This is a genomic window from Streptomyces sp. NPDC038200, assembly GCF_055600785.1.
In genome coordinates this window covers 1-110,591 of the sequence record NZ_JBVJYH010000023.1, presented here as the reverse complement: position 1 = coordinate 110,591, position 110,591 = coordinate 1, and the positions used below count along the sequence as shown (strand labels likewise).

The window sequence follows — 110,591 nt, the reverse complement described above, 5'->3', positions numbered from 1 at the left end:
CGGTCCCTCACCCTGAGGATCCCGGACGCGCATCTGTGGTCGCCGGACGATCCGTTCCTGTACGACCTCGAGGTGAAGGCCGGCGGCGACCGCGTGGGCAGTTACTTCGGGATGCGGTCCATCGCCGTGGAGAACGTGAACGGCGTCCCCCGCACGGTCCTCAACGGCAAGCCGGTCTTCATGATGGCCACCCTCGACCAGGGTTTCTGGCCCGACGGCCTGCACACCGCGCCCAGCGACGAGGCTCTGGCCTACGACCTGAAGGCGCACAAGCGGATGGGCTTCAACGCCGTCCGAAAGCACATCAAGGTCGAACCGGACCGCTGGTTCTACTGGGCCGACCGGCTCGGCCTGCTGGTGTGGCAGGACATGCCGGCGATGACGGCCGGGGTGAACCCGTCGACCGCCGCCCGTGCCGAGTACGAGCGGGAGATGAAGCAGATGATCGACGAGCACATCAGCAGCCCGTCGGTCGTCATGTGGGTGGTCTTCAACGAGGGCTGGGGCCAGTACGACATCGGCCGCGTCGCCTCCCAGGCCAAGGCCTGGGACCCCACCCGCCTGGTGAACAACATGTCCGGCCTCAACCTGGGCGCCGACGGCGGGGCCGGCGACATCATGGACGAGCACGGTTATCCCAGCCCCGCCCTGCCACCGCATCCGGACGGCCAACGGGCCCTGGTCGCCGGTGAGTACGGCGGTCTCGGCCTCGCGGTGCCGGGCCACGCCTGGTCGGTACAGCAGTCGTACGTCGACGTGGACCCCAGCACCTACACCGACGACTACCTGCAAAAGCTCGGCGAGGTGCACGCGCTGGCCTGCAAGGGCGGAAACGGCGCCGTGTACACGCAGATCTCGGACGTCGAAGGGGAACTCAACGGCCTGATGACGTACGACCGCAAGGTGACCAAGCCCGACGTGCGGCGCCTGAAGGCCGCTCACGACGCGCTGATCGACGACGCGTCACGGGCGGTCGTCACGGGCTGCGCCGCCTGACCTCCGGGCAGCACCGGCTGTCGCCTCCCCGCGAATCGCCGGACCGCTGCCCGAGGCCGCCGCCGTGCCCGTCCCCGGCCCGGTCCGCCCACCGTATCGACGGCGGGCGGACCGGGCTGGGCCCGCACGGGCCGGGCGACGGGCGTCTCCGGGAGTCCGCCCCGACGCGCAGGGGTGCCGGACGGACGCGCGGGGATGCCGGACGAGGGACTCGTCGTGCTCCACCACCTGACCCTCGGCGGACGCCTCGGTGGTACGCCCTACTGCGGTGCCTGGAAGCCGCCGATCTTCTGCTCCAGTAGTTCGGCCAGCCGCAGCGGAGTGCGATCCTCGAACATCGGACCGATGAGCTGGACTCCCACCGGCAGACCCTCGGGGGACCGGCCCGCCGGTACGGCGGTGGCGGGGAGCCCGGGCATGGTGGCCAGACCGGCCCAGACGAGCTGGTCGAAATACGGGTACGCGACGCCGTCGATGTCGATCCGGCGTTCTCTCGGATCGGGGTGGTGGTCGTGCGGGAACGCGGGAGTGGGCGTGATGGGGCACACCACGGCGTCGAACTCGGCGAAGAACCGCCGCCAGCCGTGGCGGTGGAGTTCGCGACGGCTGTTCGCCTCGATCCAGTCGCGGTGGCGGAACACCATGCCGCGCAGCCGAGCCGCCTCCAGACCCTGGTCCTCCGCGCTCAGTCGGTCGGCACGGACCCGCAGTTCCTCGTACGCCTCGACGGGAAAGCGCGCAACGGAACCGGAGAACAGCAACTGCGTGTAGAGCACCGCGGCTTCGGCCAGGTCGGGCAGGAGCGGGCTGTGCCGTTCGACGCGGGCGCCGCCGTCGGCAAGCGCGTCGGCCACCCGGTTCACGCCCGCCCGCACGGCGGAACCGGTCGGAAGGAGCGGATGCTCGTCGAGGACCAGGACCCGGAAGTCGCGGAGCCGTTCGTGACGTGGGGGCGGCAGCCGCACGTCGTACGCCACGCCGAGCGTCAGCGGGTCCGGACCGGCCATCACGTCGAGCAGGAGCGTGAGATCCCGGGCGGACCGTGCCATTGGACCGACGACCGCCAGGTCGATCTCGGTCGGCAACGCCGGCTCGGACGGCGGGACCATGCCGCGGCTCGCCGCCAGCCCGTGCGTCGGTTTGTGTGCGTAGATCCCGCAGAAATGCGCGGGAGTGCGCAATGAACCGGCCATGTCGGATCCGATGGACAGCGCGCCGAATCCGGACGCGAGGGCCGCCGCCGATCCGCCGGAGGATCCACCCGGCGTGCGACCGTGATCCCACGGGTTGTTGGTCGTTCCGTAGATCTCGTTGAAACTCTGCACGTCTTGCAGCCCGAAGGGCACGTTGGTCTTGCCGAGCACCACTGCGCCGGCGGCCTTGAGCCGCGAGACCTGCACCGCGTCCTCGGCCGGCAGGTGGTCCCGGTGCTGCGGCATGCCCCAGGTGGTGGGCAGTCCGGCGATGTCGTAGGACTCTTTGACCGTCACCGGGATGCCGAGCAGCGGTCGGTCCTCACCGCGGGCGCGTGCCCGGTCGGCACCGCGGGCGGCGGCCCGTGCACGGTCGAAGTCCGGCACACAGATCGCGTTGATCTCCTTGTCGTCCCGCTCGATACGGGCGATCGCCTCGTCGGTCAGTTCCGCAGAGGTCACTTCACCTGCGCGTAAGGCAGCCGTGAGTTCCTCGGCCGTCGGAAAATTCCACTCCATGGATTCGACCGTATAGGCCTCCGCGAGAGGCCATGAAATACCGTTTCGCACAACAGGGCGGACGCCTGGACGAATCATTCCGAAGCGTGAGGTGGGCCAAGGCTCGAGGCAGAGCCCTGGCCCGTCCTGATCCAGGCGCCGGACGTCAGCGCGGTGGCCGGCCGCCACATCGTGCTCCGCAGATCCGAGCCGCGTACGAGCTGGATCCGCAGTGATCATCGTGGCGTACTCGATGTCGCGGACGTAGCGGAAGAAGGTGTCGTGGAGGTCACCGTGCCGTCGGTGCGCGAACGCACCCCGAAGGCACTGATGAGCGCGGCGAGCAGGGCCGCGGCGAGCGGCACCCACAGGGCCGCCCGGTAGCCGTCGAGGAGCGCGGCCGGTGCACTCGACGTGGTGGCCGCGACATCGACGGCCGTGGTCGCCGAGAGGCCGAGCGCCGCACCGAACTGGAAGGACGTGTAGAGGAGTCCACCGGCCAGGCCCTGTTCCTCCTCCGTGACGCCTTCGGTGGCGACGATCGTCAGCGGGCCGTAGGCGAGTGCGAAGGCGATGCCGAGGAGCAGCAGGCTGGGGAGCATCGCCAGGTAGGTCCAGTCGGCGCCGACCGGCAGGAAGAGGGCGTACGACAGTGAGGCGATGAGCAGGCCACCGAGGATGAGGCGTGCGTTGCCGAAGCGGGTCACCAGCCTGGGAACGAGGACAGGCGAGAGGATCGCGTCGATGCCGATGACGATCAGTGCGAAGCTGGTCTGCAGGCTGGACCAGTCGCGCAGTTCCTGGAGGTAGAGGACGACCAGGAACTGGAAGCCGAAGAAGCCCGCGGCGAAGAGGAGCCCGGCGAGGTTGGCGCGGACCAGGGCGCCGCTGCGGAAGATACCGAGGCGGACCAAGGGGTGGGCGGAGCGGGCTTCGACGGCGAGGAAGGCGAGCAGTGCCGCGAGGCCCGCACCCAGGGTGAGCACGGTCTGGGTGAGGCCGGTGTGGGAGGCACGCTCCACGCCCAGGACGATCAGCACGATCGCGGCGGTGACGGTGAGGCCGCCGGCCAGGTCGACGCTCCGGCCGGTGCGGGCTGGTCGCGGCGACTCGGGTACGAAGACGAGCGCGGCGACCAGGATCAGAGCGGAGAGCACCACCGGGGCGAAGAAGACCCAGCGCCAGCCGACCGAGACGAGCAGACCGCCGATGACCAGGCCGATCGAGAAGCCACCGGCCGCGGTGCCCGAGTAGAGGAGCAGCGCCTTGTTGCGCCGCGGGCCCTCTTCATCAAAGCCCGTGGTGATGAGGGACAGGCCCGCCGGGGTCATGAAGGCGGCCGCGACTCCGGTGACGAACCGGGCCACGATCAGCATCCAGCCCTCGGTGGCGAATCCGCCCAGCCCGGAGAAGAGCAGGAAGACCGAGAGCCAGAAGACGAACATGCGCCGGCGCCCGAAGAGGTCGGCGGCGCGTCCGCCGAGCAGCATGAAGCCGCCGTATCCCAGGACGTACGCGCTCATCACCCACTGCAGGGGTCCGGTGGACAGGCCCAGGTCGGCGCGGATGGACGGCAGGGCCACATTGAGCATGGCCACATCGATGCCCTCCAGGAAGATCGCGCCGCACAGGACGAGCAGTACGCCCCAGTCTCGGGTGCTCAGGGCGCCGGCCGGTTTCCGGGGATGCGTACTCAGCGAAGTCATGGCGGTTCCTCGACGGGGGAAGGGGGTTGGGGCCGCCTTCCGGCGGCTCCTCCACCTTCGGCCAGAGCGATCAGGCGGAACAACGGCGATGATCGCAACGTTCGTTCAACCAGGCTTACCGATCCGCTCTCCCTGGGGGACCTCGATGGAACGCGACGAACTGGAGTGCTTTCTGCTGCTCGCAGAGGAGTTGCACTTCGGTCGTACCGCCGAGAGGATGCGGCTCTCCCGGGCCCGGGTGAGCCAGCTGGTGCGGCGGCTCGAACGCCGGGTCGGCGCCCCGCTGTTCCTCCGTACCAGCCGCCGGGTCGCTCTCACCTCACTCGGCCGACAGCTGCGCGAGGACCTCGCACCGCACCACCGTGGCATCGAGGACGCGCTCACACGGGCCGCCGCCACCGCGCGCGGGATCGACACGGTGCTGCACGTTGGCTTCGCCAACCCGCTGACCGGCGAGATCGTCATGAAGGCGACGGAGGCGTTGCGGATCAGCCATCCCCGGCTCGCCGTGGAGATCTGTGAGGTGCCGCTCACCGACCCGTACGGGATGCTGCGCAAGGGGGACTTCGACGTCCAGCTTCAGGAGCTCCCGGTGCGCGAGGCCGATCTGGGCGGCGGGCCCGCGCTGCTCGCCGAGGAGCGGGTCCTGGTGATCGGCTCGGGGCACCCCCTCTCCGCACGGCACTCGGTGTCCCTGGAGGACCTGGCCGACGTCCCCCTGCTCACCCTCGCGGGCGCGCTGCCGGACTACTGGCTGGAGCACCACGTCCCCACCCGCACACCGGCCGGTCGGTCGATCGCCCGCGGCCCCGGTGTGACCAACATGCAGGAAGCCCTGATGCTGGTCACGGGCGGCAGGGGCGCGCTGCTCGCGCCCGCGCACACGGCGACGTACTACGCGCGCCCCGGTGTCGCCTACGTCCCCTTCACCGACGCGGAACCGGTCAGCTACGGCCTGGTGTGGCGGACCGGGCAGGGCACCGGAGCGGTCGAGGCCTTCGCCAGGACCGCCCGCGAGGTGGCGCAGGAGATGGCGCATGGGGATCCGCGCAGTTCGGTGCGGGGTTTGCGCCCTCAGCCCAGGGGCTCGACGTCGTGGAAGAACCCGTAGCGGTTCGGGTCGTCCGGCAGGAACCGGTGGCAGCCCTCCGGGAGGAAGACCGCGACCGGGTTGCTCGTGATCACCAGGTGTGTCCCCGTCCCCGGACACCTCCTCGGCATGCGGAATGACGCGTCTGTGCGGTGTCCCGTAAATGATCTTCGGCATCCTGGATGACCTGGTCGTCTGTCCGTCAGCCGGTGAGGACGAGGTTGTGCAGGCGGGCGACGCCGGGCATGGCGTGGGTGGCCGCCGGCGCCTTGCAGGCGGCAGTCGCGGAGGACCTTCCAGCTCTTCAAGCGGGCGGCGAGAGCGTGCTCCACGCGTGCGCGGACCTTGCGGTGGGAGGCGTGGGCGAGCTGTCGCCGTGTCAGGTCCGTCCGCCGGGTGAGTCTCTGCGCTGGGCCGCCCGCTGGAGGGCCCAGGCGCAGACGTCCGCCTGGACGGTATCGAGGGGGACGAGCGACTGACGCCGGGCCGGGTGTGCTGTGTCGCCCCGGGAGACGCGCACGTCGCCCGCCCCGCCCCGCAGGCGCGCATCCTCGTGATCGAGAGGCGCGGAAGCGTCTGACGTGCCCCTTGGGCGTGGCCCGGCAGGATACGGACGATGCCGGGCATGCGGTTCCAGCCGGACCCCCTCCGTGCTCCCGGAATCCTCCCGCCCCACCCGATGCACTGGGCCACTTCACGCGAAGTGGACCAAGACGGTGCGGTCGGTGCCGTCTAGCGTCGAGTCGTACCAGCTCGCGTTCTCACCACCTGGAAAACCTGATGCCCCTGCACTACCGCCATGTCGACGTGTTCGCCGCACAGGCGTACACCGGCAACACCCTTGCCGTCTTCCCGGACGCCGACGGCCTCTCCTCCGCGCAGATGCTTGCGATCACCCAGGAGCTGCGCCACTTCGAGACCATCTTCCTCGACGGCACGGACAAGCCCCACGACGTCACCGCCCGGGTCTTCGACCTCTTCGAGGAACTCGACTTCGCCGGACACCCGGTCCTGGGCGCGGCAGCCGTCCTGCACGAGCGCGAAGGTGCCCCCGGTCCGCGGCACTGGACGTTCCGCCTGACAGGCAGGACCGTCGAGGTGTCCACCCGGCGCACCACCACCGGGTATCACGCGGCACTCGACCAGGGAGAGCCGGAGTTCCTGGCGACCGTGCCGGCGCAGGACAGGGCGGAGGTCGCCGCCGCCCTGAATCTGCCTGGTCGGGCACTCGCCGATTTTCCGCTGTGCGTCGTCTCCACCGGCCTGCGCTACCTCATCGTGCCGGTGACGGCGGGTCTGGGCGAGGCGAAAATCGTCCGCAGCGACTTCGCGGAGCTGGTCGGGCGGTACGGCGCGCAGTTCGCCTACGTGCTCGACGTCGAGGCACGTGAAGGCCGTCACTGGAACAACGACGGTGTCTTGGAGGACGTCGCGACCGGCAGCGCGGCCGGCTGTGTCGGCGCGTACCTGGCCCGGCACCGCGTCGTGCGCGTCGAGGAGGAGTTCGCCCTGCGGCAGGGGCGCTTTACCGGCCGTCCCAGCAGGCTCACCGTCCTGCCGCAAGGACGCCCCGACGCACTGCACAACATCCGGGTCGGCGGCGACGTGAGCATGGTGGCCCGCGGAACCCTGGACACCCTGCCCGAGTGAGGCCTGCTCCCACTCGACGGCGCCTGCCTGCATCACGGTCGTCGCCGAACTCATCGGCATCGGCCCCCAGGACCTCGCCGCGGCCGAGACGGCCCTCGCTCCGCTGGAAGGAAGCAGCGCATGACCTCCCCGCAGGGCCCCTTCCGCATGCATGTCGCGACCACGCTCCTCGGCGTTCACGACCATCACCGGGGCAAGGGACTCGGCATGGCTCTGCTCGCCGAAAGCCTCGCTCACATCGACGCTCTCGGCGCCCCCGCCTACCTGAATCTTCCAATCCGGCCAACCTCCGGCGGTACGAGAGCGTCGGCTTCACCCCGCTGGAGGAGGTAGTCGTCGCCACCGGCCACGTCGTCACCACCATGTGGCGCCCAGCCGCCGCCGACGCAGGGGCGGGGGGCACGCACACACCGAGGTGCCGGGTGTCCCTCGGCGTCACGGGACGGCCCGGTCGCACGTCGAGGGACGTGAGAGGAAAGCGCGGGCGGCTCCTGCCCGCGCCAAAGGGTGAGGTCACGAGTCCGTCTCCCGTTCAGCGACGGCCGGGTGACGCGCGGCTTCCCTCAGGCAGTGGCGGCCGCGCGTCGCGCACGGGAGGGACGCGCGGCCAAGGGCTGGGCACTCCGGCACCGGGCCGGTGCCCCAGAACCGGCCGACCGCGACCGGTCGGCGGTCAGAAGCGCACGTCCCCGGCAGACCTTCCCGCGGGCCATGCTCAGCCTCCGCCTTCGATGCGCAGGAGCCAGGTCGCGAGCAGCGATTCGAGCGTCTTGGCCTCGTCGGGCGTCAGCACATCCAGCAGGCGGCGTTCATTGCGCATGTGGGCGGTGAACGCCTGGTCGATCAATTCGAGGCCGGGTCCGGTCAGGGCGACGATCCGGCCCCTCCCGTCTCCACCCGATCGCCGGCGGGTGACGAGCCCAGCCCGCTCCAAGCGGTCGATTCTTTTCGTCATCGCACCGGTGGTGACCATGGTGTGCGCGGCAAGCTCACCCGGCGCCCGTTCGTAGGGGTCACCAGCGCGGCGCAGCGCGCACAGGACGTCGAACTCTCCCTCGCTGAGGCCGTAGCCGTCATAGACGCGGCAGAGCTCCCCGGTGAGCCGACCGGCCAGGCGGTGCAACCGGCCGATCACTCCCTGCGGGGAGACGTCGACGTCAGGCCGCTGTCGACGCCAGTCGGCCTGGATGCGGGCTACATGGTCAAGCGGCTCCCGTGGGTCCATGCGTCCGATAATACCTTCCCAAGAAGATATATTAGCTTCCATGGAAGCTAATATGCGGTGGGCAGTGGTGACCGCGATCGCGCCGGTGGCCTGGGGAACGAACTACTTCGTCACCCGAGAGTTCCTCCCCGCGGACCGTCCGCTGTACGGAGCCGCCTGCCGGGCGCTGCCCGCCGGCCTCCTCCTGCTGGCCCTGTGCAGACAGCGGCCGCGCGGCGCGTGGTGGTGGAGATCCGCCGTGTTGGGCCTGCTCAACGTGAGCGTGTTTTTCGTCCTCGTCTACATCGCCTCCCAGAGGCTGCCCACGAGTCTCGCCTCGACCGTGATGGCGGTGTCCCCGCTGACGATGATGCTCATGGCCTGGCTGCTGATCTCCGAACGGCCCCGGGCCACCCACCTGACAGGTGCCGGAGTCGGGCTCGCCGGGGTGTGTCTCATGCTGCTCACCGGTGCGGAGGAGGTGAGCGTGGGGGGAGTGGCCGCCTCGGCCGCTGCCATGCTCGCGTCGTCCTTCGGCTACATGCTCACCAGGCGGTGGAGTGATGGTGTCGACGTGCTCGCCTCGACCGCCTGGCAGCTCACTGCAGGCGGCCTGCTCCTGCTCCCGGCAGCGGCAGCCGCGGAGGGGGCGCCTCCGGCACCTTCCGCATCGGCGTCTTTCGCGTTCGTCTACGTCGCGCTGGTCGCCACCGCGCTGGCATTCACCGCTTGGTTCACCGGGCTGAGGCACCTGCCGGCGGGGACCGTGGGTCTGCTCGGACTGCTCAACCCCGTCACGGGCGTGCTGCTGGGCACGGTGATCGCCTCGGAAGCGCTCACCACTCGGCAACTGGGCGGACTCGTCCTGGTCTTGGCCGGAGTCGTCCTCGGCCGGCCCGTCCGCGCAAAACGGCGTGGCGGCGGACGGGTACCGGCCCGTCCTGCGGGAGAACGCCGATCCGAGCGAGAGGCGCCTTGCCGAGATGCCTCGTGAGTCCACTGGAACCGCCTATGGACCCGTCTCTTCGACCTGTGAGGCGGGGCTGGTCGGGGGTGGTGGGGACGGCACGCACCGGCTGGGGTCGCGGTAGGCGTTCGCTTGGCCGCCTTCGGGGTGACCAGCGGCGCGAGAGAGGTAGGGGCACCTGATCGATCAACCCGGCGAAGCCATGCGGTCACAGCACGGGGGGTTCTCGCGTGGCGACGGCATCGGCGGCCGGCGTCCCCGGCTGAGGCGTGTCGATGAAGCTCCCCTGGAGTGCGCGGGTGCCGTCACGGCCGAGTGGCCGCCGCTCTCGCCGTGAGCCCGGGTCGCGCCTCGACGGGGCGGGCCGGGCTGCCGGACGACCGGCCTTCCGCGGTCGGCCCCATGGCCGTCAGTCGGCCGTCAGCACTTCGACCCCGTCCGTCGTGAGCTGCTCGATCACCGGGTCGTCCGGGGTCTTGTCCGTGATCAGCCCGCTGATCTCTTCCCAGGGCAGGACGCGGAACCGGGAAGCGGTGCCGATCTTCTCGGAGGAGGCGAGGACGTACGTGTCCGCGGCCCGGGCCGCCAGGGCGCGCTTCATCGCCGCGTCCTCGGCGTCGCCGGTGGTCAGTCCCGCCTCGGGGTGCACGCCGGTGACGCCGAGGAGGAAGAGGTCGGCGGAGACGTTCTGCGCGGCCTCGACCGCGGCCGCGCCGCAGGCGACCGCCGAGTGCTTGAAGAGGCGACCGCCGAGCATGAAGACCTCCGCCTGCGGATGGTCGAGCAGAGCGACGGCGATCGTCGGGCTGTGGGTGATCACGGTGCAGGCCAAGTCCCGCGGGAGCGCGTGGGCGACGGCCAGGGCGGTGGTGCCGCCGTCGAGGATCACCACGCCGCCGGGCCGCACCAGCCCGGCGGCCACCGAGGCGACCTTCCGTTTGCCGTCGGGGGCCACCGTCTGCCGGGCGCCGTAGTCCGCCACGGCCGGCGAAACCGGAAGCGCCCCGCCGTAGACCCGCTGGCACAGCCCCTCACTTGCCAGGTCGCGCAGGTCACGCCGCACGGAGTCCTCGGAGATGCGCAGTTCGGCGGCGACCTCCTTGGCGACGATCTTCCCCCGCCGGGCCAGCAGGTCCAGCAGGTGATCCCGCCGCTCAGCAGCCAGCATCCTTGTTCTCTCCTGTTCTTGCACGTTTCTGCATGTATCGTAGCGCCCGTGACCGAGAAGTCCATGCTCATCCTCATCGCCGGGCCCTACCGCTCCGGCACCGGCGGCGACCCGCAGGCCATGGCCGCCAACCTCGCGCGTCTCGAAGCGGCAGCGTGGCCCGTCTTCGCCGCCGGCCACCTTCCCGTCATCGGGGAATGGATCGCACTGCCCGTCCTGCACTCGGCCGGCGCGGGTCCCACCGACCCCCTCGCCGACCAGGTGCTGTACCCGACCGCCGAGCGTCTGCTGGCCCGCTGCGACGCCGTGCTGCGGCTCCCCGGCGACTCCGTCGGCGCCGACCAGGATGTCGCCATCGCACGCCGTCGCGGCCTGCCCGTCTACTACGACGTCGCACAGATCCCGACCCTCGACCGGCAGGGGGACGCGTGAAGCCCCGCCCCGGCGTGGACATCCCGGACCACCGCGGCCGGACCGGCCTCGACCGAGCAGGACGCGACCTCGACCGCAACCCCGACGTCGTCGTCCGCGACGTCGAACTCACCTCCCGGGGCTGGCACGTCCTGCGCCGTACCACCTTCGACTACCGCCGCCGTGACGGACGGTGGGAAACGCAGACGCGCGAGACGTACGACCGCGGCAACGGCGCCGTCGTCCTGCCCTACGACACCGGCCGCGGCCGCGTCCTGCTCACCCGCCAGTTCCGCTACCCGGCCTACGTCAACGACCACCCCGACGGGATGCTCGTCGAAGCCGCCGCCGGACTGCTCGACGCGGACGATCCGGCCGCCGCCGTCCGCCGCGAGGCGGCCGAAGAACTCGGCGTCACCCTCGGCCCGCTCACCCACGTCCTCGACGCCTACATGAGCCCCGGCTCCGTCACCGAACGCCTCCACTTCTTCGCCGCCCCCTACACCCCCGCCGACCGCACCGGAACCGGTGGCGGGCTGGAAGAGGAGGGCGAGGACATCGAGGTGCTCGAACTGCCCTTCACCGAAGCCCTGGCCATGACCCGCGACGGACGCATCACCGACGGCAAGACCGTCCTGCTCCTCCAATGGGCAGCCCTGGACGGCCCCTTCGCCCCGTAGGCGACCGGCACGAACCACACGGCCCTGCCCAGTCGGTAGCGTCCGGCCCAGGTCGACGACTCGGCGCGATGGGTGCCCTGAGTTCTCCCGGCTAGGGGGCGCAGCACGACCTGCGCGACCGACTTGCCGTACTCCTTGCCGATCCGGGCGAGGAGCGGATGGGTGAACAGGTCGTTCTTGCCTTCGGCGAAGCCGCCCCAGGACTGGATCCGGACGCCGTGCTCGCCCATGAGTTCCTGGTAGTCGACGCGCTGGAAGAAGGGGTGGGTCTCGATCTGGTTGACGGCCGGGGTGATCTCGTTGTTGACGATCAGGTCGATCAGGCGGTCGGGGTAGAAGTTGGCGACGCCGATCGCCCTGGCCGTGCCCTCGCGGGTGAGTGCCTCCCTGGCGCGCCACTGGCCGTAGACGTCGCCGAAGGGCTGGTGCATCAGGTACAGGTCGATGTGGTCCAGGCCCAGCTTGTTCAGGGACGTCTCGAAGGCACGCTTGGTGTTCTCCTCGGCGGGGGCGTCCTGGACCCACAGCTTGGTGGTGACGAACAGGTCGCCGCGGGCGATGCCGCTGGATGCGATGGCGCGGCCGACGGCTTCCTCGTTGCCGTAGGCGGCGGCGGTGTCCAGCAGGCGGTAGCCGGCGGCCAGTGCGTCGGAGACGGCGCGTTCGGTGTCTTCGGCGGGGATCTGGTAGACGCCGAAGCCGAGGAGAGGTATCTCGACACCGTTGTTCAAGGTCACGTACTGCATGAGGGGGAGTCCTTCGCTGTGCGGGCGGGGCAGGGTTCACGGGCGGACGAGGGCCTTGAGGACCTGGCGGTCGGCCATGCTCCGGTAGGCGTCCGGCGCCTGGTCGAGGGTGAAGGTCTGGTCGAAGACGCGGCCGGGGGCGATGGTGCCGTCCAGGACGTCGGGCAGGAGCCGGCCACCCTCGCCGGCATCAGCATCGACTACTACGTGCGCCTGGAACGCGGCAAGGAGACCCGCCCCAGCCCCGCCGTCCTCGACTCCCTCGCCCGCGCTCTGCACATGGACGACCAAGAGCACCAGCACCTGCGCGAGCTGGCCGCCCGCGCCGCCCGCTACGTCTCCGAGCCGCCGCCCGCCCCTGGCCGCACCGTGCGCCCTCACCTGAGGCTGCTGCTGGAATCGCTGCGCCCCAACCCGGCCTATGTGATCAGCCGCAGCATGGACATGCTCGCCTGGAACCCGGGCGGCCTCGCTCTGCACGCGGGCCTGGACGACTGGCCGGCCAAGCATCGCAACCTCGCCCGCTATCTGTTCCTCCACCCGGCGGCCCGCGACCTCTTCACCGACTGGGACCGGCAGATCACCGGGTGCGTCGCCCGCCTGCGCGCCGTCGCCGGCACCGCCCCGGACGCCCCCGACCTCACCAACCTGGTCGGCGAACTCCTCCTGAAAAGCAGCGACTTCGCCGGGCTGTGGGAGCGCTCCGAGGTGACCGGGCGCAAGCCCGCGCACAAGACGTTCCACCATCCCCAGGTCGGAACGCTCACCCTCACCTCGCAGTCACTGCACGTCGAAGGCACCCCCGGCCAGCGCATCGGCGTCTACACCGCCGAACCGGGCACCCCCGACCACGACGCCCTGCTCCTGCTCGACATGACCGCACCGCGGCCGACGGAACGTCCCACGCCCACCCCGGGAGCCACCGGTCATCGCCCCTGAGCCACCACGGCGGGTGACCTGCGTCCACCCCCGAGAGCCACCGGTCATCGCCCCTGAGCCACCACGGCGGGCGACCCGCGTCCATCGCCCTCACCCGCCCGGGAGGGACATGCCACGCCCCCCCCGAGACGTCACCACGGCAGCCGTCGTGCCTCTGGCCGGCGGCCGAGCCGGGGATTCGCGGTGACGTGAGGCTCGGCGGGTGTTCCGCGGCGGGGCCACGCGAGGGCGTCGACGGCGAGGAACGGCGCGCCGGCCAAGGCCGCGGGGGTTGCCCCGGTGAACGCCATGACGTCCCGGTGCAGGTGGGACTGGTCGGCGTAGCCGGCGTCGGCCGCGACCCGGGCCGCGCCTTCACCCGCGACCAGGCGGTGGGCGGCGTGGTCGAAGCGGACCAGCTTCACGGCACCCTTGGGCGGCAGCCCGAGCTGCGACCGGAACCGGGACCACAGGCGCTTACGGCTCCATCCGATCTCGTCCGCGAGTCCGTCCACCCGGACCATGCCACGGCTGCCGACGATCCGCTGCCAGGCCCAGGCCACCTCCGGGTCCACCGGCGGCCCCGTCTCATACCGGCGGGCGAGCAACGCGTCCGTCAACGCGAAGCGATCCTGCCACGACGAGACGGCGTCCAGTCGCTCGCGGATCCGGGACGCCTCCCGGCCCCACAGGTCGCCCAGGGGTACGACGGCACCGTCGAGGTCGGCGGGGGAGGCGCCCAGAACCGCCCGTGCGATCACCGGGGACAGGCGCACCTGCACGCACTCGACGTTCTCTCCCCACGTCCGGACCGTGCCTCCGGTCCCCAGTCCGGGCCCGGCGACCAGGCTTCCCCGCTGCCGCCGCCCGGACGCACCGTCAAGGACGGGCGAGCCGGCGCCGAAGTCCAGGAGCAGCGTCACGGCCGGGTGCGGGACCATCCGGAGCGCCCCCAGATCACGGACGCGGAACCCGGCCATGGAGACCCCGGCCACCCGGCTGGGACGCTGCGGGCATGCGACGCCCCACACCGCCGCACCGTACGTGAAAGTCCGCACCGTTCGATGGTAGGTGAGCCGGCCGGGGAACATTCGTCCAATCCCGCGGAGGCACCGGCGGCGACAGTGGGCTCATGACTGTTTCTGACGGCGGACCGCACGTGACGGGCGGCGCCGAGACCACCGAGAGTTCGGTCCTGTCGCTGGACGACGGCGACATCCACGTGTGCCGGGACGGTTCCCGCGACGCCCCCGCACTCCTGCTCATCCACGGGTCCGCGTCCTCGAGCCGCTCCTGGGACGCGCTGGTTCCGATGCTGACGGGATCTCACCACGTCCTCCGGATCGACCTGCTCGGGCACGGCCGGTCGGCCAAGCCGGCCGACCGCGGTTACGCGCTCCCGGACCAGGCCCGCCGGGCCGGAGCGGCACTGGACCGGCTCGGCGTCGAGCACGCCGTGGTCGTGGGCCATTCCAGCGGCGGCGCGGTCGCCACCGCCCTCGCCGAACAGCGACCCGACCTGGTCACCGCGCTCGCGCTCATCAACACCGGCCCCGGCCTGGACGCCCTCGTCGCACCGCGGTCCGCCCCGATCGCAATCTCGCAGTGGCCGCCGACCGACGAGCAGCTCCACCGGTTCGCGAGCACCGCATTCAGCCGCGCGGGCTACCGGATCCCCCCAGAGCTCCTGGACGAGGTGCGCCGTATGACCCACCACACGCTCACCGCAACCCTGCAGGCCACCCACGACTACCTGGAGCAGCAGGCGCTCCCGGACCGGCTGGCGGTCCTCGGCAAGCCGCTGCTGGTGATCTTCGGCGAGGACGACCGCAGATGGCGATCCTCGTCCGCCGCCGACTACCGCGCCGTTCCGGGCGCGACGGTCGAGTTGCTGCCCGGTCTCGGACACTCACCCCTGCTCGAGGATCCCCCGCGGACCGCCGCCCCCCTGCTGGCGTTCACCGCGATCCACGCCGTACGGGCGGCCTGAGTGACCAGGAGAGGCGACATGCGGATCCTGGTCTCCGGCGCCGGCGTCGCCGGTCCGGTGCTGGCGTACTGGCTCACCAGGCACGGCTTCCGCGTCACCGTCGTCGAGCGCGCGCCGACGGCGCGCAAGGCCGGCGGCCACGCGGTCGACCTGTTCCGGCCCGCGATGGACATCTCGGAGAAGATGGGTGTGCTCCCGCGCGTCGAGGAGCGGGCCACCGGCACCGACCGGATGACGGTCCACCGGGAGAACGCGGGGCGTGCCGTCCGGGTGGACCTCTCCAAGATCTTCAACGCCGCCTCCGGCCGGCACGTCGAGATCATGCGCGACGACCTGAGCGAGATCTACTACGACGCCGCGCGCGACGACGTCGAGTACCTCTTCGGCGACTCGATCACGGCGATCTCGCCCGACGGCGAGGTGCGGTTCGAGAACGCCGCGCCGCGCCGCTTCGACCTCGTCGTCGGCGCGGACGGACTGCACTCCCACGTGCGCCGCCTCGTCTTCGGCGACGAGTCCCGCTTCAGCGCCTTCGCCGGGGCCTACTTCGGGGTGCTGACCCTGCCGAAAGTCTTCGCGCACGACGGCGAACTCCTCCTCCACGTCGGTGTCGGCCGCACTGCCGGCATGTACGGCGCGCGCCACCTCGGCGACGCGCGGGCGTTGTTCCTGTTCCGCAGCGAGCGCGTACTCGACTGTCACCACCACGACGTGCCCCGGCAGAAGAAGCTGCTCCGCGGTGCGTTCGACGGCATGCACCCTGACCTGGACCGCTGGCTGGACGAACTCGACCGCACCCCGGCGTTCTACTTCGACTCGATCACCCAGCTCCGCATGGACACCTGGTCGCGGGGGAGGGTGACGCTCGTCGGCGACGCGGGCTACTGTCCCGGCCCGGTCGTCGGCGGCAGCACCAGCCTGGCCGTCGTCGGCGCGTACGTCCTCGCCGGGGAGCTGGCGCGGGCGGACGGTGACCACGAGCGCGCCTTCCCCGCCTGCGAGCGCGCGATGGCGGAGTACGTGCGCGGCAGCCGCGAGGCCGGGCTCAGCGCGGCGAAGACCCTGCTCCCCACCTCACGCCTCGGCGTGCACGGACTGGCTCAGGGCGCCCGCCTGATCTCCGCCCTGCCCGCGGGGCCCGGCCGCGCCCTCCTCCGCCTCACCGCCAAGAGCGCACGCCTCCACAACTCGATGACCGTCGACGACTACCCTCCGTCGCCCACCGCGTCCCGGGGCCGGGCCGGTCACGCGGGCGACCCCGCAGGCGGGCTCGGGGCGGAGTGAGGAGTACGCGGGCCGCCCCTCGACCCGCTCGGTGCCGCTACGACACCGGGCGGGGGCGAGGGGCGGAGCGGTCCGGACCGACGCCGGCCGGGCGCCCGGCACGGCCGAGCGGGCCGAGTCGTCAGGGGTAGGCCACCACCGTGGACGGTGTCGTGGACGTGCCGGACGTCGGCGATCCCGTCTCGTTGATCACGTGCTCGTACTGGCCGTTGCCGCCGAGCGAGACCACCAGCAGATTGTGGAACTTCACGCCCGGCCGGTTCGGCGCGGCGAAGCCGTGGTGCTGCACGATCGACGGGGCGACGTTGTAGTAGCAGTAGCTGCCCAGGCCCCAGCCCTCGTGCGTGGTGACGTTGTCACCGACCTTGTAGGCGGCGTACCCCTTGACCGAGCCGTTCTGGACGGCGGCCTGGTTCGGGGCGTCGTAGGCCTTCTCGTTCTGGAAGAAGATCGTGCGGCCCCGCTGGCCGTTCCACTGCACGTCGTACTTGTTGAAGTGCTCCACGAAGAGGCCCGTGCAGAGCACGTCGTCGCCGTTGACCACGACGCCGTAGTCGGCGCGGTTGGTGTCCCAGCCGACGCCGGTGCCGTGGTCGGCGCGCCAGACCCAGGTGTGGTCGACGATGGTGTGCCGGCTGTTGATCACCATGCTGGTGGTCGCCTTGCCGGCACCCGCGCCGCCGATGCGGACGAAGACGTCCTGCACGGTGGTCGGGTTGGCGGAGTGGTCCTGCGAGGCGCCGGCCGGCCCGACCTCCAGCAGCGTCGACGAGTTGACCGGCCCGGCGTCGATGAGGAACCCGGCGAGCCGTACCCCGTCGACATCGGCGACCTTGAGAGCCGTTGTGCCGTTGTCGGGTATCAGGGTGGCGTACCCCAGGCCCAGTACCACCGTGTTGGCACGGTTGACCTGTATCGGCTGGTCGACGTGGTAGATGCCCGGCGTGAGCAGCAGGTGCAGCCCCTGCGCCAGCGCCTGGTTGAGGGTCGCGGCGCTGACGCCCGGTTTCGCGACGTAGAACTGTGACAGCGGCAGGGACGTGCCCCGTGGTGTGCCGTTGCCCCAGGAGACCCCGCGGGCGTCGGTCCGCTTCTCCGGCAGGAAGACACGGAATTCGCTGCCGCTGACGTAGAGGAACGGCTTCTCCCGGGAGACGGGCGTGGTGTCGAGAGTGGTGTACGGCGGGTTGGGGAAGCTCTGTGCCGGAGCGCCCTGGACGCCGGAGAACACCATGTTCCACACGCCGTTGAGCCAGCTGCCGATGACGCTGTCGCGGGTGTACCACTGCTGCTGCGAGTACGGTCCGACCTGGCCGTCGATCCGGCTGTCCGCGATGTAGCCGCCGCTCGCCCAGCCGTAGCCCGAGGGGGCGAGGTTGAGTCCGCCGCGCACGTGCATCCGCCGGAACGGCGCCGCCTGGGCCACCGCCCACCGGTTGGTGCCGTTCACGGGGACCAGGGCCAGGTTCTCCGCCGAACGCCAGAAGTTCTGCGTGGCGTTGCCGTTGAACCAGCCCGCGTCGACCGTGACGTCACCGTTGATCGTCGTGTCGTCGGGGGACAGGCCCAGGCCCGCGATGGAGGTGTAGAAGCCGATCTGGGCGTTGAGGCCGTTGTACGTGCCCGGCTTGAACAGCAGGGCGTAGCGGCCGGTGCCGAACTGCGCCGACTCCTGCTGGTGGAACACCTGGTCCAGCTTGGCCTGGATGCCGGGCGTGGCGGGGTCGAAGACGAGGACGTTCGGGCCGAGGTCGCCGCCGCCGGGCAGGGCGCGGAGGGACCCCCGCGAGGAACCGGCCGCCCGGGCCGGCGTGGACACACCCGCCAGCACGGGCACGGCGGCGGCCGCCGCGCCGAGCACGGCCCTGCGGCCGACGGACGACGACGAGGGGGAGGTGGGGGAGGAGGGAGGCATGCGCGGCTCTCCTTGTTCAGGAAGTGAACGAAGTGGGGTGGGGGAGCGCTCTCTCGACGGTGGATGCTTCATTGGCGTGAACGATGAGTCAAGAGGTACGACCGAATTCCCGGGGTCCCTCGCCTGATCTCCCGTCAATTCACCCACTGCGTCTTCGAGAAGTGAGCGGCGCGCGTTCACTGATCCTTTGGTCGTTTCCCTTGACACTCTCCCGCCACCGCGCCAACACTCCAGCGATGGGAGAGCGCTCTCCCACCTCCGTTCGACCTCCCTCTCCCCCCGAGGAGTCCCCATGTCACGGAGATCGAAGATCCTCTCGGGCGCCTTGGTCACCTCGGCCCTGCTGCTGACCTCACTCGGTCTCGGCGGAGTCGCCGCGTCGACGACGCCCCCGTCCACCGGCGGAGCCGTGCACACCGGCCACACCATGGCGCTGTCGACGGCCGCCTCGCCCGAAGACCCCGACGGCGACGGCTACATCCCCGCCGTACCGCCGGTCACCGGAGTCAACCCCTCCACACAGGTCCCGCCGCACCGCTACTTCCACGAGTTCCAGGCCAACTGCGCGGTCAGCCACACCAGGCCGGACGACCCGATCGTCTATCCGCAGCAGCCCGGCACGTCCCACGACCACACGTTCCTGGGCAACACCACCACCGACGCCCGCAGCACGACCGCCTCGCTGAGCGCGGGCGGCACCACCTGCAAGGCCCCCGGTGACCTGTCCGGCTACTGGATGCCGACCCTCTACAACGGCGACAAGCAGATCCTGCCCGTCGGCCCGCAGGTGATCTACTACAAGGCCGCCGTCACCGACTACACCAGCGTCCGTCCCTTCCCCAAGGGCCTCAGGTTCGTCGTCGGCAGTCCGATGCAGAGCGCCGACGAGTTCCGCCACCACCCCGGCTTCGTCGAGGGCTGGGAGTGCGGCGACAGCTACTTCAACACCGAGTTCCCCGCGACCTGCCCGAACCGGGCCGACGTCCAGCTCAACATCCGCTTCCAGGCGCCCAGTTGCTGGGACGGAAAGTACCTCGACACCCCCGACCACGCGCGTCACATGGCCTACCCCGTGGTCAAGCCGGGCACCAACGACAACGTCTGCCCCGCCGACCACCCGGTGGCGCTGCCGATGATCGAGTTCAAGATGGCGTTCCCCGTCAACGGAGACATGTCGAAGGTGCGGCTGGCCAGCGGACCGGGCCACAGCTTCCACTACGACTTCTTCAACGCCTGGGACGACCGCACGCTCAAGGCGCTCGTCGACCACTGCCTCGTCGGCGGACTCCAGTGCGACGCACGCGGCTACGACGAGACCCACCCCGAGGCCGGTGCCGCACTGAACTCCGACTACCGCCTGCCCTGACCGCGCCCCCCATCCCACGTCACCCGCACCCCACACGGAGAACCGGCCCACCATGACCCCACCACCACGCACCCGCGGGCACCGCCTCGCCGCGCCCCTCACCGCCGGCGTCCTGGCCGTCGGTGCCCTCACCGCCCTGCCGGCCGCCCAGGCCCACGCGGCCGGCACCGTCGTCAAGGTCACCGGCAGCCAGGGCAACTGGCAACTGACCGTGAACGGGCAGCCGTACCAGATCAAAGGACTGACCTGGGGCCCGTCCGTGGCCGACGCCGACAAGTACCTGCCCGATCTGCGGTCCATGGGCGTCAACACCATCCGCACCTGGGGCACCGACGCCGGCAGCAAGCCGCTGTTCGACTCCGCCGCCGCGCACGGCATCAAGGTCGTCGCCGGGTTCTGGCTGCAGCCCGGCGGCGGGCCCGGCAGCGGCGGCTGTGTGAACTACGTGACCGACACCGCCTACAAGAACCAGATGCTCGACGAGTTCCCCAAGTGGGTCCAGACGTACAAGGACAACCCCGGCGTCCTGATGTGGGACGTCGGCAACGAATCGGTCCTCGGACTCCAGAACTGCTACAGCGGCACCGAGCTGGAACGGCAGCGCGACGCCTACACCACCTTCGTGAACGACGTCGCGAAGAAGATCCACTCCGTCGACCCCGACCACCCGGTCACCTCCACGGACGCCTGGGTCGGCGCCTGGCCGTACTTCAAGAAGAACGCACCCGACCTCGACCTGTACGCCGTCAACTCCTACAACGCGGTCTGTGACGTCAAGGCCGCCTGGGAGCAGGGCGGTTACAACAAGCCGTACATCGTCACCGAGACGGGCCCGGCCGGTGAGTGGGAGGTGCCGGACGACGCCAACGGCGTGCCCCTGGAGCCGGGCGACCGGGCCAAGGCCGACGGGTACACCCGCGCCTGGGGCTGCATCACCGGGCACCGCGGGGTCGCGCTCGGAGCCACGATGTTCCACTACGGCACGGAGTACGACTTCGGCGGGATCTGGTTCAACCTGCTGCCCGCAGGGGAGAAGCGGCTGTCGTACTACGCGGTGAAGCGTGCCTACGGCGGGGACACCTCGCACGACAACACCCCGCCCGTCATCTCCGGCCTCACCGTCGAGGGCGATCCCGGCAAGGTGCAGGCGGCCCGCGATCTGGTCCTCGCCGTCAAGGCCACCGACCCCGACGGGGACGCGCTCAGCTACGAGGTCCTCGACAACAGCATGTACATCGACCAGGGCAAGAACCTCACCACGCTGCCCTTCACCGACCTCGGCGGCGGCCGGCTCAAGGTCACCGCGCCCGACCGCCCGGGTGTCTGGAAGCTGTACGTGAAGGTGAAGGACGGACACGGCAACGTGGGCGTCGAGACCCGGTCCGTCAGGGTCGTCCCGCCCGCCGTGAACGGCACGAACATCGCCCTCCGCAAACCGGCCACCGCCTCCTCCTCCCAGGGGAGCTACGGCGACTGCCCGTGCCCCGCCGCGAGCGCGGTCGACGGCGACCTCGGCACCCGCTGGGCCAGCGACTGGAGCGACCCGCAGTGGATCCGGGTCGACCTCGGCAGCCGCACCACGTTCAAGCACGTCCAGCTGCTCTGGGAGGCCTCGTACGCGAAGGCGTACACCGTGCAGACCTCGGACGACGGCCAGAACTGGCAGACCGTGCGCACGGTGACGGACGGCAACGGCGGCGTGGACGACTTCGACGTCACCGGGACCGGCCGCTACGTACGCATCAACGGCACCGCCCGGGGCACGGGCTGGGGCTACTCGCTGTACGAGTTCGGCGTCTACAGCTGACGCCCACCGACCGACACCCGAGGAGGTGGGGATGGCCGACGAGGACGAACTCGACCGGCTGCTCGACAAACTGACCCTGCGTGCCAAGGTCCGGCTGCTCACCGGCGCCACCACCTGGCGCACGGCGGCCGAACCCGACCTGGAACTGGGGGAACTGGTGCTGTCGGACGGCCCGGCGGGCGTCCGCGGGGAGGCCTGGGACGAGCGCGACACCTCCGTGCTGCTGCCCTCGGCCTCCGCGCTGGCGGCCACCTGGGACGAACAGCTGCTCGAGGAACTCGGCGGCCTCCTCGCCTCGGAGGCCCGGCGCAAGGGCGTGCACGTGGTCCTCGCCCCCCATCTCAACCTGCACCGCAGCCCCCTGGCCGGGCGGCACTTCGAGTGCCTCTCCGAGGACCCCGTGCTGACCGGCCGACTGGGGGCCGCCCTGATCCGGGGCATCCAGACCCAAGGCGTCGCCGCGGCGGCCAAGCACTTCGTCGCGAACGACGCCGAGACGCAACGGCTCACCGTCGACGTACGGATCGACGAGCGCACGCTCCGCGACGTCCACCTGGCGCCGTTCGAGGCGGCGGTGGCAGCGGGCGTCCGGCTGGTGATGGCCGGATACCACCAGGTGAACGGCACCACCATGACCGCCCACGAGCTGCTCACCACACCCCTGAAGAGCGAATGGGGATTCGACGGCGTCGTGGTCTCCGACTGGGGCGCCGTCCGCGGCACCCATGACACCGCCCGTGCCGGGCTGGACCTGCTGATGCCGGGACCCGCGGACGAATGGGGCGAGCGCCTGGCCCAGGCCGTGGAGGCGGGCGAGGTGGAGGAGTCGGCCCTGGACGACAAGGTGCGCCGGCTGCTGCGGCTGGCCGCCTGGTGCGGTGTGCTCGGCAGGCCGCGCCGATCGGCCCGCCCGCGCCTGCCGTCCCGGCAGGCGCGGGCCCTGGCCCGGCGGGCCGTCGCGGCCGGAGCCGTCCTGCTGGCCAACCGGGGAGTACTGCCCCTGGACCCCGCGCGCCTGGGTACCGTCGCCGTGATCGGCGCGCCGGCCGCCCGCACCCGCACCCAGGGCGGCGGCAGCGCCGGCGTCTTCCCCCAGGACGAGGTCTCGATCCTGGACGGCATCAGGGCGGGCCTGCGCGGCCGGGCACGCGTCGTCCATGTGCCCGGCCCCGCCGCGGACGGCCCGCCCCCGCCCCTGGACACGGCCCTCGGCGACGACCCCCGCACCGGCACCCCCGGCGTGCTGCTCCGCATCCTCGACGCCTCCGGCACCGAACTGCATGCCGAACACCGCTACAGCGGACGCCAGTTGGAGCCCCCGCTGCCGGCCGGTGCGCACACCGTGGAGATCAGCGCACGACTGCGTCCCCGCGCCTCGGGTGCCTGGCACCTCGGCATCGCCGGATTCGGCCGCCTCAGCCTCCACCTCGACGGACTGTCCCTCCTGGACGGCGAGTTCGCCGACACCACCGATGATCCGGCGGTGATCCACGTGTGCCCGCCCACCCAGGTCGTCACGGCCCGGCTGACCGCCGGGACCACCCCGCTGCTCGTCGCCCGCCGGGAACTCGCCCCCGGCACCGGCCGGGCCACCGTCCTCGGCGCCCGACCGTCCGGGCCCGGCCGCGCCGAGATGCTGGCGGCCGCGTCCCGGGCGGCGCGCGAGGCGGACGCGGCCGTGGTGGTCGTCGGCACCGGCGAACAGCACGAGACGGAGGGGCGCGACCGCACCCACCTCACGCTCGGACCCGACCAGGACGCCCTGGTCCGTGTCGTCGCCCGGGCCAACCCGCGCACGGTGGCCGTCGTCAACAGCGGTGGCCCGGTGGAGATGCCCTGGCGAGAGGATGTCGGCGCCCTCCTGCTGGCGTGGTTTCCCGGCCAGGAGGCGGGCGGCGGCCTGGCCGACGTCCTCCTGGGCCGGACCGAGCCCGGCGGCCGGCTGCCCACCACCTGGCCGGCCCGCCTCACCGACGCCCCCGTCACCCGCACCCGCCCGGACGCCGGCCGCCTGGCCTATGACGAAGGCATCCACGTCGGCCACCGCGGGTGGTTGCGCGCGCGCCGCGCACCCGCCTACTGGTTCGGGCACGGACTCGGCTACACCACCTGGGTCTACGAGGAACTGTGCGGGCCCGCGCGAGCGGCGCCGGGCGAGGACCTCACCGTCCGTGTGCGGCTGCGCAACACCGGACCGCGCCCGGGCCGGGAGGTCGTCCAGGTCTACCTCTCCCGCGCGGGGGACAGCGCCGTCGAGTACCCCGAGCGCTGGCTCGCGGGATGGACGGCGGTGCGGGCACAGCCCGGCGAGACGGTCGTCGCACAGGTGCACGTCCCGGCCCGCGGACTGAGCCACTGGGACGTCGAGACGGGCGGCCGGCGTACGGAGCCGGGACCGTACGCGGTGCGGGCCGGCCGCTCGGCGCACGAACTGCCCCTGACCCTCCGCGTCCAGGTGGACGACGGGACCTGAGAGCCGCACCGCACTCGGAGAGCGCTCTATCCCCGCAGGCCGCCGGGCCGTTAGGGTGCGGGCATGAGCAGACAGGCCCCGACCCTGGAGGATGTCGCCCGGGAGGCCGGCGTCTCACGGGCGACGGTCTCCCGGGTCGTCAACGGCGTACGCAACGTGGACCCGGCGATCCAGGAGCTGGTCCGGCAGGCCATCGAACGCACCGGATACGCGCCCAACCGGGCTGCCCGCTCCCTGGTCACCCGGCGCGCCGAGACCGTGGCGCTGGTGGTGTCCGGCGCCGAGGACGCGTCCGACGCGGCGCAGGCCGCCTTCGCGGCCCGTGTGTTCGCGGACCCCTTCTTCGGGCGGGTGGTGGCCGGGATCGTCGGCTTCCTCAGGCCGCGCTCCGTGCATCCGGTGCTGATGTTCGCCGAGTCGGACGCGTCCCGTCAGGAGGTGCTGACGTACCTGCGGCAGGGACGGGCCGACGGCGCGCTGGTGGTCTCCAGCCATGCCGACGATCCGCTGCCCGCGCTGCTCGCCGAAGCGGGGCTGCCCGCGGTCCTCTTCGCCCGACCCACCCGTCCCGTTCCGCTCAGCTACGTCGATCTGGCCCACCGGGACGGCGGCCGGCTCGCCGCCGAGCGGCTGCTCGCCCGGGGCTGCCGCAGACCGGCCACGATCTGCGGGCCGTTGGCGGTCGCCGCCAGCCAGGAGCGACTGGCCGGCTTCCGCGACACCCTCGCCCGCCGGGGCCTTGCCTACGTGCCCGTCGCCGAGGGCGGCTTCACCCTGGACAGCGGCCTCGCCGCCATGACTGGCCTGCTCGCCGAACACCCCGATCTGGACGGGGTGTTCGCGGCCAACGACCTGATGGCCCGTGGTGCCTGCCAGGTGCTGCGGGAACACGGCCGGCGGATACCCCAGGACGTGGCGGTGGTCGGCTTCGACGACTCCACCGTCGCCGTCGGCCGGCGGCCCCACCTCACCACCGTGCGCCAGCCCGTGGAGGACATGGCCGCCGAGATGGCCCGACTCCTCGACGAACACATCCGGGGCGCGCGCACCGAGCCGACCTCCATCGTGTTCGAGCCCGAGCTGATCGCGCGCGAGTCGGCCTGACCACGGTCGGGCGCGGGGCGCCGTCAGGCGTCGGCGTGGGGGTGATCCGGGCCGAGGTAGTGCACGGCGGTCCGCTCGGCGCGCGGGATGAGCAGGCCCTGCAGCTCCTCCGCCGCGATCTTGAGGAGATGGCCGTCGTGCGTGGCCCGGAGGGTTTCGAGGACGAAGGCCACATGGGTGGAGTCCTCGGTGACACGGGTGCGGTGGGCGTCGCGGTGGTTCCAGTGCCTGGTCAGGACACCGGAGGCGTCGGCGTAGATGATCTCGCCGGGCTTGGGGCGCTCGACGGTGCCGGGTTCGCCGAGCGGCGTGAACTCCTCGCCGCCCCGCGCGTAGCGGATCTCGACGTCGCCGATGACGTGGTCGAGGTCGAAGGCGCCGGCGGGCAGACCGTGGCGGACGGAGACGGCGTTGTACGAGTCGACGGCCGGGTTGATCCGCGGCAGCGCCCCCTTCTTGGCGAGGCGGCGGCCGAGGGCGTCGACGCTGGGGCGGACACGGCGGGGATTGGTGCCGAAGGAGCGGTAGGCGGTGTGCCACGCCTCGATGCGGGGGTCCGTCTCGTCGGCGGGCCGCCACGTCCCGACGGCGAGCTGCTGTTCCAGGTCGTCCACGGCGGCTGCGGTGGCGGGCCAGGGGCCTTGCCCCCGCAGGGCGGTGGCGGTGACCACGGCGATCAGGGTGTCGGGGAACGCGTCCGCGACGGCGGGCGTGAGGTGGAACACGGTCATGGGCGGCGTCCGTTCGGGTTTCGGGGGCTCAGGGCTTGCAGGGGCCGATGCGTCGAGGCGGCGGAGGCCGGGGGTGGGCTCAGGAGAGGGCGAGCAGGCCGACCGCGACCGCGGCGGCGCCCAGGCCGACGAGCTGGCCGCGGTGCACGCGCTCGGCGAGGACGCCGCGGGCGAGCAGGACGGTTCCGGCCGGGTAGAGGGCGGTGATCACGGCCACGACGGCGAGGTCGCCGCTGCGGGCGGCGAGCAGGAACAGCAGGTTCGCCACCGAGTCGAGCACTCCGGCGGTGGCCGACACCGCGTACGCGGGCTTCTCCGGACCGAGCCTGCGGTGCATCAGCCCGGCCGCGATCAGAGTGACGGCGGAGGAGACGGCCCGGCCGACGATCAGCGGGGCGACACCGCTGTCGGCGGGCGCCTGGTGCAGGAAGATCAGCTGAAGGGCGATGGCCGCGCCCGCCCCGAAGGCCAGCAGCAGCGCGGTACGCGACGGGCGCGCCGATCCGGCGCCGTGCCCGGCGCTGACCAGCACCACCGCGACCAGCGCGAGGGGCAGACCGGCCAGCCCCGCGGCGCTCAGCCGCTCGCCCTGGAGCAGTCCCGCGCCGACCGGCAGCATCGCGGACACCACCGCCGTGAGGGGCGAGAGCACGTTCATCGGGCCGATGGCCAGGGTGCGGTAGAGCAGAGCGAACGCGGCGGCCGAGGCGACGCCGGAGGCCGTGCCCCAGGCGAGAGCGCCGCCGCTGAACGAGGCGCCGAGGAACGGCCACAGCAGCAGCTCGACGCCGAGAGAGGCCGGCGCGGCGATCAGCACGGTGCGCAGGACGTGGGCCTTGCGGGCGCCGAGGCCGCCGAGGAAGTCGGCACAGCCGTAGGCCAGGGAGCTGCCCAGGGCCAGCAGCAGAGCGATCACGGTACATCCCTTACTATCAATGGAACGACTGCACCGTACAACGGACCGACCGACCTGTGTCAACCAAACGACCGTGCGGTGCATTGCAGTAGTCCACTGGCGAGGAAGGTGACCGGATGGCAGAGACCGAGGCGGCCCTGCGGACGCTCGCGCACAACGTCCGGGCGGCCCGCACCCGCGCGGGCCTGTCCCTGGACGAGCTCGGCCGGCGCGCCCAGGTCAGCAAGGGGGCCCTGGTGGGGCTGGAGAAGGCTCAGGGCAACCCGAACTTCGCCACCCTGGTCCGGCTGGCCGACACCCTCGGCGTCTCGGTCTCCGCCCTGCTGGAGGGCAAGGACGAGGGCAGCGTGCGTATCGTGTCCGCCGACGCCCTGACACCGTTGTGGACCGGCGAGCGGGGCAGCGAGGCGCGGCTGATGCTGACGACCTCGGGTCCGGCGCCCGTCGAGGTCTGGCGCTGGAAGCTGGAGCCGGGCGAGGAGTACCCCAGCCACCCCCATCAGGGCGGCGTGGTGGAGACCGTCAGTGTCACCTCGGGCCGGATGGCACTGATCGTCGACGGCGTCGAGCACCCGGTCGAAGCGGGGCAGACCGCCACCTTCGACGGCGACACCCAGCACACCTACCGCGGCGCGGGCACCGAACCCTGCCATCTGATCATGACCGTCCACCTCCCGCCCGGCCCCGGCGCCACCACCTGACCTCCGCGGTGCGAGCGAGGGTCCGGGACCCCGGCCCCCGGTCGTGCGGCTCAGGGCGTCGGGATCCCGGCCGGGGTGCGGGGCGGGCGGGTGAACCGGACCGGGACTCCGGGCGAGTAGAGCACGCTGACGGGCGCTCCCGGCGGCGCGGGCAGTCCCGCCGCGGTCACGAGGTCCTCCGCGCAGTGCAGCAGCTCCGCACGGTGCAGGGGCCAGCGGGGATGCGAGTTCGGCAGAAACACCGGCCGGCCGAAGAAGGCGCTGTGCATGCCCCAGCGGGCGGTCAGGAAGTGTTCGAGTTCGGTCGGCGCCTCGACCCGCTCGCCGATCCGTATCGCGAGGTCGCTGCGCAGGCCACGGGGTCCGGGCCAGCGCCGGCTGCTGGTGTAGGCGACCGTGGTGCCCTCCCGGCGGACCCTCATCCGTGACCAGACGTACGGCAGGCGGAAGACGGCACGCCCCACGGCCACGGGGATCAGCCGGGACGCGTCCAGGGAGCGGAAGACCACGCCACGACGGCCCTGTGCGTCCACGGAGTACAGACGGACGTTGGTCTCGGGAAAGGAGCCGAGATAGGGGATGCCGGGCAGGCGGAGCCAGCCGACGCGGTGCATCCGGAAGGCGACGAGCCCGATGTACGTCACCCCGTCCAGTGTGTCCGGACGGGTGCCGGCCGGCAGCAGCGGGGCGACGTCCGCCGGATCGGCGGCCCAGTGGAGGAAGGCCAGATCGAGCCACGACTGGGTGAGCAGGGGCCGCGGCGCGGCGTGCGGCGGGTCGGCCGAGACGGGTTCCGGGTGTACGTCGAGCGACGGCTGCGGCATCGGTTCAGTATCCGATATCGCCGCGACCGGTGGAACACGGCCGCACCTCCGTGATCACTGCCTCCGGCGAGGAGCGGCGAGGAGTCCGTCACCCCGGTGGCACGACCCGCACGCCCCGGCGGCTCACGGCGCGCCCACGCCGTCGACCTCGCCGAGATAGGTTCCGAGAGGCTGAAGGCTGGCCCAGAGCTGCTCGAAGTAGGCGGCGAAGTAGGTCATGAACGTGGGGTCCTCGACGCTGAAGCCGTTCAGCTTCTGACGCGGTCCCCCGGAGAATGCCAGGAACACCACGCTGTCGTCGATCAGCGCCATGTTCAGACCGTCCGCCGCCGCGGTCCAGCGCAGCACGTTGGCCTCGTAGTTCAGGATGTCCTTGCTGGCCTCGTGGTGCTGGCGGACCCAGGCCAGCATGTCCCGGTCGGGGCGCCCGTCGCGTTCCGGTATGCCGATGATGCGGCGTACGCTCCGCTCGTCGTCGCTGTCCTGGCCCGCCCAGTCCAGAATGGTCCGGAAGTATTCGGCGGACGCCCGGGTGGTGTACTGGGTGGGCGGGTAGCGCCGCGTGTACGTGACCCGGATCTCCGAGCGGGCCTGGCGGACACGGTCGGAGGCCGCCTCGTAGAACTCCCGGTTGTCCCGGTACCAGTACGCCGTCAGCAGGGCGTCCCCCTGCAGGGCCGGTCCGCCGAGGGCCGGTGCCGGGACGTGCGGAGAGCGCAGGCCCTTCGTGGCTTCCTCGATCTGCCGGTCGGCCCGCAGCCACCGCTCCCGCCACCTGGACGGATCCTCGCCGCAGGCCTCCACGAAGGCCGCCGTGTGCTCCCAGCTCGGAAACCGCCGGCCGTTCAGGATCGCCGAGACGGTGCTGCGGCCGCACTCCATCTTCCGGGCGAGCGCGTCCTCGGTCGGTTTCCTGAAGGTCCTCCGTCGAAGCTCACGCAACTCGGCGGCAAACGCGAGTTGGGGCTCCGGCGGCTGTGGTGACGTCCGCTGGGCCGGCATGGTCCACCCCCGTGAAACGGCACGGAATGCCTCTGATGGACCGTCATTGTCCGTCATTGCTACAGGACTACGCCAGCGTCTGGCAGTGTCCCCGTTCGTCCGAGGTGTTCTATGCGCGTCTCCCAGCCGTTGTCCGAGCGCGGGCCGCCTCCCAGACTCGGAGCGTGGCCCGCACCGGCCACACCGCCATGAGGAAGGAGCCGCCCCCATGTGACCTGTCGAAGAATCACCGCACCCCAGGCCCGCTTTCGGTGAGGCCTCACGACAAAAGCCAAGGCCGCCCCCTGGTGCTTCTGGGCGGAAGCAGGGAGCGGCCTTCTGCTCACACACAAGGAGAACCTCGTGCTCGTCGACTTCAGGATAGACCTGCCTTGTACGAGTGTGGCCTTCGTGGCCGCACTGGTGCTGGGCATCGTGCTGGTGATGTCCCCCTCGGCCCAGGTGGCCGTCCCGCAGCAGGAGTGGCTGCTGCCGGCGGTCTTCGCGGGCCTCCTCACCACGGCGTCGCCCCACCGGCGGTCCCGGCGCTGACCTCCGGTGACGGCGCCACGGCAGGCCCGCACCGCGGGTGGCCGACGCCCGGGCAGGGACCGCCCGTGTAAGCGTCCCGTTCGGGGTGTGCGCGTGCACCGCACACCCCGAAGCCGCGATGCCGAGGCGTCCCCGGAACCCGCTCGGCTCAGGCGTGCGTCGTCAGGATCATGTACGGCGCGGTACCGGCCTCCGCCGGAGCCTCGTCCGCGGGGCCGTCGTACGCGAGCGTGGGCAGGTCCACGGTGGGGGAGGGGAACCCGGCCTCGGTGAGGAAGGACCGGTACCGGTCGAGGGAGCGGTAGCAGGTGGCGCTGGTCATCGTGGTGCCGTCGCGCAGCCGCAGCAGGGTGGCCACGGTGTCACCGTCGGTGTAGACCGCATCGGGCTCGCCGTGCCGCAGGGTGGAGAAGGCCACGCCGGTCGCCGCCGGGTTGAGATCGGCCAGCAGGTACGGGGCACCGGGCCGCAGGACGCGGCGGATCTCGGCCGTGAGGCCGGCCAGCCGGCCGTCGTCGGGGTCGGTGCAGTACACCAGGCAGCACACGGCGGCGTCGACGCTGTCGTCGGCGAGCCAGTCCAGCGTGCGGCCGTCGAACTGCCGGTAGGAGACACGGGGGTGCGGGCGGTCGGCGCGGGCGATGCCCAGTATGTCCGCCGAGGGGTCGAGAGCCTGGACCGACCACTGTCCGGTTCCGGCGAGCCGCGCCGCCACGGCGCCGGTGCCGCACCCGACGTCCAGGGCCAGCCGGTGGGGGCCGGAGCCGCCGCCGAGCCGCTCCAGCACGACAGGAAAGATCAATCCCTCGGCCAGCCGCATGTCGCGGTCCCGGTAGGCGTCGGCCGCGGCGGAGGTGTCCCAGCCGAGAGGGCCGTCGTCGGCGATCAAAGGCGCTGCCTCCTGCACTGGCGGGGCCCGGACCGGTGGGTCCGGGGGCGTTCGTCGGCAGCCTGACACACGACGCCGCCGGGATGTGCGCGGCGCCGGGGAGATTCCCCCGACAGCGCGTCCGGCAATCGGACGGTCGACGCGGCACGGTGCCGGTGGGGGCGGGCAGCGGCTCCGAGCGACCTCGCGGGCGACGGGTGCGCCGTGCCCCGCGGATCCCCGCCCAGATGCACGACAGCGCCCGCGACGGAAGGATCGCCTGTAGGGGCGTGCTCCACGACGCCACGGGCGGGGCTCGCCCGTCACCGGTTGCTCGGCATCCGCCCGAGCTGGGGGAAACGCCCGTGCCGGCGTTCCGACCGGAGCAATCTCATGTTGATCAAACGCATCCTGAACCGCTCTGTCCGCTCTCCGCGACCGGCAGAGCAATCCGCCACCCCGGAGCCCCTCGCGACGGCCGCCGACTGCGGTCTGCTGCTGATCCGGCTGACCTTCGGTCTGCTCATGGCCGCGCACGGCTCGCAGAAGCTCTTCGGCCTCTTCGGAGGCGACGGCCTGACGGCGACCGGCAAGGGCTTCGCGGCCCTGGGCTACCGGCCGGGAAAACTCTTCGCCGTGATCGGGGGGCTGTCCGAGCTGCTCGGCGGTCTCGGCCTGGCCCTCGGACTGCTGACACCGCTCGCGGCCGCCGCGCTGATCGGCGTCATGATCAATGCGATGGCCACGGTCACCGGTGCCCATGGCCTGTGGGACGTGGACGGTGGTGTGGAGTACAGCGTCTGCATCACCGTCGTCGCCCTGGCCGTCGCCGCCATCGGCCCGGGCCGGCTGGCCCTCGACCGCTTCTTCCGCTGGGGCTCGGGCGGCTGGGCGGCGGCTGCCGTCGCCCTCGGTCTGGGCGGCATAGGAGCCGCGATCACCCTCAGCCTCTAGACACGATCACGCTCGGCCTCCAGAAGCGATCACCTCGCACGCCCGCCTCGCACACCCGCCCTCGTCCACCGTCCGCGCCGAGGCGATCGGGGCCGTGATCGTCGGCTGGGACACCCGCCCTCGCACACCCGCCCTCTCTCACCCGCACGACCGTCGATCCGGCACCCGGGCTGACAGACTGAGCGCGTCGACGGCCCGCGAGCGGCGGGCGGCGCAGAGGTGAGGAGCCGGAGTGGCCGCTGAGTACTGTTCCCCGCCGGGGAATCCGGCATCCGCCGACGTGTGGCTGCTGGTGCGGCAGCGGCCGGCCGTGCTGCGCCGCTCCACCGGGGAACTGGCCGCGGCGCTCGCCGAGGCCCACGGCCCCCGCTTCGCGGTCTGGCACACCGACGAGTTGCTCTTCGGCGTGCAGGACGGGCGGTTGACGCTCCGCACCCTGGGCGGCACGGAGCTGCCGGCTCCCCGGGTGGTGTGCGTGCGCCAGGTGGCCGGCCCCATGCACAACGACCGCGAGGTGACGTTGCTGCGGCATCTCGACCGCATGGGCAGCACCCTCGTCAACACCGTCGACGCCCAGCTCGCGTCGCGGAACAAGGTCTGGCAGCTGCAGGAGCTCGCCCTGGCCGGGCTGCCGGTGCCCGACACCCTCTCCTACGCCACCGCCCCCTTGGAGGGCGTCGTCCGCAGCCCGCATCTGGGCACCCCGTGCGTGGTGAAGTCCGTCAGCGGCGCCAAGGGCGGACAGGTGTTCCTCGCCTCCGACCCGCGTCTGCTGCGCGAGGTGGCCGGCAGCCTCACCCAGGAGACGCCGTTTCTCTTCCAGGAGTACGTGGCCCCTTCGCACGGCCGAGCCCTGCGTGTGGTGGTGGTCGACGGGGAACCGGTGGACGCCGTACTGCACACGTCCCGCAACGGAACCCTCACCGCCAACATCGCCAAGGGCGGTTCCGCCGCCCTCTGCACGGGCCGGTATCCGCAGGCGGAGGACCTGGCGGTGCGAGCGGCTCGCGCCCTGGGCCTGGACATCGCCGGGGTGGACCTGCTGTTCGCCTCCGGGGACACCTACACCGTGTGCGAGGTGAACGCCGTCCCGGGCTGGCGCCCGCAGATGACCGCGGTCATCCCCGCCATCACGGCCTGTATCGCCCGTCGTCTGTCGCCCTGACCGCGCGGTGCGGCGCCGGCCGGCGCCGCCCGGCACGAGGGGGCCGTGCCGTGGTGCGCGACCGCCTACGAGCCGGGGCCCTCCCTCGCCGACGCGGCACGCGCGCACGGACCCCCGCCCGTCGCTGCCCGCGGGCCGTCACGGCGGCCTGGTCGCAGATCCCGGCGAGCGTCGGTGACCGGGGCTTCCGGCAGCCGGTCCTAGGACTGGACGAGGGCGCGGGCCTCCTCGATCCAGCCCAGCACGGCCTTGGCGCCGCAGCTCTCGGCGACCGACCGGGCCGCGTCGAGATGGCGGAGCGCAGTGGACGGATCGCCGGTCTCGTTGGCGAGGTAGGCCAGCGCCACCAGGCCGGCCGCTTCCCCCGGCCGGAAGCCGATCTCCCGGCGCAGTGTCACCGATTCCGTGAGTCGCTCGCGTGCCTCGTCGAACCGCCCCGCCTCCCTCTCCGCGAAGCCGAGGTGGCGTATCGCATAGGACATCGTCAAGCGGTCGCCGACGGAGTGCGCCAGCGCGTACGACCGCTCGAAGTACGGCGTGCCGGCGGCACCGTCGCCCTTCACCACCTGATGCCAGCAGCCCACCCAGAACAACGCGTTCGCCTCCCCCGACGTGTCTCCCAGACGCCGGTACAACTCGGCCGCGCGTTCGAACAGCACCAGTTCCCGGCCGTCCTCCTCACGGTCGTTCAGGAATCGGACGTGGAGGACCTTCCCGCGCGCCAGGGAAAGCCGCGCCTCGACCGCGTCCAGTACGTCGTCGGACCGGTCCAGCGCGGACGTGTCCCCGCCGAACATCGCCGCCTCGAACAGCTCTTCCGCGTGTTCGGCCCACTCCTGCCCCCGCATGCCCCACCTCTCCCTGTCGGACGTCAGCGGTGCCGAGGTTATCTCGCACTCCCGTCCGAAGCCGCGAATTTCCGGCAGTGCTCCCTCAACTGCCCGCGTACGCGGGGAGATTACCTGTCGGGTCATCGATCTCGGTACGCCGGCATGGCACGATCAACGGCGTCAGCAGCCCGGTCCACCGGAAGGAAGCATGATGTCCGCCTACGTCATAGGGCACTTGCAGGAGGCCGCTCCGCACCCGGAGATCGCCGAGTACATCGAGCGCATCACCGCCACCTTCGAGCCGTACGGCGGCCGCTTCCTCGTGCACGCCGCGCAACACGAGGTGCTGGAGGGTGGTTGGCCCGGGCACGTCGTGGTGATCTCCTTCCCGTCGACGGCCGAGGCACGGGCCTGGTGGGACTCGCCCGCCTACCAGGAGATCGCACCGCTGCGTTCGCTGCACATCGACGGCGACATCATCCTGGTCCCGGGCGTCCCCGAGGACTACGACCCCGCCGCCACCGCGAAGGCGATGCGGGCGGGGCTGACCGCCGAGTAGCGCGCAGGTGCGGCCCGGCCGAGGCGCTCGCGGCGCTCGCCGGGCCCGCGGGCGCCGCTCGCCTGCCCCTGCCGCCTCCCGTCGCCTCACCGCTGGGGACGCTCCGCCCGGCCACCGCAACGGCTACCCGCCGACGTCAGATCGTGGCCGTGTCGATCACGAAGCGGTAGCGGACGTCGCTCGCCTGCACCCGCTCGTACGCCTCGTTGATCTCGGCCGCGCCGATCAGCTCGATCTCGGCGCCCGTCCCGTGCTCGGCGCAGAAATCCAGCATCTCCTGGGTCTCCGGGATGCCACCGATACCGGAACTGCTCATGCTGCGCCGGTTGCCGAACAACGACTGGAGCGCGATCTGCACCGGTTCCTCCGGCAGACCGAGGTTCACCATGGTGCCGTCGGTGCGCAGCAGCGACAGATAAGCCGCGAAGTCGAGGGAGGCGGACACGGTGTTGAGGATGATGTCGAAGGTCCCCGCCAGTTCCTCGAAGGTCTTCGGGTCGCCGGTGGCGTGGTAGTGGTCGGCGCCCAGCCGCAGGCCGTCGTCCTTCTTGCGCAGGGACTGGGAGAGGACGGTGACGTCGGCACCCATGGCGTGGGCGATCTTGACGCCCATGTGGCCGAGGCCGCCCAGGCCGACGACGGCGACCTTCTTGCCGGGACCGGCGTTCCAGTGGCGCAGCGGGGAGTACGTGGTGATGCCGGCGCAGAGCAGCGGCGCGGCCACGTCGAGGGACAGGCCGTCGGGGATGCGGACGACGAAGTTCTCGTCGACCACGATCTTCTCCGAGTAGCCGCCGTACGTCGGCTCCCCGTCCTTCCCGAGGGAGTTGTACGTCCAGACGGGGCCGCCGCCGGTGCAGTACTGCTGGAGGCCGGCCCTGCAGTTGTCGCACGTGCGGCAGGAGTCGACCATGCAGCCGACGCCCACCCGGTCGCCGACCCGGTACTTCGTGACCCCGGGGCCGACCTCGGCGACGACGCCCGCGATCTCGTGGCCGGGGACCATCGGGAAGATCGCCTCGCCCCAGCCCTCGCGGGCCTGGTGGATGTCGGAGTGGCAGATGCCGACGAACTCGATGTCGATCAGGACGTCGAACTCGCCGACCGCGCGTCGCTCGATGGTGGTCCGCTCCAGCGGGGCCTTCGCGGCGGGCGCGGCGTACGCGGCGACAGTGGTCATGGCGGGCTTCTCCTAGAGGAGGGCGAGGAACGTACTGAGGTGGGAGGCGACTTGGTCGGGTACCTCCAGGGGCGACAGATGCCCGGTGCCGCCCAGTTCGGTGAGGGTGGCGGTGGGCAGCAGGGGAAGCAGGTGCGCGCGCAGGACCTGCGGTGGGTCCACCTTGTCCTCGGCGCCGGCCAGCACGAGAACGGGCACGTCGATCGCGCCGACCCGGTCCGCGAAGTCCTCGACCAGCGCATGCCACGGCCACGCCGCGCGGGCCTCCTCGCCGGCCCGGGAGCTGTCCTCGAGAACCTGCCGGCGCGCCTCGGCGGACAGCCCGCCGCTGGTCAGTACCAGATCGATGCTCCGGCCGATGGTCTCGTCGCTGTCGTAGGCGTGCGCCAACCGCTCCTGGAACTCGCGCGTCACACCGACCGGAGCCGGCGGCGCGGGCGCGACGAGGACCACCCCCCTCAGCCCGGCGGGACGGCGTGAGGCGAGCACCTGGGCCACCTTTCCGCCCATCGAGTGGCCCACCACCACGTACTCGCCGTAGCCCAGTTCCTCGATGACACGCTCGGCGTCGTCGGCGAGCTGCTCGATGCCGTAGGGGCCGGGTACGTCGGTGGACTCGCCCCAGCCGCGATGGTCGTACGCGACGAACGCCCGGGCGGGGTGCAGATGCTCGACGACCGGGCGCCAGGTGCGATGGGAGCCGCCCCAGTAGTGGAGAAAGACCAGGGCCGGGCCCTCGCCCTCGCGCACATGGCCGTAGACCCGCCCGTCCCGGACGGTGAAGTACCGGCCGACCGGAGTGGGGGGCGTCGTGAGTGCCGGGCGTCCTTGCCGGGGCTGGTGCCGTGCCGTCGTGTCGCGGCCGCCGTGGGCACCGGCGGCGTGGTATTCGCTGCTCATGGCACGATCGTCGGCCAGTCTCGCTTGATCAACCATAGGCTCGGATGCCACTGCTCGTAAGTTTCGGGACAACGCGTCCGGCAGCCGTCCACTCGGCGACGCGCCGGTCCGCCTCGGTCGTTTCCACGTCTCACGATGGCACCGCTGCGCCGATGCCGCTGTCCGAGCGGGTCCGGAAAGTTACGGTCGTAGCATTGCCGCCATGGCTCCTCATCGCGTCGCGGTACTCGCCCTGCCCCACGTGATCCCCCTCGATCTCGGCATCCCCACGCAGATCTTCGACGCGCGGCCCGACACGCCGTACGAACTCACGGTCTGCGGCGGGGCCCGGGGCAGCGTCCTCACCAGCACGGGGTTCACGGTCGGAGTCACGGCCGGACTGCCGGCCCTCGCCCGAGCGGACACGATCATCGTGCCCGGCTACCGGGAGTACCAGCGGCCACCGGCGCCGGAGGTCACGGCGGCCCTGAGGCTCGCCCACCGCCGAGGTGCCCGTATCGCCTCCATCTGTACCGGCGCCTTCGCGCTCGCCGCGGCCGGGCTGCTCGACGGTCGTACCGTGACCACGCACTGGGCCAGCGCCGACGACCTGGAACGGCTCCATCCGGAACTCCGCGTGGACCGCGACGTCCTCTACATCGACGACGATCCCCTGCTGACCTCCGCGGGCGTGACCGCCGGCATCGACCTGTGTCTGCACATCGTCCGCAAGGACCTCGGTGCCGCCGTCGCCAACGACATCGCCCGCGAACTGGTCGCCGCACCGCACCGCGACGGCGGTCAGGCGCAGTACATCACCCAGTCCCTCCCGGAACCCACCGCTCACACACTCGCCGACACCCGCGAGTGGGCCCTGCGCCGCCTCGACGAAGCCCTCACCCTCCAGGTCCTCGCCGGGCACGCACGCGTCTCGACCCGCACCCTGGTACGTATGTGGCGTCAGGAAACCGGTGTCACCCCCCACCAGTGGCTGCTCACAGCCCGCGTCAACCACGCCCGCGAACTGCTGGAAGTCACCGACCTCGGCATCGAACACATCGCGGCCCGGAGCGGACTCGGTACGAGCACCAACCTCCGGGCCCGGTTCCGCGACTCTCTCGGCACCACACCCACCGCCTACCGGCGTGCCTTCCGGCGGGGAGCCGCGGCAGGGGGCCGGCCGTGACACCGCCCGGCCGGGATCCGCGCAGAGAGAAGGCGATCACCTCATGAGCGCCGTCGAAGAGAGCAACAAGGCCGTCGTCCGCGAGGCGTTCGACACGCTGTTCAACCAGCGGGACTACGCCGCTGCCGAGCGCTTCTGGTCGCCCGGCTGCATCCAGCACAGCGCCCATATCGCGCCCGGCCGGGAGGGGCTCTTCGACCTGGTCAGAAGCCTCCCGGCGGAGGTACGGCACGAGCACGAGCTGATCATGGCGGAAGGGGACATGGTCATGGTGCGGGGGCGCTTCTCGGGGCACGGGCGGACCGCCTCCTGGATCGCCGTCGACTTCCTGCGCCTGGAGAACGGCATCCTGGTGGAGCACTGGGATGTGATCGAGGTGGAGGCAACCCGGGAGCAGTCCCTGAGCGGCCTGCCGATGTACGGCGACGTCTTCCCCGGGGAAGGCTGAGCGCCGCCGCGCGCGTCCACGGACCCGCCGAGGCGGCCGGACCGATCGGAGACCGGTGCCCCTGGCCGTCGGCACCGGCGTCGCCGCCCCGGAGAGGCGGTCCCGTGGCACGAGTGCGCTCGTCAGCCCTGCCGGTGAGGGTGCACTGTGGAACACGTGGACGTCCGGCGAACCGCTGCCGGTTTGCGACAGCCGTGGCAGTCGAGCCATGCGCTGCTGGTGATCCCGATCGTGCTGATCCTCGTCATCACGGTGGTGGACCAACTGGTCCCCGCCGACATCCATCTCGGCCCGCTGCTGGTCATCGCCCCCGCGATCACCGTCTCCTTCGCCGGAGCCTGGCTCACGGGGCTGGTCGGGTTCCTGTCCGTGGGGGCGCAGGCGTACATCGGGTGGCACTTCGGCGTGCTGTTCACCCGTAACGTGCTGGTGCAGCTCCTCGCCCTGGCCGTCCTGTCGGCTCTGACCGTGTTCTACTGCGTGGTGCGCGAACGCCGCCTGCGCCAGCTCGCTCAGGTGCGCCTCGTCGCGGAGGCCGCGCAGCACGTCCTGCTGTGGCCCCTGCCGGAACAGATCGGCCCCATGAAGATCGCCTGTCTGTATCTGGCCGCGGAAGCCGAGGCCCAGATCGGCGGCGACCTGTACGCCGCGACCCCCATCGACGGCGGGCTGCGCGTCATGATCGGCGACGTACGCGGCAAGGGGCTGTCCGCCATCGGCGAGGCCGCCCTGCTGATCGGAGCCTTCCGCGAAGCCGCCCACCACCACACCTCACTGCCCGCGCTGGCCACCGCCCTGGAACGGAGCGTGGCCCGCAACCTCCCCGACCTCGTGCCCGAGGACGAATCGGGGGAGCGGTTCGCGACCGTGATGCTGGTCGAGATCCCCGACGAGGGCCATGTCACCCGGATCCTGAGCTGCGGCCATCCTCCGCCCCTGCTGCTCCGTCCCGGCAGCGCCGTCACCGTGCCGGTGCACCCCGCACCCCCGCTCGGGATCCACGGGCCGGCACCCGCGGAGTACACCGTCGACGTGTTCACCTTCGAGCCCGACGACACCCTCCTGCTCTACACCGACGGCGTCGTCGAGGCCCGGGATGCCGGCGGCACCTTCTACCCGCTCACGGAACGGGCCGCCCGGTGGGCCGGCACGAGCCCCGAGGAACTGGTGCACCACATCCGCCGCGACCTGCTCGACCACGTCGGCGGACGCCTCGACGACGACGCGGCGCTCATCGCGCTGTGCCGCACACAGAGCGCCCACAGGCCCCATCGGCACGGGGCGGGCTTTCACGCCGGAGGGTCGGCTCGCGGCGCGGGACCGGTCCCCGGCTGACGCACCGGCGGCGAGCTCCGTCGCCCCGCGGTGGTTGACGGGGGACGGACAAACAGTGGCGGTGGGTCAGGGCTACAGGCAAGGTGGATATCCCGAAAGCGAGGAGGCTGCACGGGAACGGCCGGACCGGCCACCGAGGCATCCGCCGGACCGACGGCGGCCGGCGTCCTGCCCGGCGCGTCCCCCTGGCCCTCCCACGTACTGTGGAGCATCGTGGAGAGGGTCGCTGACCTGCAGGAAGGCCGTCTCCGCTGACCTTCGCCGGGAGGCCGGCACTCCGGTCGAGGTCAGCACGTCGAAGGAGCCACGGTGATGAGCCCAGCGGAACAACGTCCCGAGCATCCGGTGCTGCCGGAGGACGCTGCCTCCGGCCCGAGTGGCTTGATGGACCTGCTGGGCGTCGCCGCGGTACTGCTGGAGGCGGACGGCCGGATCGACATGTGGAGCCCGCAGGCCGAGAAGCTCTTCGGCTACACCGGCAGCGAGGCCCTCGGACAGTACGCGGCACCGCTGCTGCTGCACCCGGAGCACCAGGACGCGGCGATCATGCTGTTCGCCGAGGTGATGGCGACGGGCCGGGGTTGGGCAGGCGCGTTCCCGGTTCGCCACAAGGACGGCAGCACCCGGATGGTCGAATTCCGCAACATGCGGCTGACCGACCACCTCGGCGACCACTACGCCCTGGGGCTGGCCACCGACCGGACCACCCTCCGGCAGGTGGAGCGGGGCGTGGCCCTGTCCACCCGGCTGGTGACCCAGGCGCCGATCGGGCTGGCGATCCTGGACACCGACCTGCGGTACGTGGTGGTCAACCCGGCGCTGGCGTCGATGCACGGCGTCGCGGAGGCCGATCACGTCGGCCGCGGATTCGGCGAGATCCTGCCCAGTGCGCCCTTCCAGGCCGTGACGGCCGCAATGCGGCGGGTCCTGGAGTCCGGCGTCCCCGTGGTGGAGCAGCAGGTGGTGGGCCGCACACGCGCCGACCCGGAAAGCGATCACGCCTGGACGGTGTCGCTGTACCGGCTGGAGGACCAGCACGCCAACGTGCTGGGCATCGCCAACGTGGTGGTGGACGTCAGCGACCGGTACCGGGAAGCCCGCAAGGCCGACCGGGCCCAGCAGCGCCTGCGCCTGATCGCCAACGGATCGGCCCGCATCGGCACCACCCTGGAGGTGGAGCGGACCGCGCGGGAACTGGCCGACGTCGTCGTCCCCGACCTGGCCGACATGGTCTCGGTGGACCTCCTCGACTCGGTCCTGCAGACGGGCCGTACGGACATCGGCGAGGGCCCGGCGCTGTTCCGCGCACTGGCGGTGAAGACCGCCTACCCCACCGATGCCGCGGGAGCCATCGTGCCGCCCGGCCGGCTCACCACCTACCACGCCGACCACCCGGCCGCCCACTGCGTCCGCACCCGCAAGCCCCACTTGATCACCCACCTGGACAAGGGCGACCATGCCCGGATCGCCGCCGACGACGCGGCCGCCCGCCTGCTCGCCCGGGCCGGCGTGCACACGGACATGGCGGTCCCTCTCATCGCCCGGGATCAGGTCATCGGCGTGATGGGCCTGGCCCGCGCCCGCAACCCCCTGCCGTTCGACCACGACGACCTCGCCCTCGCCTGCGAACTCGCTTCCACCGCCGCTCTGAGCATCGACAACGCCGTCCTGCACGAGCACATCCGCAGCGCCGCCGAGACCCTCCAGCGAAGCCTGCTTCCCCAGCTCCCGCCCCGGCACCCCGGTCTCGAGGTCGCCGCCCGCTACCGGCCCGCCCAGGCGTTCAGCGAGGTCGGCGGGGACTGGTACGACGTGATCCCGCTCGAGGGGGACCGCACCGCTCTCGCGGTGGGCGACGTCATGGGCAGCGGCATCCCGGCGGCCACCGCCATGGGGCGCCTGCGCACCGCCACCTCCACCCTGGCCGACCTCGACCTCGACCCCGCGAGGATCCTGACGCACCTCGACAAGATCATCCTCGGCCTGGACCCGTTCATCGCCACGTGTGTGTACGCGATCTACGACCCGCACCGGGCCCGCCTGCAGGTGGCCTCCGCCGGCCACCTGCCCCCGGTCCTGATCCGGGCCGGCGGAGCACCGGAACTCCTCGACCTGCCCACCGGAACCCCGTTGGGTGTCGGTGGCGTCCCCTTCGAGACGACCACCTTCGACCTGAGACCCGGCGATCGGCTGGTCCTCTACACCGACGGCCTGGTCGAAACCCGCAACGACCCCATCGACGAGCGCCTGGACGATCTCCTGCGTCTCCTGAACAGGCCGGACCACTCCACGGAGGAGACCTGCGACCGGTTGCTCCAGCAGCTCCGGCACCCGGCCGACCATGACGACGTGGCCCTGCTCATCGCCCGTGCGGAGCCCTGGTCGACCGCCGCCGGCCCCGAACCGTGACACCCGGCCGGCCGACGGGCCGGCCCCGGTGCCGGACGGACTTCACACTGATCTGCGCCGGGCCCGGGACAGCGGGGCACGTCGGTGTCACCGGCCACGCGGCGCGTACATGATGACGGCCATACCGATGAGGCAGATGGCCGCTCCCGTCAGGTCCCAGCGGTCCGGGCGGAAGCCGTCGGCGATCACGCCCCAGGCGAGTGAGCCCGCGACGAAGACACCGCCGTAGGCGGCGAGGACGCGGCCGAAGTTCGCGTCGGGCTGCAGCGTGGCGACGAAGCCGTAGACACCGAGAGCGATGACGCCCAGCCCGATCCAGACGACACCCTTGTGTTCTCGGATGCCCTGCCACACCAGCCACGCACCGCCGATCTCGAAGAGCGCGGCGGCGAGAAACAGGACGACGGATCGGGCGACGAGCATGGCGGTGTGGTCTCTTCTCTCGGTCGAGTGGCGGGTCAGGGAGTGGGTCTGCAGAGTTCGGCGAGCATGGTGGCGCCTTCCGCGGGCGCGCGGACCTCCGGATGAAGGCTGCGGCCATCGAGGTGGCGGCGGAAATCGTAGAACGGACAGCATTGTTGCTCGGCAGTCGCCGGCTCGGTGACCGTGACGAACGTGCCCAGGTCGGCGATGTGCTTCTCCGCATCGCCGATGCGCGCCCGCGGCCGCGAGCGCAGTTGCGCCCTGACGTCCACGCAGGCCCCGTCACGGACCTTCAGCAGCTCGGCGATCTCCTCCCGCGGCAGGCCGAATTGCTTCGCGGTGTTGCACGCCTCCACGCCTGTCCTGCGCGATGCACGCCCCGCTCGGCACCCCCGGCGATCACCGAACCTCATAGGACAGGCGCATAACGGCACTCTTCCGGGGGGAAGAACGAAGCCATGTCCGAGACGGTGTACGGATTACTGGGTGCGCTCGGTGGGTCGCTCATCACCGCTGCGGCCGCCTACTGGGGGCCCTTGCGTCTGTCGGCGGCTGCGCGAAAGGAGGCGGGCAGGGCGGAGGGCCGGGCACGCCGGGAGGCCGAGACGACCCGGATCATCCTCATGCGTACCACGACACGCACGTGGCGTGATCTGCTCGCGCGGACCATCGAGGATCTCGAACTCGGGCTCCTGGTGGAGATCACCGCATTCGACGAAGCGGTGTCCACTGCCCGGGACAGCGCGCAGTCCGCTCTGGATCACGCCCTGCACGACGGCATCTGGATCCAGCAGACCGGCTACGGCTATCCCGCCGCTCCCTCCGGCCCGTTCGGCCCGGACCAGCTCCGTGTGCTGACGGCGCTCGGCCACCTGACGAACCTCACCCGGGTGGCGGTGATCAGGGGAGAGCCGCTGGACGCGGACCGGGCCGAGGCGTTGAGGGGCGCACTCGACGCGGCGGACGAGGCTCGCGGTGAGCTGTCCGCAGCACTGCTGAACCGGCTCGAGCAGATCATGGGCGTCACTGTCATCGGGGGACAGGCGTCAGCCCCTGCCGCTCCCTGACGCGACCGGCGGAGACGGCACCACCCCCCCTGACCGGGCACGGACGGGGAAGTCGAGGTGCCGGCCGGGATCACCCTCTCGAACGACCCTGCGGACAGGGGAGGTTGGCGCCGATATCGTCCGGTTGATCATGTTGTCCGGCGACGAAGACCGGGACGGCACCGCGCCACATGCGGATTGGTGACCCGGAGCTCTTCTGAGCCTCGTAACGGGCCGGTGCGGGAGAACGACTCCGTCACGGGCACTCGGCTGCGAGCGGCGAGGTATCAATTCGGCCCATCGCTCACGCGCCCAGGGGACCGGAAGCTGACCAGGCGGGCAACGCCGTGCTCAACGGCCTTCCAGGACCCTTCGAAAGTCAGGACCGCGATCGAGGCGGTCGGGAATCCGCTGCGGTTCATCAGCGCCAGCAGGTCGCCCTCGGACTCGCCCGCGAGGGCATCGGCGAGCGCATGAATAGCGGGATTGTGGCCGACGAGCAGCAGGTTCGTGACGTCGTCGGAGGTCTCGTTGAGCACCGCGACCAGCTCGCCCAGCGAAGCCTCATAGAGGCGATCCTCATAAACCGTGTGGGGGCGCTGCGACAGCTCGGGAACCACGAGCTTCCAGGTCTCCCGGCACCGCGCGGCCGTCGAACAGAGAGCACGGTCCAGAGCGATGCCGGTGCCCACCAGCCACTTGCCCGCGGCCGGTGCGTCCTTGCGGCCCCGCTCCGCGAGCGGCCGCTCATGGTCGTCCACATCCGACCATTCAGACTTGCCGTGTCGCAGCAGGACCAATCGACGGGTGATCTCAGCGGTCATGCGGCCAGCCTATACGCTCCGAAGTCGGTTGATGACGCAGCGACATCGAGCGAGTGTGAGGCTCTCGTGGCTCGACCTCCAGGGCGTGGCGGAAGGTCTTGGTCAGGGCGTTTCCCTTGTTTGCACGGGTGCCCCAGACGCAGGGTGAGTAGTTGGTCGTCGCTGCGGAAGTACCGGTTTTTGATGCGGGTCAGGTCGCCTGGCCACTGCCGGTCCCACTCGCCGAAGTGCGGGCCCATGGAGGCGTGCACGCCGCGGATGCGGGTGTCGCGGAGGGCCTCGATCGCGGCGTCGGAGTGCTCGCGGGTGCGGGAGTTGTGGGAGAAGTCGAGCATGGTGGTGATGCCGCTGTCGATCGCGGCCAAGGCGGCCGGTCTGGTGCAGATGTACATGTCCTCGGGCGGTAGACCTGGGCGTAGTCGGCCGGGGTGGCCATGACGTAGCCGCCGAGGTCGTCGACGTCCGGCATGATCCGCCGCGGTTGGGCCTTCAGCGTGTCCTCCAGGTGCCGCAGGCGCGGGTGCTCGGGGTCGAAGCCGCTCGCCTGGCGCAGGTTGGCGACGGTGGCCTGGGCGGCTCGGTCCCAGTCTCGGTAGAACTGCCGTCCGGCGGGGTCGATGAAGGTCATGCGGGCCAGGTTGTCCGCGGGGGTGAAGGGGGCGTAGAGCGCGTCGGCCAGGGCGTTCGCGGCCAGGAGGTCGAGGGTGCGGCTCATGACGAACGCCGGGTGTGCGCGTAGCCGTCCGTCAGCTGACGCAGCGCGGGACCGACCCGCTCGGTGGCGTGGAGGGAATCATGGTCGTCCGGTGACACCCCGGCCAGGCGGTGCAGGTGGGCGCGGGCGTCCGTGTCGAGCAGGAGCGCACGGCCGAGGGCGTCCAGCACGTGTGGCGAGGGGGGGCGCTCGCGCCCCTGCTCCAGCCGGGGGTAGTAGTCGGCGTTGACGCCGGCCAGGACGGCGACCTCCTCACGGCGCAATCCGGCGACTCTGCGCACGCCGTGACTCGCCACGTTGACGTCCTGTGGCCGCAGGCGGGCGCGGCGGGAAGGAAGTACCGGAAGAGCAGAGGCGGCGGTTGGCGAGGGGCGACGCATCCGCCGGCACGACCCGCTGCGCAGGCCGGAGACAGCCGCCCGTCTCGACGCCCTTCGGGAAGGGATGAGCATGCTCGCCCTGCCGTCCACGGAGCGGGAACCGCGTGAGGAGATCCGGGTGGCTGTCGTGCAGGCGCTCGGTCCGGCGGTCGGAGCGGTCACGTGAACACCCGCGCCGAAAGCCCGTGTGCACGCGAGACCACGCGCGCCGTACGGTCGACCTACCTGGTCTTCGCCCTCCTGGGCCTGGCCGGGGCGACGTGGGCGTCCCGGCTGCCGCAGATCCGGGAGCGCCTGGACCTGGACGCCGCGTCGGTGGGCTTCCTGCTCCTGCTCCTCGCGATCGGCGGTCTGGTCGCGCTGCCTCTGGCCGGCCCCTTCGTCGCGCGTACCGGGCCGCGCCGGGCCGTCACCGCGGTGGCCGTCCTCGTCGGTGCCGGTCTCGGGGCGGTGGCCTCCGGTTTCGCTCTCTGGCCACCGCTGCTCCTCGTCGGCCTCTTCGTGCTGGGCACCGCCACGGGCTTCTGGGACGTCGCGGTGACCGTGCACGCGGCGGCCCTCGAACGACGGCTCGGCCGGGCCCTGATGCCCCGCTTCTTCGCCGGATTCAGCCTCGGCACCGTCGTGGGCGCCTGCCTCGGCGCGCTGATGACGGTCCTGCGCGTTCCGGTGAGCCTGCACATCGGCGCGGTGGCCCTGCTTGTCGCCCTGCCGACACCCGCGGCCGTCCGCCACTTCCTCCCCTGTCCCGCTCCCACGGCGCCCCCGTCGCGGAGGAAGGCGCCAGGGTCCGGGACACACGCCTGGGGAGACCCGCGCACCGTGGCCCTCGGTCTTGTCGCCCTGGCCTTCGCCCTGGCGGAAGGAGCGGGGAGCAACTGGATCAGCCTCACCGTCATCGACCGCCACCACGCCACGGCCGTACGCACCGCCCCACGGGCCTCGCGCGAGGAAGCGGCCGACGCCGCCCCCGTCACAGCCACCCCCTGAGTACCGACCTGCCAAGGAGCACACCGTGCCGAGCACCGCACCCCTCATCGAGGTCAGTGACGCCGACCTGGCCGACCTCCGCGCCCGGCTCCGCGCCACCCGGTGGCCCGAGCCTTGGCCGCTCGGCCCCTGGGAGGCGGGCACCGACGCCGCCGAACTCCGCCGCCTCGTCACGTACTGGGCCACCGACTACACGTGGCGCACCCACGAAGCCGCCGTCAACGCCCTGCCCTCCCACTTCGCCGACATCGACGGCACACCGGTGCACTACCTTCGCTACGACGCCGAACATCCGGACGCCCTGCCGATCGTGCTCACCCACGGCTGGCCGAGCACCGTCCTGGAACTCACGGCCCTCGCCGAACGGTTGGCCACCCCGTCACGCCACGGCAAAGACGCTCAGGACGCCTTCACCGTCATCATCCCCTCCCTGCCCGGCTTCGCCTTCTCCCCCCAGCGGCCCACCCTCACCGGCACCGAGCAGACCCACGACCTCTGGCACCGGCTGATGCACGACCACCTCGGCTTCCGGCACTACGCGGCCCATGGCGGAGACCTCGGCGCCGGCATCACCTCACGGCTCGCCGAGGCACACCCCGAGGCCGTCGTAGGCATCCACCTGCTCGCCGCCGCGGCCCCGACCGACCACGACCCGGCCTCTCTCACCCCCGAAGAGGAGGCCTACCTCGCCTCCGCCGCGGCCTGGCAGACGGAGGAGGGTGGCTACCTGCACCAGCAGAACACCCGCCCCCTCACCCTCGCCCCCGCTCTCACCGACTCACCCGCCGGCCTGCTCTCCTGGATCATGGAGAAGTACCGCGCGTGGAGCGACTGCGGAGGCGACCTGTCCACGCGCTTCAGCGACGACTTCCTCCTCACCCAGGCGTCCGTCTACTGGTTCACCGGCACGATCTCCACCTCGTTCCGGCCCTACTACGAGTACGCGCACCAGCTCACCCGGCGCGTGCGGCGGGTCGAGGTCCCCACCGCCCTCGCCCTGTTCCCCGCGGACCTCTCGCAACCACCACGAAGCTGGGCCGAGCGCACCTACCACCTCACGCGCTACACCCGCATGCCCCGCGGCGGCCACTTCGCCGCCCACGAGGAACCCGGCCTGCTCGCCGACGACATCACCGCGTTCTTCCGCGACCTGCGGTCAGCCCGCCCGTCGAGCTGCGGGGACACGCACCCGCATGGCCCGCGGTAGCGGTGCCTGCTGCGTGACGTACAGGCGTTGAGCCGCGCGCGGCGAGCGGCACGGGGAACTCCACCCGCCAAGGGTGACCCGGGACGGTGAATCGATGGGGGAGGCGTGATGCTCAAGCGTGCACGCTGCGAATCGTCGGGAAGCATGGAAGAGCCGGGACGGCACGCTTCGGCTGACCGTCTTCAGGGGAGGGGCCACCTGCGCCGCGCTCACCCGCGGTGGTGGTGCCCGGCTCGCGGATCTGCTGTGGCGTGCTGAGGCGCGATCCAGATTTTTCGGAGTCCGGCGGTCCGAGGATGTCGAGAACGTGCCACCGGCTCCGTCCCAGGGACATCAGCGGCCACCACCGGCCGCACGCGGAAGAATGGAGAAACCAGTATGGCGATCCAGCGGATGGACAACGTCGGCATCGTCGTCGAGGACATGGAGGCCGCCATCGCGTTCTTCGTGGAACTCGGTATGGAACTGGAGGGCAGGGGGGAGATCGAGGGCCTCTTCGCCGACCAGTGCACCGGACTCGACGGCGTCCGCTGTGACATCGCGATGGTCCGGACCCCGGACGGTCACAGCCGGCTCGAGCTGGCGAAGTACCGCAACCCGGCGGTGATCAGCGCCGGGCCGCGCAACCGGCCGCACAACATTCTGGGCACGCACCGCGTCATGTTCGCCGTCGACGACATCGAGGACACCGTCGCCCGCCTGCGCCCTCACGGCGCCGAACTCGTCGGTGAGATCGCCCGGTTCGAGGACAGCTACCTGCTCTGCTACGTCCGCGGCCCGGAGGGCATCATCGTCGGACTGGCCGAGCAACTGCGCTGAGAAGGAGGGACCGAACCATCCAGCCGCACGAGATCAGCGGGCGTCGTCTGCCCGCGTGATCCCGCTGCGCGCGGCGGCCGGAGTGCCGGCTGACCCGGGCGACGCGCGCGCCACCGATGGCGGCACTGCCTCGTCGGGGGAGCAGCCGCCGGAGTGGGTGGTCATCCGCCCCGGGCCGCGTGCGAAGGTCAGCGCTTGTTCCGGCGGCGCATCGCCACCGCAACCAGCCCGAACGCGAGCACGAAGATCAGTACCTGCACCCACGTGGGCACGAAATCCGGTGCTCGTCCCCCGGCCGCCGTCACAAGCCAGTCGCTGTCGGCCATACGAAATCCCTCCCCGTCAGTACAAGCACTGCTGTGCCGTGTGAACCGGCTACCCCCGAAAAGGCCCCGCACGGGGCTGCCGGGCATACGAAGCCGGGCTGCCGGACTCCGGGCTGTGCCGTGGCGGTCGTACGCCGATCATCGTGTACGGAGCCGGATGCGTCACTGGAGCTTCGGTCGGCGTCGTGGCGGACAGGCCGACCGAAACCGCGACGGAGCCCCTCCCGTGACCCGGCCCTGACCGGTCTTCGCCCTGGACCCCGATCGCCCCTGAGCGGTCCCCGATCCGACCCTGAAAAGCCCCTGACGGGGACACCGCTGTGGGCGGCAGTGCCCCTAACGTGACGACGGTACCCCGGCCGGGCCACGTCTGACACCACCGCTCTCTTCACCAGGGGGATCCATGCCCTTCAGGGGTAGAACCGCACTGCGGCGCTTCGCCGCGCGGGGCACCGTCATGGCCGTGGGAGCCGCCATGGCCGTCGTCACCGGCCTTGCCGCCGCTCCTGCGGTCCACGCGTCGCCGTCTGCCACCGGGACCCTTCGGTGGGCACCGTGTGACGACCAGGCAAAGCCGGGAGCCGAATGCGCCACTCTTTCCGTGCCGGTCGACTGGGCCCATCCGGACGGGCCGAGCCTCGATCTCGCCGTGGCCCGCCGCAAGGCCACCGCCCCCGACGCACGCGTCGGCTCGATGGTGTTCGGGCCCGGCGGGCCCGGCGACTCGGGCGTGGAGATGGTGGTGCGCCGTATCAGCCGGTTCAGCCCCGAGGTCCGCCGCAGATTCGACATCGTCAGCTTCGACCCGCGCGGCGTGGGCGGCAGCAACCCGGTGACCTGCTCCGGCGACCTCCTTGCCGAGCGGCCGTCACCGGAGCTGAAGAGCCAGGCGGACTTCGACGCCACCCTGGCCTACAACAGGCGGCTCCGTGCCGACTGCCGGGCCCGTACCGGTCCGGTGTTCGACCACCTTGACACCGCCCAGACGGTCCGGGACGTGGACGCCCTCCGGGCCGCCCTCGGCGAGCGGAAACTGACCCTCCACGGCAGCTCGTACGGCACTCTGCTCGGCGCGCAGTACGCCGAGACTTTCCCGCGCCGCGTGCGTGCGATGGTGCTGGAGAGCGTCATGGACCACAGTGTCCCGACCACCCGTGATTTCCTGCGGTCCGAGGCGGCCACGGCAGAGGATTCCTTCCAGGAGTTCGTGAAATGGTGCGACGGGGCCTCGGCATGCGCACTGCACGGCCGTGACGTCCGTGCCGTCTGGCACGGCTTGTCGGCCCGGGCCGGGCGCGGCGAGCTGGAGGACCCGGCGAAGCCGGGCGCCTCGCTCTCGTCTTCGGATCTGGTCAACAAGATCGCGTTCCGGAGGTTCTACGATGCCGACTACGCGGGCCTGGCCACGGAGGTCGCGAGGATGGAGGCGAGCAAACCGCTGCCCGCGTCGCCCACTTCGACAGCGCCGCTGCATCCGGCCACGCCGGTCTTCTGCTCGGACTGGCGCCTGCCGGTGCGCGACTACCGGGAGTACTCCTCGCTCGTCGCCATGATGAACACGACCGCGCCTGACCTGCCTTACCTGCTGCCCATCCATGTGGCAGCGGCGTGCCTGGGCGCGCCGACCGCCAACCCGCAGCACCGGCTGGTCGCACACGGGGCCCCGCCGATCCTGGTGTCCAACGCGCTGCACGACCCCGCCACCGGCTACCCGTGGGCGGTCTCGGTGGCCCGGCAGCTCGGTCGCAGCGGCGTGCTCCTCACCTACGAGGGCCATGGCCACGGCAGCGTCACCAGCGGCCCGTGCATGGAGGACGCCGTGGACAGTTACCTCACCGACCTGGCAGTCCCCCCACGGGGCACCAGCTGCCCCGCGGTGCCGTCCTGAGAGCTTGCCGATCCGGATGCGCCTGGACAGCGGATCCGGTAGCCAGCCGCTCGCGAAGCGCGGACAACTCAGAGATCCGCAGAGGGAGTTGATCGAGCCGTTCCTGCCGACGGGCAAGTACGGCTCGCATCCCGAGCGGCTGCGGGATCAGTTCGAGGGCTGGACGTAGAACGCGGTCACCGCCTCGTTGAACGGATCCTTCGGGTCGTACCACGCGGCGGTGGTCGTGTGGTCCAGGCCGACCGCGAGCGCCGCCACTACGCGGCTGCCCGCTGCCCGCTGACCGGCGCCGGGGCTGGCCCCCTCCTGCGCGCCCTCGCGGTGGGGCAGCTGTCGTCAGGCGAGGGCGCTGCGGAGGTAGGCGGGCAGCGCCTGGCAGATGGCGGGATCCGCCTTCCATCCGGGGGTGGCGAGGTGGTCGGGAGTGATGACGGACTGGCTGCCGTCGTCGGTGCGGACGAGGACGCGGAACGTTTCACCCCGGGTGGACCGGCCGGCGAGGTATGCGGCGAGGACGGCCCGCCCGAGCTCCGTGGGGTTCGCACCGGTGGTCGTGCGGCCGAAGTCTTTGCAGATCCACACGCCGCTGAACTGTTCGTGCATCAGGACTTCCCACCGTACGCAGCAGGGCATGTTTTCGCGGTACACGACCGCGATCATGCCCCCATAGGTCAGCCTCACGAACCGCTACCTGCGAGTACTGGCCGGAAAGCGCGCCTCTTCCACTCAATGACTCCTACATCGTGCGGACGGGCGGGCGCGGCGGTGGATCAACTCCATGCCGGGGGGGGCAGCAGCGGCTGTCCCCCGGCATGGCCGACTTGCTCCTGGAAGGCGGGCTCGCCGGCGCCGTGCCCGGCCGTTCAACGGCGGGGGCGCGGGTGTTGCGAACCCCTCGTCCGCATCGTGCTGTGCTCCGGCAGTTCGAGGGCCGTACCGGTCGCGCAGGTGCGCCGGTAGCGCAGGCAGTCGAGGGCGGCGAAGGCGAGGCCGGCCGCAACGCCCTCGGGGATGTCCGGGCGCGGGTGGAGGGCGAGGAACACGGAGAGGGAGACCGCGATGTTGGCGATGGTGGGGCAGCGGGCCTCGACGGTTCCCATGCGTCGCCAGCTCTGTGATTCCATGGGCGGAGTCCTTCCGTCTTCGTGATCGGGAGAGGGTGGGGACACTCGCGGGAGCCGCCTGCCGGGGCGGCTCCCGCTCACGCGTCGCGTTGAAGGTGCCAGGAGGGCGCGAGCCCGTGTTGCTGTGCGCGGCTTACGGAGACACCCTGAAGGTGTCTCCGTAGCTGCTCTCACCAGCACTTTTCCGCTGGTTTGCACTGTTGTGCCTTCCTGACGCCCCAAAGGTAAGCGATGAGTTCCGGCCGTGGGGAAGGGCGACGGCTGCCCCCAGCCACCGTGTTGGAGCCCGCTAGCCGATTCGCAGGGATCGGCGCGGTGAAGCCGCAGGTCACAGGGTCTACATGAGGTCCCGCAGCGCTCGTGTGATCACACAAATCCGCAGGTGAGGGCATGTGACCACTACTTGGCTGAAAAAAGCCGCTTCGGAGCGGGTCTGGATGCGCGCTCCGCGTCTCGGGGCCCTGTCCGAGCTGCCGCCGGCGGCCCGTCGGCACGCAGCGGCTGGAGGTGCGCCTGAGGGATCAGTGCGGTGAGGTCGAAGGCCCCTTCGTCGGCGTGGGGGGCCGCAGGAGGTGAGCCTGCGCAGGACGGCTGGGGCGGGGACTCCAGCGACCGGTACAGACGCCGGTGCAAGGGGCCGGCGGCACCCTTCTCGTCAGCGTCCGGCTGGTGCTTCTTCGTCCACCGGAGCCGACCATCTGCCGCCACGTCACCCCGTGCGGCGGCGGGGGGTCGGTGAACACCAGACAGGTGTGGGCGTGGCGGACGATCTCGACGTCGTTGTTCACCGCCTCACGCAGCACGATCTGTGACTCGGCGCCGTCGGCAGCGAAGATCAGGTTCTTGAGGCGGCGTCGCGCCTACCAGGGGATCGGGCGGCCGTCACGGAAGAAGCCGCCGGTGGGCCCGTCGTCGGGCAGTGCGGCGGCCCACACCACACCGGCGGCGCCGTCACGGACGGGGCGGCCTCCGGCACCGCCCATGTCGGTGGCGACCCAGCCGGGGCAGACGGCGTTGACCAGGACGCGGTCGCCACGGAGTTCGGCGGCGAGCATGAGGGTGAGGGCGTTGAGTCCCGCCTTCGTGACGCTGTAGGCCGGGGTGCCGCCTCCCATGCTCGCGAGTGAGGCCGCTTCGCTGCTGACGTTGACGATTCTGCCGTGACGGCTCCGTCGCAGCAGCGGAAGGAAGGCCTGGACGGTGCGCCAGGGACCGTAGAGGTTGGTCTCGGCGGCTTCGGCGACGACGGTGAGGTCGGCGGTGACCGCTCGCTGCCATGTGTCGTACGTGATGGCCGCGTTGTTGACGAGTACGTCGAGCCGGCCGAAGTCCTCGGTGACGTCCCGCGCGGCGGCCGCGATGCTGTCGGGGTCGCGGACGTCGAGTCGCAGCGGGTGGATCCGCGTACCGCTCCGGGCGAGCTGCTCTGCCGTCTTCTCCGCTTGCTCCAGGGAGCGTGCGGTGAGGACGACGGTGTGTCCGAGAGCGGCGAGCTGGCGGCAGACCTCTCGTCCGATTCCGCGGTTGGCGCCGGTGACGAGCGACACCGTGGGGGCGGGCTCCGCCGTGGAACCGGTCATCGTGGGGACTCCTGTCTGAGAACGGGGTGACGAGTCGATCCTGCGGTGACCGCACGGGAGTTGTCGAAGTTCTTCTGTGATGAGGATGCGTTATGGATACGCCGATGTCCCCTGCGCCCGACCATGCGCAGGCCGACGATCCGTCCGGTCCCCTCACCACGGAGGCCGCCGGTACGCTGCTCAGGGCCGTGGCGCCGACGCTGGGGACACAGCCCGCCCCGGTGAAAGCCCGCGGCTAGACGTCCGGGCGGGAGCCACGGGTGGCGCCCGCCGACGCGGCCACCACGCACAGCACCGCGATCCACTGCGACCACCGCAGCGACTCGTGGAGCACGACGAGGCCGATGAGGGCCGCCATCGCCGGTTCGAGGCTCATCAGGATGCCGAACACGTGCGGCGGGACCTTGCGCAGTGCTTCCAGATCCAGCGAGTACGGGATCACCGACGACAGCAGTGCCACGCCGAGCCCCGCGATCAGCACCCACGGCTGGATCAGCGCCGTTCCGCTGTCGACCACGCCGAACGGCACGGCCACCAGTGCCGCGACGGCCATTCCCAGAGCCAGACCGTTGCCTTCCGTGGTGTGGCGGCCCAGCGCCGCGCCGATCAGGATGTACAGGCCCCAGCACGCTCCCGCGGCGAGGCCGAACAGCAGGCCGGCGAGGTCGAGGTCGCCGCGGCCCTCCATCAGCAGGACCACACCACCCGCCGCGAGCACGGCCCAGACGGCGTCCAGCCACCGTCTCGACCCGGCCAGGGCCACCGCCAGCGGCCCGAGGAACTCGATGGTCACCGCGATCCCCAACGGGATCCGGGACAACGCCAGGTAGAAGCACAGGTTCATCGAGCCGAGGATCACGCCGTAGCCCAGCACCACTGCCCACGTGCGCCGGTTCATGCGCGGGGACGGCCGCCACAGCAGCATCAGCACCGCCGCCGCGAAGAACAGTCGCAACGCCACTGTCCCGAAGTCGCCCACCGCGTCGAACAGGTGCTTGGCCAACGCCGAGCCCACCTGGACGCTGACGATGCCGAGCAGTACCAGTGCCGTCGGCGGGATCGCGCCGAAGGTCCGTCCGGCCAGTGCCGTCAGAGGGGAGCGGCGGGACGGGACGCGGTCGATCCTGTCGATGTTCATCGTGGCCACGCGTGGATTGTCGACGAGCGGGCGTCGCGCGTCACACGTTTTTCCCCGAACCCGCGTGCGGGACCGTCGCCTATCGCACGCCGCCGAGCCGTGCTCCGAGCCCGCCCGTACCCTCAACGAGCGGGACGGTCCAGGCGCCAGACCACGTCGATGCCGCTGCCCGAGGGAGCCGTGGGGGGAGGCGCCTCCTCACGCCGGACTTCGGTGAACCCCAACCGGCGCGGAACGGCGGCACTGGCGGTGTTGAGCAGGTCGTGCGTTATTTCCAGGTACTCCACGTCCGGCAGGGCGAACATCTCGCTCACCATGGCTGCCGTCGCCCTCGTGGCGATGCCCCGGCCGGTGGCGGCAGGGTGCAGCCAGTACCCCATCCGCCAGCCCTGGGGTTCGGCCGCGCGGTAGGCCTGGCACATGCCGACGAGCGTGCCGTCCTGGGCGATGGCGTAGTTGTACGCGTCGCCGGCTGCCCATTGCGACTCGGACTTCGCGAGGAAGTCGCGGGTGTTGGTCTCGCTGTGACGGGCGACCCACGGCATCCACGGGCTCAGGTGGTCGGCGGACTCCTCGATCAACGCGAACGCCGGAGCCACATCGCTCTCCCCCCGCCAGCGCCGCAGGACGAAGTCTCCGCACTCTATGATCCGACTCGGTCGCTCCATGACAGTCATGATTGGTTCGCGGAACGGGCCGCAGCAAGGGGATGGGGGGAACCGGCGGGCCGTCCGCCCGGCAAGGCCGCGGCGCCTGACCCTCACCACGCTCTCCCTCGAGGAGGCCGAGCGACGCACCGCCCACCGGTCGGCCTCGGCCAACTCCTCTCCGGCGTCACCGCAGACCACGACACCGCCACCGCTTGCGCCGAGGCATGGCAGCGGCACACCGGTGCGCCACCGGTGGCGAACACTTCACGCCGGCGGCGGCCCGCGGAAGGCGATGCCATACCGCAGTTCCGGGTGCGCGTCCAGGCCGGTGATCCGGTTGGCGTACCGAGGAAATGATTCGGCGGGTGAAAAGGCGAGCCGGCCGGCGGATCGGGCCGCCGCGGTCCGTGACCATGGGCGCGTGCCCGGCCGCGCGGCCCCGCCGATCGCCGCGGCACCGCTCCACCGCTGTCTCTTTCCCGCCTTCCACGAGGAGTCCGTTGTGCCTGTCCGTCGCCTCCTGACCAGCACCCTCTCATCCGTCGCCCTCGCGCTGTCCTTCCTGGGCGCCGGCACCGCCACCGCGACCCCGGCGGCCGCCGATCCGTGCGGTTTCTACGAGACCGGCTCCGACGCCTACTACAACCACTGCACCTCCGACGGCTCCCACGTGGTGATCAAGGTCGAGGTCGCGCTGGCACCCGACTACGAGCGCTGCGTGGCACCGGGCCGGTCCTGGCTGGGCTCCGCCGACCGGATCCAGGGCGCCTACTACGTGGGCCGCACCTGCTGACGCACGCCGCCTCGCTCCGGTGGCCGACCGGGGCCGCCCGTCTCGTCGGGTCGTCCCGGTCGGCGGTGTCAGATGGTCATCGGCTCCTGGAGCCGGCGGCTGATCCGGTACGGCAGCCACCAGGCGAGCGGTCCGAAGTCGAGGACGAGTTTCTCGCTCCGGAAGTCGTCGAGGACATCGGCCGGCACGGCGTCCGCCGGTGCTCCGTAGGCCAGGCGCTCGATGGTGTGCTCGTAGTGCGGCTCGTCGGCGGTGAACCGGCGCAGCACCCCCCGGCGGTCCCGGATCTGGACGAAGCCGGGGCCCTTGCGCCACAAGCACGGCGCCATCGACCGGGACGCGCACGTGTGGTGGTTCGACGAGGACGAGAAGGGGACGGGGAACAGGAGAACGCGTCGGCGAGGAACGGCAGCGCGCGGGCGGCCCGGAAGAGGAGACCGCCGAGCGCCGGGCCGGCGATCAGCGCGCCCTGGTCGGCGGCGGCGAGCCGGGCGATCGCCCGGGGCTGTTCGGGGCCCGGGCAGATCAAGGCGACTGTGCCGCGTGCCGCTGCCTCGAAGCAGGCGGTCGCCGGCCGCTCGACCAGTACGGCGGCGAGCACCAGTCCCAGGGGCGGCCGCCCGGTGGTCAGCTGGCTGCCGACCCCGTCGGCGGCGTTGGCCCACCATTTCTCTCCATGGGACATGTCCGACAGCCCTTGCTCCTCGCCCCGGGCGAACGGACGTGCGGGGCGGTGGCGGAGGGTCGGCCGCCGGTGTCGCGGCGGCACCGTCCGGTCCCCGCTTTCGACCGAGAACGTTCGGTGCCCCGACACCCCGCCGAGCCCCCCGCTCTGCGAGGCCTCACCGCGGCGGTCCGCCGGTGCTCGGCCCGCCGCCGAGGGGCGTCTCACTCAGGGGCGACCGCGAGTTCGTCGACCACGGCCTGGAGGGAACCCCCGTGGCGCTCCGCGGCGCGTCGCTGTCGCGCGCTGCCGGTCTGGTGGCGCTGCACGTCGCCGAGCCAGTCGCCGACCCGGCGATCGTCGCCGTAGCGGCTGAGATGCGACTCGACCCGTTTCCACAGCTCCTCGACCAGCCGGGTGACGGCCGTGGGGGTGCAGTCGCGGGTGTGGGTGGCCGGCAGGGTGCCGTGCGTCCCGTGCCGGGAGGCCTGCCAGCACGCCGCCCTCAGCAGCAGGTCGGGTGTCTCGGGCGCGGGTTCACCGGCGCGTACCGCGTCCACGGCGCAGCCGACCAGGGCGCGGACGAGGAGCGCGTAGGCAGTGGTGGTCGCGGCCTCGGGCAGCACATCGGCGATGCGCACCTCGATGGTGGGCAGATGCGGTGAGGGCCGGACGTGCCAGTAGACCATGCCGGGATCCATCGCGGCCTCGGTGGCCACGAGTTGGCCGACGACCTGGTCGTAGTGGGCCGCGCCCCGCAGGTACGGCGGAGGGCCGGCCACGGGCCACCGGCCCCACATCATGGAGCGCCAGCTCGCGTACCCGGTGTCCGTCCCGTCGTTGAACGGGGAGTTGCCGGTGATGGCCAGCAGCAACGGCATCCAGCCCCGCAGGTGGTTGACCGCCCGTACGGCCTCCTCCCGATCGGCCACCCCGACGTGCACGTGGCAGGCGTTCACCCCCTGGTCGTGGACCAGCGGCCCGAAGCGGCTCATGAAGTCCCGGTACCGCGCCTTGTCCACGACGGGCGGTGGGCCGGGTCTGCCGAGGATCGGGGTGCCGCTGGGCACCAGCAGGCAGTCGTGCCCGGCCGCCGCCGCGGCCACGCCGCGACGTAATCGGACGATTTCCGCCTCCAGTTCGGCGGCCGTCCGGCACACCGCGCTGACGGTCTCCACCTGGGCCTGCGAGACCTCCGGTGTGACATGGGACGCGCCGAGCCGGTCACGGGCGGCACGCACCACGGCGGGGGCCCGGTACACGGCCGCCCTGCTGTGCCGTCCGGCCAGGACGAACTCCTCCTCCACGCCGACGGTCGGCGGTGCGGTCACCCGAGCCGGGTGTGCGGGCGCACCGACAGCGGCAGGGGTCATGGCATCAAGCGGCTCTGGCACGTCCAGCCCTTTCGGAAGACACGGGACACCGGCATCCACGGATCGCGGACGCCGCACGGCGCGTGATCACGACTGTCGCTCTCGGGGGCATAGGCCACTCCCTGTCGAACAGCGGGTGGGAGAATGCTCGTCCCGCGCCCGGGGCGCGGCAAGCGGTTACCCAGTCACCATCCGTGCGCCGACCGGGCTCGTGCCCCCTTCGGTGGTCGCGGACGGCGCCGGCCCGGGTGGGGGCAGGCGCAGGTCCGGCAGCCGTCCGCGGACGGTGCGCGGCGCGCGGGACCCGTGGTGCTCCAGGGCAGAGCCACCTCGCATGGCCGAAAGCCGGATGCGCGGCGGCGCGGAGGGGGTGTACACGCGGGCCGGGGGCCGGCGGGACGGTGTGTCCGAAGGCGGCGAGCCGACGGCATACTTCGCGTTCGGTGGCCGTGGAAGAGGCCATCGCGACAACTCCCGTCCGTGGACACGGTGGTGTGGTTCCGCGGCGGGCGTACGGCGGTTGCCGGAGTTCTCTTGCTGATGGGATGCGTTATGGATGTGCACCTGCGTGATCTGAGGTATTTCGTGGCGGTCGCGGAGGAGCTGAGTTTTCAGCGTGCGGCGGATGCGTTGTTCGTGTCGCAGTCGTTGTTGAGCAAGCAGATACGGCAGCTGGAGAGTGAGGTACGGGCGCAGCTGTTCGACCGGCAGTGGCGCAGTGTGTCGCTGACGGTCGCGGGTCACGCGTTGCTCCCGCACGCCCGGGAGGTGCTCGCCCGCTGGGACCGGGCGCAGCGGTCGCTCGGTGATGCCGTCGCGTCCGAGCAGGCGGTGCTGACGGTCGGCCTGTCCACGAGTGTGGGGCGCGGGCTGTTGCAGCAGGTCCGGGAGCGGTTCGAGGAGCGCAGGCCCCGATGGCGGCTGGAGTTCAGGCAGGTGGACTGGGAGGACGCGGCGGCGGGACTGAGCAGCCGTGCGGTGGACGTGGCGTTCGTGTGGCTGCCGTTGCCCGACGAGGAGGCGTTCGCGTTCCGGGTGGTGGCGAGGGAGCCGCGTTGGGTGGCGCTGCCCGCCGGACACCCGCTCGCGGACTGTTCCGAGGTCGCGTTCGAGGAACTGCTGGAGGAGCCGTTCGTGGCGCTGCCGGCCAGCGCGGGACCGTTACGTGACTACTGGCTGGCGGTGGAAGCACGGGGCGGTCGCGCGCCGCGCGTCGGGGCCACGGCGTCGAACGCGGGGGAGACGCTGGACGCGGTGGGGCGGGGCGAGGGGATCGCGCTGCTGTCGGAGGGCAACGCCGCGCTGTACCGCAGGCCGGGAATCGTGACGGTACCGGTGTCCGGACTCTCCCCGAGCGAGCTAGCGGTGGCCTGGCGGTCGGACGACGACCGGCGGGAGATCCGCGACTTCGTCGAGGCCCTGACCGTGCGGTGACGCGCTGCGGGACCGCCGGCCCACGACGTCGCGCCCCCGGCGACCGCGACAGCCGCCACCGGACCCGCCGGGGCTCTTGCGCCATGCGTCCACGGGACGCATGGTGACGGGGTGCGGACGGGATCGACGGCATGGTGGCGGGCGCGGTACGCGGCGCCGGAGCGACAGCGGCCCCGGGCCGGCGGACGCGCACTGCGGCGGATCACCCGGACGGCCCCGGAGAGCGCGGACGCCGAGGGACTCGCCGCGCTCACCACGCCCAGGGTGGCCGAGGGACGGGGGTGCGGCACACCTCGCTGTACCGGCACGTGGCCGGCCGGGACGAGTTGCTGGTGGAACTGGTCGACCACGTGCCGGGCGAGGTGGATCCGCCGGAGACCGGCAGATGACGGAACCGTTCGCGGGGCTGCCGCAGTGCCCGCTGGTACGGCAACTCGCCGAACCGACCGACCTTCCCGACGGCGACCAGGAGTTCCCCTTCGGCCTGACCGCCCTGCTCGACGGAATGGGAGACCCCCGATGAACCTCGCCGACTGGATCGCGGGCGGCACCGGGGCGGAACTGAACGGGCATCGCCTGTTCGTCCGCCAGGACGGTACGGGCAGCCCCGTGACGCTGGTGCACGGCTTCCCCACCTCCTCCCACGACTGGGCGAGGACCGTGCCTCGTCTGGTCGAGGCGGGATGCCAGGCCACCACCGTGGATCTGCTCGGCTTCGGCCAGAGCGACAAGCCGCGCCCGCACCGCTACTCCATCCATGAGCAGGCCGATCTGATCGAAGCCGTCTGGCGGCACCTGGGCATCGGCGAGACCGCGCTGGTCGCCCACGACTACGGCGTCTCGGTCGCCCAGGAGCTGCTGGCTCGTGACCCGGGCCGTATCACCCGCACCGCTCTGCTCAACGGCGGTCTCTACGCCGACCTGCACCGCCCCATCCTGGCGCAGCGCCTCCTGCACAGCCGCGTCGGCCCGCTGGTGGCCCGGCTCACCGACGAGAAGAGGTTCACCGCGAACCTGCGCGGCGTGCTGGCCAGACCCGTCCCGGACACGGACCTGCACGACATGTGGACGTCCGTGACCCGTGAGGACGGCCATCGCCTGGCCCCGCGCCTGCTCCACTACATCGACGATCGCCGCGTCCACTTCCACCGCTGGACCCGCTCCCTCGAACACTACGAAGGCCCGCTGATGTTCGTCTGGGGTCCCGAAGACCCCGTCAGCGGAGCACACGTCCTCCACCGCCTCCGCGCGCGATGCCCCCGCGCTGCCTTCGTCGAGCTGCCCGGAGTGGGCCACTATCCGCAGGTCGAGGCCCCGGAGGAGACGGCGAGGGCGCTGGCCGCCTTCCTCGCGGGCTGAGGGAGGCGAACGGCCTCCCGGCGTGGTGCCGGCACCGGCGCGCGGGGCGGGCGTTCAGTGTGCGTCGTCCGGCGGCAGGCTGGGCACGTCGGCGCGGAAGAGACTGACGAGCAGTCCGTACGGGGCGCCCCGTGCGCGGTCCGTGGGATGCGGCTCGGCGGTCAGGGTACGCAACCGGTCCTCCAGCGCCTGCGCCTCGGCGTCGGTGAGCCAGAGGTGGCGCAGCGCGGTGTGCGAGGCCTGGCCGGGCTCGCTGGGCAGCATCTCGCCGAGCGCGGCGTTGATGAGGAACTCCGGACCGGCCGCCGCGTCCGGGTGGAGGGTGAAGGCACGGCTGACGAGGGCGAAGTACTGCTCGGTGCCGCCGCGGACCTGGCGGGTCTCGGTGAGCCGGACCAGACCTGCCTCGCGCAGTACACGCACGTGGTAGCCGATGGTCCCCTTGCTCATGCCCAGAACGTCGGAGAGCTGGCGCAGTGTCGCGGGGCGCTGGCGCAGCACATTGACCATGCGGTGGCGCAGAGGATGCCCGAGGGCCTTGAACTGCTCGGACGAGCGCAGCACGAGAGGGGCCGGCTCGTCGTCCGATCGCCGGAGCGGGCCGTCGTCGCTGCTGGGTGGGGGCGGCTGTCGTTCTGCCATGACGAGAAGTGTCCAGGAATCTAAACGCTTTTGACAACTCGAGGGCGTCGGCTCCAGAATCCTCTCCTCAGAAAGTGACGAGATTTCTCGCCGCTTACGACGGTAGAACCGAAGGAATCCCATGCCTCTCGCCACAGCCCGCGTCGCCACCGCCCGCCCCGCTCGCCACATCAGGCAACTCGTCTCGCACCTGGGCCACACGGCCTCCACCGCTCTGACGCCGGACGGCCGCGGCACGGTCACGGTCCCCGCCGGGAGGTGCACCCTCACGCCCGTACCGGACTGGCTGGAGCTGACCGCCACCGCGGTCGACGCCGAGTCGCTGACCCGGGTCCAGGACGTGATCACTCGTCACCTGGTGCGCTTCGCCGCCGGTGAGGAACTCGCCGTGGAGTGGTCCGCCCCGACCGACGGCGCCGCGCTGGAGCCCGTCGCCCCGGTCGTCGGCGAGTACCTGCTCGCGCATCACACGCCGGCCGACGAGGTACTCGTGGAGCTGGCCGCGGCCACCCGCGAGGCCACCGCCGAAGCGGCGCAGATGCAGGTCTCCGCCGACGAGGGCGCGTTGCTGACCATGTTGACCCGGCTGACCGGCGCCCGTTTCGCCGTCGAGGTCGGCGTGTTCACCGGCTACTCGACGCTCTGCATCGCCCGCGGCCTGGCCGACGGCGGCCGGCTGCTGGCCTGTGACGTCAGCGAGGAGTGGACCGCGATCGGCCGGCCGTACTGGGCACGTGCCGGCGTCGCCGACCGGATCGACCTGCGTATAGCCCCCGCCCTCGAGACACTGCGCGCACTCGACGCGGAACCGGTCGTCGACATCGCGTTCATCGACGCCGACAAGGGCAACTACCCGGATTACTACGAGGAGATTGTGCGCCGACTGCGTCCCGGCGGCCTGGTGGTGCTGGACAACGTCTTCCTCGGCGGCCGCGTCCTCGACCCCGCGTACCAGGAGGAGCGCCACCTGGCGATGCGGCGGCTGAACGACCTGATCGTGTCCGACGAGCGGGTGGACGCGGTGATGCTGCCGGTGCGTGACGGGGTGACCATCGCCCGCCGTCGCTGATCCCGGAACGCGCCTCGCGGCCGAGGGGCCCGGCTCGGCTGGTCCGGGGGTATGCGCTTTGGTCATGGTGGGGGTTATTGGACGGGTGGGTGGCGGGTGGGGTTCACTCGACCGCGGACCTCCTCCCGGCCTGTCGGTTCCCTTTGGTGTCCGCCCTTCCCCGGATATCCGGCGGGCTGGTTCTGCGTGCGTGCTCGTGTCTCTGGCTTCCGGCGCTTCGAGGTCCCTTTCATTCCATTGCGGTCGGCGGGGGTGTGGTGGTGGGGGCGGTGCGGTTGGTGCGATGGCCCGTGCAGTGTGGGTTGAGGGAGCGTCTGCGGCGTGAAGGGGTGCCTCGATTGCTGGTGGTGGAGGCCGGGGTGGACGCGCCGGAGTGCGTGGACGTGTGGGAGGACTGGGTGCGGGCCCCCGTTTCGCGGGGGGATCTGGAAGTGCGGGTCGGCGCGCTGCTGAGGCGGTATCGGGAGAGCCGGATCCCGTTGCTGGGGGACCGCGGGATGCTGCATTTCGGCGGACGCTCGGTCCAGCTGTCCCCGTTGCAGGCGGTGGTGCTGGAAGTGCTGGTGGACCATTTCGGGGAGCTGGTCGCGCACGAGGACCTGCAGCGTCAGGTCGGAGTGCGCGGCAGGTCGGATCCGTCGCGCAATGCGATGCACATTCAGATGATGCGCGTGCGGCGGCGGATCGCGTCGCTGGGTCTGGCCGTCACGACGGTGTGGGGCCGCGGATACGTGCTCGAACCGGGGCCGTCGGGCCCACTGGTGTGATGCCGCTCGGCCGTCGGTGCCCGGAGGGCACCGGCGTTCGGCCGCGCCAGGTCCTGTCGGCGAACGCTCGTCGCTGTGTGTTTCCGCGCTGTGACATGTGACCGGTTGTGTGATTGCTGGTACGCGTGTGTGGGTAATGTGCCTCGGCCCGCAGCGGTCCGGTGACGCGGCGGCGGCGGTCCGGTGGGAGGCGGCGGAGGTCGCTGTCGGGCCGGCGGACGTGACAGGTGTGGAGGGGGAACGCGACGATGACACGAGTGTGTCCGGTCGTTCTTGATCCGTCGGGTGGGGACATTCCCGGGGAGCTGGAGCGCATTCGGCAGGAGGGCGTGGTCAGCCGGATCGTGCTGCCGGGGGGTGTGGGCGCCTGGGCCGTGGTGGGCTATGCCGAGGCGCGGCAGCTGCTGAGGGATCCACGGGTGTCCAAGGACGCGTACCAACACTGGCCGGCGTGGATCAACGGCGAAGTGTCCCCGGAATGGCCGCTGGCGATCTGGGTGTCGGTACAGAACATGGTGACCGCGTACGGTCCGGATCACGCGAGGTTGCGCAGGCCGGTGGCGTCGGCGTTCACCCAGCGGCGGGTGGCCGGGCTGCGCGGACAGGTGGAGCGCCTGACCGGCGAGCTGCTCGACGCGCTGGCGGGCGAGCCGGCGGGACGGGCGGTGGATCTGCGGGAGCGGCTGGCCTATCCGTTGCCGAATCAGGTGATGTGCGAGCTGTTCGGGATTCCCGACGGGTTACGGGAGGACCTGCAACGGATCATCCGGGGATTCTTCTCCACGACGGCCTCGGCCGAGGACGCGGCGGCCAACGCACGGGATCTGTACGTGACGATGACGGAGCTGGTGCGGATCAAGCGGGCCGAGCCCGGCGACGATCTCACCTGTGCGCTGATCGCCGAACGGGACGGCGCGGGCGAGTCGTTGAGCGAGAAGGAGCTGATCGACAACCTCATCCTGCTGTACACGGCCGGATATGAGACCACGGTGAATCTCATCGACAACGCCGTCTTCCGGCTGCTGGAGAGTCCGGGGCAGTTGGGGCTGATCCGGGAGGGCGCGGCGTCGTGGGCGGACGCGGTCGAGGAGGCGCTTCGGCTGGACGCGCCGGGAGCGTACTCGATCCTGCGCTACGCGGTGGAGGACATCGAGGTGGCCGGGGCCGCCATCCCCAAGGGCGATCCGATCGTGATCGCGTTCGCGGGCGCGGGGCGGGACCCGGTCCGGCACGGTGAGGACGCGGACCGGTTCGATGTGGCCCGGCCGACGCGGGGCGATCACTTCGCTTTCGGGCACGGGGTGCATCACTGTCTGGGAGCCACTCTGGCCCGGATGGAGGCATCGGTCGCCCTGTCGATGCTCTTCGAACGATTCCCGGCGATGTCGCTGGCGGTGCCGGCCGATCAGGTCGAGCCGTATCCGTCGTTCATCAGCAACGGCCACAAGAGCCTGCCGGTCCTGCTGGGCTGAGCACGGGAGGCGTCTCCGGCCGTCGGGCGAGCGACCCGGTCGCTCCCGGCGGCGCGGCCGTAGCGGACGACCGGTGACGGGCCGCCCGCAGACGCGGCCGCGCAAGGACGGCATCCTGGTCCGCCGACCCTCCGCCTTCCGCCGGTCGCCGACGTGCCGGCCGGGCCGCGCTGCCATGGCCCGCTGCGGACACTTCGCCGCGACGACGCACCCGCCCGGCGGCCGGCGAGAGGGCGTACCTGTTCGTCGATCCACGGCACATCGGTACCGGCGTCGGGCGGCTGCTGCTCGCCGAGGGGGAGCAGTAGCTCACCGCGACGGGTGTCGAAACGGCGATCCTGAGGGTGTGCAGCGACAGTCGGCCCGCACGCGCCTTCTGGGAAGGGGCGGGGTGGACCTGGACCGGCCACGAGCAGCTCGACGCCGGACTGCGGAGGCTGGGCTTCTCCGTACGGGAACAGCTGTACTCCAAGGCGCTCGACAGGCCCCTGCCGTAGACCCCGATGTTCTGAGAGTGCACCGATGTGGTGCCGAGAACGCACCGCTGTGCGAGATACGGCGGGAAGCGCCGATGCAAGAGGCGCGAGGCATTCTGTGCGCTCTCAGGCAAGCGTCGGTGCGCTGTCAGGACAGTTACCGAGGGTTCGGTGCGGTCATGACCGCTCGCGCGGCCCGTTCGGCCTCTTCGACGTCCTCGCCCGGTGGGGAAACCGGAGCCGCTCCCGCCGTCCTCAGTTTGTTGAAGGTTTGAGCTTCACCTTTCTCGACTTGTAGAAAGAACGAGTTCGAGAGAGGGAGGCATCATGGGTGAACGACGGCAACGGGTCCGCGTGGGCAGCGACGCCCTGCAGGAACTGGTGGAGAAGCTTGCCGTGCGGCTCCAGCGCTCCGTGGTCATCGACGACCCGCTGGTGCGGCTGATCTGTTCCAGCCAGCACTTCGGGGACGAGGACCCCGTCCGGATCCGCAGCCTGCTGCAGGGCCGGGCCGACGCCGAGATCATCCGGTACGTCCTCGACCAGGGCGTGGCCCGATGGCCCGCACCGGGCTTCATCCAGGGCCGCGACGACCTGGGACTGCTCACCCGCTACTGCGTCCCGCTGCGCGAACGCGGCGAACTGCTGGGCCTGCTGATGGTCGTCGCGCCGGAGGGTGCGCTCACCCCCGAGGAGACCGAAGCCGTCGCGGAGGCGGTGCCGGCGATCACCGCACAGCTGCGCGCGGACCAACTGGCCGCCGACGCCGGGGAACTCGACACGCAGGAGGCCCTGCTCTCCCTGATCGGCACCAGTGAGGCGGCCCGTGCTGCCGCCCGCCAGCGGATACTCGACGCCGGGGCGCTGCCGGACGCTCCCCACACCGTCGTGAGCGTCGTTCAGGTGCTCCGCTCCTCCGAGCCGCCCGGCCAGGTGGAGATCGCGCTCCGCGCGGCCCTGGAGCGGTTCCGCCGTACCCACTCGGCGGAAGGCGTCATGGCCGTCACGGCCGACTCGGCGGTGCTGCTCCAGGTCTCCGCCCGGCCCATGCCGGCGCGGGAACTCGGGGACCAGGCCACGGCCGTACTGGAGGCACTCGGTGCCTTCCTGGACGCCTCGGCCGCTCCGGTCGTGGGCACCGGCGGCGCCCAGAACGGTCTGGCCGAAGCCTGGACCTCGCACTCCCAGGCCCTCGTCGCGGCCCGTGCGGCGCGCCGCCTGCCCGAGCTGAAGAGCGCCGGGGCCTGGGAGTCGCTGGGCGAGCTGGCCTTACTGCTTCAGGTGCCGGAGCACGCCCTGAACTCCTCGCTGCTGCCGAAGCCGCTGTGCCTGCTGCTGGAGAGCGCCGGCGGGGAGCGCCTGGCGGAGACACTGCGGTGCTTCCTGGAGCACGCCGGGTCGATACCCCGGACCGCGGAGGCCCTGCAGATCCACCGCACTTCGCTCTACTACCGGCTGCGCCAGATCCAGGAGATCACCGGCCTCGACCTGGACAGCGGGGGCGACCGCCTGGTGCTGCACCTGGGCCTGCGCACACGCGAACTGCTGGAGGCGCAGGCGGCCCAGACCGTCATGTGAGCGGGGCCGGCGGCCGGGTGCGCCGACGGGCACAAGGGTGTGCCCGGCACCGGTCTCCTACAGAGTGACGCATTGCGTGCCGACCGAGTCCTACGGAGCGCGGTGGTGTGCCGCCGGCCCCTACAGAGTGACGAAGTTTTCCCTGATGAATCCCTACGGAGCGCGGTGGTGCGACAGAAACCCGGCGGGACAGAATCGGGTGGTGCGAAAGCCGGCCACGAGGTCGGCTCGACGGACGGATCAGTCTCCGCCGGGGCCTTCGGGGCAGGGCGGAGAATATGGAGAGGAAAAAGAGTGCGGGCCGTGGGGCAGTTCACGACCAGTGACGGCGTCAGCCTGGTGTACCGGGACAGCGGGGGAGAGGGATTCCCTCTGGTCATGCTGCACGGCTGGGGACAGACACAGGAGATGTTCCGTCATCAGGCGACGGGTCTCGCGCCCGATCGTCGCGTCATCACCCTGGACTTCCGGGGGCACGGGCTCTCCGACAAGCCGCACCACGGCTACCGCATCGCCCGACTCGCCGCCGACGTTCTCCATCTCGTCGATCACCTCGGACACGACCGCTTCGACGCGCTCGGCTGGTCGATGGGAACCTCGGTGTGGTGGAGCTTCATCGATCAGTACGGCACGGGGCGCATCCGGCGATTCGTCTCCGTCGACCAGCCCGCGGCCGTCGCCGCCGTACCGTGGATGTCCGCAGAGCAGCGGCAGCAGTCGGGCGCGATCTTCGATGTGGCCACTCTGGTCGCGCTCGGTGCGGAACTCGCCGGACCGCGGGGTGAACAGGCGCGGGAGGAATTCGTTCGCGGCATGTTCTCCGGCGACCCCGACGCCGAGGTGCTCACCTTCGTCGCCGAGCAGATCAGGCTGACTCCGGCGCACGCCGGGGTGCCCCTGCTCTTCGACCACTGCGCTCAGGACTGGCGGGACGTCCTCCCGCGCATCGACGTGCCGACGCTCGTCGTCGGATGCGACGGCAGCCATGTGCACCCCAGTTCGCAGGAGTACGTCGCCCACCGGATCCCCGGCGCCCGGCTGCACGTCTTCCCGGTCACGGAGGCCAACTCGCACTTCCCCTTCCTGGAGAATCCGCCGGCCTTCAACGCGGTGGTCGGCGCATTCCTCGCCGCGGAAGAGAACTGAATCCGCTGCCGCGGCTCATCGCGCTTGTCCACTCCTCATCCCACAAGAACTGAACACCGTTAGGAAACGACGGGAACTCGATATGACCCGGTCGACTACTTCTCCCATGCCTGAAACCTTGGAAACGGGGCCCTCCGACATGACCCCGGACCATTTCGCAGGAATCGACGCGGCACCTGACGCGGGAAATGACGCAGGCCCTTTCATCCTCCTTCCCTGGCCGGCCGGCGCGGACGACGACCACCTCTATCTGGCCGTCAACATCTCCGACGAGACCGTGCTCCTGGAGCGCGATCCCGTCCTGTGCGTGGAGCCCGGTGATCTCGTCATCGCAGCGGCCCGCCGTCCCGGGCTTCTGCCCCGCGGCGGGCAACTGGCCCTCTTCCGGGTGCCCTTCTCCTTGCTCGACGCGTCCGCGGCCGAACTGCGCGGGATTCCGCACACCCACCTCAGTGGCCGGAGCGGACTGGCGTCGCTGGTCTCGCAGTTCCTCACCGCCCTCGCCAGAATGCCCCGCGGGCAGCACCTCACCGGCGGCCGGCGGCTGGCACTGAACACGGCCGACCTCGTGGCGCTGCTGGTCGGCGAGGTGCTGCAGAGACGCGAACCGGAGAGCGGCGCCCGCGCGAGCCACGACATGCTGACACGTATCCAACGGCACATCCAGCAGAACCTCATGGACCCGAACCTGTCGCCCGAGTCGATCGCCCGGGCGCACCACATCTCGGTGCGCTACCTGCACAAGCTCTTCCAGTCCGGTGACGTCACCGTGAGCGGATGGATACGGCAGTGCAGACTCGATGCCTGTCGGGTCGAACTGCGGCGACGGCGCCGAACCGTGGCGGCCGTGGCACAGAACTGGGGCTTCGCGAGCCCTTCCCATTTCAGCCGGCTCTTCCGGCAGACCTACGGGATCACGCCCACGCAGTGGCAGGCCGCCGCGTCCTCCGAGTCCTGAGCGCCGTCCTCCTGCCGCCGGGTGCGGCCATGTCTCGTTCCGCGGGCCGCCGGCCCGCGACCGCCCCTCCGGACACGCAGGGCCGTCACCGGGCCCGCCGGCCGGGCCCCGTCCGATTCCCAAGGAAGCCCTGCCATGCCCCTGCCCATGCCCCTGCCCACCGTCGTCCTGGTCCACGGTGCGTTCTGTGACACCGCGGCCTGGTTCGGTGTCGTCGCCGAGCTGCACAGACACGGTATCCCCGTCGTCGCGCCACCGAACCCGCTGCGCGGACTCGCCTACGACGCCGCGCACATCGCCTCGGTGGCCGCGCAGATCGACGGCCCCGTCGTCCTGGTCGGGCACGCCTACGGCGGAGCCCTGATCACCGTGGCCGGCACGGCCGAGAACGTCGTCGGCCTGGTCTATGTGGCCGCTTTCGTCCCGGACGAGGGCGAGAGCCTGGCCGACCTGCAGGGCCGCTTCCCGGCCACCGATCTGACCGGCAACCTCAGAGAGTGGACCTACCCGGCCCCCGGCGGCGGCCGGGCCGTCGAGGTCACCATCGCCGCCGAGGCCTTCCCCGCGGTGTTCGCCGCGGACGTCTCCGCCTCGGTCGTGGAGGTGCTCGCCTCCTGTCAACGGCCCCTCGCGGTTGCCGCTTTCCACGAGGCGGCCACCGCCGCCGCCTGGCGCACCAGGCCCTCCTGGGCGCTGGTCGCCGGCGCCGACAGGGTGATCGCCCCCGACGCGGTGCGCTTCGGCGCCACCCGGGCCGGCGCCACCGTCGTGGAGATCGACGGCGCCTCGCACGCCGTGCCCCTCTCCCAGCCCACGGCCGTCGCACTGGTCATCCGCGACGCCGTCCACGCGGTGAGCTGACCGCCACCGCACGCCCACCGGAACGTGGAGGCAGGACCGATGACGACTCGACTCGAGCCGCTGCTGCGGACTTGGGAATGGCAGGCCGAGGCGGCGTGCCGCGGCATGGACAGCTCGGTGTTCTTCTCACCGACCGGCGAGCGGGGCAATGCGCGCCGCCGGCGCGAGGAGGCAGCGCAGGAGATCTGCCGGCACTGCCCGGTCCGCGTCCCGTGCGCCGGCTTCGCCACCGCGTCCGAGCAGCGCTACGGCGTGTGGGGCGGCGACACCGAGACCGATCGCCGTACCGCCGCCGCCCTGCGGCGCCTGCACGGCAGGACCCGGACGTGACCGAGCCGTGCGCCGGGCGGCGCGGTGGCCGGGTCAGCGGCCCTCCGCCGCGGCCTTCAGGTCGCGGAGCCAGGCTTCGAGACCCTCGCGAAGGATTCGGGTCGCGGTGGGCACGTCGGCGTCGACCTGGGCACCGGTATGTGTCTCTTCGGTGCGCACGCGGACGCCGTCCCTGGTCCTGGTGAAGTTCCACACGTGGATGCCGTCGATGCGCAGGCCCTCGCCGATCGCGGGGCCGGTCCAGCGGATGCAGGACGTGCGGCGCAGTTGCTCGACGGTCGAGGTGATCTCCAGGCTCGTGGCCGGCGTCGAGGGGTTGGGAGGGACCGGGGTCGTCCAGCGGAACGCCGCGCCCGGCCGGAACGGGCCGTGATCGAGACGCCGTACGGTCGCGACGGCGGCCTGCCAGGACGGCCAGCGCTCGACGTCGGTCTGCAGCTTCCAGACGGTGCGCAGCGGCGCGTGGATCAGTGTCTCGGTCCTGTAGCGGACCCGCGCGTCGGGGGCGATGCCTTTCCCGTCGCAGGTGAGGGAGTTCCCGGCGGTGCCGGAGGCGGCCACGGCCGGTGTGACGGCAGTGCCGAGCAGGGTGACGGCGAGCGGGAGGGTCAACAGCGCGGCGCGGACGCGGGTGTGGCGGATACCGGACATGGCGTTCCCTCGGTCGGTTGGAGCACGCGTGTGTGATACATGCCCTTGCTTTAGTTAGAAGTTATAACGCGCGCCTCGGCTGGAGGTCAACAACTGCGTGATAGCTTCTAACGAAGCCTCGAAGGCGACCCATATGGATCGGGGAAAATGGCAGGCCACAGCGAGACCGGCGCGATGACGCCGCGGGAGCGCTACCGCGCCCAGGTGCGCGCGGAGATCAAGGAACGCGCCTGGGAGCAGATCGCCACGGCGGGGGTGCCCGCGCTGTCCCTCAACGCGGTGGCCAAGAGCATGGGCCTGAGCGGACCCGCCCTCTACCGCTACTTCGCCAGCCGCGACGACCTGCTCACGGAACTCGTCCGGGACGCCTACGCAAGCCTCGCCGACACCCTCCGCGCGGCGGCTGCCGCCGGTGCCGACCTGGCCGGACTGGCGCACGCCCTGCGCGGCTGGGCGCTGGAAGACCCTCAGCGGTACTTCCTCATCTACGGCACCCCCGTGCCGGGCTACCACGCCCCCGAGGACACCACGCGCATCGCCTCCCGGATCATGGCACTGCTGCTGGACGCCTCCGCGGCGCTCGTCCAGGGCGACCTCGAGACGCCCTTCGGCACCCACCTGGACGAGCACCGGGACTGGGCCGACGGCCACCCCGCCCCCTCCGCGGCCCTCCACCGGGCCCTGTCCTTCTGGACCCGGCTGCACGGCGTCCTGTCCCTGGAACTCGCCGGTCAGTTCGCGGGCATGGGCTTCGACCCGGCCCAGCTGTTCGCGGCGGAACTGGACGATCTGCTCACGCCCTGAACATCGGCGTGGGCCGTCCGCGGGCGCGGCTCCGGGAGGGGCGCCGGCTACACGGCCTCGGCCTCCAGGCGGGCGGGAGCGTGCCGGGCCGGCCGGACGATGCCGGCCGCGGCGGCCGCGACGGCGCAGCACAGTACGGGGAGGAAGAAGGTGAGGTTGAGGGGCAGGACGTGGGTCAGCGGGCCGATGACGGCGGGTCCGGCGAGCATGCCGAGGTAACCGAGGCCGGCGACGCGGGAGACGTTCGTGCCGGCGGCGCCCTGGTCGGCATGGCCGGCGGCGCTGAAGAGCTGCGGCACGCATCCTGAGAGCCCGGCCCCGAACACGGCCCAGCCCAGCAGGGCCAGGGGGATCCAGGGGGAGAGGGCCGCCGCCGTCAGGCCGAGTGCGGCGAGGGACGCGCCGTGGCGGAGGACGGCCGCCGGTCCGACCCTCGCGGCCACGCGGTCGGCGAGCAGGCGGCCTACGGTCATGGCGGTCGCGAACGCGCCGTAGGCGAGGGCCGCGGTGGCGGGGCCCGCGTCCAGGACGTTGCGCAGGTGAAGGGTGCTCCAGTCGTTGGCCACCCCTTCGCACAGCATGATCATCAATGCCAGGGCGGCCAGTGCCCAGACCCGCCGGGACGTGGTCCGGCGGGCGGTCGCGGCGGGGCTGCCGGTGTCCGGGAGGACTCCTCCGGCGTCGGCGGGGCGCAGCAGCGCGGGGGCGGCGAGCACCGTGACGGCGAGACCGACGAGCGCCGCCCCGCCCATGGTCGTCGCCGGGCTCCAGTTCCAGCTGAGTGTGCGGGTGCCCACCAGCGAGGCAAGGACGCCGCCGATGGAGAAGGTCGCGTGGAAGGCGGACATGACAGGCCGTTGATAACGGTGCTCGACCTGGACGGCGTGGGCGTTCATGCTGACGTCCAGGCAGCCGTTGGCGAGGCCGAGCGCCAGGAGTGCCGCCCCCAGCGTCCAGGCGTCGGTGGCGAGGCCGGGCAGGACGACCGTGGCGCTGCACAGGGCCGCCCCGAGCGGTACGACGGTACGGGCCCCGAAACGGTCGGTGAGCGGACCGGCGGCCTGCATACCGGCGAAGGCTCCCGCGCCGAGCAGCAGCAGGAGCCAGCCGAGCACGGCGTGACCGATGCCCACCCGATGCTCGATGACGGGGATGTGGACGATCCACATCCCCATCAGGAATCCGTTGAGAGTGAAGTACGTGAAGGTGGCCAGTCGGCCGGCTCGTAGGCTCTTATCCACGCTTCGAACATAACGAACAATGAGCAGTTTCGAAAGCTTGCAGTTCGAACATGCAGGGTGTTCAATGGGAGTATGTCCGGTACAGAACGACTGAGGCGGATCACCGAGGCCGTGCGCGAGGCGGGCCGCATGGGAGTGGCGGAACTCGCAGCGCTCACCGGGGCCTCCGAGATGACCATCCGCCGTGACCTCGAAGTCCTCGCGGACCAGGGCGTGTTGGAGCGCTACCGCGGAGGAGCCAGGAGTCTGCTGCTGCGCGGCGAGGAGCCGCCCTTCGCGCTGCGGGCCCAGGACGGGACGGACGTCAAGCGGCGTCTCGCCGCCGAGGTCGCGGATCTGATCGCCGACGGGGAATCCGTCGTCCTCGACAGCGGCACCACCTGCCTGGAGGTCGCTCACGCGTTGCGGAGCCGCCGCGTGACCGTCGCACCCCTGTCCCTGCACGCGGTGAACGCACTGACCGCGGCCCCTCAGGTGACCCTGCTGGTGCCCGGTGGCCGCCCGCGCCCCGGAGAGCTGGCCCTCACCGGCCCGCTGACCCAGGCATCGCTGGCAGCCCTGCGCTTCGACACCGCGATCATCGGCTGCTGCGGACTCACCGCGGCCGACGGCCTGACCGCCTACGACCTGGACGACGCCGCGGTCAAGCGCGCGGCGATCGCCTCCGCCCGCCGCGTCATCGCCGTCACGGAATCCTCGAAACTCTCCCGCACCGCGCTCGCCTTCGTCGCGCCGTCCTCCGCGCTGCACGCACTGGTGACCGACGAAGCGGCTCCGGAGGACGAGATCGGCGCGTTCACGGCCGCCGGCGTCACCGTAAGGAAGGTGTGACCCGGCTGACAACCGGCCCTCGCCACGGGACCGGATCGTCCCCGCCGTCACCGCCTGCGCCGACACCTTCCTCAAGCCTCCCATCGCCAACCTCGGCTGCCGAGGCATCGAGACGGCGGCCAAGCGGGTACGCACCTGGTTCCAGCGGACCGACGATCCGGAGCGCGACCTCCCGCACGCCGCCCTCCTGATGGAGAAGGCCGGTACCGGCGGCGCCCTGTTCCGTAACCTCTACCGCGACTTCCTCGCCGAATGCGGCCAACTGCTCGACAGCGAACCACTGCGCACGGGGCACGCGCTGTACTCCGAGGCAGCCACCCTGTGGACGGAAGTCGCGGCACTGCTCACAGCGGCCGGTGAATCAGGCGATGCCCGGTGCCTCCTACAGGAGGCACCGTCCTGTGCGAGCTGGCCCGTATCGAGCGTGAGGCGATGCGGGCACTGAGCCGCCTGGGGGAGTGAGGCGCCCGGCGGCTCCTCGCCCAGTTTCTTCCGGGCCCGCCGATGGACCGTGCGCTTCGCCATGCCGAAGATCCTAGGCGGCGCCTCCGCCCCCCTCGGCCGAGTGGGGAACCGGTGGCCTCGGTGACCTTCGACCGCTGGACCCGCCCGTGCGGCCATGGCCTCGATGGCATCCCCGGCAAGCTGGGCCGGCCGGACGCTGACGACGGCCTGTGCACGTCGAGGCCCACCCACGAGAACGCCCGGGAGCGGACGGGTGCGCCCACGTGGCGGCGGACCGCAGCGGTTCAGCGCAGTACGGCCGCCAGCAGGTCGGTACCCAGCGCCGTCAGGCCGGGCAGATCGAGGGCGTGACGGACGTAGCGGCCCTGCCGCCGGGCCGTCAGCAGGCCGGCACGGCGCAGGACGGCGAGGTGACGGGACACCTCGGGAGGTGAGAGTTCCCAGGTGTGGGCCAGTTCACCGGTGGTGTGCGGACCGCGGGCCAGGGTGCGCAGCAGTCGCAGGCGTACCGGATGCGCGAGCGCCTCCAGCCGTAGTGTGACCGTCTCCAGCGACACCGGCTCCGCCGGACCCGGCTCGGGGACGGGATACTGCACCACCGGCTGCCATCCGGGCGCGTGGACCACCACCAGGTGCGGGCTGCCGAAAACGCTGGGGATGAAGGTGACCCCCGTACCGTGGGCGGCGGTCGCCTTGTCCTGCAGCTTGTCCACGACGATGCTGTCGCCGTCCGGTGCCAGAGCGACCGCGCCGGAGACCGCTGCGAGCGCCGCTCCGACGCCCTGGTGCCTCAGCAGGTCGTTCTTCAGACGCAGGTCCGTGGCGAGCCGCACGGCGACCCCCGACCAGGCGGCGTCGAAGAACGCGTCGGCGCACTGTTCGAGGGTGTGACGCACCCGCGCCCGCACCGCGGCCGGATCCGCCAGCAGCCGTTCCGCGAAGGCCTCTTGCCGCCCGCCGCGGGCCTGGGCCAGGTCCAGCGCCCGCTCGCGGGCGGTGGCGTCGGTGAGCGGTGACGGAGCGGCCGAGTGGACCGGCCTGCCGCCGCACGTGGTGACGAGCGCGGCGGTCACGTACGACTCGTCGTCGATCCGGTCCACGTCGTCCAATTCCTCGGCGAGAGTGGACCGCGGCCGGGCGGGGAGCAGGAAGTCGGCTTGTGAGGAACGCCAGAGGAACTCCGCCTCCCGCAACCGCTCGGCCAGCTCCGGTCGCAGACCGGCCCAGACGTCCCCGGCCCACCCGGCGAGCTGCGGATGATGCGCGGGTTCCGCCAGCACGTGCAGCATCGCGGTCAGCTCGGCCAGCGGGGAGGCGGCGAACCGCAGCCGCTCGGACGGCAGTCCGCCGATGTCGATCCTCAGCGTCATCCCGTCATCATCACCGCCCGGCCGTCCCGTGACCGCGTCGGTTGACGGTGATCGTCAACCGACGTGCCGAGCCCGGCGGCCGCACCCACCGTGTGACGCCATGGCAACCACCAAGACCCAGCCCCGCGCCCTCGTCCGGGCCTCCGGAGGGCCCCGCTATGCCGTCGCCCTGGCCGTGGACGCGCTCGGCACCGGCCTGCTGCGGCCCTTTTTGCTGCTCTACGGCGTGACGGTGCTGAAGCTGTCCGCACCGGTCACCGGCACGGCCCTGACGGTCGGCGTGGTAGCGGGTCTGGTGTGCATGCCGGCGGTGGGCCGCTGGCTGGACCGGGGCGCACGCAGCACGGTCGTGGCGGCGTCGATGCTGGTGCGGGTGCTGGGCGTGGCGCTGCTGCTGGCCACCCCCGCGGGAGACGTCCGGCTGTTCGCGACGGCGGCGCTCTTCCTCGGCATCGGCAACCAGGCGTGGCCGGCCGCCCATGCGGCTCTCGTGGCCACGATCGCCCACGGCCGGGAACGCGACGCCGCTCTCGCGGCAGGCCGCGCCCTGCGCAACGCCGGCCTCGGCGTGGGCGCGCTCATCGCCACCATCTGCCTGGCGGGCGGCACCCCCGCGTTGCAGGCGCTGGCAGCCGTCACCGGGCTCGCCTGTCTCGCCGCCGCGGCCTTGGCGTGGTCGGTCCGCCTGCGCGCGCATCCGGCCGCAGTCCCGGCCGAGGACGCGGCCGGCGGGCCCGCACCTCGGATGCGGGCGCTGCTGGCCGCCAACGTGGTCTACGTCTTCTGCCTCAACGTCCCCGAGATCGCGCTCCCCCTCGTCCTGGTGACACAGTTGCAGGCGTCCCCGGTGTGGTCGGCGGCCGTCTTCGTGGCCAACACGGTGCTGGTGGTCACCCTGCAGGTCCCGGTCACCCTCCTGATGTCCCGCTTCTCCCGGCGGACCGTGCTGGCTCTCTCCGGTGTGGTGCTCACCGCGTCCTACCTCGGATTCCTCGTGGCCACCTCGCTGGGACACGGCTGGGGCGCCCCGGCCGTCGCCACGGTGTCCGTGCTCTGCACCATCGGCGAGATCGTCTACGCCGGCAGCGCCACCGCGCTCGTCACCGTCCTCGCTCCGGCCCATGCCCTGGGACGCGCCCTCGCCCGCTTCGAACTGTCCACGGGCCTCGGACTCGCCGTCTCCCCGGCGGTCATCACCACGCTCGCGCCCCACGGCCCCGGAGCCCTCTGGGGCAGCCTCGCCGCCGCCACGCTCCTGTCGGCCTCCGCCGTCGCCACCGAGAAGGACCGAGAAACACGCCCGCCGGGCACGACCGCGCTCGTGGAGCCGGCAACCGCATCCGGCGGCGGTTCACACTAGCGGCGGACGTTCTTCCGCCCTCCCGTGCGAGGAGCCGGCCGGCTGGCCGGCTCAGGGGCCCGCGTGCACCTGGCAGGCCCACAGGCTGGGTGTCTGGGGATAGGTGTCGCGCAGGGCGCGTACGGCGCCGTGCAGGGCATCGGCCGTACGGGCGACGTCGAGCGTGCCGTCGCCCCTGTCCAGGGCGGTGTACACGCCGTTCGCCACCTCGGCCGCGATCGTGTCGTCGACGTGCCACAGCGAGCCGACGACGTGGGGGAAGCCCGCCATCTGGAAGGCACTGACGATGTGGACGGCTTCGTCGGCGAGTTCGGGGCTGGTGCGCAGGGTGTCGCAGGCGGAGAGGTAGGCGAGCTGGACCGACGGCAGCCGCAGCCGGGCCAGGTCGCGAACGGTCAGCGGGCGTTCGTCGTGGTCGTGCAGGACGAGCCGGCTGCCGGAGGCGCGTTCCAGGTCGCCCACGGCGTGGCAGGCGAAGTGGGCGTAGGCGTGATGGTGCAGGGCGGAGACGACCGCCGCGTGGGTGGCGGAGCCGTCCGCCAGCAGCTCGGCGCCGGGAAGCAGGCGGGCCAGGCGGTCGGCCTCACGGCGAGCGCCCGGCAGCGGCGCCTTTCCGGTGGCGTGTGCGACGCTCACCACGAGGGTTCCGGTGCCGGGCGGCCGGGCGGCACGCCGGCGGGCGTGGTGCAGAGCCCGCAGAGTCGGCGTGTACGACGAGACCACCCGGTCCAGGGCGCCGGGAGCGCCGCCCGCGGGGGCCGCCGCGTGCAACGGCAGCGTGCCCAACAGACCACCGGGCGACCACCACAGACGGGTCACCGCGGGAAGACGGTCGAGAACCGGGCCGGTGACCGCCTGCCACAGCCAGGTGAGGGTTTCCCGCACGTCCTGCTGAGCGCGCTGCGACTGCTTGCGAGAGGTGCCGGGCGTCTCGAGACGGACCAGCGCGCGCTCGAAGGTCTGCCGGCGCCGTGCCGTCGTCCGCGGGTCCAGTGCCGGGAGCGCCACGGCCTCGACGGAGTGGCCGGTGACGATGAGTGCGTCGCTGCCGTGGGGGGAGACGTTGACCAGGATCACCGGGCCCGCGGCGGCCGTCGCGCGCAGTTCGTGTTCGTCCCAGTCCCGCACCGGACGCAGCAGGCCCAGGTCCGGGTGCTCGGCGCGGATCCGCTCGGTGAGGTCGCGCCACTCGGCGGCCAGTCGCTGCCGTAGATCGGCGCGGGTGCCGGGGCTCCCCGGTTGGGGGAGTGCCTGGCCGCCGGCGCCGGACGGGACCTCTTCGAATAGCTCCCGGCTGCCGGTCGCCGTGTCCAGGGCGTCCCTGAGTTCTTCGAAGCGGGCGGCGAGGTCGGGGGCGGCCTCCCGGAGGCGGGTGAGATCGCTGTCGGCGTCGAAGGCGTGGGAGAGGAGCACGCCCCTGGCCTGTTCGAGCAGGCCGACCGCGAGACCGGGCCGACCGCAGCGGCTTGCGCAGGCAGCGGCGGCCGCGCCCAGCCCCACGGTGCGGCTCAGCAGGAACTCCTGGTCGTCACGGACGAGATGACGGGGTGCCACGGAGTGCAGCAGGTCGACCGCCATCACATAGCCTTCCAGCGCCCGGTCCCAGACGCCGAGTTCTGCCCAGGCATCGCCCCAGGCCCGGGCGGCGTCCAGGCGCTCGGAGGGCGGGCACTGCTGTTCGAGGGCCGCCGCCTGGAACGTCTCGGCCGCCGCGACCAGTCCGGCACGACGGCGACGGCGGCCCGGACCCGGATCGCGCAGGAGTTCACCCAGGCCGGTCAGGCGCTGCGTGCGCTTGGGGTGGCCGGGCGGAGTGGCCTCCACCGCCCGGCGGTACAGAGCCACCGCCTCGCCCCGGGCGGCCGACGACAGCAGGGCGCGCGGGCTCGCCAGCCGTGCGCCCGCGGCCACCACCAGGGCACCGGGCAGGTCGGGCGAGTGCGGGGGCAGCGCCGCGACCACCGCGTCGGTCAGCTCGCGCACCTCGCGGGAGTCGCCGATCCGCAGCGTCTGCGACATGCGGGCCATCAGAGCGCTGGCGAGGTTGTGGCGTCGCCGGGGCAACAGCGGGTCCCCCTCCGGGGTGAGGGCGAGTGCCTGCCGCAGAAGCTCCACAGCCTCGTCGAGCCGGGCGACCGGGTCGGCGGCGCGCTCGAAGCCCGTCGCCAGGCTGACCCCCGTCGAGCTCAGCAGCATCGCGTGGTGGGCGCGGCCCATGCCGGGCAGCGTGGCGGCCCGGCGTCGGCACTCCTGGGCCTCTCGCAGGTCCTCGCCGTCCTCGGTCAGCCGGTGACGGAGGCTCAGCGCGGCACCGAGGTTGAGCATCCGCACCCCGAGCATCCCGTGACCGTCCTGGGTGAGGGCCACCGACTCCCTATGAGCCTGCACGGCCTCGTTCAACTCCTCCGGCTTCCCCGAGCGTTGATAGCAGGCGATCAGCACCAGGCCGAGGTCGTCGAGTGCCGCGGGCCGGTCCGGGTGGCCCGGTGGCATGAGGGTCTCGGCCTGCCGCAGCCGGCGCAGCGCCTCGTCCAGGTCGGCTCCGTGGGCCTTCGGATCGCGCGTGTACCGGGTGTACAGGGCCATCGCGGAGCCCAGCCCCGGCCGCTGCGGGGCGGCCGTCGCGCTCGTGGCGGCGGTCATGGGGTCGGTGAGGTCGAGCGCCGCGTCCAGATCGGCCGGGGAGCCGGTCGCGACCGAACGGGCGCGCAGGGCATTGCCCAGCACCCTGCGCAGCAGGGCGCTCTCCTCCGGACCGCTCGCCGCCCGGAGCGCCTCGGCCAGCACCTGGACCGCCTCGTGCAGGTCCTCCACCCGGCCGGTGTGCTGCGCCCTCAGCAGGAGCGCCATGCCCAGGTCGTGGCCGGCCGCCCAGGGCCCCTGCGGATGGACGGCAAAGCCCCGGCGGCACAGGTCCACCACCTCGTCGCACTCCTCGGCCGTCGCCCCCTTCAGCTGCCGCGACAGCAGCAGAGCGTGTCCCAACGCGCCGAGGACGTGGGCCAGGTACGGGCTTCCGGGCGGCAGCTGGGCCGCCACGTCACGCGCGATGCCGACCGCCTCGTCCAGGTCCTCGGCGTCGAACGACTCCAGGTAGCGGTCCCGGAGCCGGCGGCCCAGACCGTCGAGGGTGAGGAGCCGTGCGGGGGAGTCGGCCGGGATGCTCTTGACGGCGGCGTGGAGGAACCGGACCGGGTCCCCGCCCGCCAGGTCCCCGAACGGCCAGGTGATCCCGGCGAGGGACACGGCACGGGACAGCGCCTTGAGCTGTCTCGGGAACCAGGGGGTGTACTCCGCGGTCGCGAGGACGGCGAGGCTGCCCCACCCGATCGCGAGGGCGAGCCGGGCCTCGCGGGTGGGCGCCATGGAGGGCACCAGCGCGGCCATCTCGTGGAGTCGGCGCACGCCCTCGGAGGCGTCCGTCGGAGGGCTGTCCTGCCGTCCCTCCGCCGCGATCACACCTGCCTCGCACAGGGCCGCCCATTCGCCGGGACCGTCCGCGTGCGCCGGATCGGGGTGTCCGGCGGGATCGTTGCTCGCGTAGTACGCCGCCAGCTCCGTCGGGACCAGCGCCGGATCCGCCACCCACACCGGGAAGAGCAGGGTCCCGGCCATGCACCCGTGCACGGCGGCGTGTGTTTCCGGGCCGGCCGTCGCACGGGCGACGCAGAGCCAGCCGGCGGCGTGCCGGGCCTCCATGTCGCTGCTCGTGTCGGCGGTCCGCAGCAGGCCCCGCAGTTCGGCGTCCGCGTCGGGACCGAAGACCACGTCGGCCGCCACACCCCCGTCCGCCGTGCGCGCCCGGTCGAGGCGCGCACGGATCGCCTGCAGAAACCAGTCCCGGTCGTACCTCACCCCGTCGCCCCCCTGCCGTCGACCGAGACGCCCGGTCGACCCACGCTCAACTCTGCCCGATTTCCGGCACACTTGGAGCATGACCGCACCTGGAGACAGCCCCGAACCCGACGGACCCGGCCACAGGGCGGCCGCGGCGTTGTGCGTGCTGCTCGGCTCGCCGGACGCCCTGCGGCATCCCGGGGTCCGGGAGGCGGCCGAGCGGGCACGGGACCTGCTGCGGTCGGGCGCGGACGCGGCGGAACTCGAGGCCGCCTACCGCGACCTGGACAGAGCGTTGCGCCGGACCGTGGACGCACGCGGGCTGGACAGCGAATCCCGAGGCGCGACGGCCCCGGGCATCACGGCCCACATCAAGGTGGCCGTGTGCCCGGGACCGGCCCGCTGCACCCGCGTGGAACGGGCCCGCGACCTGCTTCCCGCCCCGCACTGCGCCGTCAACGGCACCCGCATGCGCAAGGGCCGACTGGGCCCCGCGCAGTGACCCGGCCCGCATGAATCCCCTCCTCGGCACCCTCGGCGGCAAACTCACCGAACGCTGGCTGAACCTGCTGGTCCTCCCCGGCGCTCTGTTCCTGGCCGCCACGGCCGTCGGCACCGTCCTGGGCCACCGCCACTGGCACGACACGGACCGGCTGCGCACCACCCTGGACGACCTGGCCGCCCGTCCCGCCCTGGACCGCACCGGCACGGCAGCGCTCCTGGTCGCCCTGGTCCTGCTCGCCGCGACAGCGGCCTCACTCGCCGCGCAGTTCGTCGGCAGCGTGATCGAGCAGTACTGGCTGCGCTTCGCCCGGGACCCGCTGTCGCGGTCCCGGACCGCCCGCCGCGCCCGCAAGTGGCGGGAAAGGGACGCGCGGTTGGACGAGGCGATCGGCCGTGCCCGACCGGCAGCGGTCGGTCCCGACGGCGCGGTCACGGTCCCGGCCGGCACCTGGGCGCGGATCCAGGCCCTCACCGAGGCCCGTGACCGGATCGCGTTGCGCGAACCGACCCGCCCCACCTGGTACGGGGACCGTATGCAGGCGGCGGCCGACCGTGTCGAGGCCGCCTACGGAGTGGATCTCGCCGCGCTGTGGCCGCGGCTGTGGCTGATCCTGCCCGAGCCGGCCGTACGACAACTCCAGTCGGCGCACGACTCCTTCAGCGCTGGCGCACGCCTCGCCGCCTGGGCCGGCGGCTACGCCCTGCTGGCCTGCTGGTGGTGGCCGGCCGCGCTGGCCGCCGTCGGCTGCGCGGTCGTCGCCCGGTTCCGCGCCCGCGCTGCCCTGGACGCCCTCGCGGGCCTCATCGAGGCAGCCGTCGACGTACACGGCCGCGAGCTGGCCGCCCGGGTCGGCCTGATCCCGCCGGAGGCACCGGGACTGCTGGCCCACGACACGGGGGACGGGATGTCGGCGGTGTTCCGGAAGGCCGACTGAAGGCCGAGCAGCGTCACGCCGGGTGCGCGATCCCAGCGGTGTTCGGTCGGCAGGGCGTCGGCGGAGCTCCCCTGGCCGGGGGAGAGTGAAGCACGAGCCGTCGCCGACGGCCCGGACGCCGGCCGGGTGACGCGTGTCGCTGTCGAAAAGGTACGTCTCCCTCATGGACGTGCAGAGATGATCGTGACCGGAGTGGTCAGGGTGCTTCCCTCCTGACCGCGGACCGCCGGGCGGACACCCGGCGGAACGTCTCTGGAACGTCGTTCCAGAGCCTTCGGGATGGAACGACGTCCCTTCACTGTTAAGCTGGAACGGTGTTCCAGGGGGCTAGGAGGGAAGGCATGGCTACGAGGGCGCGTCGTCCGGAACGACGGCAGGAACCGCTCACCCGGGAGCGCATCGTCGGCGCTGCCGTCGAACTCCTCGACACCGTGGGCGAGGGCGGCCTCACGTTCCGTGCGCTGGCCGAGCGCCTCGCGACCGGCCCCGGGGCGATCTACTGGCACGTCACGGGCAAGACCGAACTCCTCGCCGCGGCCACCGAGACCGTCGTCGCCACCACCGTCGGCGTCGACGACACCGAGGCGACGCCGCAGGAAGCGATCCGCGCCCTCGCGCTCGGCCTGTTCGACGCGATCGACGCCCACCCGTGGGTCGGCGCCCAGCTCGCCCGCACGCCCTCGCAGGCACCGATGCTGTGGGTCTTCGAGCGCATCGGCCGCCAGGTCCAGGCGCTGCGGGTGCCCGAAGCCGCCCAGTTCACCGCGGCGTCCGCGCTGCTGAGCTACATCCTCGGCGTGGCGGGCCAGAACGCCGCCAACGCCCGAGCGGCTGAGCCGAACACGGACCGGACCGAGTTCCTCGACGCCGTCGCGACCACATGGGCGGCCCTCGACCCCGACGAGTACGCGTTCACCCGGAACGCCGCCGCGCAACTGCGCGACCACGACGACCGGGCGGAGTTCGTCGCCGGCATCGACCTCATCCTCACCGGAATCACCGCTCGCCGGTAGCCGGCCGCCCCGGCACCCTTGTGGTCCCCTCCTCCGGCCGCCGCTCCTGCCCGGCGGACAGCGAGCGGGCGGGAGACCGGTCCCCGACCTCCAGCACCTGACCGAGGAGCGCGGGCGCTCCGGGCCCTTCGCTCCGGAGGAGGCCGGCCGGCGCGGCGAGGTAAGGGGGAGCGGCTCCCGACAGCGGCGTCAGGGCGGGCTCCACGGCCCGTACGGCCTGCGGAGCGGACGCGCTGCCCGCGAGGGTTCCGGGCGGGCGGAAAGGGACCGGAAGCGGGTCGACGTGGTGTCAGTCCTCGGCGAAGGCCGCCACGACGAGATCGGTCAGGAGCGCGCCGGCGGTACCGTCGGGGTCGAGGTCGGGGTCGTAGATGGTGACGTTGAGCCCTGCGCAGCGCGGAGAGCGGACCAGCGGCCGTAGCAGGGCGGTCACCTCGTCCGGCAGCAGACCGTCCGGGTCGGGGCTGTCGACCGCCGGCATGACGGTCGGGTCGAGTACATCGGCGTCCAGATGGACCCAGAAGCCGTCGAGGGCCGCCGCCTCGAGACCGAGCGCGGTCGCCGCGCCGAGATCGTCCGGACCCCACCGGCGCAGTTCCGAAACGGTGACGACGGGGATCTTGAGCTCGCGCAGCTGGACGATCTCCGGGTCGTCCCCGTAGGCGTCCCGGGTGCCGAAGACCCGGACGTCCTCGTCCCGGAGATAGGGCCGGCGTCCCTCCAGGTCGGTCAGATCGGCCTGGCCACGGCCCGTGGCCAGAGCGAGTTCCTCGCCGCCGGCCGCGCCGATCCGGTCGGAGTTGTCCGGATTGCGGAAGTCGGGGGAGGCGTCGACCGACGCGAGACCGTAGCGGCCGAGCCGGCGCAGAGCGAGGGAGGCGCCCAGTTGGATCGAGCAGTCGCCGCCGAGGACGAGCGTGAAGTCCCCGGCCGACACATGGCGTTCGATGCGGTCGGCGAGCCGGACCGTGTACGCGGCGATGGCGGCGGCGTTGAAGACGCCGTCGCCCTCCTGCCAGCCGCCGCGGTCGTAACGGGGCGGCACCACGACCCCGCCCTCGACCGCCCCGAGGCGCCTCACGATCCCGTTCTCGCGCAGCGCCCCGGCCAGCTTGTAACAGCCGGGCACGGTTCCGGGGGCGGGCGGCCTGAGGCCGAGGTTGGAGGGGGCGTCGATGACCACGATGTTCCGCATGCGGATCATCCTCGCCGCGCCCGGGCGCCACGGCAATGGACTTGACCGTGACCACCGGACCATTCCGGGACGATCCGCACGTGCACTGCGACGCACCCGCCGTGGCGCTGATCAGTCGCGGCGCGCCGTCCACACGGCCGAAGAGATCCTGCGGACAGGCGCCGGTCCCGGCAGGCGTCGAGAACGGTCGTTCAGGGGGTGATCAGGCGGTCCTGCTCCACGAGGGGTGTGCCGTCGTGCCAGGGCGGGGCCTTGCCGAAGCGGACGAGTCGCCGTGGTGCGTGGGGTCGACGTGCTCGGTGAGGGTCAGGTCGAGTAGGGCTCGGGCGGCTTGGTCCGGTGACTGGGCGTGGCTGCAGTCGCTGAACCAGGGGGCGTGAGGTGGCGGTGTCGACCATGCCGGGGCAGACGGCCGCGAGGAGCGTGCCGGTGGCGAGGTCGTGTTGGTACCCAGGCTGCCGGCCACGACGAGCAGCCGGCCGCCCGGGCGCAGGAGGGGGCCGAAGGAGCGCGGGACGGCGTGGGTGGCGGTGTGGGAGACGTCGATGAACTCGTCGGCCCCCGCGACGACGGCGGTCCACGGCGTCTTGCCGGCCCGGCAGGGGGACCGTTTCTGCGGTGCATCTTGTCACCCGCTCGGCTGACTTGGTCGTCATTCGTCGACGCGCCGGCGCCGCTGACCGCTATCTGTGCTGTCGTGATCAAGGAAAAGGCAACGACGGAGTCCACGTTCTCCCGGACGCTCACCGCCCTTCTGTCCGCGACCGTGCTCGCCGCGGGACTGTGCCTCGCCGGTGCCGCCCCGGCCGGCGCGGCATCCTGTCCCTCGTCCGCGAAGCCCGCGATCCCGGGCGCGGAGGCCCACTGGACCCTGGCGTGTTCCGGCACCACTTTGAAGGTGTACGGCTGGCTCGAGGACACCCGGGTGGACGGGGACTGCGCGTTCGTCAGCGCGCACGGCCGTGGGTCGACCCGGACCGCCGACGCGTGCGGTGCGGGCACCCGCGAGAACTTCGACTTCTCTTTCCCCGGCACCAAGAGCGCGGAAGTGCGCCTGTCACTCGTCAACTAGCCCCAGCCGAGTCGGCCCGGACGGCTGGCTGCACCGGCATGGTGCCGAGGACCCGACGGTGCCCTGGAACCGCAGGGACTCCACTCGCCTTCCGGCGGTGCGCAGCCCGACAGAGAGGAACCACGATGGAAGGCAAGATCGAGTTGTTATGGCGGGGCGCCACGGTGGTTTCGTGCCTGATCGCCCTCGCCGCGCTCCGCTTCTCCAAGCGGGCAAGCCACCAGCAGCACCAGATCACTCGATTCGGGATCGCCCGCGACCTGCACGCCGTCTTGATCAACGACTCCGCCAGAAAGGCACGGCACCGGCTCGGATGTCTCCACTGGCAGAACAAGAGCATCTCGGGTGAAGGGGAGGAGCGGAGCGAGGTGATGTCGGCGTACTTCGCGATGCTCTGGGCCTTCGAACATGTCGCATCCGGCCGCGAACTCCTCCTGAAGGACAGTGGAAACGCACCCGATGAAGCGGTTCTCTTCCTCGATCGAATGATCACTGTTCACGTACTCGAGTACATTTGTACCTTTCATGAGATCAAGAAGAAACTGACCGAGTCCGACACATCGGACGAGGTTTTCGACGGCGCCTACACCGAGTCCTTCGTCGTCCTGCGCAAGGCGCTCTGCGAAACGGCCGACGAACCAACCAGAAGGAAGCTGGAGAACCATACGAACAACTCCGAAAGCTGCCGGTGCGCATGTCACCGGGTGACGCCGCGACCCGCGGATCCTCCACGATTCGGCACCGCCGCGTGAGTTCAGCCGGCCGCGCACGTGCCCGACCGCCGGCTCGAACGGTCCCTGACCCGACCGGTCCGCGCCATGCCCCCGCCGCCACAGCGCGGAAACGGCTCCGCGCCATGCACCTCTCCGATACGCGGCCCGTCGCCGGGGTCACTCGACCGGTGCCACCACCACGTCCCGCTCGGCGGTGCCGGCGTCGGTGAACCGCAACACCCGGTCGGCCTCGGCGCTCAGTTCCCGGACGGCCCTGGCGGGCAGGCGCTCGAACGGGCTGAGGGTGAGAGTGACCGCCGTCTTGCGCCGCGTCGTGCTCCAGGTGCCGGCGACGAACCCGTTCCACAGGAACGACGCCGGCACCCGCAGGTTCTTGGTGATCATCCGGGGCCGGTACTCGGTGGGGACGATCCTGCTCCGGTCCTTGTGGGCGAGGACCAGACTGTCGAACTCCGGGAGCAGGCGCGCCGGTGCCGGAGTGTCCGGGTCGGGGCGCGGGGCGTCGGCGAGGTCGTAGACCACCTGACCGTCCTCGGTGGTGAACTCGCGCAGCTCCGGGGCGAGTCGCCGGAACACGTCCGCCGTCTTCAGCCAGCCGAACTCGCGCAGATCGGCAGGCCCGGCCGGGCCGTAGGCGGCCAGGTAGCGGCGGACGAAATCCTCTGCCGAGCTCTCCGGGGCAGGCCGGGCGCCGAGCCACGACTCGGCCATGGTGACCTCGCTGGAGGCGGGGAAGGCCCACCGGTCCGCCGTCGGAACCATGACCAAGGGCAGGTTCATGCGGACGCAGTACCCGAGCGCTCGGTCGTTGACATCAGGGAACTCGGTCTGCATCCGCTCCCGGATCGCCGCGAAGTCGAGCGGTCCCGCGCCGAGGACAGCGCGCGCGACGGCCACCAGGCGTTCCCGGTCGGCCTGCGGCCCGGGGATGCGCTTGGTCGCGGCGGCTGCGGCGGCCGCCAGGGAGGGCTCCACCAGTGCACGGAAGGCCAGGTAGTCGCGGGCACTGAGCAGATGCAGGGTGGCCCGGACGTAGGTGGCCCGGACCACCTCGCGAGTGTCCAGGGCCGCGCGCAGGTCGTCGGCCGTGAAGCCGGACAGCCGGTTCCACAGACCGAGGAAGGGGGCGCTCGGCTGTTGGGCCTGCAGGGCGAGCAGGCGTTCCACGGCGTCGGTCACCGGCATGTGCGCCCGCTCCAGCAGCAACTGCCGTGCCAGCGTGGCCCGGTTCAGCGCCCGGCGGCTCAGGACGTCGGCCATGTCGCTCCTCGGATTCGATGGCACTCCGAGTGGCCAAGCTATTGCACGACGGGCCGGCCGAGGGTGTCGATCAGCTGACGGACATCGACACCGCCCGATGTCCTCCACCACGCCTCCTCATGGTCGCCGCCCACGGCGGGGACCTCCGCGGAACCCGGGCGAGGGGTATGCGTACCGCCTACGTCCAGCGGCCGGTCGGGGATCCGCCGACCGGCTCCGACGCCTTCGACGGACAGTTCAGGGACTGGACGAACGGGTCACCACGCTGACGGGGAGGCAGCGGGGCCGGTCACCACCCTTCGGTCGACAGGCCGAACAGGTCTGCCGCGTTGTCGTGGCACACGGCCCGGAGCCACTCCTGCCCGAGTCCCAGCCGTTCCAGGGCGTGGAGCTGGTGCAGGTAGGGGTAGGGGATGTTGGGGAAGTCGGAGCCGAGCAGGATGCGGTCGCCCAGGGCGGCGAGCCGGGGCAGGGTCCGGCGGGGGAACGGCATGAGTGCTTCGGTGAAGTCGGTGAACGCCATCGTCGTGTCGAGGCGCACCTGGTCGTACCGTTCGGCGAGGTCGAGGAACTCCTCGTACTCCGGCATGCCCATGTGGGCGACGATCAGCCGCAGTCGCGGGTGCCGTGCCAGGACCCGCGCGACGGGCTCGGGGCCGGTGTGCTTGCCGGGCGCGGGCCCGGAGCCGCAGTGCATCACCACGGGAATCCTGGCCTCGGCCAGCACTCCCCACGCCTCCTGGAGACGATCGTCAGCGGGATCGTACGCTCCCACTTGCACATGGGCCTTGAACACGCGCGCGCCCGATGCGACGGCCTCGCGGACGTAACTCCCGACGTCAGGTTCGGGGTAGAGGGTCGCGGTGTGCAGGCAGTCGGGGGTGCGGCGGGCGAAGTCGGCAGCCCATCCGTTCAGCCAGCCGGCCATGCCGGGCTTGTGGGGGTAGAGCATCGAGGTGAAGGCCCGTACGCCGAACTCCCGCAGTAGGGTCGTGCGTTCCTTCTCCTCCCTGCGGTAGGTGATCGGCCACTCCAGCCCGCCGGTCAGCGGCCCGTTGGCGTCGAAGTACTCCCAGACCTTGTGCAGGACACGCTCGGGCATGAAGTGGGTGTGGACGTCGATCAGTCCGGGAAGGCCGAGCCCGGTCCAGAAACGGCGGACCTCACCGGCCTCCTCGTCCACGGCCGTGCGGGGGACACTCACCTGATACCGCCTCTCTCTCGAACACGGTCACCCGCAGTGTCGCAAGGTCGTGCTGTCTCAGCCGGCGTGGAGGACCCGAAAGCGATCCGGGCGTGCCGGACCCCGGTCGACGACTTCGACCGACGGCCAGCCCATTGCCACACGCTGATGTCCGGTGTGCGGGAGAACCGGATCTGCCCGCGGGTGCCTTCGACCGCGACGCGCGACCAGGATGCGGCGATGCGCGCCCGGTCCGCGCCCTGAGAGCGCAGCACCTCGGCGAGGACGGCGACCGTCTCGGAGAGGCGCTGGTCGCGGCGGACAGACCGGACGATCGACGCGGCGGGCTCCGGGTGGCCGACCAGCACCGGACCGGCCTGCCGTCCACGGCCGGAGCCTCTCGGACGACGGAGGAAGCCGCGCCGCAGGAAGGTCGGGCGGGAGGGCATGCATGTCCCTCTCCGCGTCCCAGGGGTGATGACTGTCCGACTCCTCGACGGAGTCGGACAGCCCAAGTCCGCATCCTGATGGACACCACAGGCACCAGGGACGAGAATAGCCGCTCACCACACATCGAGAATTCTGCCTGGTGATGGAGTCGGCGCGGGGCGTGTGTCCCCTCTCCGCGCCAGCACTGGACGGTTCCAGGCGGCGACCACGGGTCGGTACATTCAGGCACCGACGACCCAGGTGGGCCGTCCCGCCGGGCAGCGAAATGGACTCGCCGTGCCATCGGCGAACTACCGTCCCCTGCTGCGTACCCCGGGCGCCGCGGCCTTCTTCCTGGCGGCATCGTTCGGACGCGTCGGCGTCGCGATGACCAACCTCGGCATCGTCTGGCTCGTGCACAGCCACACCGGCACCTTCTCCGCGGTCGGCCTGGTCAGCGGTGCCTTCGCGGTGACCGAAGCGCTCGGAGCGCCACAACAGGCCCGGCTCGTGGACCGTTTCGGGCAGACCCGCGTCCTGCCGCCCGCACTGCTCGCGCACGCCCTTGCGGTGACCGTCCTCGTGTCCCTGGTCGCCGCAGACGCCTCCGACGCCTTCCTGACCCTGGGCGGTGCACTGGTCGGGGCCAGCGTTCCCCAGCTCGGTGCGATGTCGGCGGCACGCTGGGCGGCACTGCTGCGCACCGGCCGAGCGGCGGAACTGCCCACCGCTTTCGCGCTGGAGTCCATCGGCAACGCGGTGGGCTACCTCGTGGGACCGACCTCGGTCAGCGCACTCGCCGCGGCCGGACATCCCATGGCCGGCACAGTGCTGGCCGCCTCCGTGTCGGTGGTCGGCGGCCTGGCCCTCGCGGCGCAACGCGGCAGTGCGCCCTCACCCGCCGGCGACAAGGCCGCGCACGCCCACGGGAACCGGCCCTTGCTGCGCAGCGCAGTCCTCGTACTCCTGGGCCTCAACCTCGCCATCGGGGTCTTCTTCGGTGCCCTGCAGGTGTCGGTCACCGCCTTCGTGGTGGAGCACGGCGCACCGGGCGCCGCGGCCCCGATCTTCGCCGTCTCCCATGGCAGCGGCCTGCTGGCCGGATGGCTGTACGGGCTGCGCCGATGGCGTGCCACACCGCCGGTACAACTGCTGGCGACGACCACTGCGCTGTTGCTGGGCACGCTGCTGCTGCTCACGGTCGGCTCACCGGTCGCGCTCGGAATGGTCGCGACCCTCACCGGTGCCACCATCCCGCCCCTGCTGGCGCTCTTCTCCGTGCTCGCCGAGTCGACCGTCCACCAGGCCGTCCTGACGCAGGCGTTCTCCTGGCTCGGCTCCGCCGCCGCGGCAGGCTCGGCCGCCGCGGCGGCGGTCTCCGGCTGGGCGATCGACTCACTCGGTCCATCCGGCGGCTTCGCACTCACCACCACGGCCGCCGCCGCGATGACACTCCAGAGCCTCGCGGGCCTGCGCCTGCTGCGCACGCCGAAGGGACGGCCGGCGCGAGCGGAACCGACGACGCGGTCAAGGACGCTTTGATCGTGTTCACGCAGCGCTCCACGGTGTCGCGCTCACGGTGGAACGCGGCGCCGTGCGAAACGGGCCGCCCGCCCCGGCGGCCCCGCTGGGGCTCCCGTCCGGAGCCTCTCGGGGACCCGTGCAGAGCGGGTCAGTCGTCGGCGTCGTCTTCCTGACCGGGCGCGTCGCCGATGGAGACGCGCAGGTCGTGCATGCCTTGCAGGATGTCGATGAGGGCTTCCTCGGCCCCGCTCAGAGCGTGCCGGGTTCCCTCGGTGTCGCCGCGCTCCGCGTGGAACTGGGCGCTGAGCGCGTACACGGCGGTCATGACGGCGGCGAAGGCGGCTTCCCGGCCGGGTGGCAGTTCCTCCGCCTCGGGCGCGGAGACCTGCAGCGCGGTGCGCTGCAGCCTGTTCGTCAGAACGTTGATGGCGAGGCCGGGATCCTCGCCCACCGCTTCCCCCCAGCCGAGCAGCGTCTCAAGGACGTCCTCGATCTCCTCTTCCTCGGTCAGACGCGTCGCGGCGGTGATCTCGAGCTCCGTCTTCGCCAGCAGACTGCCCAGCAGGTGCAGGCGGTCTTCCTCGCGCGACCCCTCGGGGCGCTTCTCCGGATCCGCCACCGGCTCAGCCGCCAGAGCGGCCAGCGCTGCGTGGATCTGCTCGGTACTCACCGGACGCTCGCTACTGATGCTCACGCCTTCAGCTTCACCCAACGAATGCGCCACCGCCCACCCGGACACGTGGGAGACCGGGCCGGATCTCCAGCCCCGGGCCGCCCGCATCGCCTGGTCACCTACAGGTTCCGGCACGCGTCCGGCACCACGAGGCGTGCGGGTCGGCGCCTCACCCGGCCGGGTGAAGCGGTTCGAGCGGTCCACCGGAGCAACGAGGAGCCGTGGGCCGGTCCGGCCGTGTCGAGGCGGCGACGCGGTGTCGAGGGAGCTGCCGGCTCGCTCCGGCAGCGCGCCGCAATGAGCGTCGGATGATGACCCAGAGTGCCGGACACCGTCAACCTCACGCCTGTCGATTCATCCCGGGAAAGGGTGAGCGGGGGAGGCGTGGCGGGGCGGTTTCGGTCACGACTGGGTGGGCGGCAGGTGTCAGGGATACGAGTGTGGCTCAGGGGGCGTGTGCACGACCGTACGGGTGGCGTCGCGGCAGGGAAGGACTCTCTAAACCTGCTGCGCGGGGGTGACGAGACTTGGCCTCTCGTCACTTTTCGTGTTCGCATGAATGCGGTGCGCTACGGAGCGTTCTCGCTCCGTCCCCGGGCAGTGCTGGTGCGCCCGGCCGACGGCGTACCCGCACCGCGGAAAGGATCTTCCATGCATCGCCTCCTGGCGCGACTCCTCCTCGTCATCGGCATGCTCGGCGCGCTGCTCGGCGGAGCCGTGACCGCCACCACGGCCCACGCGCGGGACCTGGGCACCCACATCGTCAACATCAAGACCGGCGGCAGTCTGCTCCCGCACAACTGGGGTGACGGCTTCCAGGAAGGGTGGGTGCACTACGTCTGGGACCGAGGCCAGACTCTCGGGGCCGACCAGTGGGAATTCGAGCCCGTCGCCGGCTTCGTCTACATCATCCGCAACACCAAGACCGGCATGTGCCTCAAGCCCGGCGCTCCCTGGTTCAACAAGCCGCGGGTCACGGAGGGGACCTGTGGGACCGGTCTGGAGTTCCAGTGGGAGCTGACCCAGCGGCCGCTCGACGGCGCGTACAAGATCTACAGCCGTTCCGCGCGCCAGATCATGACTCCGTACTACGGCACCAACCTCGGAGAAGTCGTCGTCCTCGAACCGAACAACAACGCCGAGAAGGTCTGGTGGTCCCTCGACAACGACCCTGTGACCCCGCAGATCCCGGCCACCACAAGTTGACCCGCCGTCATGCGACGGCCTGTGAGCCGGCCGACCCGCTGTCCGGCGGCTCCTTGAGCGACTGATCTCGGCGAGCAGCCCTGACCTGCCGACGAGCGGGGCTGCTGCGCCGCCGTGTGCGATTGCCGCGGCCCCAACCGGCGTAGAGGTATCTCAGCGTGGAGGTCGTCGCGAAGTGAAGGGGGGAGTCACCCTCTGACCGAGTTTGCGATGTCGGTCGATGTCGATGTCGATGACGGTCGATGTCGATGTCACCCGGAGTCCCGGCCTTCCGCATCGGACGGGGGAGGCGGCTGCGTTCATGCCGCGTTGCCCTGGAGGTCGAGGGTCCAGGTCTGGCCGACGAGGGCGTGGCCGAAATCGTGGTGGGGTGCCTCGTCGGCGAGGGTGAATCCGAAGTGTTCGTAGATCCTGCGGGCGGACACCAGGTTGTCGGTGGTCCACAGCGTCACGCGCTGGTAACCGGCTTCGCGGGCGAAGGTGAGGGACTGCTCGACAAGGCGCGTGCCCAGGCCGAGGCCCCGGGCGGCCGGGGTGACGAGCAGGACGCGCAGTTTGGCCACTCCGGGCTGGTCGTCGGCGACCAGGAACACGCAGCCCGCGCGTTCCCCGTCGATCTCGGCGATCCAGGCCGCCTCCGTGGCCGGGGAATGCTTCGTCGCGTAGTCGCCGACGATCTTGGCCACCAGGGCCTCGAAGTCGGTGCTGAACCCGAACTGCCGGCTGTACAGCTCGCCGTGCGCCATCACCATCCAGCCCAGGTCGCCAGGACGGTCGGCACGGCGGATCTCGGCCTGCCGCTGCTGTGGAGCGTCTTCCTTCGGCATCGCACACTCTCCGGAATCAATAATCACCATAAGTTACTGACACGATCGTGTCAGTCGATTTAGACTAGGCCCATGCCCACGAAGACGGCAAACCCCTCCGCACGCCAGACACAGCTGCTCGAAGCCGCATACGAGTACGCGCTCACCCACGGACTGGCCGATCTGTCCCTGCGCCCGCTGGCCGAGGCCATCGGCTCCAGTACGCGGGTGCTGATGTTCCTCTTCGGCAACAAGGACGGGCTCGTGCGAGCGCTGCTGGAGCGGGCCCGCGCCGATGAGCTGGCACTCCTGGCACGCCTCCGCCAGGGCGACCCTCCGGCCGGCCTGGTTCCGGCAGCGGAGCAGGTGTGGACGTGGCTCGCCGCCGACGGGCACCGCCCGCTGCTGCGCCTGTGGGCCGAGGCGTACGCTCGTTCCCTCGTCGAGCCCGACGGACCCTGGGCCGGGTTCGCCAGGTCCACCGTGGACGACTGGCTCGACGTCCTGGCCGCCTGTCAGCCGCAGCCGGAACGAGACGGCGAGGAAGGCGCCGCCCGCCGCACCCTCACGCTGGCAGTATTGCGAGGGGCGCTGCTCGACCTTCTCGCCACCGACGACAAACACAGGGTGGCGGCCGCCGTGCGTCACCAACTGGCACTCCTGCGCCGCGAGGAGCGCGGCAACGAGTGACCACAGCACCCGCACTTCACCCGGGGCTTGCTGTCATCGCCGCTGTGCGTGCGTTCCGTCAACCGTGGCCGGCTCTGGGGAGAACGCGCTAGTCGAGGCGATTCCGGCGTCCTTGGAGGCGTCGCACGTCGGGATCGAGTTCGCTCCGGACGGGATGGTGGTTTCAGACCGGAGTGCCCGCAGACACCGAACGAGGTGTCGGGACGGCCCCTTGCTCTCCGAAGCGAGGACCGCCGCAGGCCACGGGCGATGCCGCGGCCGGACTTGGGTTCGGCCGCGGCATTCCTTTCCACGGGTACTCACCATGCCCCCGCTGAGTGCCCCGCCCCGGCGCGCGCATGCGGCGCCGAACGGGTGGTGTGCTGCCGCGGTCGGCCGGCCGCAGTCGGGAACCGGCCCGCACCGAGACCCAGGTCGTCCGGAACGCGGAGGAGGGCCGTCGAGCGGGCCGCGCGTGGCCCGTGAGGAATCGGCCTGGCCGTCACCGACCGGTCTTGCCGTGGCATCGGGTCGCCGCCCCCGCCGCGCCGGGTCCGCCGCAGTGGCGCCGGGCCCCAACCCCGAGCACCCGCACCCGCCGCGTGCACGGCGTGAGCCGTCCTCGTGTGCGGCCCCCGCAGGGAGTGTCGGCGTCCGGGGCTACTGTGCTGCCACATGAAGAACGTCACCCCGGAGTTGGACGGCTGGCGCCTGGTCTTCGGTGCCTTCGACCTGCTCGTCGGCGACCCCTGGGACGGCATGGTCGAGACCGTCGAGCGCGTCAGCGCGCACTGCGGGCAGGCCCAGTTCTTCTTCCTGGACGACGCCGGTGGCTCCGACGTGTGGATGGTCGCCGAGAACGGTCAGGTCATCCGTCAGTACGCTGCCGAGAGCGACCCCGAATGGGAGGGCGACCCGCTGCCCTGGGAAACCCTCGCGGTCGACGACCCCGACTTCGACCCCGAGTACGACGAAGCCCCGCCCAACGTGGGCACCACGGGCGCCCGTTCCGCCTGCGGCCACCTCTCGGTCGACCCCGGCGAGGTCGGCCCGGACACCGCAGTGCGCGGCCATGGCTGGCTGGCCCTCACCGCACCGGGTGTCGGCCACGGCGCCTTCCCCGGGCCTCTCCGCATCTGAGGCGCACCCTCGGGGCCGAGCCACGCAACGGGCCGAGCGGGGCACGGCATGGGGGCGGGGCCCCGGTTCCGGGACCCCGCCCCCATGACAGGCACTCCGCGACGATCAGGGCCGGCCGGTGTCCTTGAGCGACTCCTTGGCCTCGCGGGCGTCGCCCGCGGCCTCGGCCGCGCGGCCCTTGGCGATCAGCTTCTCGTTGCCGGTGGCTCGTCCGGCTGCCTGGGCGGCCTTGCCGACTGCCTGCTCGGCCTTGGCCCGGACCTTCTCGCTGGCGGCCATGCTGTTCACCTTCCTTGGTTGCGGTGTCAGGTGCTGGCTGTGCGCATGACCCGTCACGGTGCCGGTAAACCCGAGGTCAGAGCGGTACATCGCGTGACGCGTTCTGCGAGACCTCGGTGCGTGAGATGCCGGAGAGGGGGAATCGTGCACGGAGCGCATGCCCCTCACGCTGTAGAAATAACTTGGATTTTGTGTGCTTGTAGGGCTGGGATAAGGGCATTCGGTGGCCAGGAGGTTGATAACAATGGTTCCCCTGCTTCTGGTTCTTCTGCTGGCTCTGATCCTCTTCGGCGCGGGTTTCGCTCTGAAGGCGCTGTGGTGGATCGCGGTGATCGTCCTGGTCGTGTGGCTGCTCGGCTTCGTCGTCCGGCCCGCGGGCGGTGGTGGCCGCAAGGGGCGCTGGTACCGCTGGTAGCCGGTACCGCTGGTGGGCGAAGACGCCTGAGCGCGGGCGCACGCCCCGCGTGAAAGTGGAGAGGGGGCCCGGCCGAACACGGCCGGGCCCCCTCAGGCGTGAGACGGCACCCCGATCCGGGACGGCGGGAAGAGATCGGGCGTACCGGACGCGCCGCAGGCACGGCCGTCTGCGTGGATCAGCCGTCGTGAGCGGTGACATCAGGGGCGACGCGCACGAATCCCCTGGTCCACTCGTCCTCGTCGACGGTGTACTCGTCGATGACGAAGCAGTCCGGCTCGTCGGCGAAGCCCGGCTGGAGCCGTGCTCGGCACACGCGTTCCTCGGCCTTCTCCAGGGTGGAGTAGACGCCGAGCAACTTCGCGTCGTCGCCGTCCTGCTCGTCGATGTACACGGTGGGACCATCGGCGTGCAAGGTGGTACCGCCATCGCCGGCTTCGTTCTGATGTCCGACATGCCACAGGAGATAGACTTTCATCGCCGCAGGCTATCCCCGATGTGAGGCCGTCCCGTTCCAGCGCGGCACCCCGTCTGACGTCGATCCGGAGCGGTGAAGAGTGAGAGCGTTCTCGAACGCTGACGCCGGCCCGAGTGCGGTGGCGGACGCGGTGTCCCCGGCGACGGCTCGCATCGCCGCCCCCGTACACGGACCGCGTGAACTCCCTTGGTCCGTCGTGAAGTCGGCCTTCACCGACACCAGTTTTTCTTGATCAGATTCCTACAACCATCCGACATCACCGTTGATCTAGTCCTGTGCACGGACGACGGACGACGCCCCCATGCGTCGTCCGCGAGGCCTTGCCCCCTACCACTAAGGACTCTCATCGATGCGCATACGGCACCTCACGCGCGCTGTGGTCGCCTCACTGGCTCTCGCCTCCACGGTGCTCACGGCCGGCGGAGCGACCGCGGCACCGGCATCCGGCTGGGAGGTCTCCCTCTCCGGTGACAGCCCTGCCGGGTCCCTCATGTCCGTCTCCTCCGTCGATGACGATCTGGCCTGGGCGGTGGGAAGGAAGGGAGGCCAGGGTGTCATCATGCGCTGGGACGGCGCGAAGTGGAGCAAGGACACCGCGCCCGGACTCCCCGACGTCTGGGAATGGTCAGCGGTCAGCGCGGTGTCCGCGGACGACGTCTGGGCCTACGGCACGACGGGCCGGGATCAGCGGCTCGTGCACTATGACGGGGACCACTGGAGCAGTGTTCCCACGGTGGGCCCCGCGGACGACTCCTGGCCCGAGGTGCCGATCGATGCCGTCCCCGGACGTCTTTTCAAGGGCGGGAACGCGCTCTCCACCTACTCCGACGGCGCCTGGCACACCTTCGCGCTGCCGGCCCAGGTGGACATCCGGGACATCGACGCTCTCTCGGCGAACGACGCGTACGCCACCGGCATGCGGTACCCGGTGCAAGGGGGCCACTCGGTGACCTACCACTGGGACGGCACCACGTGGACGCTGCTGGACCAAGCACCCGTACACGCCGGTACGGACACCGCAAAGATCGCCGCCGTGTCATCGGACAGCGTCTATGTCGCCGGGTGGGCGGACGGCCCCGACGCCGGCCCGCCCGTGCCGAGCGTCGCCCACTGGAACGGCAGCGCGTGGGAGGACGTCACCGGAGAGCTGGCCGGCCTCTATGTGCACGCGATCGCTCCCGACGGCCGTGGCGGGCTGTGGGTCACCGGCAACGACCAGACCGAACCCGCCCGTGCGGAGCCGGTCTTCTGGCACTACGACGGCACCGCCTGGACCAAGGAAGACGGAGCGTCGGCACCCGACGGCGACACCCGATGGCCGTCCTACACCTTCTACGATGTGGCACCGGCCGGCGACTCAGGTGCCTTCTGGGCCGTCGGCGACTACTCCACGCCCATGGACGCGCACGGTGACCAGGAGGTCCACGGCCTGATCGAACGGTCCACCACGGCGCCCGCGGCGGCGACCGACCGCTGAGCTCCCGCGGTCCGGCGCATCGGCATCGCAGACGAGGACGTCTTCACCAGCATCATGGAAAGCGGCCTCCAGGGCTGCTCCGCCGGCCGCGGACGTGCCCAGTGGACGGCGGTCCTCCTGCCCGTTCCCGGCCGGTGACCTGGAGGAGACGGGCTAGCGGTGTACGCGGTGGTGATCTTCATCCGCTCGCCGGTCGCGTACGGCCGGTGCCAGGGCGCCCAGCATCAGCACCCCCGTCGACACGAACCCCCACGCGTACCCCGTGTACGCCGCGAGGAGGCCGAAACCCGCGGCGCCCACGCCCATGCCGCCGTCGTAGGCGAGATTCCACAGGGCGGTGACCGTGCTGTACGACGGACGGGAGGCACGGCTGTACATGAGGGTGAGCGTGGCGTTCTGGGTGATGCCGAAGCCGGTGCCGAAGACCACCGCGCCGGCCAGTACGGCGACCGGGCTGGAGATCACAGCCAGAGCCGACAGACCGGCGGCCGACACCAGCAGCCCCGGTACGACCAGCCGTGCCGGGCGCCGGCGGTCGCCGTAGCGCCCAGCCGCCCAACGGGCCACGGTCGAGGCGGTGCTCTGTGCCAGCAGGGCCACCGTGGCGACGCCGGACCCGTGCGGGACCGCCAGCGGCAGAAAGGCGACCAGAATGCCGGAGGCGACGGCGGTGGCAGCAGGAAGAAGCTCACCGTCGCGCCCACCACGCTCACGAACCGCAGCAGCAGGGCCCGGCTCAGCAAGGACGGCCGGGCTGTCGAAGTCCGTTCACGGGCAGGGGAGTTCGTCATGCCGTCGACGCTAGGTCCCGGTCGGCCCCCCCGGTAAGATCCAATTTCATGTCTGTGCAGTGGGCCGGTCTCTCGCCCGAGCTGCTGCTGACCGTCGACCGGGGCAGCGGCGAACAGCTGCGTGCCCAGCTGGAGCGGCAGTTGCGGGGCGACATCCGCACCGGGCGACTCGGTGAGGGCGACGGCTGCCCTCCTCCCGTGAACTCGCCCGCGCCCTCGGCCTGTCCCGTGGCCTGGTCCAGGAGTGTTACGCCCAACTGCAGGCCGAGGGCTATCCGGTCGGCCGCGTCGGCTCGGCCACCCGCGTCGCTCCCTGCGCACCCACCACCGTGCCCCCGCCCGAGGAGGAACCGGCCGACGGACCCCCGCACCTGATCGCCGACTTCCGGCACGGCGTCCCGGACCTCGCCCGCTTTCCCCGGGCCGACTGGCTCTGGGCGGTCCGGGAAGCGACCCGGACCATGCCCACCGCAGACCTCGACTATGGCGACCCGCGCGGGAGCCGTGCCCTGCGCGAGGTGCTCGCCGCCTATCTCCGCCGGGTCCGCGCGGCCGTCGCCGACCCCGCGCACACCCTCGTCTGCTCCGGCTACGCCCAGGGACTCGCCCTCACCCTCCAGGTCCTGGCCCACGCCGGCGTCCGTGCCGTCGCCCACGAGGACCCCGGCGGCCCGGCAGCCACGGCCGCGTCCACGCGCGCGGCGGGACTCACCTCGGTCCCCGTCCCGGTCGACGCGCACGGCATCGACGTCACCACGCTGGAGGCGACCGGCGCCCGAGCCGTCATCGTCACCCCCGCCCACCAGTGGCCCACCGGAGTCGTCCTCGCCCCGGAACGCCGGCACGCGCTGCTCGCCTGGGCCCGGCGCCACGACGCGTACGTCGTCGAGGACGACTACGACGCCGAGTTCCGCTACGACAGACAACCGGTCGGCGCGCCGCAAGGTCTGGCACCCGACCGTGTGGTGTCGATCAGCACGGTCAGCAAGTCCCTGGCCCCGGCCCTGCGTGTCGGCTGGCTGCTGTCCCCGCCCGCGCTCACCGCACCGCTCACCGAACTGAAACGGATCGCCGACCGCGGCACCCGCACGCTCGATCAGCTCGCCCTCGCCCGGCTCCTGGAGTCAGGCCGCCACGACCGTCACCCGCGCCGCATGCGCACGCTGTACGCGGCCCGCCGTACGGCACTGCGCAGCGCCCTGTCCGCCCATGCCCCGGCCGTACGCCTGACCGGCCTCGCGGCGGGCTTCCACGCGGTGGCCCATCAGCCGACCGGGACGGACGAGCAGGCGCTGATCGCCGCGGCCCGCGCCCGCCGTGTCGGTCTCCACGGCATGAGCGCCCACCGCACCTCCGGGGCGCCCGACCCGCCCCAACTCGTCCTGGGCTTCGGAGACCTGCCCGAGCGGTCGATGGAGGGCATCGTGCTGGTGGGGGACCTGTTGGAGGGACGGGCGTCCTGCTGGAGCCTCGCCCGTGGCGGCCCTGTGCCCCGCAACATCCGTGTCGCGGTGCGTTCGGGGTGAGGGGTGGCCGGCGGCCGGGCGGTCTCAGCCGCTCGAAGTCGCGGTCGGGGAAGCCCCGGAGGGCGTCCCCGGTGGAACTCAGGCGGTGGCGGTCGAGTTCGTGCACCGAAAGACGCCGATCTGCCGGCACTCACCGAGACGTCACCCAGGACCTGCGGGTCCCGGGCGACGTCCACGGTCTGCCCGCGTGGGGCCCCGCCCGTCGGCCCTGGCCAGGGGCTACGCTGCGACCGGGACGTGGGAGCGGGTGGAGCTGCGGTACGTGGAGATGCCGACGGCCAGCAGCCAGTAGCTGAACAGGGCCCCCATGAGCGCGGTCGTGCCCCAGCCGTTGGCCGCGTAGAAGTGGGCCGGGGTGTTGCCGAAGAACACGGACGGCACGAACGCCAGGTTGCAAGCCGCCAGGATGTACGCGGAGCGGCCGATCCAGCGGGGCAGCAGAGCCGTGCGGGAGACGACGTACCCCAGTGTGGCCAGGACCAGCGCCAGCAGCAGCCGGGAGATCGAGCCGTAGAGGACGTAGGTGCCGCTGACCGTGATCGTCGGATCGATCGGGTGGTCGACGGCGATCACCGCACCGGCCTCCAGCCCGGTCGAGACCAGGGCGATCGCCGTGTAGACCAGACCGATGGCGAAGGCCAGCGACCCGGCCCACTCGTAGTCCGGCCGGGTCTGCCTCACCAGTTCCCGGAACGCGGTCACGAACACGGCCAGGCACGTGAGGCCGACGATGCCGAGCAACAGCCTGGTCAGGACGTTGGCGTCCGGAGGCGGGCCCGAGTAGACGAAGTACAACGGCACTTCGATGATCAGGGCGACCGCGGTGACGATACCGGCGACGCCGGTCAGGCGCCTGGCGAAGCTTTCCTTCATGAGAGTTCCCCCGAGTCCGTGGGTGGGATCCGTGTCGGCCCGTGCGCCGACCTCATGAATCCTGCCGACGGCCGGGCCCGGTGTCGCGGGGCCTTGGCACCGGATCGGGGGTGGTGCCAACGACACCCTCGGCCGAGGCCCTCGCCGCAACCGGACGGCTTCCCGGCTCGGAGGCCCAGCAGCACGCGGCGGCCGGCGAACGGCCGGTCACCTCCCGTACAAGAAGAAGCGGGCGGGGACGAAGACCTCGTGACCGGTCGGGAATCGGACCCGCACTCCGGACTCGGTCCAGGTGACGGACTTGATGCCCAGGGCCCCCAGGTCCGGGGAGACGTGCACCCAGTGTCCGTAGGACAGGCCGGAGTCCCGGCCGATCACCATCCGGTACGCGTGCCGTCCGGACAGGGTGTGTTCGTGCACCAGCCCCAGGTAATGCGGCGATCGGTCGTCGTAGAGGGGTGACGCGGGCGCGGTGCTCCGGTACGTCACTTCGGTCTGCGGCCACCACAGCGCGGTCACGACGCCAACGGTCAGCAGGACACCCGCGACGGTGCCCGTCAGGAAGGCGCCGATCCTTCCCTTGAGGCGGGCCGGCGGCGCCGTGCGACCGAGCCGGTCGGCAGTGAACGTGTCGATGAGGCTTCTCCGGGACCGCGATGACTCCGCACCGGATGGACCCGGAGCCGGACTTTCCGAGAAGGACGCGAAACGAGCCCGTTCGGTTGGGGGACGGACCCTCGCGGTCGGGTTCAGCGCCCGCGCTGGTCGATGAGGGCGGCCAGGCCGTCCAGGATGCGCTGGAGCCCGAACTCCCACGCCTGGTCCTGTCCGCCGGACCGAGTTGCCGAGGCGAGGGCGGCGGTGAGAGCGGGGAACCGTTCGCCGTGCGCCCGCATCAGCTCGGTGAGGGCAGAACCGAGGCCGGCCTCGGGCTTGCCGGCGGGCCCCGCGGCTCGCGCCTGCTGCGCGATGGCGCGTACGTGCCCGACGAGCAGGACGGCCGCGTCCATCTGCTCGGCCCCGCTCAGTCCCGAACCGTGGAGAGCGGCGACGACGCCCTCCAGCCAGGAGAGTTCCCCGGGGCCCGGGACGCGCGGCCCGGTCGTCGCATCCAGCACCCAGGGGTGACGGCAGAAGTGCGCAAGCAGCCGGCGTGCCCACTCCTCCAGCTGCCGACGCCAGCCGGAGTGCTCACGTACCGCCGCGGGGCACGGGCCGATCGCGACGTCCACCATCAGGGCCACCAGTTCGGCCTTGCCCGGCACATAGCGGTACAGCGCCATCTTGGTCACGCCCAGTTGGGCGGCGACCCGCTGCATGGACACATCGGCCAGGCCGTCAGAGTCGGCGATCTCGATCCCGGCCCGCGCGATCCGGTCGAGATCGAGCGTCGGCCGGGGGCCTCGCGTGGGCTTGGGACGCGGGCCCCAGAGCAACCGCGCCACCTCGGCCTGATCACCCCTCACTGCTTGCCGCCTCTCCTGCCCGGTCTTGACGAAGTAACCGTGTCCAAAGTACACAATGCCTTTAGTGTCCATCGGACACAGTTTCTGATCGGAGGGTTCCGTTGAACGTCCTCATCTCCGGCGCGAGCGTCGCCGGTCCCGCGCTGGCCTACTGGCTGGGCCGCTACGGGTTCGATCCCACCGTCGTGGAACTGGCTCCGGCCCCGCGTCAGGGCGGCCACGCCGTCGACTTCCGCGGCACGACGCACCTGACCGTGCTGGACCGCATGGGCGTGCTTCCCGCACTGCGCCGTATCCAGACCGGCGGCAGCCCGATGCGTTTCGTCGACGAAGGCGGTCGGACACTGCTGCGCCTGCCGGCCGAGTTCGCAGGAGGCGAGGTGGAGGTGCTCCGCGAAGACCTGGCCCGGGTCCTGTACGAGCGCAGCCTTCCCCGCACCGAGTACGTCTTCGGTGACTCCGTCGCCCGGCTCACCGAGACCTCCACGGGAGTGCGGGTCGACTTCCAGGGCGGAGTCTCGCGCGACTTCGACCTGGTCATCGGCGCGGACGGGTTGCACTCCCAGGTCCGCCGCCTCGCCTTCGGCCCCGAGGAGGACTACGTGAGCCACCTCGGCCACTACGCCGCCACCTGGCAACTGCCCAACGATCTCGCGCTGGAGAAAGGCTCGGTCGGATTCAACGTGCCCGGACGGTTGGCGTCCGTCGGCGCCCACCACCGGGATCCGGCACGCGCGGGCGCCTTCTTCGTGTTCGCCGCGCCACAGCTGTCGTACGACCGCCATGACCCGCAAGCGCAGAAGGACCTGATCGACGGTGCGTTCAAGGGCCTCGGCTGGGAAGTGCCCCGCCTGCTCGACGCACTGCACCAGGCGCCCGACCTGTACTTCGACTCGATCAGTCGGGTGGACGTGGACACCTGGTCCAGGGGGCGCGTGTGCCTCGTCGGGGACGCCGCCTGCGGGGCCACCATCGGCGGCATGGGCACGGGAACCGCGGTGGTGGCCGCCTATGTGCTGGCCGGCGAACTCGCACGGGCTCATGGCGACTACCGCACGGCCTTCTCCCGGTACGAGTCCCGGCTCCGGAAGTACGCCGAAGGCTGCCAGGCGGGAGGCGGGCGCACCGGCAAGTTCCTCGCCCCCGGCTCGGCCGCGGGCATACGTCTGCGCAACACCCTGCTGTCCCGCCCCGTACTCCTGAACGCCATGCTCAGGATGGGGGAGAGAGTGAGCAGCACCGTGGCCCTGCCCGACTATCCCGCCGATCATCGCCCCGCCGGTCGTTGACTCCCTCGAGCCACCGAGGGACGGGGGAGACCGGTGTCCCCACCGCTCGATCCGTTGCGGCACGACGTGATGCGATGCGGCACGACGAGGGCGGCTGTCACCGAGGCCGGTACGGACCGGAGTCCGGAGGGCTGTTCCCGGTGTTGGTACGCTCCGCATCCACGGCGAGGGAGGGAGGCGATCGTGGAGGCAGGGCCGTCGAGTCCTCCGAGACCCAGGCTCAGAGGAGTGGGCTCCGGCGTCCTCGTCGGCGCGCTGACCGCGGTGGTGTCCCTCACCGCCATCGGGAGGGCGTGGGCCGCTTGTGACATCGGCGGCAGTGCCGCGGCCGACGGCATGACCCTGCTGTTCCTCGCCCCGCTCGTATGGATCGCCGCTGCGGTTCCGTGGGTGATCCTGCACAGCACCCTCGGAAGACGTCACCCCAGGGCAGCACTGGCCGCGGGGCTCGTCCTCACCCTGGGGTTCATCTGGTTCCTCGTGACATGGCTCGGCATGCCGACCTCCTACCCGGCCCCCTTGTGCCCGGGCAACGTCCCACCCTGGTGGCCGAGCTTCGTCCCGGCATGACCGCGCGGCGCCGGGCGTGAACGACACCGGCACCGGCACCGACAGGCGGCCCGCGCATCCGAACGCGTACCCGGTGGCGGGGGCGTCCGCAGTCAGCGGCACTCGACCGCCCGCCGCCCGCCGCCCGCCGCCCGGCCCCCGTTCACCGTCTCGGCCCTCAACGAGCGGTGTGCCTCGCTGCCGGTGCGTCCTCCGTCTCCCTGAGGGAGGCCGACAGGGCGCGGGCCTCGTGTTCGGTCATCCGGGAGGTGTCGTACGGCACGGCGTTGACCCAACGCTGAGTCAGCCGGGCGATCCGCTCGCCGTACCGCTCCGCGGTGATCCGGTCGCCGCGCGAACCGGCCTGCTCCGGCCCCTGGTCGGCATGGCTCTGGCTCATCAGGCCCAGCCACGAGCCCAGCCGGTTCACATCGTCGCGGGCGCCACCGCTCCAGTTGTTGCCGGGCATGTCGCCCACGCCGATCCACTGCATGCCCATCTGCGCGGCGAAGACCGCCAACTGCTCCAGGACCACCAGCTTGTCGCCGCTCTGCGAGGCGGACATGGTGAAGCCTCCGGCCAGTTTGTCCTTCCACGCCTGCGTCGTGAACGGCGTGAACGCCGCCTCCATGAACGCCTTGAACACCGCCGACACGCTGCCCATCAGCGTCGGGCAGCCGAAGACGATCGCATCGGAGCGCTCGAGCAGCGCCAGCACCTCCGCGTCATGCCAGCGGCCCTCGCGGACGTCCTCGGGCCGGATCTCCACGAGATGCACCCGGGCGCCCGGCACCAGCCGCGCCCCGTCGGCGAGGTGCTCGGCCAGTACCCGGGTGTGCCCGTGCACCGAGTGGTGGACCACCGTCACCGTGACCATCGGCGCGTCCTGCGCACGGTCAACGTCATGGACTGTCATGTGCTTTCCCTTACTTCCGGCCAGGGGAACGTCCTTGCTCGCCCAGCCATCACAGCCTCCGTACGGCCCGGCATCAACGCCGAACTTCGGCATGCAGCGATCGGTCGCACCGATCGATCGCGTTAGCCTGGCCCCATGGACAGGATCGAGCTGGAAGCGTTCGTCGCGGTCGCGGAAGAGCTCCACTTCGGCCGCGCCGCCGCGCGTCTGCACCGGGGGCAGCCCACCGTCAGCGACGCCGTCAGGCGGCTGGAGACCACCCTGGGCGGGCGGCTGTTCCACCGCACCAGCCGCCGGGTGTCACTGACCGATCTCGGCGAAGCGCTGCTGCCCGACGCCCACGCCACCCTGGCCCAGCTGCGCCGCTTCCGGCAGCGAGGACGCTCCCTGGCCGCCGGCGACCGAGCCGGCACCACCCTCGTTGTCGCCCATGCCGAATACACCGGCCACCAGCTGCTGTTGCGCTGCCTGCCGCAACTGCGCGACCGTTTCCCCGACGTGACGATCGTGCCGGAGACCATGCCCACGACGGCCCAGCTCACCGCGCTGCGGGCGGAGACGATCGGGCTGGGCATCGGCTGGGCCACCGACGACGTCACGGGCGTCCGCGCGAGGGTGCTGTCCACCGAGAGGTTCATGGCGCTCGTACCCGCGACCCACCCCCTCGCCGGGCACGCCGAGCTGAGCGCGTCCGAACTGTCCACCACCGACCTGCTCACGTGGCCCCACCAGATCAACAGCGGTCTCTGCGACCGCCTCCTGTCCGCCTTCCGCATCGGCGGAGCCGACCTGCGCATCATCAGAACCGCCGACAGCGTGCACGCCATCGCCGCTCATGTCGCGGCGGGAACGGGCATCGGCATCACGGTCGAATCCGCACTCGACCACCAGCCACCCGGCCTGCGCATCATCCCCCTCACCGGCCCTTCGACCACCGCCGACCAGGTCGTCCTCACCTCCACCGAGCCGTCGGACACCGCGGCGGCACTACGCGACCTGCTGCTGAACGCCTCGGCAGAGTCGCCTTCCCCTGATCACTGAGTGCTGTGCTTCGTGATGTGCCTCGCCGTGACCGTCCCGCTCCGGCGGCCGGGCTCCCCGACGGCGGTCGTCCGGTGCCGACGCCAGGCCGTTCCTCGCCTCGCGTTGTCTATGATCTCCGACCTGATGGAGGAGGGGCCACATGGCGTTTCAGGAGTACGTGGAACGGGCCGTCGGCGAGGTCGTCGGTGAGTTTCCGGCGGCCAGTGGGATCTACGCCGTGACGTTCCGTATCGACAGCGTCGATCAGGACCCGAGATTCCCGTACGTGGCGATCGGCTACACGACCGAGGCCGACGCCGGCGTGTCGGCGCAGACGGCTTCGGACGCCTGGGAGGCGCGCTGGAGTTACGCGTTCTTTCCGGAGACAGGGCTGGAAGGGGTCAGGAGTGTCGGGCGCGAACCCGACGGTGCGCTGGCGCACCGGCGCGAGGCCGAGGCGCGGGGGCTCTGGTACGAGGACGACGACGAGACGGACGATCGCGACGAGCGGTTGGTCGAGTGGTTCTACGAGGTGTGCGTCGCGGCGGCTCGGCACCTCCACCACAGCGGCCGGCTCGTGGAAGTGCTGGGACGGCCGGTCCCCGTGATCCTGTACGACATGTTCGACCCGGACGCGATGTTCGCGCTGACGTCGGCCGCCAATCCGGCGGAGCTGATCGCCGGGTTCACGGCCGAGGCGCCCTGACCCGGCCACCGCGCGTTCGCACCGCATGTGACAGCGGTGTACGGAACCTGTCACAGGGCTCGTACCGGCAGGTGCCGCGGCTTCCCCCGAGCTCCGCCGGGTGGGATGTTTACCGGCCGGAGCGGCCCGCGGCGGGCCGCAGGGAGGGAACGGGGTGGAGACCTTGACGAGGCGACAGCACCGAACCGGCAACGGCAGAACCGCCGGCAGCGCTCGAAGACGCGGCAGGACCGACGGTAACGGCACGACACGGCGCCGCCGGGCCGCACTGGCCGCCACCGCGCTCGCCATGGCCGTACCCCTGACCCTCGACGCCGCGGCCGACGCGGGGGCGGCGGGGGAGCACCGGATCGTCTTCGCCCGTTACACCGCGGCAGCACCCGTCGAAGACCTCTACGCGATCTCCTCCGGCGGAGGCACGCCCGTCAAGCTCACTCACACCGCGACCGTGAGCGACGTGATGCCCAGCTGGTCCCCGGACGGCAAGCGGGTGGCCTTCGTCCGCTACGGATCCGGTGGCAGCATCGACGGCATCTGGACGACGAAGGCCACGGGCGGCGGCCTGAAGGCCGTCCCCGGCACCAAGGGCGCCTCCGACCCGGCTTGGTCCCCGGACGGCCAGCGGATCGCCTACGCCAAGCCGGTCGGCACCCAGCGTGAGATCTATGTGGCCGACATCGACGGCACTCCCGCCACCCGGCTCACTCACACCGCCGCGGACGACCTCCATCCGACGTGGTCCCCGGACGGCAAGTACCTGGCGTTCAACCGCGCGGACGCGGGCGGACACAGCAGGCTGATGCGGATCCGGCTCTCCACTCTGACCCAGACGCCGGTCACCGGTTCCGGGTCCCACGACTGGACGCCCGACTGGTCGCACGGCAACAGGATCGCCTTCAGCCGCGTGGACTCCTCGGGCTTCGCCCGCCTCTACCTCGTCCGCCCCGACGGCACCGGACTGCATCGCATCACCGCCGCCCGCTTCAACGACAAGAACCCTTCGTGGTCCCCGGACGGCAGCCGTCTGGTCTTCACCAGAGGCGGTGGCGACGACGCGGACCCGGAACACCTCTACCTGGTCCGGGCCGACGGCACCGGCCTGGCCCAGCTCACCAAGACCGACTCCCATGACCTGGAAGCCGACTGGCGCTAGCAAGCCGTCGTCCCCTCCGGTGGATCGGTCCGGGGCCGGTCCCGGACCGATCCCCGCTGTGAGCGGTCGCGCACCCGGCCGTGATTCGCTTGACCCGGCCACGGGGCAACGCTGCACTGTGCGGGGCACCACGAGGCACGGCGCCGGAATCCAGGGGAGGCAGCGGACGCCGAAGGCGTAGAAGTGGCCGGTGCCCTTCGCCCCCTGCGACAATTGGCTGGTACGGCGATCGAGGGAGGAAGCCCGTGTGTCGCTTGTTCGGCCTCAGCAGCGCCCCGAACCGTACCCACGCCACGTTCTGGCTGCTGGACGCACCCGACAGCCTCAGCCTGCAGAGCCGCCAAGACCCGGACGGTACCGGCCTGGGGTACTTCACCGGCGACGGCACCCCGCACATCGACAAGGCTCCCATCGCGGCCTACCGAGACCGCACTTTCGCCCAGGATGCCCGGCACGCGCAGTCCGCCACCTTCATCGCCCACGTGCGCTTCGCCTCCACGGGCAGCCTCGACGCCCGCAACACCCATCCCTTCGAGCAAGAGGGGCGGCTGTTCGCGCACAACGGAGTCATCGAGGGCCTGGACCAGCTCGATGACCACCTGGGCGATGAGCGGTCACTGGTCAAGGGCGACACGGACTCCGAGCGGTTCTTCGCTCTGATCACCAAGGAGACGCACCGGCACGAAGGGGACGTCACCGCCGGTATCGAGCAGGCCGCTTCCTGGATCGCCCGGAACCTGCCCGTCTACGCCCTCAACCTGATCCTTGTCACCCCTGACCAGCTGTGGGCTTTGCGTTATCCGGAGACCCATGAGCTGTACGTCCTGGAGCGGCCGGCGGGTGGCCAGCACAGAAGCCGGCATCTGGACCACAGCGGCAGCCACGGCCGCATGCGTATCCATTCCGCCGATCTGGCCGACCGCCCCGCCGTCATCGTCGCCAGCGAGCAGATGGACGACAATCCCCACTGGCGCCCGATGGAGCCGGGCGAACTCTTTCACGTCGGCCCCGACCTGCGCATCAACCGTCGAGTGATCCTGCCCGATGTCCCGGCCCACCAGCTGACCCTCGGTGACCTGCGGCCTGAGGCAGCCGCCTCCCAGAGAGCCGCGTAGCCGTGCGGGCCGCCGGGGCCGGCTGTACACCAAGGTGGTCAGCCGGGGTGGCCACTGCGCTTGACGTGGCGAGCGCGCCCTGTCCGTGATCACCGGTGGTCGCTGCGCAACCGAAAGCCCGGCACACGCGTCGGTGGAGACGTGGAACGCGAATGGCTCTTCTCTTTGATACCCCTGGCGATCGGCGTGGTCTTCCTTGCCTTCGGCGTGTTCGGTCTTCACCGTGCGAGCGTGCTGCGCCGTACAGGCGTCGATGCCAAGGCATGGATCGTCCGCCACGAGACCCGGCGCGACGACGAGGGTGCCACGTACTACCACCCGGTGGCGGCCTGGACGGCGGACGACGGAAGCACGCACGAGTACGCCTCCCGGTTCGGGCGGGGAACCATGCGAAGCGGATTCGGCGTCGGGGCGCAGGTGACGGTTCGTTACGACCCCAAGAACCCTCGCCGGTTCGCGATCGAGGGCTGGGACATCAAGGCGATCGACGTGCTGTTCACGGTGCTGGGGTCGATCGTCACCGTCGGCACGGTGACCGTGGTGCTTGTCCGGCTGCTCGCTTTCTGAGCCGAGGCAGGACTCCTGACGGATCGGCAGCAGACCCCGGAAGCCGCCGGCTGGGGTTCACGAGGGTGACTTCAGCCACCGCCGCGCCGCGGCGAGACTCACCTCGACGTCATCGCTCCACGAGCAGACCTCCAGCCACGAGAGATAACCGCCCTGGGCGAACACCAGGACCTCGCCAGGGCACTCGCCGGTTTCGGTGAGGAGCTGTACGGCGGCGGCGACGACGCTGCCGGGGCCGGTCGGTGCGGGCACCACCTTGTCGGTGTCGATTTCGAAATAGGCGGTGCCGCACCCGCACTTGCAGCGGGATCGCACCCTGAGCCGGGGAACCTGCCGTCGGAGTGCGACGTGAACGGGCTCGACCGAGTCCAGGACGAGGTCAAGCACGTCGGCTACGTCATCGGGCAGGCTGTCGGTCATGCCGTCACGGTAGCTGACCAGCAGCTTTGGGCTTCGACCCATGCCGGCTCAGCCGACGACGACAGTCACGGTCACCTGTTCAGGGCCAGATCGGTGCCTGTGAGGCAGCCGTCGACGGTCTCCGGTCGGTACTGCAGCATCTTCAGCTTGCGCTTCACGGCCTGGAGCCGTAACAGCTCCCGTGTGGTTCTCTGGGCGTCGGTCAGCCCGCCGCCCTGCGCGTACCTCACAGCCCGGGGCTACTGGTGCCGACACCCAGCTGTCAGGCGAACGGCACCGACATCACTCAATCAAGTTCGGTAGCCACCAGGGGCAGCTGCGTCGCTGGTGTGCCTGGAGCCGACGACACATCCCTGGGCCGGTCGCAATGTGCGTTGAACATACCCTTGTGCCTGTCCGGTGGAGCATACGGACGACCGGGTGTGGGGTATGTGTCCGGTTTGGTGGATATTGCGGCCTGGTGTTTCTTTCAACTCGGGTTGCTGCTACAGCCATCTGGGTATGGTTATGCCAACTGGGGGTTTCCACAGGGGCGTTGATGTGTTGATCCGTGGCCGACGAGGTCGGTCCCGGTCGCCTCTCCGGTGGTCTCCCCGGGGTGAGGGGCGGGGTCGGCATGGCCCCGGGCCCTTGGTCCTCGCACCCCTGAGCGCCGATGGCGGAGTGGTTTTCCTCACTCCCTATTGTCGCCGGGCGGCGCGTAATTCGGCGTCCCCAAATTAGACTTTCGTGGCCTTCTTGCGCGCACGCCATCTCTCGCCTGGTGTGACTTTATATGGGGCATAGGGGGCCACGTGGGGTGGTTCGGAGTGGGGTGTTGTCGCGGACGGTAGCGGCGGACAATTACGTTAGGTGTGACTGGTTGCTGCAGCTGGGTGGGGCATGATGGGGGTGGTCGGACTCTTTGACGCTGGATATGGGGGATGGCGT

The 110,591-nt window shown here is 71.5% G+C and carries 105 protein-coding genes and 9 pseudogenes (1 of these 114 running past the window's edge); 64 read left to right on the top strand and 50 right to left on the bottom strand.

The genetic code is table 11. From position 1 onward, the window contains the following. Positions 1–996 carry the 3' end of a PA14 domain-containing protein gene (locus tag ACZ7KF_RS34940; RefSeq protein WP_471084353.1) on the top strand. The gene continues 1,611 nt to the left of window position 1, outside the view, so 996 of the gene's 2,607 nt are visible here — the last part of the coding sequence; its start codon lies off the left edge, out of view; the stop codon is at positions 994–996. A gap of 260 nt (positions 997–1,256) precedes the next feature. On the opposite strand, the gene ACZ7KF_RS34935 is transcribed toward ACZ7KF_RS34940, so the two are convergent. Together ACZ7KF_RS34935 and ACZ7KF_RS34930 are read right to left on the bottom strand one after the other, a co-directional pair. Continuing rightward, positions 1,257–2,708 (bottom strand): amidase, encoded by a 1,452-nt coding sequence (locus ACZ7KF_RS34935; protein ID WP_471084438.1) that lies wholly within the window; start codon positions 2,706–2,708, stop codon positions 1,257–1,259. Between the two features lie 215 nt (positions 2,709–2,923). After that, positions 2,924–4,393, bottom strand: a complete 1,470-nt coding sequence (locus tag ACZ7KF_RS34930) for an MFS transporter (protein ID WP_471084350.1) — start codon at positions 4,391–4,393, stop codon at positions 2,924–2,926. Positions 4,394–4,538: 145 nt separating this feature from the next. Between ACZ7KF_RS34930 and ACZ7KF_RS34925 the strand changes: the two genes are divergently transcribed. After that, the gene (locus tag ACZ7KF_RS34925) at positions 4,539–5,504 is read left to right on the top strand and encodes a LysR family transcriptional regulator (RefSeq protein ID WP_471084347.1); all 966 of its coding nucleotides are present in this window, start codon (positions 4,539–4,541) and stop codon (positions 5,502–5,504) included. 181 nt (positions 5,505–5,685) lie between these two features. Here the strand turns inward: ACZ7KF_RS34925 and ACZ7KF_RS34920 are convergent. Beyond that, positions 5,686–5,845: pseudogene (locus ACZ7KF_RS34920) on the bottom strand (IS5/IS1182 family transposase); the annotation flags it as partial. A 418-nt stretch (positions 5,846–6,263) separates the two neighbouring features. Here ACZ7KF_RS34920 and ACZ7KF_RS34915 point away from each other — a divergent pair. After that, the gene (locus ACZ7KF_RS34915) at positions 6,264–7,133 is read left to right on the top strand and encodes a PhzF family phenazine biosynthesis protein (protein WP_471084344.1); all 870 of its coding nucleotides are present in this window, start codon (positions 6,264–6,266) and stop codon (positions 7,131–7,133) included. Positions 7,134–7,848: 715 nt separating this feature from the next. On the opposite strand, the gene ACZ7KF_RS34910 is transcribed toward ACZ7KF_RS34915, so the two are convergent. Beyond that, positions 7,849–8,358, bottom strand: a complete 510-nt coding sequence (locus ACZ7KF_RS34910) for a MarR family winged helix-turn-helix transcriptional regulator (protein WP_471084341.1) — start codon at positions 8,356–8,358, stop codon at positions 7,849–7,851. Between the two features lie 52 nt (positions 8,359–8,410). Between ACZ7KF_RS34910 and ACZ7KF_RS34905 the strand changes: the two genes are divergently transcribed. Continuing rightward, on the top strand, positions 8,411–9,331 hold the full coding sequence (locus ACZ7KF_RS34905; protein WP_471084338.1) for a DMT family transporter: 921 nt from the start codon (positions 8,411–8,413) through the stop codon (positions 9,329–9,331). A 382-nt stretch (positions 9,332–9,713) separates the two neighbouring features. On the opposite strand, the gene ACZ7KF_RS34900 is transcribed toward ACZ7KF_RS34905, so the two are convergent. Then, positions 9,714–10,472, bottom strand: a complete 759-nt coding sequence (locus ACZ7KF_RS34900) for a DeoR/GlpR family DNA-binding transcription regulator (protein WP_471084335.1) — start codon at positions 10,470–10,472, stop codon at positions 9,714–9,716. A 48-nt stretch (positions 10,473–10,520) separates the two neighbouring features. On the opposite strand from ACZ7KF_RS34900, the gene ACZ7KF_RS34895 reads away from it, so the two are divergent. Then, complete coding sequence (locus ACZ7KF_RS34895) at positions 10,521–10,904, top strand: DUF4406 domain-containing protein (RefSeq protein WP_471084332.1); 384 nt, start codon at positions 10,521–10,523, stop codon at positions 10,902–10,904. Then, positions 10,901–11,563 (top strand): NUDIX domain-containing protein, encoded by a 663-nt coding sequence (locus ACZ7KF_RS34890; RefSeq protein WP_471084329.1) that lies wholly within the window; start codon positions 10,901–10,903, stop codon positions 11,561–11,563. The genes ACZ7KF_RS34895 and ACZ7KF_RS34890 overlap by 4 nt, the downstream gene beginning before the upstream one ends. 83 nt (positions 11,564–11,646) lie before the next feature. Here the strand turns inward: ACZ7KF_RS34890 and ACZ7KF_RS34885 are convergent. Next, positions 11,647–12,309, bottom strand: a pseudogene (locus tag ACZ7KF_RS34885) (aldo/keto reductase); the annotation flags it as partial. 18 nt (positions 12,310–12,327) lie between these two features. Here ACZ7KF_RS34885 and ACZ7KF_RS34880 point away from each other — a divergent pair. Next, positions 12,328–13,248, top strand: a complete 921-nt coding sequence (locus tag ACZ7KF_RS34880) for a helix-turn-helix transcriptional regulator (protein ID WP_471084326.1) — start codon at positions 12,328–12,330, stop codon at positions 13,246–13,248. A gap of 131 nt (positions 13,249–13,379) precedes the next feature. Here the strand turns inward: ACZ7KF_RS34880 and ACZ7KF_RS34875 are convergent, their stop codons facing one another. Then, complete coding sequence (locus ACZ7KF_RS34875) at positions 13,380–14,285, bottom strand: AraC family transcriptional regulator (RefSeq protein WP_471084323.1); 906 nt, start codon at positions 14,283–14,285, stop codon at positions 13,380–13,382. Between the two features lie 74 nt (positions 14,286–14,359). On the opposite strand from ACZ7KF_RS34875, the gene ACZ7KF_RS34870 reads away from it, so the two are divergent. Further along, positions 14,360–15,217 carry an alpha/beta fold hydrolase gene (locus tag ACZ7KF_RS34870; RefSeq protein ID WP_471084320.1) on the top strand — a complete coding sequence of 286 codons (858 nt, stop codon included), beginning with the start codon at positions 14,360–14,362 and terminating at the stop codon, positions 15,215–15,217. 18 nt (positions 15,218–15,235) lie between these two features. Next, positions 15,236–16,501 carry an FAD-dependent oxidoreductase gene (locus ACZ7KF_RS34865; protein ID WP_471084317.1) on the top strand — a complete coding sequence of 422 codons (1,266 nt, stop codon included), beginning with the start codon at positions 15,236–15,238 and terminating at the stop codon, positions 16,499–16,501. A 121-nt stretch (positions 16,502–16,622) separates the two neighbouring features. Here ACZ7KF_RS34865 and ACZ7KF_RS34860 read toward each other — a convergent pair whose 3' ends face one another. Continuing rightward, on the bottom strand, positions 16,623–18,416 hold the full coding sequence (locus tag ACZ7KF_RS34860; protein ID WP_471084314.1) for a coagulation factor 5/8 type domain-containing protein: 1,794 nt from the start codon (positions 18,414–18,416) through the stop codon (positions 16,623–16,625). A gap of 292 nt (positions 18,417–18,708) precedes the next feature. Here ACZ7KF_RS34860 and ACZ7KF_RS34855 point away from each other — a divergent pair, with 292 nt between their 5' ends. The 4 genes from ACZ7KF_RS34855 (at position 18,709) to ACZ7KF_RS34840 (ending at position 25,166) form a co-directional block, all read left to right on the top strand. Then, the gene (locus tag ACZ7KF_RS34855; RefSeq protein ID WP_471084311.1) at positions 18,709–19,782 is read left to right on the top strand and encodes a DUF1996 domain-containing protein; all 1,074 of its coding nucleotides are present in this window, start codon (positions 18,709–18,711) and stop codon (positions 19,780–19,782) included. A 52-nt stretch (positions 19,783–19,834) separates the two neighbouring features. Continuing rightward, on the top strand, positions 19,835–21,589 hold the full coding sequence (locus ACZ7KF_RS34850) for a discoidin domain-containing protein (protein WP_471084308.1): 1,755 nt from the start codon (positions 19,835–19,837) through the stop codon (positions 21,587–21,589). Between the two features lie 31 nt (positions 21,590–21,620). Continuing rightward, on the top strand, positions 21,621–24,062 hold the full coding sequence (locus tag ACZ7KF_RS34845; protein WP_471084305.1) for a glycoside hydrolase family 3 C-terminal domain-containing protein: 2,442 nt from the start codon (positions 21,621–21,623) through the stop codon (positions 24,060–24,062). A gap of 63 nt (positions 24,063–24,125) precedes the next feature. Continuing rightward, positions 24,126–25,166 (top strand): LacI family DNA-binding transcriptional regulator, encoded by a 1,041-nt coding sequence (locus ACZ7KF_RS34840; RefSeq protein ID WP_471084302.1) that lies wholly within the window; start codon positions 24,126–24,128, stop codon positions 25,164–25,166. Positions 25,167–25,189: 23 nt separating this feature from the next. On the opposite strand, the gene ACZ7KF_RS34835 is transcribed toward ACZ7KF_RS34840, so the two are convergent. Continuing rightward, positions 25,190–25,897, bottom strand: a complete 708-nt coding sequence (locus tag ACZ7KF_RS34835) for a B3/B4 domain-containing protein (protein ID WP_471084300.1) — start codon at positions 25,895–25,897, stop codon at positions 25,190–25,192. Positions 25,898–25,976: 79 nt separating this feature from the next. Further along, positions 25,977–26,813 carry an EamA family transporter gene (locus tag ACZ7KF_RS34830; RefSeq protein WP_471084297.1) on the bottom strand — a complete coding sequence of 279 codons (837 nt, stop codon included), beginning with the start codon at positions 26,811–26,813 and terminating at the stop codon, positions 25,977–25,979. Between the two features lie 116 nt (positions 26,814–26,929). Between ACZ7KF_RS34830 and ACZ7KF_RS34825 the strand changes: the two genes are divergently transcribed. Beyond that, a complete protein-coding gene (locus ACZ7KF_RS34825; RefSeq protein WP_471084294.1) occupies positions 26,930–27,514 on the top strand; it encodes a helix-turn-helix domain-containing protein in 585 nt (194 codons plus the stop codon). A 50-nt stretch (positions 27,515–27,564) separates the two neighbouring features. Here ACZ7KF_RS34825 and ACZ7KF_RS34820 read toward each other — a convergent pair whose 3' ends face one another. Both ACZ7KF_RS34820 and ACZ7KF_RS34815 read right to left on the bottom strand, forming a co-directional pair. Next, entirely contained in the window at positions 27,565–28,338 is a 774-nt protein-coding gene (locus ACZ7KF_RS34820; protein ID WP_471084291.1) for a YqjF family protein, read from the bottom strand. 123 nt (positions 28,339–28,461) lie between these two features. Further along, complete coding sequence (locus ACZ7KF_RS34815) at positions 28,462–29,340, bottom strand: helix-turn-helix domain-containing protein (protein ID WP_471084288.1); 879 nt, start codon at positions 29,338–29,340, stop codon at positions 28,462–28,464. 342 nt (positions 29,341–29,682) lie between these two features. Here ACZ7KF_RS34815 and ACZ7KF_RS34810 point away from each other — a divergent pair, with 342 nt between their 5' ends. Then, positions 29,683–29,871 carry a hypothetical protein gene (locus ACZ7KF_RS34810; protein ID WP_471084285.1) on the top strand — a complete coding sequence of 63 codons (189 nt, stop codon included), beginning with the start codon at positions 29,683–29,685 and terminating at the stop codon, positions 29,869–29,871. Between the two features lie 148 nt (positions 29,872–30,019). On the opposite strand, the gene ACZ7KF_RS34805 is transcribed toward ACZ7KF_RS34810, so the two are convergent. Then, complete coding sequence (locus ACZ7KF_RS34805) at positions 30,020–30,760, bottom strand: class I SAM-dependent methyltransferase (protein ID WP_471084282.1); 741 nt, start codon at positions 30,758–30,760, stop codon at positions 30,020–30,022. A gap of 372 nt (positions 30,761–31,132) precedes the next feature. Here ACZ7KF_RS34805 and ACZ7KF_RS34800 point away from each other — a divergent pair, with 372 nt between their 5' ends. Both ACZ7KF_RS34800 and ACZ7KF_RS34795 read left to right on the top strand, forming a co-directional pair. Beyond that, positions 31,133–31,693 (top strand): DoxX family protein, encoded by a 561-nt coding sequence (locus tag ACZ7KF_RS34800; RefSeq protein ID WP_471084279.1) that lies wholly within the window; start codon positions 31,133–31,135, stop codon positions 31,691–31,693. Positions 31,694–31,925: 232 nt separating this feature from the next. Further along, positions 31,926–32,858, top strand: coding sequence for a RimK family alpha-L-glutamate ligase (locus ACZ7KF_RS34795; RefSeq protein WP_471084276.1), 933 nt, complete (start codon positions 31,926–31,928; stop codon positions 32,856–32,858). A gap of 200 nt (positions 32,859–33,058) precedes the next feature. On the opposite strand, the gene ACZ7KF_RS34790 is transcribed toward ACZ7KF_RS34795, so the two are convergent. Beyond that, the gene (locus tag ACZ7KF_RS34790; RefSeq protein ID WP_471084273.1) at positions 33,059–33,706 is read right to left on the bottom strand and encodes a tetratricopeptide repeat protein; all 648 of its coding nucleotides are present in this window, start codon (positions 33,704–33,706) and stop codon (positions 33,059–33,061) included. 193 nt (positions 33,707–33,899) lie between these two features. Here ACZ7KF_RS34790 and ACZ7KF_RS34785 point away from each other — a divergent pair, with 193 nt between their 5' ends. Beyond that, on the top strand, positions 33,900–34,247 hold the full coding sequence (locus ACZ7KF_RS34785) for a DUF1330 domain-containing protein (RefSeq protein WP_471084435.1): 348 nt from the start codon (positions 33,900–33,902) through the stop codon (positions 34,245–34,247). 136 nt (positions 34,248–34,383) lie between these two features. Here ACZ7KF_RS34785 and ACZ7KF_RS34780 read toward each other — a convergent pair whose 3' ends face one another. Further along, positions 34,384–35,427, bottom strand: a complete 1,044-nt coding sequence (locus tag ACZ7KF_RS34780) for an NAD(P)-dependent alcohol dehydrogenase (RefSeq protein WP_471084270.1) — start codon at positions 35,425–35,427, stop codon at positions 34,384–34,386. A gap of 12 nt (positions 35,428–35,439) precedes the next feature. Then, positions 35,440–36,327 (bottom strand): alpha/beta fold hydrolase, encoded by an 888-nt coding sequence (locus ACZ7KF_RS34775; RefSeq protein ID WP_471084267.1) that lies wholly within the window; start codon positions 36,325–36,327, stop codon positions 35,440–35,442. A 202-nt stretch (positions 36,328–36,529) separates the two neighbouring features. Between ACZ7KF_RS34775 and ACZ7KF_RS34770 the strand changes: the two genes are divergently transcribed. From ACZ7KF_RS34770 to ACZ7KF_RS34755, 4 genes are all read left to right on the top strand, one after another. Next, the gene (locus tag ACZ7KF_RS34770) at positions 36,530–37,492 is read left to right on the top strand and encodes a GlxA family transcriptional regulator (protein WP_471084264.1); all 963 of its coding nucleotides are present in this window, start codon (positions 36,530–36,532) and stop codon (positions 37,490–37,492) included. A 43-nt stretch (positions 37,493–37,535) separates the two neighbouring features. Then, positions 37,536–37,940, top strand: a complete 405-nt coding sequence (locus ACZ7KF_RS34765; protein ID WP_471084261.1) for a nuclear transport factor 2 family protein — start codon at positions 37,536–37,538, stop codon at positions 37,938–37,940. 183 nt (positions 37,941–38,123) lie between these two features. Beyond that, positions 38,124–39,275: a PP2C family protein-serine/threonine phosphatase gene (locus tag ACZ7KF_RS34760; protein WP_471084258.1), complete on the top strand. Its 1,152-nt coding sequence runs from the start codon at positions 38,124–38,126 to the stop codon at positions 39,273–39,275. Between the two features lie 312 nt (positions 39,276–39,587). Continuing rightward, complete coding sequence (locus ACZ7KF_RS34755) at positions 39,588–41,684, top strand: SpoIIE family protein phosphatase (protein WP_471084255.1); 2,097 nt, start codon at positions 39,588–39,590, stop codon at positions 41,682–41,684. Between the two features lie 87 nt (positions 41,685–41,771). Here ACZ7KF_RS34755 and ACZ7KF_RS34750 read toward each other — a convergent pair whose 3' ends face one another. Both ACZ7KF_RS34750 and ACZ7KF_RS34745 read right to left on the bottom strand, forming a co-directional pair. Next, entirely contained in the window at positions 41,772–42,107 is a 336-nt protein-coding gene (locus ACZ7KF_RS34750) for a YnfA family protein (RefSeq protein ID WP_471084252.1), read from the bottom strand. Positions 42,108–42,142: 35 nt separating this feature from the next. Next, positions 42,143–42,463, bottom strand: a complete 321-nt coding sequence (locus ACZ7KF_RS34745; protein WP_471084249.1) for a hypothetical protein — start codon at positions 42,461–42,463, stop codon at positions 42,143–42,145. A 102-nt stretch (positions 42,464–42,565) separates the two neighbouring features. Here ACZ7KF_RS34745 and ACZ7KF_RS34740 point away from each other — a divergent pair, with 102 nt between their 5' ends. Beyond that, positions 42,566–43,174, top strand: a complete 609-nt coding sequence (locus ACZ7KF_RS34740; protein WP_471084246.1) for a hypothetical protein — start codon at positions 42,566–42,568, stop codon at positions 43,172–43,174. 266 nt (positions 43,175–43,440) lie between these two features. On the opposite strand, the gene ACZ7KF_RS34735 is transcribed toward ACZ7KF_RS34740, so the two are convergent. The 3 genes and pseudogenes from ACZ7KF_RS34735 to ACZ7KF_RS34725 form a co-directional block, all read right to left on the bottom strand. Further along, positions 43,441–43,977, bottom strand: coding sequence for a SixA phosphatase family protein (locus tag ACZ7KF_RS34735; RefSeq protein WP_471084243.1), 537 nt, complete (start codon positions 43,975–43,977; stop codon positions 43,441–43,443). A gap of 134 nt (positions 43,978–44,111) precedes the next feature. Beyond that, a pseudogene (locus ACZ7KF_RS34730) lies at positions 44,112–44,467 on the bottom strand (amidohydrolase family protein); the annotation flags it as partial. Beyond that, positions 44,468–45,072 (bottom strand): annotated as a pseudogene (locus tag ACZ7KF_RS34725) (MmyB family transcriptional regulator); the annotation flags it as partial. It abuts the pseudogene before it with no gap. Between the two features lie 162 nt (positions 45,073–45,234). On the opposite strand from ACZ7KF_RS34725, the gene ACZ7KF_RS34720 reads away from it, so the two are divergent. From ACZ7KF_RS34720 to ACZ7KF_RS34710, 3 genes are all read left to right on the top strand, one after another. Next, the gene (locus tag ACZ7KF_RS34720; protein WP_471084240.1) at positions 45,235–46,062 is read left to right on the top strand and encodes an MFS transporter; all 828 of its coding nucleotides are present in this window, start codon (positions 45,235–45,237) and stop codon (positions 46,060–46,062) included. Between the two features lie 25 nt (positions 46,063–46,087). Then, positions 46,088–47,269 (top strand): epoxide hydrolase family protein, encoded by a 1,182-nt coding sequence (locus ACZ7KF_RS34715; protein ID WP_471084237.1) that lies wholly within the window; start codon positions 46,088–46,090, stop codon positions 47,267–47,269. Between the two features lie 378 nt (positions 47,270–47,647). Then, the gene (locus tag ACZ7KF_RS34710; RefSeq protein ID WP_471084234.1) at positions 47,648–48,088 is read left to right on the top strand and encodes a VOC family protein; all 441 of its coding nucleotides are present in this window, start codon (positions 47,648–47,650) and stop codon (positions 48,086–48,088) included. A 188-nt stretch (positions 48,089–48,276) separates the two neighbouring features. Here the strand turns inward: ACZ7KF_RS34710 and ACZ7KF_RS34705 are convergent, their stop codons facing one another. Further along, positions 48,277–48,414 carry a hypothetical protein gene (locus ACZ7KF_RS34705; RefSeq protein ID WP_471084231.1) on the bottom strand — a complete coding sequence of 46 codons (138 nt, stop codon included), beginning with the start codon at positions 48,412–48,414 and terminating at the stop codon, positions 48,277–48,279. Between the two features lie 403 nt (positions 48,415–48,817). Between ACZ7KF_RS34705 and ACZ7KF_RS34700 the strand changes: the two genes are divergently transcribed. Further along, positions 48,818–50,302, top strand: coding sequence for an alpha/beta hydrolase (locus tag ACZ7KF_RS34700; protein WP_471084228.1), 1,485 nt, complete (start codon positions 48,818–48,820; stop codon positions 50,300–50,302). Between the two features lie 336 nt (positions 50,303–50,638). Here the strand turns inward: ACZ7KF_RS34700 and ACZ7KF_RS34695 are convergent, their stop codons facing one another. The 5 genes from ACZ7KF_RS34695 to ACZ7KF_RS34675 form a co-directional block, all read right to left on the bottom strand. Beyond that, positions 50,639–50,905, bottom strand: a complete 267-nt coding sequence (locus tag ACZ7KF_RS34695; RefSeq protein ID WP_471084225.1) for a hypothetical protein — start codon at positions 50,903–50,905, stop codon at positions 50,639–50,641. A gap of 260 nt (positions 50,906–51,165) precedes the next feature. Beyond that, on the bottom strand, positions 51,166–51,426 hold the full coding sequence (locus ACZ7KF_RS34690; protein ID WP_471084222.1) for a hypothetical protein: 261 nt from the start codon (positions 51,424–51,426) through the stop codon (positions 51,166–51,168). An 860-nt stretch (positions 51,427–52,286) separates the two neighbouring features. Beyond that, entirely contained in the window at positions 52,287–53,006 is a 720-nt protein-coding gene (locus ACZ7KF_RS34685) for an SDR family oxidoreductase (RefSeq protein ID WP_471084219.1), read from the bottom strand. Between the two features lie 235 nt (positions 53,007–53,241). Then, positions 53,242–54,144 carry an EamA family transporter gene (locus tag ACZ7KF_RS34680; protein ID WP_471084432.1) on the bottom strand — a complete coding sequence of 301 codons (903 nt, stop codon included), beginning with the start codon at positions 54,142–54,144 and terminating at the stop codon, positions 53,242–53,244. A 122-nt stretch (positions 54,145–54,266) separates the two neighbouring features. Further along, positions 54,267–54,812 carry a GNAT family N-acetyltransferase gene (locus tag ACZ7KF_RS34675; protein WP_471084217.1) on the bottom strand — a complete coding sequence of 182 codons (546 nt, stop codon included), beginning with the start codon at positions 54,810–54,812 and terminating at the stop codon, positions 54,267–54,269. A gap of 484 nt (positions 54,813–55,296) precedes the next feature. Here ACZ7KF_RS34675 and ACZ7KF_RS34670 point away from each other — a divergent pair, with 484 nt between their 5' ends. Further along, a complete protein-coding gene (locus tag ACZ7KF_RS34670) occupies positions 55,297–55,587 on the top strand; it encodes a DUF6355 family natural product biosynthesis protein (RefSeq protein ID WP_471084214.1) in 291 nt (96 codons plus the stop codon). Positions 55,588–55,655: 68 nt separating this feature from the next. Here ACZ7KF_RS34670 and ACZ7KF_RS34665 read toward each other — a convergent pair whose 3' ends face one another. After that, on the bottom strand, positions 55,656–55,904 hold the full coding sequence (locus ACZ7KF_RS34665) for a DUF5825 family protein (protein ID WP_471084211.1): 249 nt from the start codon (positions 55,902–55,904) through the stop codon (positions 55,656–55,658). Positions 55,905–56,475: 571 nt separating this feature from the next. Next, on the bottom strand, positions 56,476–57,582 hold the full coding sequence (locus ACZ7KF_RS34660) for a carboxylate-amine ligase (protein WP_471084208.1): 1,107 nt from the start codon (positions 57,580–57,582) through the stop codon (positions 56,476–56,478). Between the two features lie 594 nt (positions 57,583–58,176). On the opposite strand from ACZ7KF_RS34660, the gene ACZ7KF_RS34655 reads away from it, so the two are divergent. The 3 genes from ACZ7KF_RS34655 (at position 58,177) to ACZ7KF_RS34645 (ending at position 60,417) form a co-directional block, all read left to right on the top strand. Further along, complete coding sequence (locus tag ACZ7KF_RS34655; RefSeq protein WP_471084205.1) at positions 58,177–59,058, top strand: LysR family transcriptional regulator; 882 nt, start codon at positions 58,177–58,179, stop codon at positions 59,056–59,058. A gap of 385 nt (positions 59,059–59,443) precedes the next feature. Continuing rightward, positions 59,444–59,581: a hypothetical protein gene (locus ACZ7KF_RS34650; RefSeq protein WP_471084202.1), complete on the top strand. Its 138-nt coding sequence runs from the start codon at positions 59,444–59,446 to the stop codon at positions 59,579–59,581. Next, the gene (locus ACZ7KF_RS34645) at positions 59,578–60,417 is read left to right on the top strand and encodes an alpha/beta fold hydrolase (protein WP_471084199.1); all 840 of its coding nucleotides are present in this window, start codon (positions 59,578–59,580) and stop codon (positions 60,415–60,417) included. Before ACZ7KF_RS34650 ends, ACZ7KF_RS34645 begins: the two co-directional genes overlap by 4 nt. 54 nt (positions 60,418–60,471) lie before the next feature. Here the strand turns inward: ACZ7KF_RS34645 and ACZ7KF_RS34640 are convergent, their stop codons facing one another. After that, positions 60,472–61,059, bottom strand: coding sequence for an ArsR/SmtB family transcription factor (locus tag ACZ7KF_RS34640; RefSeq protein ID WP_471084196.1), 588 nt, complete (start codon positions 61,057–61,059; stop codon positions 60,472–60,474). Positions 61,060–61,180: 121 nt separating this feature from the next. On the opposite strand from ACZ7KF_RS34640, the gene ACZ7KF_RS34635 reads away from it, so the two are divergent. From ACZ7KF_RS34635 to ACZ7KF_RS34595, 9 genes are all read left to right on the top strand, one after another. Further along, complete coding sequence (locus ACZ7KF_RS34635) at positions 61,181–62,128, top strand: DUF2218 domain-containing protein (protein ID WP_471084193.1); 948 nt, start codon at positions 61,181–61,183, stop codon at positions 62,126–62,128. Positions 62,129–62,472: 344 nt separating this feature from the next. After that, positions 62,473–62,895: a winged helix-turn-helix domain-containing protein gene (locus tag ACZ7KF_RS34630; protein ID WP_471084429.1), complete on the top strand. Its 423-nt coding sequence runs from the start codon at positions 62,473–62,475 to the stop codon at positions 62,893–62,895. 329 nt (positions 62,896–63,224) lie between these two features. Continuing rightward, a complete protein-coding gene (locus ACZ7KF_RS34625; protein ID WP_471084190.1) occupies positions 63,225–64,367 on the top strand; it encodes a cytochrome P450 family protein in 1,143 nt (380 codons plus the stop codon). 344 nt (positions 64,368–64,711) lie between these two features. Next, positions 64,712–64,864 carry a hypothetical protein gene (locus ACZ7KF_RS34620; RefSeq protein ID WP_471084187.1) on the top strand — a complete coding sequence of 51 codons (153 nt, stop codon included), beginning with the start codon at positions 64,712–64,714 and terminating at the stop codon, positions 64,862–64,864. Positions 64,865–65,170: 306 nt separating this feature from the next. Next, positions 65,171–66,421 (top strand): PucR family transcriptional regulator, encoded by a 1,251-nt coding sequence (locus ACZ7KF_RS34615; RefSeq protein ID WP_471084184.1) that lies wholly within the window; start codon positions 65,171–65,173, stop codon positions 66,419–66,421. A gap of 303 nt (positions 66,422–66,724) precedes the next feature. Beyond that, positions 66,725–67,567: an alpha/beta fold hydrolase gene (locus ACZ7KF_RS34610; RefSeq protein WP_471084181.1), complete on the top strand. Its 843-nt coding sequence runs from the start codon at positions 66,725–66,727 to the stop codon at positions 67,565–67,567. A gap of 139 nt (positions 67,568–67,706) precedes the next feature. Then, positions 67,707–68,525, top strand: a complete 819-nt coding sequence (locus ACZ7KF_RS34605; protein ID WP_471084178.1) for an AraC family transcriptional regulator — start codon at positions 67,707–67,709, stop codon at positions 68,523–68,525. A gap of 135 nt (positions 68,526–68,660) precedes the next feature. Then, positions 68,661–69,386, top strand: a complete 726-nt coding sequence (locus tag ACZ7KF_RS34600) for an alpha/beta fold hydrolase (protein WP_471084175.1) — start codon at positions 68,661–68,663, stop codon at positions 69,384–69,386. A 39-nt stretch (positions 69,387–69,425) separates the two neighbouring features. Next, positions 69,426–69,716 (top strand): WhiB family transcriptional regulator, encoded by a 291-nt coding sequence (locus tag ACZ7KF_RS34595; RefSeq protein ID WP_471084172.1) that lies wholly within the window; start codon positions 69,426–69,428, stop codon positions 69,714–69,716. Between the two features lie 33 nt (positions 69,717–69,749). Here the strand turns inward: ACZ7KF_RS34595 and ACZ7KF_RS34590 are convergent, their stop codons facing one another. Next, complete coding sequence (locus ACZ7KF_RS34590) at positions 69,750–70,367, bottom strand: SRPBCC family protein (protein ID WP_471084169.1); 618 nt, start codon at positions 70,365–70,367, stop codon at positions 69,750–69,752. Between the two features lie 147 nt (positions 70,368–70,514). On the opposite strand from ACZ7KF_RS34590, the gene ACZ7KF_RS34585 reads away from it, so the two are divergent. After that, on the top strand, positions 70,515–71,171 hold the full coding sequence (locus ACZ7KF_RS34585; protein WP_471084166.1) for a TetR/AcrR family transcriptional regulator: 657 nt from the start codon (positions 70,515–70,517) through the stop codon (positions 71,169–71,171). A 47-nt stretch (positions 71,172–71,218) separates the two neighbouring features. Here the strand turns inward: ACZ7KF_RS34585 and ACZ7KF_RS34580 are convergent, their stop codons facing one another. Further along, positions 71,219–72,412 (bottom strand): MFS transporter, encoded by a 1,194-nt coding sequence (locus ACZ7KF_RS34580; protein ID WP_471084163.1) that lies wholly within the window; start codon positions 72,410–72,412, stop codon positions 71,219–71,221. Positions 72,413–72,484: 72 nt separating this feature from the next. On the opposite strand from ACZ7KF_RS34580, the gene ACZ7KF_RS34575 reads away from it, so the two are divergent. After that, positions 72,485–73,243, top strand: a complete 759-nt coding sequence (locus ACZ7KF_RS34575; protein ID WP_471084160.1) for a DeoR/GlpR family DNA-binding transcription regulator — start codon at positions 72,485–72,487, stop codon at positions 73,241–73,243. Positions 73,244–73,259: 16 nt separating this feature from the next. After that, positions 73,260–73,705, top strand: a pseudogene (locus tag ACZ7KF_RS34570) (DUF4872 domain-containing protein); the annotation flags it as partial. A gap of 287 nt (positions 73,706–73,992) precedes the next feature. Here the strand turns inward: ACZ7KF_RS34570 and ACZ7KF_RS34565 are convergent. Continuing rightward, on the bottom strand, positions 73,993–75,078 hold the full coding sequence (locus tag ACZ7KF_RS34565) for a DUF5937 family protein (protein WP_471084157.1): 1,086 nt from the start codon (positions 75,076–75,078) through the stop codon (positions 73,993–73,995). A gap of 100 nt (positions 75,079–75,178) precedes the next feature. Here ACZ7KF_RS34565 and ACZ7KF_RS34560 point away from each other — a divergent pair, with 100 nt between their 5' ends. Continuing rightward, on the top strand, positions 75,179–76,438 hold the full coding sequence (locus tag ACZ7KF_RS34560) for an MFS transporter (RefSeq protein ID WP_471084154.1): 1,260 nt from the start codon (positions 75,179–75,181) through the stop codon (positions 76,436–76,438). A gap of 51 nt (positions 76,439–76,489) precedes the next feature. Here ACZ7KF_RS34560 and ACZ7KF_RS34555 read toward each other — a convergent pair whose 3' ends face one another. Then, positions 76,490–80,293 (bottom strand): CHAT domain-containing protein, encoded by a 3,804-nt coding sequence (locus tag ACZ7KF_RS34555; RefSeq protein ID WP_471084151.1) that lies wholly within the window; start codon positions 80,291–80,293, stop codon positions 76,490–76,492. Positions 80,294–80,372: 79 nt separating this feature from the next. On the opposite strand from ACZ7KF_RS34555, the gene ACZ7KF_RS34550 reads away from it, so the two are divergent. The 3 genes from ACZ7KF_RS34550 (at position 80,373) to ACZ7KF_RS34540 (ending at position 82,727) form a co-directional block, all read left to right on the top strand. After that, the gene (locus ACZ7KF_RS34550; protein ID WP_471084149.1) at positions 80,373–80,777 is read left to right on the top strand and encodes a hypothetical protein; all 405 of its coding nucleotides are present in this window, start codon (positions 80,373–80,375) and stop codon (positions 80,775–80,777) included. A gap of 10 nt (positions 80,778–80,787) precedes the next feature. Continuing rightward, positions 80,788–81,714 (top strand): hypothetical protein, encoded by a 927-nt coding sequence (locus ACZ7KF_RS34545; RefSeq protein ID WP_471084146.1) that lies wholly within the window; start codon positions 80,788–80,790, stop codon positions 81,712–81,714. Between the two features lie 341 nt (positions 81,715–82,055). Continuing rightward, positions 82,056–82,727 carry a TetR/AcrR family transcriptional regulator gene (locus tag ACZ7KF_RS34540; protein WP_471084144.1) on the top strand — a complete coding sequence of 224 codons (672 nt, stop codon included), beginning with the start codon at positions 82,056–82,058 and terminating at the stop codon, positions 82,725–82,727. Between the two features lie 289 nt (positions 82,728–83,016). On the opposite strand, the gene ACZ7KF_RS34535 is transcribed toward ACZ7KF_RS34540, so the two are convergent. Next, complete coding sequence (locus ACZ7KF_RS34535) at positions 83,017–83,922, bottom strand: arginase family protein (protein WP_471084141.1); 906 nt, start codon at positions 83,920–83,922, stop codon at positions 83,017–83,019. Between the two features lie 191 nt (positions 83,923–84,113). Beyond that, a pseudogene (locus tag ACZ7KF_RS34530) lies at positions 84,114–84,481 on the bottom strand (Rossmann-fold NAD(P)-binding domain-containing protein); the annotation flags it as partial. A gap of 138 nt (positions 84,482–84,619) precedes the next feature. Here ACZ7KF_RS34530 and ACZ7KF_RS34525 point away from each other — a divergent pair. Both ACZ7KF_RS34525 and ACZ7KF_RS34520 read left to right on the top strand, forming a co-directional pair. After that, a complete protein-coding gene (locus ACZ7KF_RS34525) occupies positions 84,620–84,994 on the top strand; it encodes a hypothetical protein (protein WP_471084138.1) in 375 nt (124 codons plus the stop codon). 125 nt (positions 84,995–85,119) lie between these two features. Then, the gene (locus ACZ7KF_RS34520) at positions 85,120–85,746 is read left to right on the top strand and encodes a hypothetical protein (RefSeq protein ID WP_471084135.1); all 627 of its coding nucleotides are present in this window, start codon (positions 85,120–85,122) and stop codon (positions 85,744–85,746) included. 138 nt (positions 85,747–85,884) lie between these two features. Here ACZ7KF_RS34520 and ACZ7KF_RS34515 read toward each other — a convergent pair whose 3' ends face one another. Beyond that, positions 85,885–86,988: a winged helix DNA-binding domain-containing protein gene (locus tag ACZ7KF_RS34515; protein WP_471084132.1), complete on the bottom strand. Its 1,104-nt coding sequence runs from the start codon at positions 86,986–86,988 to the stop codon at positions 85,885–85,887. Between the two features lie 83 nt (positions 86,989–87,071). On the opposite strand from ACZ7KF_RS34515, the pseudogene ACZ7KF_RS34510 reads away from it, so the two are divergent. Beyond that, a pseudogene (locus ACZ7KF_RS34510) lies at positions 87,072–87,227 on the top strand (haloacid dehalogenase type II); the annotation flags it as partial. Between the two features lie 50 nt (positions 87,228–87,277). Here ACZ7KF_RS34510 and ACZ7KF_RS34505 read toward each other — a convergent pair. Then, positions 87,278–88,192, bottom strand: coding sequence for an amidohydrolase family protein (locus ACZ7KF_RS34505; protein WP_471084129.1), 915 nt, complete (start codon positions 88,190–88,192; stop codon positions 87,278–87,280). Between the two features lie 57 nt (positions 88,193–88,249). Continuing rightward, a pseudogene (locus ACZ7KF_RS34500) lies at positions 88,250–88,539 on the bottom strand (hypothetical protein); the annotation flags it as partial. A gap of 358 nt (positions 88,540–88,897) precedes the next feature. On the opposite strand from ACZ7KF_RS34500, the gene ACZ7KF_RS34495 reads away from it, so the two are divergent. Continuing rightward, entirely contained in the window at positions 88,898–90,142 is a 1,245-nt protein-coding gene (locus ACZ7KF_RS34495; protein ID WP_471084126.1) for an MFS transporter, read from the top strand. 130 nt (positions 90,143–90,272) lie between these two features. Here the strand turns inward: ACZ7KF_RS34495 and ACZ7KF_RS34490 are convergent, their stop codons facing one another. Then, positions 90,273–90,818, bottom strand: a complete 546-nt coding sequence (locus ACZ7KF_RS34490; RefSeq protein WP_471084123.1) for a hypothetical protein — start codon at positions 90,816–90,818, stop codon at positions 90,273–90,275. A gap of 630 nt (positions 90,819–91,448) precedes the next feature. Here ACZ7KF_RS34490 and ACZ7KF_RS34485 point away from each other — a divergent pair. Beyond that, positions 91,449–92,003: an RICIN domain-containing protein gene (locus ACZ7KF_RS34485; protein WP_471084120.1), complete on the top strand. Its 555-nt coding sequence runs from the start codon at positions 91,449–91,451 to the stop codon at positions 92,001–92,003. A gap of 299 nt (positions 92,004–92,302) precedes the next feature. Here ACZ7KF_RS34485 and ACZ7KF_RS34480 read toward each other — a convergent pair whose 3' ends face one another. Next, positions 92,303–92,830, bottom strand: coding sequence for a GNAT family N-acetyltransferase (locus ACZ7KF_RS34480; protein ID WP_471084117.1), 528 nt, complete (start codon positions 92,828–92,830; stop codon positions 92,303–92,305). 72 nt (positions 92,831–92,902) lie between these two features. On the opposite strand from ACZ7KF_RS34480, the gene ACZ7KF_RS34475 reads away from it, so the two are divergent. Together ACZ7KF_RS34475 and ACZ7KF_RS34470 are read left to right on the top strand one after the other, a co-directional pair. Beyond that, positions 92,903–93,499 (top strand): TetR/AcrR family transcriptional regulator, encoded by a 597-nt coding sequence (locus ACZ7KF_RS34475; protein ID WP_471084114.1) that lies wholly within the window; start codon positions 92,903–92,905, stop codon positions 93,497–93,499. A gap of 654 nt (positions 93,500–94,153) precedes the next feature. Then, entirely contained in the window at positions 94,154–94,618 is a 465-nt protein-coding gene (locus ACZ7KF_RS34470) for a hypothetical protein (RefSeq protein WP_471084111.1), read from the top strand. A 105-nt stretch (positions 94,619–94,723) separates the two neighbouring features. Here the strand turns inward: ACZ7KF_RS34470 and ACZ7KF_RS34465 are convergent, their stop codons facing one another. Next, on the bottom strand, positions 94,724–94,897 hold the full coding sequence (locus ACZ7KF_RS34465) for a CsbD family protein (RefSeq protein WP_471084108.1): 174 nt from the start codon (positions 94,895–94,897) through the stop codon (positions 94,724–94,726). Positions 94,898–95,141: 244 nt separating this feature from the next. Here ACZ7KF_RS34465 and ACZ7KF_RS34460 point away from each other — a divergent pair, with 244 nt between their 5' ends. Beyond that, complete coding sequence (locus tag ACZ7KF_RS34460) at positions 95,142–95,312, top strand: DUF5670 family protein (protein WP_225826492.1); 171 nt, start codon at positions 95,142–95,144, stop codon at positions 95,310–95,312. Positions 95,313–95,490: 178 nt separating this feature from the next. Here the strand turns inward: ACZ7KF_RS34460 and ACZ7KF_RS34455 are convergent, their stop codons facing one another. Beyond that, the gene (locus ACZ7KF_RS34455) at positions 95,491–95,790 is read right to left on the bottom strand and encodes a DUF7336 domain-containing protein (protein ID WP_471084105.1); all 300 of its coding nucleotides are present in this window, start codon (positions 95,788–95,790) and stop codon (positions 95,491–95,493) included. Positions 95,791–96,139: 349 nt separating this feature from the next. Here ACZ7KF_RS34455 and ACZ7KF_RS34450 point away from each other — a divergent pair, with 349 nt between their 5' ends. Continuing rightward, the gene (locus ACZ7KF_RS34450) at positions 96,140–97,267 is read left to right on the top strand and encodes a hypothetical protein (RefSeq protein ID WP_471084102.1); all 1,128 of its coding nucleotides are present in this window, start codon (positions 96,140–96,142) and stop codon (positions 97,265–97,267) included. A 153-nt stretch (positions 97,268–97,420) separates the two neighbouring features. Here the strand turns inward: ACZ7KF_RS34450 and ACZ7KF_RS34445 are convergent. Continuing rightward, positions 97,421–97,924, bottom strand: a pseudogene (locus ACZ7KF_RS34445) (MFS transporter); the annotation flags it as partial. Between the two features lie 319 nt (positions 97,925–98,243). Between ACZ7KF_RS34445 and pdxR the strand changes: the two are divergent. Beyond that, on the top strand, positions 98,244–99,584 hold the full coding sequence (gene pdxR / locus ACZ7KF_RS34440; RefSeq protein WP_471084426.1) for a MocR-like pyridoxine biosynthesis transcription factor PdxR: 1,341 nt from the start codon (positions 98,244–98,246) through the stop codon (positions 99,582–99,584). 219 nt (positions 99,585–99,803) lie between these two features. On the opposite strand, the gene ACZ7KF_RS34435 is transcribed toward pdxR, so the two are convergent. From ACZ7KF_RS34435 to ACZ7KF_RS34425, 3 genes are all read right to left on the bottom strand, one after another. Continuing rightward, on the bottom strand, positions 99,804–100,457 hold the full coding sequence (locus tag ACZ7KF_RS34435; protein ID WP_471084099.1) for a hypothetical protein: 654 nt from the start codon (positions 100,455–100,457) through the stop codon (positions 99,804–99,806). Positions 100,458–100,664: 207 nt separating this feature from the next. After that, on the bottom strand, positions 100,665–100,976 hold the full coding sequence (locus ACZ7KF_RS34430; protein WP_471084096.1) for a hypothetical protein: 312 nt from the start codon (positions 100,974–100,976) through the stop codon (positions 100,665–100,667). A gap of 230 nt (positions 100,977–101,206) precedes the next feature. Further along, a complete protein-coding gene (locus ACZ7KF_RS34425; RefSeq protein ID WP_471084093.1) occupies positions 101,207–101,923 on the bottom strand; it encodes a TetR/AcrR family transcriptional regulator in 717 nt (238 codons plus the stop codon). Between the two features lie 101 nt (positions 101,924–102,024). Between ACZ7KF_RS34425 and ACZ7KF_RS34420 the strand changes: the two genes are divergently transcribed. Both ACZ7KF_RS34420 and ACZ7KF_RS34415 read left to right on the top strand, forming a co-directional pair. Continuing rightward, entirely contained in the window at positions 102,025–103,212 is a 1,188-nt protein-coding gene (locus ACZ7KF_RS34420; RefSeq protein ID WP_471084090.1) for an FAD-dependent monooxygenase, read from the top strand. A 228-nt stretch (positions 103,213–103,440) separates the two neighbouring features. Then, a complete protein-coding gene (locus tag ACZ7KF_RS34415; RefSeq protein ID WP_471084087.1) occupies positions 103,441–103,782 on the top strand; it encodes a hypothetical protein in 342 nt (113 codons plus the stop codon). A 157-nt stretch (positions 103,783–103,939) separates the two neighbouring features. Here the strand turns inward: ACZ7KF_RS34415 and ACZ7KF_RS34410 are convergent, their stop codons facing one another. After that, on the bottom strand, positions 103,940–104,677 hold the full coding sequence (locus ACZ7KF_RS34410) for a flavodoxin family protein (RefSeq protein ID WP_471084084.1): 738 nt from the start codon (positions 104,675–104,677) through the stop codon (positions 103,940–103,942). A gap of 135 nt (positions 104,678–104,812) precedes the next feature. Between ACZ7KF_RS34410 and ACZ7KF_RS34405 the strand changes: the two genes are divergently transcribed. The 5 genes from ACZ7KF_RS34405 (at position 104,813) to ACZ7KF_RS34385 (ending at position 109,241) form a co-directional block, all read left to right on the top strand. Continuing rightward, a complete protein-coding gene (locus ACZ7KF_RS34405; RefSeq protein ID WP_471084081.1) occupies positions 104,813–105,718 on the top strand; it encodes a LysR family transcriptional regulator in 906 nt (301 codons plus the stop codon). A 142-nt stretch (positions 105,719–105,860) separates the two neighbouring features. Then, entirely contained in the window at positions 105,861–106,406 is a 546-nt protein-coding gene (locus tag ACZ7KF_RS34400; RefSeq protein WP_471084079.1) for a hypothetical protein, read from the top strand. Positions 106,407–106,695: 289 nt separating this feature from the next. Next, the gene (locus tag ACZ7KF_RS34395; RefSeq protein WP_471084077.1) at positions 106,696–107,559 is read left to right on the top strand and encodes a hypothetical protein; all 864 of its coding nucleotides are present in this window, start codon (positions 106,696–106,698) and stop codon (positions 107,557–107,559) included. Positions 107,560–107,804: 245 nt separating this feature from the next. Beyond that, positions 107,805–108,674, top strand: coding sequence for a class II glutamine amidotransferase (locus ACZ7KF_RS34390; RefSeq protein ID WP_471084075.1), 870 nt, complete (start codon positions 107,805–107,807; stop codon positions 108,672–108,674). A 141-nt stretch (positions 108,675–108,815) separates the two neighbouring features. Beyond that, on the top strand, positions 108,816–109,241 hold the full coding sequence (locus ACZ7KF_RS34385; RefSeq protein ID WP_471084073.1) for a DUF3592 domain-containing protein: 426 nt from the start codon (positions 108,816–108,818) through the stop codon (positions 109,239–109,241). Between the two features lie 57 nt (positions 109,242–109,298). On the opposite strand, the gene ACZ7KF_RS34380 is transcribed toward ACZ7KF_RS34385, so the two are convergent. Further along, on the bottom strand, positions 109,299–109,661 hold the full coding sequence (locus ACZ7KF_RS34380; RefSeq protein ID WP_471084071.1) for a hypothetical protein: 363 nt from the start codon (positions 109,659–109,661) through the stop codon (positions 109,299–109,301). Between the two features lie 71 nt (positions 109,662–109,732). Further along, positions 109,733–109,891, bottom strand: a complete 159-nt coding sequence (locus ACZ7KF_RS34375) for a hypothetical protein (RefSeq protein WP_471084451.1) — start codon at positions 109,889–109,891, stop codon at positions 109,733–109,735. Positions 109,892–110,591: the final 700 nt, after the last annotated feature.

Excerpts from the sequence above, each read along its gene's own strand:
- ACZ7KF_RS34935 (WP_471084438.1), bottom strand. The coding sequence starts at position 2,708 with ATGGAGTGGAATTTTCCGACGGCCGAGGAACTCACGGCTGCCTTACGC.
- ACZ7KF_RS34930 (WP_471084350.1), bottom strand. The coding sequence starts at position 4,393 with ATGACTTCGCTGAGTACGCATCCCCGGAAACCGGCCGGCGCCCTGAGC.
- ACZ7KF_RS34925 (WP_471084347.1), top strand. The coding sequence starts at position 4,539 with ATGGAACGCGACGAACTGGAGTGCTTTCTGCTGCTCGCAGAGGAGTTG.
- ACZ7KF_RS34915 (WP_471084344.1), top strand. The coding sequence starts at position 6,264 with ATGCCCCTGCACTACCGCCATGTCGACGTGTTCGCCGCACAGGCGTAC.
- ACZ7KF_RS34910 (WP_471084341.1), bottom strand. The coding sequence starts at position 8,358 with ATGGACCCACGGGAGCCGCTTGACCATGTAGCCCGCATCCAGGCCGAC.
- ACZ7KF_RS34905 (WP_471084338.1), top strand. The coding sequence starts at position 8,411 with ATGCGGTGGGCAGTGGTGACCGCGATCGCGCCGGTGGCCTGGGGAACG.
- ACZ7KF_RS34900 (WP_471084335.1), bottom strand. The coding sequence starts at position 10,472 with ATGCTGGCTGCTGAGCGGCGGGATCACCTGCTGGACCTGCTGGCCCGG.
- ACZ7KF_RS34870 (WP_471084320.1), top strand. The coding sequence starts at position 14,360 with ATGACTGTTTCTGACGGCGGACCGCACGTGACGGGCGGCGCCGAGACC.
- ACZ7KF_RS34865 (WP_471084317.1), top strand. The coding sequence starts at position 15,236 with ATGCGGATCCTGGTCTCCGGCGCCGGCGTCGCCGGTCCGGTGCTGGCG.
- ACZ7KF_RS34860 (WP_471084314.1), bottom strand. The coding sequence starts at position 18,416 with ATGCCTCCCTCCTCCCCCACCTCCCCCTCGTCGTCGTCCGTCGGCCGC.
- ACZ7KF_RS34855 (WP_471084311.1), top strand. The coding sequence starts at position 18,709 with ATGTCACGGAGATCGAAGATCCTCTCGGGCGCCTTGGTCACCTCGGCC.
- ACZ7KF_RS34850 (WP_471084308.1), top strand. The coding sequence starts at position 19,835 with ATGACCCCACCACCACGCACCCGCGGGCACCGCCTCGCCGCGCCCCTC.
- ACZ7KF_RS34845 (WP_471084305.1), top strand. The coding sequence starts at position 21,621 with ATGGCCGACGAGGACGAACTCGACCGGCTGCTCGACAAACTGACCCTG.
- ACZ7KF_RS34840 (WP_471084302.1), top strand. The coding sequence starts at position 24,126 with ATGAGCAGACAGGCCCCGACCCTGGAGGATGTCGCCCGGGAGGCCGGC.
- ACZ7KF_RS34835 (WP_471084300.1), bottom strand. The coding sequence starts at position 25,897 with ATGACCGTGTTCCACCTCACGCCCGCCGTCGCGGACGCGTTCCCCGAC.
- ACZ7KF_RS34825 (WP_471084294.1), top strand. The coding sequence starts at position 26,930 with ATGGCAGAGACCGAGGCGGCCCTGCGGACGCTCGCGCACAACGTCCGG.
- ACZ7KF_RS34820 (WP_471084291.1), bottom strand. The coding sequence starts at position 28,338 with ATGCCGCAGCCGTCGCTCGACGTACACCCGGAACCCGTCTCGGCCGAC.
- ACZ7KF_RS34815 (WP_471084288.1), bottom strand. The coding sequence starts at position 29,340 with ATGCCGGCCCAGCGGACGTCACCACAGCCGCCGGAGCCCCAACTCGCG.
- ACZ7KF_RS34800 (WP_471084279.1), top strand. The coding sequence starts at position 31,133 with ATGTTGATCAAACGCATCCTGAACCGCTCTGTCCGCTCTCCGCGACCG.
- ACZ7KF_RS34790 (WP_471084273.1), bottom strand. The coding sequence starts at position 33,706 with ATGCGGGGGCAGGAGTGGGCCGAACACGCGGAAGAGCTGTTCGAGGCG.
- ACZ7KF_RS34785 (WP_471084435.1), top strand. The coding sequence starts at position 33,900 with ATGTCCGCCTACGTCATAGGGCACTTGCAGGAGGCCGCTCCGCACCCG.
- ACZ7KF_RS34780 (WP_471084270.1), bottom strand. The coding sequence starts at position 35,427 with ATGACCACTGTCGCCGCGTACGCCGCGCCCGCCGCGAAGGCCCCGCTG.
- ACZ7KF_RS34775 (WP_471084267.1), bottom strand. The coding sequence starts at position 36,327 with ATGAGCAGCGAATACCACGCCGCCGGTGCCCACGGCGGCCGCGACACG.
- ACZ7KF_RS34770 (WP_471084264.1), top strand. The coding sequence starts at position 36,530 with ATGGCTCCTCATCGCGTCGCGGTACTCGCCCTGCCCCACGTGATCCCC.
- ACZ7KF_RS34765 (WP_471084261.1), top strand. The coding sequence starts at position 37,536 with ATGAGCGCCGTCGAAGAGAGCAACAAGGCCGTCGTCCGCGAGGCGTTC.
- ACZ7KF_RS34755 (WP_471084255.1), top strand. The coding sequence starts at position 39,588 with ATGAGCCCAGCGGAACAACGTCCCGAGCATCCGGTGCTGCCGGAGGAC.
- ACZ7KF_RS34750 (WP_471084252.1), bottom strand. The coding sequence starts at position 42,107 with ATGCTCGTCGCCCGATCCGTCGTCCTGTTTCTCGCCGCCGCGCTCTTC.
- ACZ7KF_RS34740 (WP_471084246.1), top strand. The coding sequence starts at position 42,566 with ATGTCCGAGACGGTGTACGGATTACTGGGTGCGCTCGGTGGGTCGCTC.
- ACZ7KF_RS34735 (WP_471084243.1), bottom strand. The coding sequence starts at position 43,977 with ATGACCGCTGAGATCACCCGTCGATTGGTCCTGCTGCGACACGGCAAG.
- ACZ7KF_RS34710 (WP_471084234.1), top strand. The coding sequence starts at position 47,648 with ATGGCGATCCAGCGGATGGACAACGTCGGCATCGTCGTCGAGGACATG.
- ACZ7KF_RS34705 (WP_471084231.1), bottom strand. The coding sequence starts at position 48,414 with ATGGCCGACAGCGACTGGCTTGTGACGGCGGCCGGGGGACGAGCACCG.
- ACZ7KF_RS34700 (WP_471084228.1), top strand. The coding sequence starts at position 48,818 with ATGCCCTTCAGGGGTAGAACCGCACTGCGGCGCTTCGCCGCGCGGGGC.
- ACZ7KF_RS34695 (WP_471084225.1), bottom strand. The coding sequence starts at position 50,905 with ATGCACGAACAGTTCAGCGGCGTGTGGATCTGCAAAGACTTCGGCCGC.
- ACZ7KF_RS34690 (WP_471084222.1), bottom strand. The coding sequence starts at position 51,426 with ATGGAATCACAGAGCTGGCGACGCATGGGAACCGTCGAGGCCCGCTGC.
- ACZ7KF_RS34685 (WP_471084219.1), bottom strand. The coding sequence starts at position 53,006 with ATGACCGGTTCCACGGCGGAGCCCGCCCCCACGGTGTCGCTCGTCACC.
- ACZ7KF_RS34680 (WP_471084432.1), bottom strand. The coding sequence starts at position 54,144 with ATGAACATCGACAGGATCGACCGCGTCCCGTCCCGCCGCTCCCCTCTG.
- ACZ7KF_RS34675 (WP_471084217.1), bottom strand. The coding sequence starts at position 54,812 with ATGGAGCGACCGAGTCGGATCATAGAGTGCGGAGACTTCGTCCTGCGG.
- ACZ7KF_RS34655 (WP_471084205.1), top strand. The coding sequence starts at position 58,177 with ATGGATGTGCACCTGCGTGATCTGAGGTATTTCGTGGCGGTCGCGGAG.
- ACZ7KF_RS34650 (WP_471084202.1), top strand. The coding sequence starts at position 59,444 with ATGACGGAACCGTTCGCGGGGCTGCCGCAGTGCCCGCTGGTACGGCAA.
- ACZ7KF_RS34645 (WP_471084199.1), top strand. The coding sequence starts at position 59,578 with ATGAACCTCGCCGACTGGATCGCGGGCGGCACCGGGGCGGAACTGAAC.
- ACZ7KF_RS34640 (WP_471084196.1), bottom strand. The coding sequence starts at position 61,059 with ATGGCAGAACGACAGCCGCCCCCACCCAGCAGCGACGACGGCCCGCTC.
- ACZ7KF_RS34635 (WP_471084193.1), top strand. The coding sequence starts at position 61,181 with ATGCCTCTCGCCACAGCCCGCGTCGCCACCGCCCGCCCCGCTCGCCAC.
- ACZ7KF_RS34615 (WP_471084184.1), top strand. The coding sequence starts at position 65,171 with ATGGGTGAACGACGGCAACGGGTCCGCGTGGGCAGCGACGCCCTGCAG.
- ACZ7KF_RS34605 (WP_471084178.1), top strand. The coding sequence starts at position 67,707 with ATGACCCCGGACCATTTCGCAGGAATCGACGCGGCACCTGACGCGGGA.
- ACZ7KF_RS34600 (WP_471084175.1), top strand. The coding sequence starts at position 68,661 with ATGCCCCTGCCCATGCCCCTGCCCACCGTCGTCCTGGTCCACGGTGCG.
- ACZ7KF_RS34595 (WP_471084172.1), top strand. The coding sequence starts at position 69,426 with ATGACGACTCGACTCGAGCCGCTGCTGCGGACTTGGGAATGGCAGGCC.
- ACZ7KF_RS34590 (WP_471084169.1), bottom strand. The coding sequence starts at position 70,367 with ATGTCCGGTATCCGCCACACCCGCGTCCGCGCCGCGCTGTTGACCCTC.
- ACZ7KF_RS34585 (WP_471084166.1), top strand. The coding sequence starts at position 70,515 with ATGGCAGGCCACAGCGAGACCGGCGCGATGACGCCGCGGGAGCGCTAC.
- ACZ7KF_RS34575 (WP_471084160.1), top strand. The coding sequence starts at position 72,485 with ATGTCCGGTACAGAACGACTGAGGCGGATCACCGAGGCCGTGCGCGAG.
- ACZ7KF_RS34565 (WP_471084157.1), bottom strand. The coding sequence starts at position 75,078 with ATGACGCTGAGGATCGACATCGGCGGACTGCCGTCCGAGCGGCTGCGG.
- ACZ7KF_RS34560 (WP_471084154.1), top strand. The coding sequence starts at position 75,179 with ATGGCAACCACCAAGACCCAGCCCCGCGCCCTCGTCCGGGCCTCCGGA.
- ACZ7KF_RS34550 (WP_471084149.1), top strand. The coding sequence starts at position 80,373 with ATGACCGCACCTGGAGACAGCCCCGAACCCGACGGACCCGGCCACAGG.
- ACZ7KF_RS34545 (WP_471084146.1), top strand. The coding sequence starts at position 80,788 with ATGAATCCCCTCCTCGGCACCCTCGGCGGCAAACTCACCGAACGCTGG.
- ACZ7KF_RS34540 (WP_471084144.1), top strand. The coding sequence starts at position 82,056 with ATGGCTACGAGGGCGCGTCGTCCGGAACGACGGCAGGAACCGCTCACC.
- ACZ7KF_RS34535 (WP_471084141.1), bottom strand. The coding sequence starts at position 83,922 with ATGCGGAACATCGTGGTCATCGACGCCCCCTCCAACCTCGGCCTCAGG.
- ACZ7KF_RS34520 (WP_471084135.1), top strand. The coding sequence starts at position 85,120 with ATGGAAGGCAAGATCGAGTTGTTATGGCGGGGCGCCACGGTGGTTTCG.
- ACZ7KF_RS34515 (WP_471084132.1), bottom strand. The coding sequence starts at position 86,988 with ATGGCCGACGTCCTGAGCCGCCGGGCGCTGAACCGGGCCACGCTGGCA.
- ACZ7KF_RS34485 (WP_471084120.1), top strand. The coding sequence starts at position 91,449 with ATGCATCGCCTCCTGGCGCGACTCCTCCTCGTCATCGGCATGCTCGGC.
- ACZ7KF_RS34480 (WP_471084117.1), bottom strand. The coding sequence starts at position 92,830 with ATGCCGAAGGAAGACGCTCCACAGCAGCGGCAGGCCGAGATCCGCCGT.
- ACZ7KF_RS34475 (WP_471084114.1), top strand. The coding sequence starts at position 92,903 with ATGCCCACGAAGACGGCAAACCCCTCCGCACGCCAGACACAGCTGCTC.
- ACZ7KF_RS34470 (WP_471084111.1), top strand. The coding sequence starts at position 94,154 with ATGAAGAACGTCACCCCGGAGTTGGACGGCTGGCGCCTGGTCTTCGGT.
- ACZ7KF_RS34465 (WP_471084108.1), bottom strand. The coding sequence starts at position 94,897 with ATGGCCGCCAGCGAGAAGGTCCGGGCCAAGGCCGAGCAGGCAGTCGGC.
- ACZ7KF_RS34460 (WP_225826492.1), top strand. The coding sequence starts at position 95,142 with ATGGTTCCCCTGCTTCTGGTTCTTCTGCTGGCTCTGATCCTCTTCGGC.
- ACZ7KF_RS34455 (WP_471084105.1), bottom strand. The coding sequence starts at position 95,790 with ATGAAAGTCTATCTCCTGTGGCATGTCGGACATCAGAACGAAGCCGGC.
- ACZ7KF_RS34450 (WP_471084102.1), top strand. The coding sequence starts at position 96,140 with ATGCGCATACGGCACCTCACGCGCGCTGTGGTCGCCTCACTGGCTCTC.
- ACZ7KF_RS34435 (WP_471084099.1), bottom strand. The coding sequence starts at position 100,457 with ATGAAGGAAAGCTTCGCCAGGCGCCTGACCGGCGTCGCCGGTATCGTC.
- ACZ7KF_RS34410 (WP_471084084.1), bottom strand. The coding sequence starts at position 104,677 with ATGACAGTCCATGACGTTGACCGTGCGCAGGACGCGCCGATGGTCACG.
- ACZ7KF_RS34405 (WP_471084081.1), top strand. The coding sequence starts at position 104,813 with ATGGACAGGATCGAGCTGGAAGCGTTCGTCGCGGTCGCGGAAGAGCTC.
- ACZ7KF_RS34400 (WP_471084079.1), top strand. The coding sequence starts at position 105,861 with ATGGCGTTTCAGGAGTACGTGGAACGGGCCGTCGGCGAGGTCGTCGGT.
- ACZ7KF_RS34395 (WP_471084077.1), top strand. The coding sequence starts at position 106,696 with ATGGCCGTACCCCTGACCCTCGACGCCGCGGCCGACGCGGGGGCGGCG.
- ACZ7KF_RS34380 (WP_471084071.1), bottom strand. The coding sequence starts at position 109,661 with ATGACCGACAGCCTGCCCGATGACGTAGCCGACGTGCTTGACCTCGTC.